At 61.9% G+C, this 111,417-nt stretch carries 108 protein-coding genes, 1 other RNA gene, 3 pseudogenes and 1 riboswitch (2 of these 113 running past the window's edge); of the genes and pseudogenes, 67 read left to right on the forward strand and 45 right to left on the reverse strand.

All coding sequences use genetic code 11. The features are described 5' to 3' along the window. Both ACUXVH_RS12110 and ACUXVH_RS12115 read left to right on the forward strand, forming a co-directional pair. Window positions 1-131 carry the 3' end of a hypothetical protein gene (locus ACUXVH_RS12110; protein WP_011063383.1) on the forward strand. 355 nt of this gene lie to the left of the window's left edge, so 131 of the gene's 486 nt are visible here — the last part of the coding sequence; its start codon lies off the left edge, out of view; its stop codon occupies window positions 129-131. A gap of 63 nt (window positions 132-194) precedes the next feature. Further along, window positions 195-482: a PA4642 family protein gene (locus ACUXVH_RS12115; RefSeq protein WP_011063382.1), complete on the forward strand. Its 288-nt coding sequence runs from the start codon at window positions 195-197 to the stop codon at window positions 480-482. Between the two features lie 67 nt (window positions 483-549). On the opposite strand, the gene mqo is transcribed toward ACUXVH_RS12115, so the two are convergent. Together mqo and ACUXVH_RS12125 are read right to left on the reverse strand one after the other, a co-directional pair. Next, entirely contained in the window at window positions 550-2,061 is a 1,512-nt protein-coding gene (mqo, locus tag ACUXVH_RS12120; RefSeq protein ID WP_011063381.1) for a malate dehydrogenase (quinone), read from the reverse strand. Window positions 2,062-2,796: 735 nt separating this feature from the next. After that, window positions 2,797-3,030, reverse strand: coding sequence for a hypothetical protein (locus ACUXVH_RS12125; RefSeq protein WP_019096022.1), 234 nt, complete (start codon window positions 3,028-3,030; stop codon window positions 2,797-2,799). Between the two features lie 206 nt (window positions 3,031-3,236). On the opposite strand from ACUXVH_RS12125, the gene ACUXVH_RS12130 reads away from it, so the two are divergent. Beyond that, window positions 3,237-3,821: a YajG family lipoprotein gene (locus ACUXVH_RS12130; RefSeq protein WP_011063379.1), complete on the forward strand. Its 585-nt coding sequence runs from the start codon at window positions 3,237-3,239 to the stop codon at window positions 3,819-3,821. Window positions 3,822-3,909: 88 nt separating this feature from the next. Here the strand turns inward: ACUXVH_RS12130 and ACUXVH_RS12135 are convergent, their stop codons facing one another. Continuing rightward, window positions 3,910-4,116, reverse strand: coding sequence for a hypothetical protein (locus ACUXVH_RS12135; protein WP_011063378.1), 207 nt, complete (start codon window positions 4,114-4,116; stop codon window positions 3,910-3,912). Window positions 4,117-4,305: 189 nt separating this feature from the next. On the opposite strand from ACUXVH_RS12135, the gene ACUXVH_RS12140 reads away from it, so the two are divergent. Continuing rightward, a complete protein-coding gene (locus tag ACUXVH_RS12140) occupies window positions 4,306-4,593 on the forward strand; it encodes a hypothetical protein (RefSeq protein ID WP_015636955.1) in 288 nt (95 codons plus the stop codon). A 66-nt stretch (window positions 4,594-4,659) separates the two neighbouring features. On the opposite strand, the gene ACUXVH_RS12145 is transcribed toward ACUXVH_RS12140, so the two are convergent. After that, window positions 4,660-5,826, reverse strand: a complete 1,167-nt coding sequence (locus ACUXVH_RS12145; protein ID WP_015636954.1) for a 1-acyl-sn-glycerol-3-phosphate acyltransferase — start codon at window positions 5,824-5,826, stop codon at window positions 4,660-4,662. A 140-nt stretch (window positions 5,827-5,966) separates the two neighbouring features. Between ACUXVH_RS12145 and ACUXVH_RS12150 the strand changes: the two genes are divergently transcribed. Genes ACUXVH_RS12150 through ACUXVH_RS12160 form a run of 3 tightly spaced genes read left to right on the forward strand, consistent with a single transcriptional unit; the run spans window position 5,967 to window position 7,082 of the window. After that, window positions 5,967-6,149 (forward strand): CPXCG motif-containing cysteine-rich protein, encoded by a 183-nt coding sequence (locus tag ACUXVH_RS12150; protein ID WP_011063375.1) that lies wholly within the window; start codon window positions 5,967-5,969, stop codon window positions 6,147-6,149. Between the two features lie 16 nt (window positions 6,150-6,165). Beyond that, window positions 6,166-6,426: a putative signal transducing protein gene (locus tag ACUXVH_RS12155; RefSeq protein ID WP_065365204.1), complete on the forward strand. Its 261-nt coding sequence runs from the start codon at window positions 6,166-6,168 to the stop codon at window positions 6,424-6,426. Window positions 6,427-6,461: 35 nt separating this feature from the next. After that, on the forward strand, window positions 6,462-7,082 hold the full coding sequence (locus tag ACUXVH_RS12160) for an SOS response-associated peptidase (RefSeq protein ID WP_011063373.1): 621 nt from the start codon (window positions 6,462-6,464) through the stop codon (window positions 7,080-7,082). 102 nt (window positions 7,083-7,184) lie between these two features. Here the strand turns inward: ACUXVH_RS12160 and ACUXVH_RS12165 are convergent, their stop codons facing one another. Further along, a complete protein-coding gene (locus ACUXVH_RS12165; RefSeq protein WP_371261320.1) occupies window positions 7,185-8,027 on the reverse strand; it encodes a methyl-accepting chemotaxis protein in 843 nt (280 codons plus the stop codon). Between the two features lie 12 nt (window positions 8,028-8,039). Beyond that, window positions 8,040-9,326 (reverse strand): annotated as a pseudogene (locus ACUXVH_RS12170) (HAMP domain-containing protein); the annotation flags it as partial. 273 nt (window positions 9,327-9,599) lie between these two features. Here ACUXVH_RS12170 and ACUXVH_RS12175 point away from each other — a divergent pair. Then, window positions 9,600-10,418 carry a M48 family metallopeptidase gene (locus ACUXVH_RS12175; RefSeq protein ID WP_011063371.1) on the forward strand — a complete coding sequence of 273 codons (819 nt, stop codon included), beginning with the start codon at window positions 9,600-9,602 and terminating at the stop codon, window positions 10,416-10,418. Window positions 10,419-10,503: 85 nt separating this feature from the next. Here ACUXVH_RS12175 and ACUXVH_RS12180 read toward each other — a convergent pair whose 3' ends face one another. The 3 genes from ACUXVH_RS12180 to ACUXVH_RS12190 form a co-directional block, all read right to left on the reverse strand. After that, window positions 10,504-11,088, reverse strand: a complete 585-nt coding sequence (locus tag ACUXVH_RS12180) for a TMEM165/GDT1 family protein (protein ID WP_011063370.1) — start codon at window positions 11,086-11,088, stop codon at window positions 10,504-10,506. A 91-nt stretch (window positions 11,089-11,179) separates the two neighbouring features. Then, window positions 11,180-11,303, reverse strand: a riboswitch (yybP-ykoY riboswitch). Window positions 11,304-11,354: 51 nt separating this feature from the next. Continuing rightward, window positions 11,355-12,353 (reverse strand): class I SAM-dependent methyltransferase, encoded by a 999-nt coding sequence (locus ACUXVH_RS12185; RefSeq protein ID WP_011063369.1) that lies wholly within the window; start codon window positions 12,351-12,353, stop codon window positions 11,355-11,357. Window positions 12,354-12,384: 31 nt separating this feature from the next. Then, on the reverse strand, window positions 12,385-13,350 hold the full coding sequence (locus tag ACUXVH_RS12190; protein ID WP_065365206.1) for a 2-hydroxyacid dehydrogenase: 966 nt from the start codon (window positions 13,348-13,350) through the stop codon (window positions 12,385-12,387). Window positions 13,351-13,434: 84 nt separating this feature from the next. Here ACUXVH_RS12190 and ACUXVH_RS12195 point away from each other — a divergent pair, with 84 nt between their 5' ends. Then, window positions 13,435-14,064, forward strand: a complete 630-nt coding sequence (locus tag ACUXVH_RS12195; RefSeq protein WP_011063367.1) for a LysE family translocator — start codon at window positions 13,435-13,437, stop codon at window positions 14,062-14,064. Here the strand turns inward: ACUXVH_RS12195 and ACUXVH_RS12200 are convergent. Beyond that, entirely contained in the window at window positions 14,048-14,821 is a 774-nt protein-coding gene (locus ACUXVH_RS12200) for an AraC family transcriptional regulator (protein WP_041119820.1), read from the reverse strand. The two genes, ACUXVH_RS12195 and ACUXVH_RS12200, sit on opposite strands and share 17 nt — an antisense overlap. A gap of 87 nt (window positions 14,822-14,908) precedes the next feature. Between ACUXVH_RS12200 and ACUXVH_RS12205 the strand changes: the two genes are divergently transcribed. From ACUXVH_RS12205 to ACUXVH_RS12225, 5 genes are all read left to right on the forward strand, one after another. Next, the gene (locus tag ACUXVH_RS12205; protein ID WP_065365207.1) at window positions 14,909-16,093 is read left to right on the forward strand and encodes an MFS transporter; all 1,185 of its coding nucleotides are present in this window, start codon (window positions 14,909-14,911) and stop codon (window positions 16,091-16,093) included. Between the two features lie 146 nt (window positions 16,094-16,239). Beyond that, window positions 16,240-17,922: a fatty acid--CoA ligase gene (locus ACUXVH_RS12210; RefSeq protein WP_065365208.1), complete on the forward strand. Its 1,683-nt coding sequence runs from the start codon at window positions 16,240-16,242 to the stop codon at window positions 17,920-17,922. Window positions 17,923-18,260: 338 nt separating this feature from the next. Further along, on the forward strand, window positions 18,261-20,150 hold the full coding sequence (locus ACUXVH_RS12215; RefSeq protein WP_011063363.1) for a DUF1302 domain-containing protein: 1,890 nt from the start codon (window positions 18,261-18,263) through the stop codon (window positions 20,148-20,150). A gap of 30 nt (window positions 20,151-20,180) precedes the next feature. Continuing rightward, complete coding sequence (locus ACUXVH_RS12220) at window positions 20,181-21,545, forward strand: DUF1329 domain-containing protein (protein ID WP_011063362.1); 1,365 nt, start codon at window positions 20,181-20,183, stop codon at window positions 21,543-21,545. 294 nt (window positions 21,546-21,839) lie between these two features. After that, window positions 21,840-24,575, forward strand: coding sequence for a LuxR C-terminal-related transcriptional regulator (locus tag ACUXVH_RS12225; RefSeq protein ID WP_065365209.1), 2,736 nt, complete (start codon window positions 21,840-21,842; stop codon window positions 24,573-24,575). 24 nt (window positions 24,576-24,599) lie between these two features. On the opposite strand, the gene ACUXVH_RS12230 is transcribed toward ACUXVH_RS12225, so the two are convergent. The 3 genes from ACUXVH_RS12230 to ACUXVH_RS12240 form a co-directional block, all read right to left on the reverse strand. Next, window positions 24,600-25,502, reverse strand: coding sequence for a LysR family transcriptional regulator (locus tag ACUXVH_RS12230; protein WP_011063360.1), 903 nt, complete (start codon window positions 25,500-25,502; stop codon window positions 24,600-24,602). A 232-nt stretch (window positions 25,503-25,734) separates the two neighbouring features. Next, a complete protein-coding gene (locus tag ACUXVH_RS12235) occupies window positions 25,735-27,066 on the reverse strand; it encodes a sensor histidine kinase (protein WP_053160007.1) in 1,332 nt (443 codons plus the stop codon). Then, the gene (locus tag ACUXVH_RS12240) at window positions 27,059-27,733 is read right to left on the reverse strand and encodes a response regulator transcription factor (RefSeq protein WP_011063358.1); all 675 of its coding nucleotides are present in this window, start codon (window positions 27,731-27,733) and stop codon (window positions 27,059-27,061) included. Before ACUXVH_RS12240 ends, ACUXVH_RS12235 begins: the two co-directional genes overlap by 8 nt. A gap of 139 nt (window positions 27,734-27,872) precedes the next feature. On the opposite strand from ACUXVH_RS12240, the gene ACUXVH_RS12245 reads away from it, so the two are divergent. From ACUXVH_RS12245 to ACUXVH_RS12265, 5 genes are all read left to right on the forward strand, one after another. Beyond that, on the forward strand, window positions 27,873-28,055 hold the full coding sequence (locus ACUXVH_RS12245) for a hypothetical protein (RefSeq protein WP_011063357.1): 183 nt from the start codon (window positions 27,873-27,875) through the stop codon (window positions 28,053-28,055). Continuing rightward, window positions 28,036-28,290, forward strand: coding sequence for a hypothetical protein (locus tag ACUXVH_RS12250; protein WP_011063356.1), 255 nt, complete (start codon window positions 28,036-28,038; stop codon window positions 28,288-28,290). Before ACUXVH_RS12245 ends, ACUXVH_RS12250 begins: the two co-directional genes overlap by 20 nt. 165 nt (window positions 28,291-28,455) lie before the next feature. Then, on the forward strand, window positions 28,456-28,956 hold the full coding sequence (locus ACUXVH_RS12255) for a methylated-DNA--[protein]-cysteine S-methyltransferase (RefSeq protein ID WP_011063355.1): 501 nt from the start codon (window positions 28,456-28,458) through the stop codon (window positions 28,954-28,956). Between the two features lie 58 nt (window positions 28,957-29,014). Next, a complete protein-coding gene (locus ACUXVH_RS12260; RefSeq protein WP_015636939.1) occupies window positions 29,015-29,659 on the forward strand; it encodes an MBL fold metallo-hydrolase in 645 nt (214 codons plus the stop codon). 111 nt (window positions 29,660-29,770) lie between these two features. Further along, window positions 29,771-30,529, forward strand: coding sequence for an OmpA family lipoprotein (locus ACUXVH_RS12265; protein ID WP_011063337.1), 759 nt, complete (start codon window positions 29,771-29,773; stop codon window positions 30,527-30,529). A gap of 77 nt (window positions 30,530-30,606) precedes the next feature. On the opposite strand, the gene ACUXVH_RS12270 is transcribed toward ACUXVH_RS12265, so the two are convergent. Next, a complete protein-coding gene (locus ACUXVH_RS12270; protein WP_011063336.1) occupies window positions 30,607-31,041 on the reverse strand; it encodes a YhcB family protein in 435 nt (144 codons plus the stop codon). A 144-nt stretch (window positions 31,042-31,185) separates the two neighbouring features. Here ACUXVH_RS12270 and ACUXVH_RS12275 point away from each other — a divergent pair, with 144 nt between their 5' ends. The 3 genes from ACUXVH_RS12275 to zapE all read left to right on the forward strand — a co-directional run bounded on the left by ACUXVH_RS12275 (window position 31,186) and on the right by zapE (window position 34,378). Then, window positions 31,186-31,815 carry an alpha/beta hydrolase gene (locus tag ACUXVH_RS12275; protein WP_011063335.1) on the forward strand — a complete coding sequence of 210 codons (630 nt, stop codon included), beginning with the start codon at window positions 31,186-31,188 and terminating at the stop codon, window positions 31,813-31,815. 24 nt (window positions 31,816-31,839) lie between these two features. Then, window positions 31,840-33,195 carry a tryptophan--tRNA ligase gene (locus tag ACUXVH_RS12280; protein ID WP_445494967.1) on the forward strand — a complete coding sequence of 452 codons (1,356 nt, stop codon included), beginning with the start codon at window positions 31,840-31,842 and terminating at the stop codon, window positions 33,193-33,195. A gap of 88 nt (window positions 33,196-33,283) precedes the next feature. Further along, on the forward strand, window positions 33,284-34,378 hold the full coding sequence (gene zapE / locus ACUXVH_RS12285; protein ID WP_019093692.1) for a cell division protein ZapE: 1,095 nt from the start codon (window positions 33,284-33,286) through the stop codon (window positions 34,376-34,378). Between the two features lie 42 nt (window positions 34,379-34,420). Here the strand turns inward: zapE and ACUXVH_RS12290 are convergent, their stop codons facing one another. Then, on the reverse strand, window positions 34,421-35,320 hold the full coding sequence (locus ACUXVH_RS12290) for a GlxA family transcriptional regulator (protein ID WP_169892244.1): 900 nt from the start codon (window positions 35,318-35,320) through the stop codon (window positions 34,421-34,423). 244 nt (window positions 35,321-35,564) lie between these two features. Here ACUXVH_RS12290 and ACUXVH_RS12295 point away from each other — a divergent pair, with 244 nt between their 5' ends. After that, complete coding sequence (locus ACUXVH_RS12295; RefSeq protein WP_011063331.1) at window positions 35,565-36,701, forward strand: acyl-CoA dehydrogenase family protein; 1,137 nt, start codon at window positions 35,565-35,567, stop codon at window positions 36,699-36,701. A gap of 79 nt (window positions 36,702-36,780) precedes the next feature. On the opposite strand, the gene ACUXVH_RS12300 is transcribed toward ACUXVH_RS12295, so the two are convergent. Beyond that, the gene (locus ACUXVH_RS12300; RefSeq protein WP_053153710.1) at window positions 36,781-37,821 is read right to left on the reverse strand and encodes an NADP(H)-dependent aldo-keto reductase; all 1,041 of its coding nucleotides are present in this window, start codon (window positions 37,819-37,821) and stop codon (window positions 36,781-36,783) included. A gap of 247 nt (window positions 37,822-38,068) precedes the next feature. On the opposite strand from ACUXVH_RS12300, the gene rplM reads away from it, so the two are divergent. The 7 genes from rplM (at window position 38,069) to ACUXVH_RS12335 (ending at window position 42,944) form a co-directional block, all read left to right on the forward strand. Continuing rightward, the gene (gene rplM, locus ACUXVH_RS12305) at window positions 38,069-38,497 is read left to right on the forward strand and encodes a 50S ribosomal protein L13 (RefSeq protein ID WP_007928449.1); all 429 of its coding nucleotides are present in this window, start codon (window positions 38,069-38,071) and stop codon (window positions 38,495-38,497) included. A gap of 14 nt (window positions 38,498-38,511) precedes the next feature. Then, the gene (gene rpsI / locus ACUXVH_RS12310) at window positions 38,512-38,904 is read left to right on the forward strand and encodes a 30S ribosomal protein S9 (RefSeq protein WP_003228056.1); all 393 of its coding nucleotides are present in this window, start codon (window positions 38,512-38,514) and stop codon (window positions 38,902-38,904) included. 253 nt (window positions 38,905-39,157) lie between these two features. Beyond that, on the forward strand, window positions 39,158-39,751 hold the full coding sequence (gene petA / locus ACUXVH_RS12315; RefSeq protein WP_011063329.1) for a ubiquinol-cytochrome c reductase iron-sulfur subunit: 594 nt from the start codon (window positions 39,158-39,160) through the stop codon (window positions 39,749-39,751). Next, on the forward strand, window positions 39,751-40,962 hold the full coding sequence (locus ACUXVH_RS12320) for a cytochrome b (protein ID WP_011063328.1): 1,212 nt from the start codon (window positions 39,751-39,753) through the stop codon (window positions 40,960-40,962). The genes petA and ACUXVH_RS12320 overlap by 1 nt, the downstream gene beginning before the upstream one ends. After that, window positions 40,962-41,744 carry a cytochrome c1 gene (locus tag ACUXVH_RS12325; protein WP_011063327.1) on the forward strand — a complete coding sequence of 261 codons (783 nt, stop codon included), beginning with the start codon at window positions 40,962-40,964 and terminating at the stop codon, window positions 41,742-41,744. The genes ACUXVH_RS12320 and ACUXVH_RS12325 overlap by 1 nt, the downstream gene beginning before the upstream one ends. A 152-nt stretch (window positions 41,745-41,896) precedes the next feature. Beyond that, entirely contained in the window at window positions 41,897-42,514 is a 618-nt protein-coding gene (locus ACUXVH_RS12330) for a glutathione S-transferase N-terminal domain-containing protein (RefSeq protein ID WP_011063326.1), read from the forward strand. Between the two features lie 16 nt (window positions 42,515-42,530). Next, the gene (locus ACUXVH_RS12335) at window positions 42,531-42,944 is read left to right on the forward strand and encodes a ClpXP protease specificity-enhancing factor (protein ID WP_011063325.1); all 414 of its coding nucleotides are present in this window, start codon (window positions 42,531-42,533) and stop codon (window positions 42,942-42,944) included. A gap of 51 nt (window positions 42,945-42,995) precedes the next feature. Here the strand turns inward: ACUXVH_RS12335 and ACUXVH_RS12340 are convergent, their stop codons facing one another. The 4 genes from ACUXVH_RS12340 to ACUXVH_RS12355 form a co-directional block, all read right to left on the reverse strand. Beyond that, window positions 42,996-43,574 carry a BON domain-containing protein gene (locus tag ACUXVH_RS12340; protein WP_011063324.1) on the reverse strand — a complete coding sequence of 193 codons (579 nt, stop codon included), beginning with the start codon at window positions 43,572-43,574 and terminating at the stop codon, window positions 42,996-42,998. Beyond that, window positions 43,571-44,164: a phosphoheptose isomerase gene (locus tag ACUXVH_RS12345; protein ID WP_015636934.1), complete on the reverse strand. Its 594-nt coding sequence runs from the start codon at window positions 44,162-44,164 to the stop codon at window positions 43,571-43,573. The genes ACUXVH_RS12340 and ACUXVH_RS12345 overlap by 4 nt, the downstream gene beginning before the upstream one ends. A gap of 104 nt (window positions 44,165-44,268) precedes the next feature. Continuing rightward, window positions 44,269-44,640 carry a YraN family protein gene (locus ACUXVH_RS12350; protein ID WP_019093694.1) on the reverse strand — a complete coding sequence of 124 codons (372 nt, stop codon included), beginning with the start codon at window positions 44,638-44,640 and terminating at the stop codon, window positions 44,269-44,271. After that, window positions 44,640-46,451, reverse strand: a complete 1,812-nt coding sequence (locus ACUXVH_RS12355) for a penicillin-binding protein activator (RefSeq protein ID WP_011063321.1) — start codon at window positions 46,449-46,451, stop codon at window positions 44,640-44,642. The genes ACUXVH_RS12350 and ACUXVH_RS12355 overlap by 1 nt, the downstream gene beginning before the upstream one ends. A gap of 219 nt (window positions 46,452-46,670) precedes the next feature. Between ACUXVH_RS12355 and rsmI the strand changes: the two genes are divergently transcribed. The 18 genes from rsmI (at window position 46,671) to lpxC (ending at window position 66,069) form a co-directional block, all read left to right on the forward strand. Continuing rightward, window positions 46,671-47,543: a 16S rRNA (cytidine(1402)-2'-O)-methyltransferase gene (gene rsmI / locus ACUXVH_RS12360; protein WP_019093695.1), complete on the forward strand. Its 873-nt coding sequence runs from the start codon at window positions 46,671-46,673 to the stop codon at window positions 47,541-47,543. Window positions 47,544-47,615: 72 nt separating this feature from the next. Further along, an RNA gene (gene rnpB, locus ACUXVH_RS12365) (RNase P RNA component class A) lies at window positions 47,616-47,969 on the forward strand. A gap of 308 nt (window positions 47,970-48,277) precedes the next feature. After that, on the forward strand, window positions 48,278-48,733 hold the full coding sequence (gene mraZ / locus ACUXVH_RS12370) for a division/cell wall cluster transcriptional repressor MraZ (RefSeq protein ID WP_011063319.1): 456 nt from the start codon (window positions 48,278-48,280) through the stop codon (window positions 48,731-48,733). After that, a complete protein-coding gene (gene rsmH, locus ACUXVH_RS12375; protein WP_011063318.1) occupies window positions 48,730-49,677 on the forward strand; it encodes a 16S rRNA (cytosine(1402)-N(4))-methyltransferase RsmH in 948 nt (315 codons plus the stop codon). The genes mraZ and rsmH overlap by 4 nt, the downstream gene beginning before the upstream one ends. Then, window positions 49,674-49,967: a cell division protein FtsL gene (ftsL, locus tag ACUXVH_RS12380; protein WP_011063317.1), complete on the forward strand. Its 294-nt coding sequence runs from the start codon at window positions 49,674-49,676 to the stop codon at window positions 49,965-49,967. The genes rsmH and ftsL overlap by 4 nt, the downstream gene beginning before the upstream one ends. Beyond that, entirely contained in the window at window positions 49,964-51,703 is a 1,740-nt protein-coding gene (locus ACUXVH_RS12385; protein WP_011063316.1) for a peptidoglycan D,D-transpeptidase FtsI family protein, read from the forward strand. Before ftsL ends, ACUXVH_RS12385 begins: the two co-directional genes overlap by 4 nt. Further along, complete coding sequence (locus ACUXVH_RS12390) at window positions 51,703-53,166, forward strand: UDP-N-acetylmuramoyl-L-alanyl-D-glutamate--2,6-diaminopimelate ligase (RefSeq protein ID WP_019093697.1); 1,464 nt, start codon at window positions 51,703-51,705, stop codon at window positions 53,164-53,166. Before ACUXVH_RS12385 ends, ACUXVH_RS12390 begins: the two co-directional genes overlap by 1 nt. Continuing rightward, entirely contained in the window at window positions 53,159-54,526 is a 1,368-nt protein-coding gene (locus ACUXVH_RS12395; RefSeq protein ID WP_015636930.1) for a UDP-N-acetylmuramoyl-tripeptide--D-alanyl-D-alanine ligase, read from the forward strand. Before ACUXVH_RS12390 ends, ACUXVH_RS12395 begins: the two co-directional genes overlap by 8 nt. After that, window positions 54,526-55,608 carry a phospho-N-acetylmuramoyl-pentapeptide-transferase gene (mraY, locus tag ACUXVH_RS12400; protein ID WP_011063313.1) on the forward strand — a complete coding sequence of 361 codons (1,083 nt, stop codon included), beginning with the start codon at window positions 54,526-54,528 and terminating at the stop codon, window positions 55,606-55,608. The genes ACUXVH_RS12395 and mraY overlap by 1 nt, the downstream gene beginning before the upstream one ends. 5 nt (window positions 55,609-55,613) lie before the next feature. Beyond that, window positions 55,614-56,960 (forward strand): UDP-N-acetylmuramoyl-L-alanine--D-glutamate ligase, encoded by a 1,347-nt coding sequence (murD, locus tag ACUXVH_RS12405; protein ID WP_019093698.1) that lies wholly within the window; start codon window positions 55,614-55,616, stop codon window positions 56,958-56,960. Then, window positions 56,957-58,174 (forward strand): putative lipid II flippase FtsW, encoded by a 1,218-nt coding sequence (gene ftsW, locus ACUXVH_RS12410; protein WP_011063311.1) that lies wholly within the window; start codon window positions 56,957-56,959, stop codon window positions 58,172-58,174. The genes murD and ftsW overlap by 4 nt, the downstream gene beginning before the upstream one ends. Further along, window positions 58,164-59,234 (forward strand): undecaprenyldiphospho-muramoylpentapeptide beta-N-acetylglucosaminyltransferase, encoded by a 1,071-nt coding sequence (gene murG / locus ACUXVH_RS12415; RefSeq protein WP_011063310.1) that lies wholly within the window; start codon window positions 58,164-58,166, stop codon window positions 59,232-59,234. Before ftsW ends, murG begins: the two co-directional genes overlap by 11 nt. Beyond that, window positions 59,227-60,681: a UDP-N-acetylmuramate--L-alanine ligase gene (gene murC / locus ACUXVH_RS12420; protein ID WP_011063309.1), complete on the forward strand. Its 1,455-nt coding sequence runs from the start codon at window positions 59,227-59,229 to the stop codon at window positions 60,679-60,681. The genes murG and murC overlap by 8 nt, the downstream gene beginning before the upstream one ends. Continuing rightward, on the forward strand, window positions 60,678-61,634 hold the full coding sequence (locus ACUXVH_RS12425) for a D-alanine--D-alanine ligase (protein WP_370058013.1): 957 nt from the start codon (window positions 60,678-60,680) through the stop codon (window positions 61,632-61,634). Before murC ends, ACUXVH_RS12425 begins: the two co-directional genes overlap by 4 nt. Before the next feature lie 4 nt (window positions 61,635-61,638). Further along, window positions 61,639-62,505, forward strand: coding sequence for a cell division protein FtsQ/DivIB (locus ACUXVH_RS12430; protein ID WP_015636926.1), 867 nt, complete (start codon window positions 61,639-61,641; stop codon window positions 62,503-62,505). 14 nt (window positions 62,506-62,519) lie between these two features. Then, window positions 62,520-63,779, forward strand: a complete 1,260-nt coding sequence (gene ftsA, locus ACUXVH_RS12435) for a cell division protein FtsA (protein WP_011063306.1) — start codon at window positions 62,520-62,522, stop codon at window positions 63,777-63,779. 72 nt (window positions 63,780-63,851) lie between these two features. Then, complete coding sequence (ftsZ, locus tag ACUXVH_RS12440) at window positions 63,852-65,045, forward strand: cell division protein FtsZ (RefSeq protein ID WP_011063305.1); 1,194 nt, start codon at window positions 63,852-63,854, stop codon at window positions 65,043-65,045. Window positions 65,046-65,157: 112 nt separating this feature from the next. After that, on the forward strand, window positions 65,158-66,069 hold the full coding sequence (lpxC, locus tag ACUXVH_RS12445) for a UDP-3-O-acyl-N-acetylglucosamine deacetylase (protein WP_011063304.1): 912 nt from the start codon (window positions 65,158-65,160) through the stop codon (window positions 66,067-66,069). Window positions 66,070-66,137: 68 nt separating this feature from the next. On the opposite strand, the gene ACUXVH_RS12450 is transcribed toward lpxC, so the two are convergent. From ACUXVH_RS12450 to ACUXVH_RS12480, 7 genes are all read right to left on the reverse strand, one after another. Further along, entirely contained in the window at window positions 66,138-67,661 is a 1,524-nt protein-coding gene (locus ACUXVH_RS12450; protein WP_065365215.1) for a sensor domain-containing diguanylate cyclase, read from the reverse strand. Window positions 67,662-67,800: 139 nt separating this feature from the next. Continuing rightward, a complete protein-coding gene (locus ACUXVH_RS12455; RefSeq protein ID WP_053153705.1) occupies window positions 67,801-69,126 on the reverse strand; it encodes an OprD family porin in 1,326 nt (441 codons plus the stop codon). Window positions 69,127-69,316: 190 nt separating this feature from the next. Next, window positions 69,317-69,541, reverse strand: a complete 225-nt coding sequence (locus tag ACUXVH_RS12460) for a hypothetical protein (RefSeq protein ID WP_011063301.1) — start codon at window positions 69,539-69,541, stop codon at window positions 69,317-69,319. A 236-nt stretch (window positions 69,542-69,777) separates the two neighbouring features. Further along, window positions 69,778-71,142 (reverse strand): heavy metal sensor histidine kinase, encoded by a 1,365-nt coding sequence (locus ACUXVH_RS12465; RefSeq protein ID WP_041119787.1) that lies wholly within the window; start codon window positions 71,140-71,142, stop codon window positions 69,778-69,780. Next, on the reverse strand, window positions 71,132-71,809 hold the full coding sequence (locus ACUXVH_RS12470; protein ID WP_011063299.1) for a heavy metal response regulator transcription factor: 678 nt from the start codon (window positions 71,807-71,809) through the stop codon (window positions 71,132-71,134). The genes ACUXVH_RS12465 and ACUXVH_RS12470 overlap by 11 nt, the downstream gene beginning before the upstream one ends. 8 nt (window positions 71,810-71,817) lie before the next feature. Next, window positions 71,818-74,913, reverse strand: coding sequence for a multidrug efflux RND transporter permease subunit (locus ACUXVH_RS12475; protein ID WP_065365216.1), 3,096 nt, complete (start codon window positions 74,911-74,913; stop codon window positions 71,818-71,820). Further along, window positions 74,910-76,070 (reverse strand): efflux RND transporter periplasmic adaptor subunit, encoded by a 1,161-nt coding sequence (locus ACUXVH_RS12480; protein WP_065365217.1) that lies wholly within the window; start codon window positions 76,068-76,070, stop codon window positions 74,910-74,912. Before ACUXVH_RS12480 ends, ACUXVH_RS12475 begins: the two co-directional genes overlap by 4 nt. A 213-nt stretch (window positions 76,071-76,283) precedes the next feature. Here ACUXVH_RS12480 and ACUXVH_RS12485 point away from each other — a divergent pair, with 213 nt between their 5' ends. The 3 genes and pseudogenes from ACUXVH_RS12485 to ACUXVH_RS12495 all read left to right on the forward strand — a co-directional run. Continuing rightward, entirely contained in the window at window positions 76,284-76,529 is a 246-nt protein-coding gene (locus ACUXVH_RS12485; protein ID WP_011063296.1) for a hypothetical protein, read from the forward strand. 158 nt (window positions 76,530-76,687) lie between these two features. Further along, window positions 76,688-76,969 (forward strand): annotated as a pseudogene (locus ACUXVH_RS12490) (PAS domain-containing protein); the annotation flags it as partial. 312 nt (window positions 76,970-77,281) lie between these two features. Beyond that, a pseudogene (locus ACUXVH_RS12495) lies at window positions 77,282-78,271 on the forward strand (methyl-accepting chemotaxis protein); the annotation flags it as partial. A 31-nt stretch (window positions 78,272-78,302) separates the two neighbouring features. Here ACUXVH_RS12495 and ACUXVH_RS12500 read toward each other — a convergent pair. The 5 genes from ACUXVH_RS12500 to norR all read right to left on the reverse strand — a co-directional run bounded on the left by ACUXVH_RS12500 (window position 78,303) and on the right by norR (window position 82,687). After that, window positions 78,303-79,052 (reverse strand): YkgJ family cysteine cluster protein, encoded by a 750-nt coding sequence (locus ACUXVH_RS12500; RefSeq protein WP_258611144.1) that lies wholly within the window; start codon window positions 79,050-79,052, stop codon window positions 78,303-78,305. Between the two features lie 91 nt (window positions 79,053-79,143). Then, window positions 79,144-79,470 carry a hypothetical protein gene (locus ACUXVH_RS12505; protein WP_015636919.1) on the reverse strand — a complete coding sequence of 109 codons (327 nt, stop codon included), beginning with the start codon at window positions 79,468-79,470 and terminating at the stop codon, window positions 79,144-79,146. Between the two features lie 97 nt (window positions 79,471-79,567). After that, window positions 79,568-80,047, reverse strand: coding sequence for a GNAT family N-acetyltransferase (locus tag ACUXVH_RS12510; RefSeq protein ID WP_015636918.1), 480 nt, complete (start codon window positions 80,045-80,047; stop codon window positions 79,568-79,570). 3 nt (window positions 80,048-80,050) lie between these two features. Continuing rightward, window positions 80,051-80,953, reverse strand: coding sequence for a chemotaxis protein (locus tag ACUXVH_RS12515; protein ID WP_065365220.1), 903 nt, complete (start codon window positions 80,951-80,953; stop codon window positions 80,051-80,053). Between the two features lie 177 nt (window positions 80,954-81,130). Then, window positions 81,131-82,687, reverse strand: coding sequence for a nitric oxide reductase transcriptional regulator NorR (gene norR, locus ACUXVH_RS12520; protein WP_401335316.1), 1,557 nt, complete (start codon window positions 82,685-82,687; stop codon window positions 81,131-81,133). A gap of 156 nt (window positions 82,688-82,843) precedes the next feature. Between norR and hmpA the strand changes: the two genes are divergently transcribed. The 9 genes from hmpA (at window position 82,844) to queC (ending at window position 92,051) form a co-directional block, all read left to right on the forward strand. Next, window positions 82,844-84,025 carry an NO-inducible flavohemoprotein gene (gene hmpA, locus ACUXVH_RS12525; protein ID WP_445494988.1) on the forward strand — a complete coding sequence of 394 codons (1,182 nt, stop codon included), beginning with the start codon at window positions 82,844-82,846 and terminating at the stop codon, window positions 84,023-84,025. Between the two features lie 363 nt (window positions 84,026-84,388). Next, the gene (locus tag ACUXVH_RS12530) at window positions 84,389-84,898 is read left to right on the forward strand and encodes a disulfide bond formation protein B (protein ID WP_011063288.1); all 510 of its coding nucleotides are present in this window, start codon (window positions 84,389-84,391) and stop codon (window positions 84,896-84,898) included. Between the two features lie 796 nt (window positions 84,899-85,694). Further along, window positions 85,695-86,639 (forward strand): ubiquinol oxidase subunit II, encoded by a 945-nt coding sequence (gene cyoA, locus ACUXVH_RS12535; protein ID WP_011063287.1) that lies wholly within the window; start codon window positions 85,695-85,697, stop codon window positions 86,637-86,639. Between the two features lie 3 nt (window positions 86,640-86,642). Then, window positions 86,643-88,661: a cytochrome o ubiquinol oxidase subunit I gene (gene cyoB / locus ACUXVH_RS12540; RefSeq protein WP_011063286.1), complete on the forward strand. Its 2,019-nt coding sequence runs from the start codon at window positions 86,643-86,645 to the stop codon at window positions 88,659-88,661. Window positions 88,662-88,664: 3 nt separating this feature from the next. After that, on the forward strand, window positions 88,665-89,291 hold the full coding sequence (locus ACUXVH_RS12545) for a cytochrome o ubiquinol oxidase subunit III (RefSeq protein ID WP_011063285.1): 627 nt from the start codon (window positions 88,665-88,667) through the stop codon (window positions 89,289-89,291). Continuing rightward, window positions 89,292-89,621: a cytochrome o ubiquinol oxidase subunit IV gene (gene cyoD / locus ACUXVH_RS12550; protein ID WP_011063284.1), complete on the forward strand. Its 330-nt coding sequence runs from the start codon at window positions 89,292-89,294 to the stop codon at window positions 89,619-89,621. Between the two features lie 10 nt (window positions 89,622-89,631). Next, the gene (cyoE, locus tag ACUXVH_RS12555; protein ID WP_011063283.1) at window positions 89,632-90,519 is read left to right on the forward strand and encodes a heme o synthase; all 888 of its coding nucleotides are present in this window, start codon (window positions 89,632-89,634) and stop codon (window positions 90,517-90,519) included. Window positions 90,520-90,677: 158 nt separating this feature from the next. Further along, complete coding sequence (locus tag ACUXVH_RS12560; protein ID WP_019093706.1) at window positions 90,678-91,232, forward strand: cytochrome b; 555 nt, start codon at window positions 90,678-90,680, stop codon at window positions 91,230-91,232. 120 nt (window positions 91,233-91,352) lie between these two features. Then, complete coding sequence (queC, locus tag ACUXVH_RS12565; RefSeq protein ID WP_220224436.1) at window positions 91,353-92,051, forward strand: 7-cyano-7-deazaguanine synthase QueC; 699 nt, start codon at window positions 91,353-91,355, stop codon at window positions 92,049-92,051. A 94-nt stretch (window positions 92,052-92,145) separates the two neighbouring features. Here the strand turns inward: queC and ACUXVH_RS12570 are convergent, their stop codons facing one another. Beyond that, a complete protein-coding gene (locus ACUXVH_RS12570; RefSeq protein ID WP_019094238.1) occupies window positions 92,146-93,027 on the reverse strand; it encodes a queuosine precursor transporter in 882 nt (293 codons plus the stop codon). Continuing rightward, window positions 93,014-93,616, reverse strand: a complete 603-nt coding sequence (locus ACUXVH_RS12575; RefSeq protein WP_011063279.1) for a helix-turn-helix transcriptional regulator — start codon at window positions 93,614-93,616, stop codon at window positions 93,014-93,016. Before ACUXVH_RS12575 ends, ACUXVH_RS12570 begins: the two co-directional genes overlap by 14 nt. Before the next feature lie 527 nt (window positions 93,617-94,143). On the opposite strand from ACUXVH_RS12575, the gene glyA reads away from it, so the two are divergent. Beyond that, complete coding sequence (glyA, locus tag ACUXVH_RS12580) at window positions 94,144-95,499, forward strand: serine hydroxymethyltransferase (protein WP_065365225.1); 1,356 nt, start codon at window positions 94,144-94,146, stop codon at window positions 95,497-95,499. 100 nt (window positions 95,500-95,599) lie between these two features. On the opposite strand, the gene ACUXVH_RS12585 is transcribed toward glyA, so the two are convergent. The 8 genes from ACUXVH_RS12585 to ACUXVH_RS12620 all read right to left on the reverse strand — a co-directional run bounded on the left by ACUXVH_RS12585 (window position 95,600) and on the right by ACUXVH_RS12620 (window position 103,553). Beyond that, window positions 95,600-96,301, reverse strand: coding sequence for a hypothetical protein (locus ACUXVH_RS12585; RefSeq protein WP_011063277.1), 702 nt, complete (start codon window positions 96,299-96,301; stop codon window positions 95,600-95,602). A 165-nt stretch (window positions 96,302-96,466) separates the two neighbouring features. Then, window positions 96,467-97,393 (reverse strand): CobW family GTP-binding protein, encoded by a 927-nt coding sequence (locus tag ACUXVH_RS12590; protein WP_123431387.1) that lies wholly within the window; start codon window positions 97,391-97,393, stop codon window positions 96,467-96,469. After that, window positions 97,393-99,138 (reverse strand): amidohydrolase, encoded by a 1,746-nt coding sequence (locus tag ACUXVH_RS12595; protein ID WP_053159991.1) that lies wholly within the window; start codon window positions 99,136-99,138, stop codon window positions 97,393-97,395. Before ACUXVH_RS12595 ends, ACUXVH_RS12590 begins: the two co-directional genes overlap by 1 nt. A gap of 108 nt (window positions 99,139-99,246) precedes the next feature. Next, on the reverse strand, window positions 99,247-100,428 hold the full coding sequence (locus ACUXVH_RS12600; protein WP_401402205.1) for a pyridoxal phosphate-dependent aminotransferase: 1,182 nt from the start codon (window positions 100,426-100,428) through the stop codon (window positions 99,247-99,249). Between the two features lie 43 nt (window positions 100,429-100,471). Then, window positions 100,472-101,161: an ABC transporter permease gene (locus ACUXVH_RS12605; protein WP_011063273.1), complete on the reverse strand. Its 690-nt coding sequence runs from the start codon at window positions 101,159-101,161 to the stop codon at window positions 100,472-100,474. A 9-nt stretch (window positions 101,162-101,170) separates the two neighbouring features. Continuing rightward, the gene (locus ACUXVH_RS12610) at window positions 101,171-101,884 is read right to left on the reverse strand and encodes an ABC transporter permease (RefSeq protein ID WP_053153682.1); all 714 of its coding nucleotides are present in this window, start codon (window positions 101,882-101,884) and stop codon (window positions 101,171-101,173) included. Between the two features lie 51 nt (window positions 101,885-101,935). Beyond that, window positions 101,936-102,709, reverse strand: coding sequence for a transporter substrate-binding domain-containing protein (locus ACUXVH_RS12615; RefSeq protein ID WP_011063271.1), 774 nt, complete (start codon window positions 102,707-102,709; stop codon window positions 101,936-101,938). 49 nt (window positions 102,710-102,758) lie between these two features. Next, a complete protein-coding gene (locus tag ACUXVH_RS12620) occupies window positions 102,759-103,553 on the reverse strand; it encodes an ABC transporter ATP-binding protein (RefSeq protein ID WP_011063270.1) in 795 nt (264 codons plus the stop codon). Between the two features lie 225 nt (window positions 103,554-103,778). On the opposite strand from ACUXVH_RS12620, the gene ACUXVH_RS12625 reads away from it, so the two are divergent. From ACUXVH_RS12625 to ACUXVH_RS12640, 4 genes are all read left to right on the forward strand, one after another. After that, the gene (locus ACUXVH_RS12625) at window positions 103,779-104,699 is read left to right on the forward strand and encodes a LysR substrate-binding domain-containing protein (RefSeq protein WP_015636908.1); all 921 of its coding nucleotides are present in this window, start codon (window positions 103,779-103,781) and stop codon (window positions 104,697-104,699) included. Between the two features lie 123 nt (window positions 104,700-104,822). After that, entirely contained in the window at window positions 104,823-106,430 is a 1,608-nt protein-coding gene (locus tag ACUXVH_RS12630; RefSeq protein WP_072442564.1) for a 5-guanidino-2-oxopentanoate decarboxylase, read from the forward strand. A gap of 96 nt (window positions 106,431-106,526) precedes the next feature. Beyond that, complete coding sequence (locus ACUXVH_RS12635) at window positions 106,527-107,003, forward strand: HIT family protein (RefSeq protein ID WP_445494998.1); 477 nt, start codon at window positions 106,527-106,529, stop codon at window positions 107,001-107,003. Window position 107,004: 1 nt separating this feature from the next. Then, window positions 107,005-107,808: a GNAT family N-acetyltransferase gene (locus ACUXVH_RS12640; RefSeq protein ID WP_065365227.1), complete on the forward strand. Its 804-nt coding sequence runs from the start codon at window positions 107,005-107,007 to the stop codon at window positions 107,806-107,808. Here ACUXVH_RS12640 and ACUXVH_RS12645 read toward each other — a convergent pair. Continuing rightward, entirely contained in the window at window positions 107,805-108,668 is an 864-nt protein-coding gene (locus ACUXVH_RS12645) for a DUF4087 domain-containing protein (RefSeq protein ID WP_065365228.1), read from the reverse strand. The genes ACUXVH_RS12640 and ACUXVH_RS12645 overlap by 4 nt on opposite strands. A gap of 348 nt (window positions 108,669-109,016) precedes the next feature. Here ACUXVH_RS12645 and ACUXVH_RS12650 point away from each other — a divergent pair, with 348 nt between their 5' ends. Beyond that, window positions 109,017-109,619: a hypothetical protein gene (locus ACUXVH_RS12650; RefSeq protein WP_065365229.1), complete on the forward strand. Its 603-nt coding sequence runs from the start codon at window positions 109,017-109,019 to the stop codon at window positions 109,617-109,619. A gap of 10 nt (window positions 109,620-109,629) precedes the next feature. Here the strand turns inward: ACUXVH_RS12650 and ACUXVH_RS12655 are convergent, their stop codons facing one another. Both ACUXVH_RS12655 and ACUXVH_RS12660 read right to left on the reverse strand, forming a co-directional pair. Further along, entirely contained in the window at window positions 109,630-110,253 is a 624-nt protein-coding gene (locus ACUXVH_RS12655) for an SMI1/KNR4 family protein (protein ID WP_065365230.1), read from the reverse strand. Between the two features lie 36 nt (window positions 110,254-110,289). After that, window positions 110,290-110,685 (reverse strand): GNAT family N-acetyltransferase, encoded by a 396-nt coding sequence (locus ACUXVH_RS12660; protein WP_011063263.1) that lies wholly within the window; start codon window positions 110,683-110,685, stop codon window positions 110,290-110,292. Between the two features lie 545 nt (window positions 110,686-111,230). Here ACUXVH_RS12660 and ACUXVH_RS12665 point away from each other — a divergent pair. Further along, window positions 111,231-111,417, forward strand: the 5' portion of a protein-coding gene (locus ACUXVH_RS12665; protein ID WP_026020098.1) for a DUF3592 domain-containing protein. The gene runs 254 nt beyond the window's last position; the window shows 187 of its 441 coding nt (coding positions 1-187); the start codon lies at window positions 111,231-111,233; its stop codon lies beyond the right edge, outside the window.

Below are 111,417 nucleotides of genomic sequence, written 5' to 3' on the forward strand. Positions count from 1 at the left end.
ATTACCCGCTGGCCCAGTACCGTGCGGTGATGGACCTGTTGCGCAACGACACGGTGTATTGCCAGTTCCTCAGCTATGCCAACGGGCACATCTGGGCTGACCTGCATACCGGCAGCGTGCGTTCGCGTTGAGGCCATATGCGGGCTGGGGGTAAACTGCCCGCCCCGTGAAATGTCTGCGAGCTGGAGTCGGCAATGCGTAAAGATAAGAAACAAGTGATTGGTGACGAGATCAGCGACGAGCAGATCAAGTTGTTCCTCGATTTCGAGCCGGTCGATGCAACTTCGCCGTCCCTGCACAAGCTGATCAAGGCCTATCGTGGCCTGCGCATCGATGATTTCGAACGCTTCCTGACCTTCTTCGTCGAGGCCGGTTTCGACCTGGATGGCAAGGATGAGCACGGCCAGACCTTCGTCGACCTGATCCGCGATCAGCGCAACGCCGCCGACTACATCGAGCTGATGGACAACGCCCGCGGCTGATCTTCTCGCCAGGCATAAAAAAACGCCCCGTCCTGCGAAGGACGGGGCGTTTTTCATTCAGCGCGGATCAGATGCAGCTTTCGGTTTCCTTGCTTGGCTCGACCAGCTCCAGGCTCAGGTTGTTTTCGCTGTTGATCTGGTGGTACAGCGTTGCGTCGGTTTCCAGGACCTTTTCCCGTGCCGGGAAGATTTCCTTGAGCTTGGCAGCCCATTCACCGCTGGCCTTGGCCGGGAAGCATCGCTCGATCAGCTCCAGCATGATCGAAACGGTCACCGAGGCACCTGGCGAGGCGCCGAGCAGGGCGGCCAGAGAGCCGTCCTTGGCGGCCACCAGTTCGGTACCGAACTGCAGGATGCCGCCTTTCTTCGGATCCTTCTTGATGATCTGCACCCGCTGGCCGGCCACCTCCAGGCGCCAGTCCTCGGCCTTGGCCTCGGGGTAGAAGCGGCGCAGGGATTCCAGGCGCTGTTCCATGGACTGCATGACTTCGCTGACCAGGTACTTGGTCAGGTCCATGTTGTCCCGGGCCACGGCCAGCATCGGGCCGATGTTGCCGGCGCGTACCGACATCGGCAGGTCGAGGAACGAGCCGTGCTTGAGGAACTTGGTGGTAAAGCCGGCATAAGGCCCGAACAGCAGGGACTTCTTGCCTTCGACCACGCGGGTGTCCAGGTGCGGCACGGACATCGGTGGCGAGCCCACGGCCGCCTGGCTGTAGACCTTGGCCTGGTGCTGCTTGACCACTTCCGGGTTGTCGCAACGCAGCCACTGGCCGCTCACCGGGAAACCGCCGAAGCCCTTGCTTTCCTCGATGCCCGAGGCCTGCAGCAGGGGCAGGGCCGCGCCACCGGCGCCGAGGAACACGAACTTGGCGTCGACTTCGCGGGTACTGCCGCTGTTGACGTCCTTGATGCTCACGGTCCAGCCGTTGGCCTTGTTGCGCTTGAGGCCAGTGACACGCTTGCAGTACTTGACCTGGGCATCGGGAGCGCTGGTCAGGTGCTTGAGCAACTGGTTGGTCAGGGCGCCGAAGTTGACGTCGGTACCGTTGAGCACGCGAGTGGCGGCGATGGTTTCGTCCGCTGGGCGGCCCGGCATCATCAGCGGCATCCACTCGGCCATCTTGGCCTTGTCTTCGGTGTATTCCATGTCCGCGAAGGCATGGTGCTGGCTCAGTACTTCAAAGCGCTTCTTGAGGAAGGAAACGCCTTTTTCACCCTGTACGAAGCTCAGGTGCGGCACGGGGCTGATGAAGGACTTGGACGAGCCGAAGGTGCCTTTCTTGGTCAGGTAGGACCAGAACTGCTTCGACACCTCGAACTGGGTGTTGATGTGCACGGCTTTCTTGATGTCGATGCTGCCATCGGCGGCCTGTGGCGTGTAGTTCAGCTCACAGAGGCCGGCATGGCCGGTACCGGCGTTGTTCCACGGGTTGGAACTTTCCGCGGCACCCGAATCCATCAGCTCGACGACTTCCAGCTTGATCGCGGGGTCGAGCTCTTTGAGCAGTACAGCAAGGGTGGCACTCATGATGCCGGCCCCGACCAATACGACGTCTACTGCTTCGTTATGCGCCATTAACGCGTCTCCAAAATCTGCAGCACCAAATTGACGGCATGGCTGCCAGGAGTGACGGGGCGGTTCACGTAATGCCCCAGGTTACCCATGGCCAGGATCGCCATGTCCGAATCTTCGCAATTTTTTGCAACTACCACGGACGCTGCCAACCGGGCCTCAAGGTGCGTATGAACGCATCTCGGGGAGCCTCGGGCAATTCGACTTATGGTCGATACATCCGCTCGTGCAACCAAATCCGTCAGCGGACAGGCTTCAAGCACCAGTTCTTGAGGAGTGCTCGGTCCTGTGTAATCGGGCTGTTGTAGAGGCCAATGGTGCCAGTTCAGACGCAAAACTATTCATTTGCTCGCCACACTCTTGTGAAGTTGTGAAAACCCGTTTTTTCACGCTCTTTTGAAGACGTGAACCTCAAAAAAGGGCTGCCTCAGCCTGGCACCTGGCCCGCGCGGTGATGCCGGCAAAGGATGCGGGCACGACGGGCAAACAGCTTTAAGTGGCCGAGCAACGGCAGCTCTGCAGTTTCGCGAAAAGTGGAGGTTTGCAAGGTGAACAGCAAGCACGCCAGCTTCACTCGAACTGTGTGGGCGGCTCTCTGTGGGCGGTGCGGGGTGCCAAAGCAGTGGCGTTGGCGGTACTGCGAGGCCCGATCAGGAGACGTCCTTATAATCGGGGGGAGATTGTAACGAAGAAATGCGCAGAAATGATCCTGTTTCGCGACTTTTATTAGGCTTTTGGTCAGGTGGCCAGTATCGGTTGCACCCGGGAGCGAGCGCAGCGCGGGCTGACCCGGGCGCTGGCGGGCAGCGCCTGGTGCAACCAGTTCAGGCGAATTTCCTGGATTTCCACCCAGCCATCGCCTACCGGGGCCAGCAGGCAGTGCTTGAAGGCCTGGCAACGTCCCTGGCTGTCCAGCAGGGCGAAGCTGCGAAACTGTTGACGGGGGGCGAACAGGGAGCGGAGGAAGTTCATGACCAGGTACCTGAGTGTGTCATTGACGATAAGAATGCCCTTGAGCCGTTACATCATGATGTATTGCCAGTGAACGGCAGGTTACAGGAACCCGGTTGTACGGGACCTGTCTGAGTCTTGACTAAGTCATGCCTGGCGCTGGTTTGCCGTCCTTGTGCACCGCTATACTGCGGGCCTGTTTGTGCCTGATTCCTGGAGAGATGAGCATGTTGCAACGCCTGTTGTTCGGTTTGATCACTGTGACCAGCCTGTCGCTGGTGGGTTGCGCCCACAGCCCGCAACAACTCAGCCCGGAGCCCAAGCTCACTGCCCAGCTGGCGCCTGTCGGCCATGGCCAGCCGGTGGTGGTGAAAGTGGTTGATGGACGTCCTTCGCCGACCCTGGGCACCCGTGGCGGCCTGTACCCGGAAACCAGTGCCATCACCGTGCAGAGCGCGCAGATCCTGCCCAAGCTGCAGGCCCAGGCCGAAGCCGCAGTGCGCCTGCTGGGCTTTACCCCGACCGCCGGTGGCGCCAACGCCCCTCAGTTGACCGTGACCCTGGCCGAGCTCAAGTACCAGTCGCCTAAAGAAGGCCTGTACGTGACCGAGGCCACCATCGGTGCCACCTTCCGCTCGGATGTGCAGAACGCCAACCGTCGTTACAGCGGCCGTTACGGTGCTTCCCTGGACCAGCGTTTCGGCATGGCGCCGAACCAGGACACCAATACCAAGCTGGTGGGTGATGTGCTCAGCGATGCCCTGACCCGCCTGTTCAAGGATCCGACCGTGGGCCAGATCCTCGGCGAGTAACCCGCGCCTGGCCGGGGTTTGAGCCCTGGCCAAGCAACGAAAAAGCCCGGCTGCCTGATGGCGCGCCGGGCTTTTTTATGGGCGCGGATCAGGCCGCCTCGACGTAGAAGTCCAGCATACTGACGCCCGTCAGCAGGTCTGTTTCCGGCAGGTCCGCGTGCTGGTGCCCGCCCAGGGCGCAATACACCAGCCAGTGCCGGTCCTGCACGTTGAACGCCAGGGCGCCCACCAGCGCCTGCTGTTCTTCACTGGGGGCGATCAGGTAAAGGCGGTCCTGGTTTTCGGCGTGCAGCATGACAAGCTCCGTGGGTTTCGAGGGGCGACAGACTGGCTTGTTTAGATGACGAAAAGATGACGCTTTAAATTAATGGACCGGCGTCTCGTTACTGGTCGGAAAGCCCCCCGCGTTTTGTCGGGGATTGAGTAGAATCCGCGCCGCGGGTGCACTCGACGGCCCGTATACGGCTTTCCTCCGAGGTTCATGATGTCGCTGCAACTGATCTGGTCGATGTTCAACGCCCATCCCGCCAAACTGATCAACCTGCTTGCCCTGCTGTTCGCCTGCCCAGGCAGCTGGCTGCTGCACGCCACCCGCCGTCGTGAACTGCGGGCCCTGGCCAATCTGGCCGTGCAGAGCGAGGGACGGGCGGTGGATCAGCCGCTGCTGATGCTGGATCCCGCAACCTTGCGCATCAATAGGTTTTTCTACCGCTTCGGCTTCGCCTGCCTTGGCCTGGCGTTGCTGGTGTCCTGGATCAGCACCCGGTTCTGATCAACCCCCAGGTTGCAGAAACGACAACGGCGCCCGCAGGCGCCGTTGTGCTTTCCAGTCCGGCCGTTACAGCGCCAGACCGGCCTTGACCCGATACTGGTTGCGCACCGGATTGGCGTATTGCAGTACCAGGTACGGCCGGTGTTCTGCCGGGCAGGCATCCAGCCGGCGCTGCCATTCCTGTTCGGCCTTGGCCAGCTCCTGGGCCGGGAAGACCTCGGCGGCCGTTGGCACCTGCAGTTGTGGATCGGCATCGCTCCACTGGGCATAGGCCAGGTAGTGCACCGGGAACAGGCGGTAGCCGCCGAGGATCTGCCGGTCCATTTCCATGGCCAGTTGCTTGGTGTCCTCGAAGGATTCGCTGATGGGCGCGGCGAAGTTCACGTGGACCCGGCCTTTATAGCCGGTGATGCCCTTGGCGATGCTCACGTCATCCTCGCCTGGTGCCTTGGTATAGGTGCCGGTGGTGGCGCGGATGTACAGCTCGCGGGCCTTGGCCTGGTCGCAGGGGTCGTATTCGTAGCTGATGGACACCGGCGTCAGGTTCAACGACTGGATGACCTCGCCGAACGGCTCGTCCTTGCGGCTCATGTGGAACATCTTGAGGATCGCCGATTCGGTGCGATCGTCGCCATCCTTGGCCCGGCCCTCGGCCTGGGCGATCCAGATCGACTGGCCGTCGTTGCGGATCGAATGGTTGATATAGGCCGACAGCAGTTGGTAGGCCGCGAGCTTTTCCCGGCGACCGCTGATGGAACGGTGCACGATGAAACTCTTGTTCAGGCGCATCAGGTCGCTGACAAACGGCTTCTGCAGCAGGTTGTCGCCAATGGCGATGCGTGGCGTCGGCAGGCCGGCGTGGTACACCGCGTAGTTGACGAAGGCCGGGTCCATGACGATGTCGCGGTGGTTGGCCAGGAACACATAGGCGGTGCCCGACTTGAACTGCTCGACGCCGGTGTAGGTCACGCCGTCGGTGGCCCGCTCGATGGTGTGGTCGACGTAGAATTCGACCTTGTCCTGCAGGGTGGCCACCGAAGTGACCCCGGCAAACTCACGGCGCAGGCGGTGAGCGATCAGGGGTTTGAGCAGCCAGCCGAAAGTCTTGGCAAAACGCGGGAAGCGAAAGTGGGTGAGGATATCTAGAAACGCCTTGTCACCGAGCAGCCGGGCCAGCACCGCTGGTACTTCGCTGTCGTGGTAAGGTCGGATGGCATCGAATTCGCCCATCATGCTCTCTTGTTAGAAACGGCTAGGGTAAGAAAAGGTTCGGATCGAAAAAAAGCCGGGCACGGTCTGAAAATTCAGCTCAAACAAAAAAAGCCCTGCAAATAGACCGGCGATTATACGCATAAGTCACTCTGGAGACGGCGATGCTGGAAACCGACCATTATCAGTGCCCTTACTGTGGCGAACAGGCAGAGGCGGTGCTGGACCTGTCTGGCGGCGACCAGACCTATATCGAAGACTGCCCGGTGTGCTGCCGGCCCATTGTATTCACCCTGCAAACCGACGGTCGGGAATGGATGCTCGACGTTCACAGTGAAAACGACTGAATGGGGAGTGGCCCTTATGCGGCGCATCTACGAGCCGGAAAACCTGCTGGAAGGCGAGTTGCTCCAGTGCATGCTGGCCAGCGAGGGGATCGAGGCCCATCTGCAGGGGCGCGATCTGTTGGGCGGGGCAGGGGAGCTGCCGCTGTTCGGGCTGCTGGGGCTGTCGGTGGAAAACCACCAGGCGCAACAGGCGCGAGAGCTGATCGCTGCGTACAATGCGGCCCTGCCGTTGCCCTTTGATGAACCGGACAATTTTGCCGGGGTGCTGGTCTGTTAGGCTGAGCGCCGATTTGCCGAGAGTTGTATTGCCCCATGTGTGGACGTTATGCCCTGTTTCGCTGGAACCCCGCGTTTGCCGCCTTGCCGGGATTTCCCGCTGACCAGAAGGCGCAGTGGAACATCTCGCCCAATGATTCGGTGCTGATCCAGCGCGCGGAAAATGGCCAGCGCACCCTGGCCCGGGCCCGCTGGGGGCTGACACCGCCGTGGCTCACGGACCTTTCCCGGACGCCCGCCCATGCCCGGGCGGAAACCCTGGCGGAGCAGCCGATGTTTCGCCAGGCCTTTCGCGAGCGGCGCTGCCTGCTGCCGGCCAATGGTTTCTACGAATGGCGCGGCGGCACCCGCAAGCGCCCCTACTGGCTGACGCCGGGGGAAGGTTCGTCGATCTTTTTTGCCGCGATATGGGAGGCCTACCCGGTGCAGGAGCAGGTCTGGCTGAGCACTGCAGTGGTAACCCAGGCGGCTTCCAATCTGCGTCGCCCGCTGATCCTCGATGCCGCCGGCCAGCAAGCCTGGCTCGATCCCGAAACCCCCTTGCATGCCCTGCAAGCCTTGCTGGCCAGCCCGCCGGCAGCCCTGCGCGAGCGGGTCCTGGCCAACCTGGTCAATGACCCCAAGCTCAACGGCCCCGAGTGCCTGACCCCCGCCTGAAGCATCAACTGCAGGAGCTGGCTTGCCAGCGAAGAGGCCCCCTGGTTTGCTGCCCAAGCCAGGATCGCTTTCGCCGGCAAGCCGGCTCCTGCAGGTCCGTGATTAGACTTTGAACTGGTTGATCAGGCGTCGTTGCTGTTCGGCGAGCTTGGTCAGCCCGGCGCTGGCCGCACTGGACTCATCGGCGCCGCCCGCCACTTCATTGGCCACCTGGCCGATATTTATCACATTGCGGTTGATGTCCTCGGCCACCGCGCTCTGCTCCTCGGCGGCGCTGGCGATCTGGGTGTTCATGTCGTTGATCACCGACACCGCCTGGGTGATGGTTTCCAGGGCCTGGGCCGCCTTGGCCGCGTGTTCCACACTCTGGTCGGTCTTGTGCTGGCTGTCCTCCATCACCCGTACCACTTCCCGGGTGCCCTGTTGCAGTTGCTGGATCATCGACTGGATTTCTTCGGTGGCCTGCTGGGTTTTCTGCGCCAGGTTGCGCACCTCGTCGGCAACCACCGCAAAGCCCCTGCCTTGCTCGCCGGCCCGCGCCGCCTCGATTGCCGCGTTGAGCGCCAGCAGGTTGGTCTGCTCGGCAATCCCGCGAATGGCGATGAGGATGGCGTTGATGTTCTCGCTGTCCTTGGCAAGGGTCTGCACCACGCCCACCGCACGGCCGATTTCCTCGGCCAGGGCGCCGATGGCGCTGGAGGTGTCGCGCACGATCTGCATGCCCTGGCTCGCGGCCTGGTCGGCGTGGCTGGCGGCTTGCGCGGCCTGGGTGGCATTGCGCGCGACGTCCTGGGCGGTGGCGGTCATTTCGTGCACCGCGGTGGCTACCTGATCGATTTCAACCATTTGCTTGTGCACGCCCTGGTTGGTGCGAATGGCGATGTCTGCGGTGTGTTCCGAAGAATCGCTGACGCTCTGAACCGAGGTCACCACTTGGCTGATCATCGCCTGCAGCTTGGCCAAAAAGGTGTTGAAGCCTTTGGCGATGGAGCCCAGCTCGTCAGCGCGATCGCTGGTCAGGCGTCGGGTCAGGTCGCCTTCGCCCTGAGCGATGTCGTCGAGCATTGCCACCATCTGCCGCAGCGGCCGGGCAATGCCGTGGCCCACCAGCCAGATCACCAGCAAGCCGAGGCCGGCAATCACCAGCCCGACCATGGCCATGCCGAAGGTGTCGGCCTTGCGTTGTTCGGCCAGGTCACCTTGCAGTTTGTCGAGGTCGGCCATCACCGCGCTCAGCGGCAGTTGCAGCATCAGGGTCCAGTGCGCATCGGTCTGGCCGATGCCGAAGGGCAGGTACAGGCTGATGGTGCCGTTGGCCTGGTCGACGTCGTAGGTCACTTCGCCGCGCTTGAGGCTGGACAGCTTGGTCAGTGCATCACTGCTGAGCACGTCGCTGACTTTTTCACCGAACTTGCTCGAGTCCTTGGTATAGGCGACCAGGCGACCGTTACCGCCGATCAGGGCCATGTGCCCGGCGCCGCCGTAGAGCTTCTGGTTGGCGCCCACCAGCATGTCCTGGATGAAGTTCACTGACAGGTCGGCACCCACGATGCCCTGGAACTTGCCGTTGAGCAGGATCGGCTGAATAAAGGAGGCCAGCATCACCACCTTGTCGCCGACCTTGTAGGGAGCGGGGTCGATGGCGCAAGGCTTTAGGCTGTCCTGGGAGCAGAGGTAGTACTCGCTGGCGCGCACGCCGGTGGAAAGCAGGGTTCGATCATTGACGTCGGCCAGTTTGTCCAGGCCCAGGCTGCCGTCTTCATTGCGGAACCACCAGGGCAGGAAGCGGCCGTTTGCTGCATCGATACCCACCACCGAGGTGCCTATGTAGGCAGCGTCGTCATGGTCGATGGCGCCGGGTTCCCAGCCAATGTACGCACCGAGGATCTTCGGGTTCTGGGTGACGTTTTCCTTGATCAGGGCAATCAGCTGTTCACGGCTCAGGCTCAGCCCGGCATGGCCTTGCGAGTCCTGGGTGCCCATCAGCGCATTGACCCGCACCAGGCCGCCGGCGATCAGCAGGGGCGCTTCCAGTTCGCGCTGGATCTGGCTGACCTGGGTCTGCGCCAGGCCGCTCAGGCGTTGTTCGATGACCTGTTCGAACTGGGCCTGGGTACGGTCTTGCACCATCTGCTGGGTCCTGGCCCCGGAGAACAGGGCGTACAGCACCAGGGCTGCAACCACGCTGAGAACGATGGCGCCGGCCAGGGCGGCGACGGAAAACTGGATCGACTTGAACTTCATAGAGGCTCCGGGCGCAGGAATTTAGGTCTGCCGAGCTGTATCGGCCGCTGCAGCGCTGGCCATTAGCCTTACACGGAAAAATGACTGTTTCAGGGAGCTTGATGTCGTTCTTGGCAAGCTGTGGGGGTAACCCGGGCGGGATTTGCGGGAGGAATGAATTTTCTCCTGCAAGGCAGATATGTATCTGAAATGCGACCGATTGCTGTTTTTACATCTGGCGCGGATACATTTCCGCCCTTAGGATACGCGCCACGTTTTCAGGGAGGTTTCATGATGAAGAAGTCATTGGTCGTATGTGCATTGAGTGCCGCAGTACTGCTCAGCGGTTGTGAAACGGTCAATACCACCAGCGGTGGCGTGGTCGGTGTGGATCGCAAGCAATCCATGTTCAGCATGGTTTCCAGCGCTGAAGTGAACCAGTCCTATGCCCAGTCCTATCAGCAGACTCTGGGTGAAGCTAGCAGCCAGGGCGTACTGGACAAGACCAGCGCCAACGCTAAGCGCCTGCAGGTCATTGCCAACCGCCTGATTGCCCAGGCGCCGACTTTCCGCCCCGACTGCGCGCAGTGGAAATGGGAAGTCAACCTGATCAAGAGCGACGAGCTCAACGCCAACTGCGGTCCTGGCGGCAAGATCATTTTCTACTCCGGGCTGATCGAGAAGCTCAAACTCACCGACGATGAAATCGCCGCGGTCATGGGCCATGAAATTGCCCACGCCCTGCGCGAGCACGGTCGCGAAGCCATGTCCAAGCAGTACGCGGTCGGTGCCGGCAAGCAGATCGCCACCTTGTTCGGCGTTCCGCAGGAAACCGTAGCCCTGGGCGACAACGGGGTGAACCTGCTGATGACCCTGCCCAACAGCCGCGAGAATGAAAACGAAGCGGACCTGATCGGCCTGGAACTGGCCGCCCGTGCCGGTTACAACCCGAATGCGGCCATCAGCCTGTGGAACAAGATGGGCCAGGCTGCCGGTGGCTCCGCGCCGCCCGAGTTCATGAGCACTCACCCGGCTTCCACCAGCCGTATCGCTTCCTTGCAGGCGGCGATTCCCAAGGTGATGCCGCTGTATCAGGCCGCCAAGAAGTCCTGATCCCTTCGCGTCATTGTCGATGACGCTATCGCCGGCAAGCCGGCTCCTACGGGTTGTGTAGGGGCCAGCTTGCCGGCGATTTCGTTTATACCCAGCCGCTGATCTGCATGGCCTTGTACACCGCCACCACGGCGAGGATGAAGAAGGCCGACGCCGCCAGGCGACGGATCAGGGTCAGGGGCAGCTTGTCTGCGGCGAAGTTGCCTGCCAGGACCACCGGTACGTTGGCAATCAGCATGCCCAGGGTGGTACCGATGATCACCAGCCACAGATCCGGGTACTGCGCCGCCAGCATGACGGTGGCGACCTGGGTCTTGTCACCGATTTCTGCCAGGAAGAAGGCGATCAGGGTGGTCAGGAATGGGCCGAACTTGCGTGCAGTATTGGCTTCGTCGTCGTCCATCTTGTCCGGAACCAGGGTCCACAGCGCGGTGGCGGTGAAGCTGGCGGCGAGGATCCAGTGCAGGGTCGAGTCCGAGAAGAAGCTGCCGAACCAGGCGCCTACCGCACCGGCCGCCGCATGGTTGGCCAGGGTCGCGGCAACGATGCCGGCGATGATCGGCCAGGGTTTGCGAAAACGTGCGGCGAGAATCAGGGCAAGCAGTTGCGTCTTGTCGCCGATTTCGGCCAAGGCAACGATTGCGGTGGGAACGAGGAGAGAATCCAGCATCATCAGGGTTTTCCTAAGGGGCGGGTCGACACGGCTATGACACGTACAGCCTTCCCGCCCCGGGTAAGGTGTGCGTGTCATAGGTCTTGTCAAACCCTGCGGTCCGTCTGTGCGGACTCTTGGGTCGCATGCGCCATGGTCTGTTGACCAAGTATGTTGACGCATGCCGGACGAGCGTGGCGCTCGTGGGAGACTACTCCCCTAGGACGGAGCGGATTCTGCCTAGGCAAAACCCTTTCGGCAAGCCTTGTTTGCGAAAAAGGATTTCAGCCGCGCTTGGCCCGATAAATGCGAAAGCCCTGGCCTTCGGCCTTGATCGCACAGGGCCCCAGGTGCTCTTCGATCAGCGGCTGGTAGCGCAGGAAGCTGTTGGCAACTACTCGCAGTTCTCCACCTTTTTGCAGATGTTTGGCTGCTTTTCGCAGCAGGTTTTCCGTTGCCTGGTAGTCGGTATGGACCCCGGTATGGAAGGGCGGATTGGTCAGGATGCCGTTCAGCCCCATGGGCGCGGCGTCGATTCCGTCACCGGTCAGCACCTCGGCTTCCAGGCCGTTGGCCGCCAGGGTCAGGCGGCTGCTGGCGGCGGCGAAGGCGTCCACATCCAGCAGGGTCACGCGGCTGTCCGGGTAGCGGCGTTTCACTGTGGCCCCGAGCACTCCGGCACCGCAGCCGAAGTCCAGCAGGTGGCCGGCGGGCAGGTGGTCCAGGTGCTCCAGCAGCAGCGCAGTGCCGCGATCCAGCCGGCCATGGCTGAACACCCCCGGCAGGCTGATGACTTTCAGCGGGCCTTCGGCCAGCGGCAGCTCGTACTCCTGGGCCAGGCTCTGCAGGGTGAGCGGTTCGGGAGCATTGGCCACCGTGACCTGCCACAGCTGGCAGTGCCGGGCGCTATCGAGCTTGCGCGGCTTGCCGAAGGGGTTGAGTTGCTTGGCCGCACTCTCCACGCCGCTGCGCTTCTCGCCCACCAGGTACAGTTCGCGCCCGGCCAGGCGCGAGGCCAGGGCGTTGAGCAGGTAGTCGGTGAGGTCCTTGGATTTGGGCAGGAACAGCACGGCGCTGTCGAAGGATTGGGCCGGTGCGTCTACGCCAAAGTGACTGCGGCCGGGAAAGCGCGCCTCCAGGGCTGCCTGGTCGCCGGCGTGCCAGCTCCAGCCCCGGGCATTGGGCAGGCGGCCCAGCAGATCGTCGGCGGCCAGGCCGGCCAGCAGCAGTGAGCCTTGAAACAATTCAGCCTGACGCAACAGTACTTCACTGCGTGTGTCCATGATCCGCCCCCGAAAAAAGTGGCGAAGTTTATCAACTCACGACCCGCAGCGGGGCGCCGCTGAAGAAGGCGTGGGCGTTTTGCGTCAATTGACCGACGATTCGCTGGCGGGCCTCGCGGCTGCCCCAGGCGATGTGTGGAGTGACGATCAGGCGCGGAATGTCGCCGGCCAGCAGGGGGTTGCCAGCCACCGGGGGTTCGACGCTGAGCACATCGGTGGCCGCACCACCCAGGTGACCATTGCGCAATGCATCGGCCAGGGCCTGTTCATCGATCAGCCCGCCGCGGGCGGTGTTGACCACCAGGGCTCCGGGCTTGAGCAGGGCCAGTTCCCGGGCACCGATAAAGTGGCGGGTGTGCTCGTTGAGGGGGCAGTGCAGGGTCAGGGCGTCCACTTGCGGCAGCAGTGCCTCCAGTGGCAGGCGGTCCGGGCGGGTCGGGCGGCCTGGAATCTGCCCCAGCAGCACACGCATGCCAAAGGCTTCGGCCAGGCGGGCCACCGCGCTGCCCAGTTCGCCATTGCCCAGCAGGCCCAGGGTCTTGCCCGACAGTTCGATGATCGGGTAGTCCAGCAGGCAGAACTGACTGGCCTGTTGCCAGCGCCCGGCAGCCACGGCCTGCTGGTAATCGGCGACCCGGGTGGCCAGGTTGAGCAGCAGCATCAGGGTGTGCTGGGCCACCGAGGGAGTGCCGTAGCCCTGGCAGTTGCTGACGGTGATCCCCTGCTTGCGGGCTGCGGCCAGGTCGACATTGTTGGTGCCGGTGGCGGCCACCAGGATCAGTTGCAGTTCGGGGCAGGCGGCCAGGGTTTCGGCTGTCAGTGCCACCTTGTTGCTGATGGCCACCCGGGCTCCCTGCAGGCGTTCGGCGACCTGTTCCGGCGCTGTGTGGGCATGTACTTGCAGAGGGCTGAAGCTGTCATGCAGCGCACCCAGGTCCAGGTCACCGAGGTCCAGTGAGCTGTGATCGAGGAAGACGGCGCGGCGATTGTTAGACATGAACTGTACCTTTTGCACGAGGGTTCTAAGGCGTAATCTGCCGAGCCTAACAGATGAAATAATTAGACATACACAGGAGCCTGCATGTACTTCACCGAGTTCTTGACCGTTGCCCTCATCCATCTTCTGGCAGTGGCCAGCCCCGGCCCGGACTTCGCCGTGGTGGTGCGTGAAAGCGTGACCCACGGCCGTCGAGCCGGCACCTGGACCGCGCTGGGCGTGGGCTGCGCAATCTTCCTGCACGTGGGTTACTCGCTGCTGGGGATCGGCCTGATCGTTTCCCAGTCCATCGTTCTGTTCAACGCACTGAAGTGGCTGGCTGCGGCCTACCTGCTGTACATCGGCTACAAGGCCCTGCGTGCCCAGCCGGCCAAACCGGCGGCCGACGACCTGCACAAGGAAGCCGGGGTCCGCACTGCGCGTGGGGCCTTCACTTCAGGCTTTGTCACCAATGGCCTGAACCCCAAGGCGACGCTGTTCTTTCTCTCGCTGTTCACCGTGGTGATCAACCCGCATACGCCGCTGGCGATCCAGGCCGGGTATGGCGTGTATCTGGCGGTGGCCACCGCTGTCTGGTTCTGCCTGGTGGCCATGCTCTTCAGCCAGCAGCGGGTTCGTGCCGGCTTTGCCCGCATGGGCCACTGGTTCGACCGCACCATGGGCGCAGTACTGATCGCCATCGGCGTGAAGCTGGCCTTCACCGAGATGCATTGATTGCGCTGAGCTGATTCAGGGCCGCCACGTAATGCCGTGGCGTATCCCCGAGCAAACGGCAGAACATCGCGCTGAAGGCCCGGGCGCTGCCGTATCCCAGCGAGTCGGCCACGCTGTGCACGCTTTCCCCGGCGAGCAGGCGTGGCAGGGCTTCCATCAGGCGCACCTGCTGGCGCCAGGCATTGAAATTCATCTGCACCTGCTGCTGGAACAGCCGCGCCAGGGTTCGTGAACTGGCGCCGACCTGCTGCGCCCAGTCTTCCAGGGTGTGGGGGTGATCCGGGGTCTGTATCAAGGTCCGGCAGATGGCTTGCAAGCGCCGGTCCTGGGGCATGGGAATGTGCAGCGGAAGGTTTTCCAGGGCGGCGATTTCTTCCAGCATCAATTGCTGGATCAAGGGGTTTTCCGCTTGTTCCGGACCTTGCACGGCACGCAGGATCAACTCCCGCAGCAGCGGTGTGACCGCCAGGACGCAGCATTGGCGCAATGCGGGCGCTGACAGCTCCGGGTCGATGAACAGAGAGCGCATGCGCACCTCGCCGACCATGAAGATTTCATGCTCCACCAGGGGCGGGATCCACACCGCCCGGCTCGGTGGGATCACCCAGGCGCCCTGGGCGGTGACCAGGCGCATGGTGCCGCAGGCGGCGTAGAGAAACTGCGCCTCGCGATGGCGGTGCAATGGTTGATGCGCGGCGTCGGGGTAGTCCCGGGGATAGGCGCTGACCGGCCCATGGTGGAAGTGGTCGATTAACATGTCCGGTCCAATGACTTTGTTGTCAGAAATGCGGTGGATTGCCAAATTAGCATAGGCGGTACAACAACCAACCCCCGGTGTGTCGCCATGAATCAAGCCCGAAACGTCATCCGCTACGTCAACGCCGCCCATGTCATCGATCACATGTTCATGCTGATCTTTCCCGCTGCCGTGCTGGGCATGACCCAGGCCTTTGGCCTGGACTATGCCGGGCTGATCGGTCTGTCCCTGGGCGGTTTCATCGCCTTTGGCGCCTGTTCGCTACCGGCCGGTTGGCTGGGGGATCACTGGAGTCGGCGGCAGATGATGCTGCTGTTCTTTTTCGGCATCGGTGGCGCTTCGATCCTCACCGGGCTCAGTAATAGCCCGAGCATGCTGGTGATCGGGCTGACCCTGATGGGAATATTCGCCGCTATCTATCATCCGGTGGGCACCGCGATGCTGGTGGCCTATGCGCAGAATCGCGGGCGCGAGATCGGCATCAACGGTATGTGGGGCAACCTCGGCGTGGCCTTCTCGGCCTTGATTACCGGCTTGCTGGTGGCGCAGTTCGGCTGGCGCTCGGCGTTCATCCTGCCAGGGGGCGTGGCCATCCTTCTGGGTGTCGGCTTTGCCTTGCAGGTGCGTGACGAGCCTGCCCCCGCACGCGCCCATGTGTCGCTCAAGGGCAAGGGCGGGCAGCAGATCTCCATGCTCCTGGTGTTCGGCGTGCTGGCCCTGGCCACAGCCACTGGCGGGGTGGTCTTCAACGCCACCACCATGACTTACCCGAAGCTGTTCCAGGAACGCCTGCATGAATTGTTCACCTCGCCGCAGACCCTGGGGGTGGTGGTCAGCCTGGCCTATGCCTTCGGCGCAGTGGCGCAGTTGTTGATCGGCCGGGTATTGCACCGCTTCAGCCTGAAGTGGCCGTTCATCATTTTGACTCTGCTCCAGGCCCCGTTGCTGCTGGCGATGGCCGACAGCCAGGGTTGGGGCGTGATCGTCCTGGGTGCGGCCTTCATGTTCGTGGTGTTTGGCCAGGTCACGGTGAACGATGCCATGGTCGCGAACTTCGTTGCGCCCCAGTGGCAGTCGCGAGTCTTCGCCTTGCGTTACTGCCTGTCGTTCGGTGCCAGTGCCACGGCGATTCCGCTGATTGCTCTGGTGGAACCGCGTGAGGGCCTGAGCGGCCTGTACCTGGTCCTGGCGGGGGTCGCGGCGCTGACGTTTGCCGCGGCGCTGGCCTTTCCCCGCACCCCCGCGGAAGCGGCAGTGGGGCAAAGCGCCTGAGGTCGTGCAGGGCCGTAACAATACTGGCCTGAAGCTAGTATTTGTACGGCCCTGCAAATCATTCCTTTGGCTGATTTAGCGGGCGCGCAGGAGCTCTAGAGTGGTTATCCTCCAGTCACGACCGAGCCGTCAGAAAAGGGATTCTTATGTTGCAGACTCGCGTTATTCCTCCCGCCGAAGGCGCCTACCAATACCCACTTCTGATCAAGCGCTTGCTGATGTCCGGCACCCGCTACGAAAAAACCCGCGAGATCATCTACCGTGACCAGTTGCGCTACACCTATCCGACCCTGATCGAGCGGGTGGCGCGCCTGGCCAATGTGCTGACCGCGGCCGGGGTCAGGGCGGGGGACACCGTGGCGGTCATGGACTGGGACAGCCATCGCTACCTGGAGTGCATGTTTGCCATCCCGATGATCGGTGCGGTGATCCACACCATCAACGTGCGTCTGTCGCCGGAGCAGATTCTCTACACCATGAACCATGCCGAGGACCGCTTCGTGCTGGTCAACAGCGAGTTCGTCGGCCTGTACCAGGCGATTGCCGGGCACCTGACCACGGTGGAGAAAACCCTGCTGCTCACCGATGCCCCGGAGAAAACTGCCGAGCTGCCGAACCTGGTGGGCGAGTACGAGACCTTGCTCGCCGCCGCCAGCCCTCAGTACGCGTTCGAGGATTTCGACGAGAACTCGGTGGCCACCACCTTCTACACCACCGGCACCACCGGCAACCCCAAGGGCGTGTACTTCACCCACCGCCAGCTGGTGCTGCACACCCTGGGGGTGTCCACCATCATGGGGGCCATCGACAGCGTACGCCTGCTGGGCACCAACGATGTGTACATGCCCATCACCCCGATGTTCCACGTGCACGCCTGGGGCTTGCCGTACGTGGCCACCATGCTCGGGCTCAAGCAGGTCTATCCCGGGCGCTACGACCCGGAGTACCTGGTGGAGCTGTGGCGCCGGGAGAAGGTCACCTTCTCTCACTGCGTGCCGACCATCCTGCAGATGGTGCTCAATGCCAAGGCGGCCCAGGGTACCGATTTCGGCGGCTGGAAGATCGTCATCGGCGGCAGTGCGCTGAACCGCGCGCTGTACGAGGCGGCCAAGGCCAAGGGCATCCAGCTGACGGCTGCCTACGGCATGTCGGAAACCGGACCGCTGGTGTCCTGTGCACACCTGAACGATGAACTGATGGCGGGCAGCGAGGACGAGCGCACCACCTACCGCATCAAGGCCGGAGTACCGGGGCCGCTGGTGGAGGCGGCGATCATCGATGCCGAAGGCAACTTCCTCCCGGCGGACGGTGAGGCCCAGGGCGAGCTGGTGCTGCGGGCGCCCTGGCTGAGCGAAGGTTATTTCAACGAGCCGCAAAAAGGCGCCGAGCTCTGGGAAGGCGGCTGGCTACATACCGGTGACGTGGCAACCCTGGACAGCATGGGGGTGATCGACATCCGCGACCGGATCAAGGACGTGATCAAGACCGGTGGCGAGTGGATCTCCTCCCTGGACCTGGAGGACCTCATCAGCCGCCACGTGGCGGTACGTGAAGTAGCAGTGGTGGGCATTGCCGATCCGCAGTGGGGCGAACGCCCATTCGCCCTGCTGGTCATCCGCGAGGGCCATGAGATTGGCGCCCGCGAGCTCAAGGAACACCTCAAGCCCTTCGTCGAGCTGGGCCACCTGAGCAAGTGGGCGATTCCCAGTCAGATCGCCCTTGTTACTGAAATTCCCAAGACCAGCGTTGGCAAGCTCGACAAGAAGCGCATCCGCGTCGACATCAGCGAGTGGCAGGCCAGCAACAGCACCTTCCTCTCCACGCTCTGAGCGTCCTCTGCCGTGCCCGCCAGGGCACGGCATGCCCACCCGGCAAGCCTTTGCCTTGTACTCACGGATTTTTCAGTCATTCTTGCCGCGCCGTTTTTCAAAGGTTATGGCAAAGGGCTGTTCCAGTGCGGTGGGTGGCTGCAAATCACACTTTAGAGGGATCAAGCAGTAATCCCTGCTGGATATAGTCCGTTCACGGATTTTTCTGAACGACGGAGCATTGCGGGGGGCTCGCGCCACGCAACTTCGGAGCCGGGACAAGTGTTCATTCAACCGGTATTCGAAGCGTTTTCAGAAAAGCGTACTGCCATAACAATAATGCACATGGAGTAGCGTCGATGACATCAGCAAACCAGTTCTGGCGCCGGGCGAAACTGCCCCTGGCCGTCGGTCTCGCCTCCACGCTCGCCGGGCCGGCATTCGGCGTCAGCTTCAACATCGGTGAAATCGAAGGCAGCTTCGATTCGTCCCTGTCGGTGGGGGCCAGCTGGTCGACCGCCGGGCGCAACAAGGACCTGATCGGGGTCAACAACGGCGGCAAGGGCCTGTCCCAGACCACCGATGACGGCCACTTGAACTTCAACAAGGGCCAGACCTTCTCGAAGATCTTCAAGGGTATCCATGACCTGGAATTGAAGTACGGCGATACCGGTGTGTTTGTCCGTGGCAAGTACTGGTATGACTTCAAGCTCAAAGACGAAGACATGGACTTCAAGAACATCAGCGACAACAACCGCAAGGAAGGCGCCAAGTCTTCCGGCGGTCAGATCCTCGATGCTTTCGTCTATCACAACTACTCCATTGCCGATGAGCCAGGTTCGGTGCGCTTCGGTAAGCAGGTGGTGAGTTGGGGCGAAAGTACCTTCATTGGTGGCGGTATCAACTCGATCAACCCGATCGACGTGTCGGCGTTCCGCCGTCCTGGTGCCGAGGTCAAGGAAGGTCTGATTCCGGTCAACATGTTCTACATCTCCCAGAACCTGACCGAGAACCTGTCGGCCGAAGCGTTCTATCAGTTGGAGTGGGACCAGACCGTTACCGATAACTGCGGAACCTTCTTCTCGCAGCCGGACAACATTTCCGATGGCTGTGACGACAATCTGCGTCTGCTCGCCAAGCGTTCGACCATCGCCGCCACGGCGCCGGGGCGCGCGGCCCTGGCCGCGATGCAGGCTCGTGGCGTCGACGTCAACGAAGAAGGCACGCTGGTGCGTCGCAGTGGCGACCGAGATGCCCGTGACAGCGGCCAATTCGGTGCGGCGTTCCACTACAACTTCGAGCCGCTGGACACCGAGTTCGGTGCCTACTTCATGAACTATCACAGCCGAGCGCCGATCTTCAGTGCCACGGCGGCACCACAGTCGGCTTACAACATCGCTCCTGGCTTTGGCTCTCTGGCGCCGGTGTGGATCGCCGGTAATTCGAAGTACTTCGTTGAGTATCCAGAAGACATTCGCCTGTATGGCTTGAGTTTCTCCACCACCCTGCCTACGGGGACGGCGTGGAGCGGTGAAATCAGCTACCGGCCGAATGCGCCTGTACAACTCAACTCTACCGATATTCTCTATTCCGCCGTTCGACCTCTGAAGGGGGCATTCGCCAACGCCTCGCTGCTTGAAGGTGTAGCGGGGCAGGACCTTCACGGCTATCGCCGCAAGGAAGTCACTCAGTTCCAGACCACCTTCACGCACTTCTTCGATCAGGTCATGGGCGCCAGCCGTCTGACGCTGGTGGGTGAGGTGGGGGTTACCCACGTCGGAGGCCTTGAGAGCAAGTCGGATGTCCGCTATGGACGTGATCCGGTGTTTGGTCCTGGCGCCTTGCCAGCCACCGGCGGGCAAAACACCTGTCGTGCGCTTAACTCCACCACCATTGCCGGTGCAGGTCCTGGTGCAGACGCCAGCAATCTGAGCGCCAACTGCAACAACGATGGCTTCACCACCGCCACCTCCTGGGGCTACCGCGGCCGTGCCATCTGGGAGTACCCGGATGTGTTCGCTGGTGTGAACCTCAAGCCGAACGTGGCTTGGTCCCATGACGTCAAGGGTTACTCGCCAGGTCCTGGCGGCAACTTCGAAGAAGGCCGCAAGGCCATCAGCCTGGGGCTGGATGCCGAGTACCAGAACACCTACACCGCGAGCCTGGCCTACACCAACTTCTTCGGTGGCGACTACAGCACCGTGGATGACCGGGACTTCCTCGCCTTGAGCGTTGGCGTGAACTTCTAAGCACACTGCATTTTCAGGAAGAACAACAATATGAAAATCACCAAGAGTCTGTTGCACGTCGGTGTGCTGGGACTGTCACTGCTGGCCACCGGGGTCATGGCCGCGGTCTCGGCCGATGAAGCCGCCAAGCTGGGTACCAGCCTGACGCCGATGGGCGCGGAAATGGCCGGCAATGCCGCCGGCACCATTCCGGCCTGGAAGCCACTGGCGACCAATGCTGGCACCGTGGACAGCAAGGGTTTCCTGTCCAACCCCTACGGCAGCGAGCAGCCGCTGTTCACCATCACCGCGCAGAACGTCGAGCAGTACAAGGACAAGCTGGCGCCGGGGCAGTACGCGATGTTCAAGCGCTACCCGGAAACCTTCAAGATGCCGGTCTACCCGTCCCATCGCGGGGCCACCGTGCCGGCTGACGTGTTCGCCGCGATCAAGCGCAACGCCACCAGCACCAACCTGGTGTCCGGCGGCAACGGCCTGGAGAACTTCGAAACCGCGATTCCGTTCCCGATCCCGAAAAGCGGCGTGGAAGTCATCTGGAACCACATCACCCGCTATCGCGGTGGCAGTGTGACCCGCCTGGTGACCCAGGCCACGCCACAGGCCAACGGCTCCTACAGCCTGGTGTACTTCCAGGACCAGTTCGTGTTCCGCGACAAGATGAAGGACTACGATCCGAAGAACCCGGGCAACATCCTGTTCTACTTCAAGCAGAAAGTGACCGCGCCGGCGCGCCTGGCCGGTGGCGTGCTGCTGGTGCACGAAACCCTCGACCAAGTGAAGGAGCCGCGTTCGGCCTGGGTCTACAACGCTGGCCAGCGCCGCGTACGCCGCGCCCCGCAAGTGTCCTATGACGGCCCGGGTACCGCTGCCGACGGCCTGCGTACTTCCGACAACCTGGACATGTACAACGGTGCGCCGGATCGCTACGACTGGAAGCTGGAAGGCAAGAAGGAGATGTACATCGCTTCCGACAGCTACAAGCTCGACTCGCCGACCCTGAAGTACGCCGACATCATCAAGGCCGGCCACATCAACCAGGACCTGGCTCGCTATGAGCTGCGCCGGGTCTGGCATGTGGTGGCAACCTTGAAGGAAGGCCAGCGCCATATCTACGCCAAGCGTGACTTCTACATCGACGAAGACACCTGGCAGGCCGCGGTGATCGACCACTACGACGGTCGTGGCCAGCTGTGGCGCGTGGCCGAGGCTCACGCCGAGAACTACTACGACAAGCAAGTGCCGTGGTACGCCCTGGAAACCCTCTACGACCTGCAGTCCGGTCGCTACCTGGCCCTGGGCATGAAGAACGAAGAGAAACAGGCCTACGACTTCGGTTTCACCGCCACCACCAGCGATTTCACCCCAGCCGCCCTGCGTCAGGACGGGGTTCGCTGAGCCGCTGCAAATAGAGGCCGCATCCTCGGAAAAAGCCCCGACCTGGTTCGGGGCTTTTTTTTGCCTGAGGGCCCGGCCTTGGAATCCATCCAGGTACAGGCAGCTTTCTCGAAGCTAATTAGCCACTTAATCAATAAATAAACGAAATATCTTTTAATCATTCAGAGTTATCTGACCAATTTGCTCATAGTCTTTTTCACCCGAATGGTCGCAAAAATCTTCAACAGGTGGCCTTTTACCGCTAGTCTGCGGACATCTGCTACGCCGACAACCGTACATCAATAAGAGTTGGCCATGACTGACCTGTCCCCCCTGCAACGGCCTGCCAGCGCGGTGATCCCCGCTCTGGAGGGACGTTTTTATCGACCCCCCCTGCCCGATGGATACGTGCAGCGGCCGCGTCTTTGCGAGCGCCTGGGCGCCGGGTTGAAGGGGCGATTGCTGCTGGTCTGTGCGCCTGCCGGGTTTGGCAAGAGCTCGCTGGCCGTGGAGTTTTGCCAGGGCCTGCCGGATAACTGGCAGAGCCTGTGGCTGGGGTTGAGCCGCCGGGACAGCGATCCCGGGCGTTTCCTCGAGCGTCTGTTGGCCGGTCTGCAGCAGTACTTTCCCCAATTGGGACGGCAGTCCCTGGGCCTGTTGAAAATGCGTCAGCGCCACCAGCCCTTCGCCTTTGAAGAGTGGCTGGACGGCCTGCTGGATGAGCTGGCGGTGCAATTGACCGGTGCCAGTCCGTTATTGCTGGTGCTGGACGACTATCACCTGGCCCAGGGGCCGGTCCTCGATCGTTGCCTGCAGTTTTTTCTCAATCACCTGCCCGATGGCTTGCTGGTGCTGGTCACCAGCCGCCAACGCCCGGACTGGCACCTGGCGCGGCTGCGGTTGTCCCGGCAACTGCTGGAGCTGCACGAGCAGGATTTGCGCCTGACCCACGACGAATCCCTGAGCCTGCTCGACCGGCACAGCAGTTCGCTGCGCGGCGAAGCCCTGGAAAACCTGATTCAGCGCAGCGAAGGCTGGGTGGCCGGGCTGCGTTTCTGGCTGCTGGCGGCGTCCGAGGCGGGAGCCGGGGGCGCGCTACCCCAGGGCCTGCATGGCGGGGAAGGGCTGATCCGCGACTACCTGCTGGAAGAGGTCATCGACTGCCTGCCCGCCGAAGTGCAGTCATTCCTGTATGACACGGCGCCCCAGGAGCGGTTTTGCGCCGAGCTGTGCGATGCCCTGCGCGAAGCCCATGACAGCGCCGAGATCCTGGGTTTCCTCCAGGCCCACCAGGTATTCCTGGTGCCCCTGGATGAACACGGCCATTGGTATCGTTATCACCACCTGTTTTCCGACCTGCTGCGCACCCGGCCCACGGCCAATGCCCTGGTGCCAGCGGCCAGCCTGCACCTGCGCGCCTGCCGCTGGTTCAACGCCCAGGGGCTGCTCGACGAAGCGGTGGAGCAAGCGCTGCGCGCCGGGCACCTGGACGTGGCGGCCAACCTGGTGCAGAACCTGTCCGAAGAGCAACTGCTGGCGGAACAGAACGTCGGCATGCTGCTGCGCTGGAAGATGGACCTGCCCGACAGCCTGCTGATCAGCACGCCGCGGCTGATCGTGCTCTACAGCTGGGCCCTGGGCCTGGCCTGCCAGCTGGATGCGGCGGAGGAACTGGCCAATCACCTGAGTCGTTTCCTGCCGGCCCCTTCGGCCACGGCGCAGAAGTCGATGTTGGCGCAATGGCTGGCCCTGAGCGGAATCATCGCCCGTGGCCGCGGCCAGCGGGAAAACACCCTGGCCTATTGCAGCGAGGCCCTGGAAAGCCTGCCGCCCAAACGTTATGGGCAGCGCCTGATGTGCCTGTCGACCTTGTCCAACCTGGCCATTACCGATGCCGATCTGTGGCGGGCCCGCAGCCTCAATCGCGAATCCCTGGAGCTGGCGCAACGGGTCGGCAATCCGTTGTTCGAAGCCCTGGCCCACTACGACCGTGCCCGGGTCCTGCAGGCCCGCGGCGAAGTGCTGCGGGCGCAGGAGGAGGTACACCAGGGGCTGCGGCGCTTGCAGGGCCTGTCGGCCCAGCGGTTGTATGCGGTGCGGGCCCGGTTGACCCTGTATGACGGTTATCTGCTGACCCTGCGCGCCCAGCCCGAGGCCGGTCTGGTGCGCTTGCAGGCCGGCCTGGTGGAGGCCCGGGCCTGTCGCGATATCAGCGTGCTGATCGGTCACTGCGTGATCGCCAAGCAGGAAGGCCTGGGTGGCGAGTTCTCCCGAGCCTTCGCCGAGCTGGCGGAAGCCGAGCGCTTGATGCACATCTGGGACGTGCCACCGATCTATTACCTGGCAATGATCACCCTGGTGAAATGCGAGCTGTGGCTGGCCCAGGGGCGTACCGATCTGGCCGAAGCCTGGCTGGCCCGCCTGGGCCAGACCTACACCGGCGAACAGGCGGCGGCGCCACCGGAGTTCCACCCGCAATTGCCGTTGCACATCGAATTGCAGCAAGCCCAGCTTGAAAGCATCAAAGGCGATCTGAGCCGGGCGGAGCAGCGCTTGAATCGGTTGGTCGAGCATGGTCAGCAAAGCGGCCGGCAGTTGCTGAGCGTCATGGCCCTGACCCAGAAAGCCGCACTGTTGCTGGCGGCCGGTCGCGGTCCGCAGGCCCGCCAGGACCTGGCCCAGGCTCTGGAGGCCGGGGTTGGAGGCGCGGTGCAGCCGTTCATGGCATTGCTCCATGGCCATCCCGGCTGGATGCGTGAGCAGTTGCAGCAGGGCGTATCGACAGCCCTGACCCAGGCGTTGCTGGAGCGGTTGCCGGCAGCATCGCGTGAACCTCAGGAGATCGTGGCCCATAACGAGTCCTTGAGCTCCCGGGAGCTTTCAGTGTTGCAGTTGATCGCCCAGGGCTGCTCCAACCAGGAAATCAGCGAGCGCCTGTTCATCTCGTTGCATACGGTGAAGACCCATGCCAGCCATATCAACAGCAAGCTGGGGGTAGAGCGCCGGACCCAGGCCGTGGCCCGGGCCCAGGAGCTGGGGTTGCTGGGGTAGGCACTGCGCCACTGGCTGCCGGGGCTAGCGGGCCAGGTGCTCCTTGCAGTAGTCGGCGAACAACCGCGCCGGCTTGGTCAGTTGGCCACGTTTGAGCCAGGCGGCCACCAGGCCTGAACCTGTGACGTCCTCGACAATGTCGACACACACCACCGGCTTGCCATCGTAGGAAAAAGGCGAGTGGGGGCGGGTGACCAGGATCGAGAAACCGAAGCCCTGGCCGACCATCCCGCGCACCATCTCGATGGACGGTGAGCTGAAGGCAATCTGCGGCGTCAGCCCCAGTTCTTCGAACAGGCTGACGAAATAGGTGCGGCTCGGTTGCACGTCCAGCAGGATCATCGGCTCCAGGCACAGGTCGCGCAGCGATACCTGGGGCTGCTTGGCGTAGCGATGGCCGGCCGGCAGCAAGGCGTAAGGCCGTTGCGGCGGCATCAGTGGCTCGGTTTCGATGGTGCCGTCCAGGTCATGCTCATAGAGGATCGCCAGATCGAACGCGCCACCGGTCAGGCCCTGTACCAGTTCCTGCTGCTCACCATCACGGATGCGGATTTCCACCCCGGGATAGAGCGCGCTGAAGCCGGCGATCAGCTGTGGCAGGTACAGCGGTGCCACGGTTTCGAAGCAGCCGATGTCGATCTGTCCGGCGACCACGTCGTTGTCTGCCAGGGCGTTCTGCTCGAACTCCTTGGCCATGCGCAGCAGCTCCTGGGCCTTGCGGTAGAAACGTGCCCCGCTGGGGGTCAGGGAGACGCCGAGGGCATGGTGACGAATCAGCAATTGCACGCCGAAGCTGTCCTCCAGGCCCTTGATGGCGGTGGAGATCGACGGCTGGGCAATGTACAGCTTGCGTGATGCCTCGGCGACGCTGCCGCACTCGACGGTGGTGATGAAGTACTTCAGTTGACGCAGATTGTAGGCAGCCACAGCGAACCTCGTTCTTTGCCCGGGCACGGGGGAAGGGCGGCCGGGTCAGGGTGACCCGGGACTTGCATGCATCACCGCGCATGCAGTGCGCTTGATGCAAGCAAGTTACGCACCGGCAAGGCTCCCCCGGCGTGTTTTTTTGTCCCGCAACAATACTCACAAGTGCCGGGAGGGAGGGCATGACCAAGGCAGTTTTTTCATCGCTTGCGAGCACATTTTTCCTCGCTTGGCTTCAGGCACTCTCCTCGCCGGGGTCGGCGGGCGGGGCTTCCTCGGTCGGGGTGGCGTCGAAGTCCAGGGTGACGCTGAAGCGTTGCTCCTCCACCAGCACGTCGATGCGCCAGCCCAGGCGGGCACACAACTGGCGCATCAGTTCCAGGCCCAGGCCATAGCCGTAGTCGCTGGAAGGCTCGATCTGCTTGGCTTCGCGGATGCGGTTGAGAATGCGCAGGCGCGGGTAGTCGAAGTGGATCTCGATGGTGCCGTCATCGGCATATTGCAGGGCGTTGCGCAGGAAATTGCCGACCACGATTCGGCAGGCGGTCAGGGGCAGGCGGCAGGGCGTGGTGCTGATGTCCAGGGTCAGTTCGATATCCCGTGTACCGATCAGGTAGCGCTGCTCCTGGATCAGCTCGTTGACCAGCCCGCTCATGTCGATGGGCTCCTCGGGCAGGGCTTCGGGCAGCTCGCGGCTCATCCACAGCAAGGTCTCGGCGATGCGCTGCATGTTCAGCACCGAGCGTTCGATACGTTGCAGGGGCGGCGGCAGGGCGCCGCCGGATTGCAGGGTCAGCAGCTCGATATTGGCCTTGAGCACTGCCAGTGGGGTACGCAGTTCATGGCTGGTGTAGCGCAGCAGCCGACCTTCACGCAGGCTGGCAGCCTGGACCTGTTGCATGCTCTGGGCCAGGGCGTCGGCGAGCATATTGAATTCCTTGAAGCTGAAATTGGGCCGTTCGCCGGCCACCGTGTCGGGGTCCTTGAGGGTACTGGACCACTGGGACAGGCGGCCCAGGGGCCGTACCAGCCACCAGACCAGCAGGGCAATGATGATCAGCGCCGGTATGAACACCGCCAGGCTGATGAAAATCACCCCGTGCAGTTCACGGTCCAGGTAGGCGTCGGACAGTGGCGTCTCGACTTCGCCGCCTTCTTCCTGGTCATGGTCGACGTCGTACATGTACAGGGTCTTGCCGTCCGCCAGGGGTTGGGCAAGGATCGCCCGGCCTTCATCGTCGTCATCGGAATCCAGATCGCCAAAGACCTGGACTGCACCGAAGGACAGGCTCGGGGGCGTGTCCAGCAATTGGCGGACCTTCTCGGGCAGCGCCTCTTTGCCGATGACGCTGGTATAGAAATAGTTGTGCGGCGGCGGGGTCGTGGGGTCCTTGTTGTAGTGCCTGGCGAAGTACTGGGCTTCTTCCTCCATCATCGCGCTAGCGGTGTAGAGCAGGCCGCGGACGCTGTATTCCGGCAGCAGCAGACTGTAGATCAGCAGCACCACGGCGATCAGCAGCAGGAAGCTGCCGCTGATCACCCATTTCAAACTCAGGCCGTTACGCATGTGACCTCAGCTGTATGCCAATACCGGGAAGGGTGTGGATCAGGGGCTGGTCGAAGGACTTGTCCACAGTCTTGCGCAGCCGGTGCATATGCACCTTGAGGGTGTTGCTGTCGGGCGGCTCGTCGCCCCAGATCGTCGCCTCCAGGCGTTCCCGGGTGACAGGCTCGGGGCTGGCGCGCATCAGGCATTCCAGCAGGGTCCAGCAGATGGGCGACAGGTGCAGTTCCTGGCCGGCGCGGCTGACCTTGCGGGTGGTCAGCTCCATTACCAGGTCGGCCACCTGCAGGCGGCTGGCCTGGCCGCTGCGGCGCAGGCTCAGGGCACGGATCCTGGCCACCAGCTCGGCCAGTTCGAAGGGCTTGACCAGATAATCGTCGGCACCGGCGGCAAAGCTGGCGAGCTTGTCCGACAGGGCATCCAGCGAGGTGAGCATGAGGATGGGGGTCTGGCTGCCGTTCTGGCGCAGTTGTTCGCACAGCTGCTGGCCGTCCAGCCGCGGCAGCATGATGTCGAGGAGGATCACGTCGTAATGCTGGCTCAGGGCCAGGTTAAGGCCGGTCTGGCCGTTGCTGGCGTGGTCGCAGACGATGCCGCCGATTTCCAGGTACTCGATGACGGTATTGGCCAGGTCAAGGTTGTCCTCGACCAGCAGCAGGTGAATATGCACGGAAACGTCCCCTTGGACCCTTGGCACTCGATGGGCCGAAGGATAGCGGAAGCCGAGGCTTTTCCATTGATGTTTACCCGCTGTTAACCCGGCGCTCTCTAAGCTCAGGCTCTTCTTAACTGCAGAGCGCGGCACAGCCATGAACCTGTCTTCAGTGCTCAAAGGCATCCTGCTGGTGTTGATTCTTCTCGGCCTGATGGCTTGCGTCCTGCCGTCCGGGGCACCCATGGTGCGCCTTGGGGACGGCGGCCCCTTGAGCTTGTTCCTGCTGGGGCATGACCTGCAACGGGCGGAGGCCGAGCATGTCGCGGGTATCGTCTGACGATAGCGGCGCCGGCTACACCGACCAGTTGGTGCTGTGTCTGATGCTGATCCTGTGTGTATCCATTTCCCTGGGTGCCTATATCGTGCGCTTCAACGCCCAGATCGACCGCCAGCGCGAGCTGTCGCCGGTGCACTTGCTGGAGTGTGGTCAGGGGCGGGGGGCCTTTATCGTCGACCCCCATGGCCGGCTTAGCAGCAGCGACAATTGCTACCTGGTGGACGAAGACGACTAGCCTCGCCGCCTGGCAGCGCCCAGAATGATCCGCCTTCGAGTTCCAGCGCAAGAAACGAGGTTCTTGCGCTGAAATCTCGTTCTACAGTGCAGGCGTACTGAGATGAAGGCGGCGAACCCCAGGGTTGCCGGCCTGATTTCCCTGGCGGATTGAAGGAGAACTGCGATGTCCTGCGTATTCAAGAAAATGGCGTCCCCGGTTGGCCAACTGACCCTGGTCGCCCGGGGAGCGAAGCTGGCGGCGATTCTGTGGGAGCACGAGCGGCAGAACCGGGTGCGCCTGGGCCCACTGCAGGAAGCCGCGGAGCATCCGCTGTTGCTGGAGACCGAGCGCCAGTTGCGCGAATACTTTGCCGGTACCCGCGAGCGTTTCGAGCTTGAGCTGGACTTTGTCGGCACCGAGTTCCAGCGCCAGGTCTGGCAAGCCCTGCTGACCATTCCTTTCGGCGAGACCCGCAGTTACAGCCAGATCGCCCGACAGATCGGCAATCCCACTGCAGTGCGTGCGGTAGGGGCGGCCAATGGGCGTAATCCGATCTCGATCGTCGCCCCCTGCCACCGGGTGATCGGCGCCTCGGGCAGCCTCACCGGTTTCGCCGGCGGTCTTGAGGCCAAGCAGTTCCTGTTGGCACTGGAAGGCGAGGAAACGTTGCAACTGGCGTTCTGAGTAAGCAGTGGCGGCGAGCTGTGACAGAATGGCCCATCGATTTTTCTGGAGCCTTCCCATGGACGCCGCCAAGCCCAGCCTCATCCGCGAAACCTTCCCCGTCGGCCCGCTGCAGTGCAACTGCACCATCATTGGCGACCCGCTGACCAAGAAAGCCATAGTCGTCGATCCGGGCGGCAACCCCGACCTGATCATGGCGCGCCTGGACGCACTGGGCCTGAAGGTGGTGAGCATCATCCATACCCATGCCCATCTGGATCACTTCCTGGCCTCCGGGCAGATGAAGGAAAAGACCGGCGCCACCCTGCACTTGCACAAGGACGACCAGTTTCTCTGGGACAACCTTGAGATGCAGTGCAGCATGTTCGGCGTGCCCTACACCCCTGTGCCGTCCCCGGATCGCTGGTTGGGTGATGACGAAGAGCTGGCCTGCGGTTGCGGTGTGGCCTTGCACACTCCAGGGCATACCCCAGGTTCCATGAGCTTTTGGTTTTCCGAGGCTAAGCTTCTGATTGCCGGCGACACGCTGTTCAAGCGCGGGGTCGGGCGCACGGATTTGTGGGGTGGCGACCAGGCCACGCTGGTGCGTTCGATCAAGCAGCGTCTCTATACCCTCGACGAAGACGCCACAGTGGTTGCCGGGCACGGCCCAGACACCCGGCTGGGAGATGAGATGCGTCAGAACCCGTTCGTGCGAGCCTGACTATTTGCCCGTTGGTTCACGGAATTTTTGCCGTTCTGCGTGTTCCAACGCCGGCAAAGGTCTATTGCCAACGTCCGCTGCACCACAGAATGCAAAATGTAGGAGCTTTCCATGTTCACCTCACGTCGTTTGATTGTTGTCGCTACTGCTGTGGCCTTGTTGTCCGGCTGCGCTTCGCCTAACCCCTATGACAACCAGGGGCAGGCCGACGGCGGCTCGTCTGGCATGAGTAAAACCGCCAAGTACGGTGGGCTGGGAGCCTTGGCCGGTGCGTTGGCTGGTGCTGCCATCGACCACAACAACCGTGGCAAGGGGGCCTTGATCGGTGCAGCAGTGGTCGGTGCTTCCGCTGCAGGTTATGGCTACTACGCTGACCAGCAGGAGAAAAAACTGCGCGCCAGCATGGCTAACACCGGGGTCGAAGTGCAGCGCCAGGGCGATCAGATCAAGCTGATCATGCCGGGCAATATCACCTTCGCCACTGACTCGGCGAATATCGCGCCCAGCTTCTACCAGCCCCTGAACAACCTGGCCAACTCCCTGCGTGAGTTCAACCAGAACCAGATCGAGATCGTCGGCTACACCGACAGCACCGGCAGCCGTCAGCACAACATGGATCTGTCCCAGCGTCGCGCCCAGAGCGTAGCGACCTACCTGACGTCCCAGGGGGTCAGCGGTTCCAACCTGTCCGCTCGTGGCGCCGGTCCGGACAACCCGATCGCCAGCAACGCCGATGTCAACGGCCGTGCGCAGAACCGTCGGGTCGAGGTCAACCTCAAGGCGATTCCGGGCCAGCAGTACCAGCAACCGAACCAGCAGTACCAGCAGCCCTATCAGCAGCAGGGTCAGCAATACCAGCAGTATCCCTGACCGGACTGGCTGAACCCCAGGCATAAAAAAGCCCGCCCGATGCAGATCGGGCGGGCTTTTTTAATGGCTGAGGCGTATTACTTCTTCAGGCCATATTGTTCGTCGAGCATGCCTGGGGCATTCGGCGTCTTCGGCGCGTAGTCCCGTGGTGGTTCCTGGTCCCGTGGAGGGGTCAGGCGCTCACGTGGAGCCTGCACCGACTCCGAGTGCAAGGCGGCCAGCAGGCGCTGGCGGGTCAGTTCGTCCAAGGCCAGGCGATTGGCGCCCTCGGCGAGGTGATCCTGCACTTCCTGGTAACTCTGGGTCAGTTTCTTGACCAGGGTTGCGGTGCTGTTGAAGTGAGTGACCACTTCATTCTGATAATTGTCGAAACGTTCCTGAATATCATCCAACTGACGCTGCGTGCGGTTAGGCGCGGCATTGGGCAGCAGGCGAGCGACCAGGAATCCAATGGCGACACCCGCGACCAGGGCAAGAGTCGGCAACAACCAAACTAAGAGCGAGTGTTCCACGAGTCCTTCCTCTATAAACGGCTTTGCTTTACGTTAACGGCTCGAACCTGCGCTGTATACCGCGATTCACTCGCAATAGATTGGCACAGACCATTTGCTAGACGAGTCGACCCCCTTCGAGGTCACGGAGTTCCTTCCTTGCTTATGCGTGAAACCCCTGTAGTGATTGCCGGCCCGGTGGGCCAACTGGAAGCCCTGTATCTGCAGGTGCCCGATGCACGTGGGATGGCGCTGATCTGCCACCCCAATCCGGTGCAGGGCGGCACCATGCTCAATAAGGTGGTATCCACCCTGCAGCGCACTGCGCGGGATGCCGGCCTGAGCACTCTGCGCTTCAACTACCGTGGCGTGGGCGCCAGTGAAGGCAGCCACGACATGGGCAGCGGTGAAGTCGACGATGCCCAGGCGGCAGCCCAGTGGTTGCAGGCCCAGCATCCGCAACTGCCCTTGACCCTGTTCGGGTTCTCCTTTGGCGGCTTTGTCGCGGCCAGCCTTGGCGGGCGTCTGGAAGGCCAGGGCACGCAGCTCAAGCACTTGTTCATGGTGGCGCCGGCAGTCACCCGCCTGCGTGATAGCGACCTGCTGCCGCAGAACTGCCCGTTGACCCTGATCCAGCCGGAAACCGATGAGGTCATCGACCCTCAGGCGGTCTACGACTGGTCCGACGCGCTTGTTCGCCCCCATGAGCTGCTGAAAGTGGCAGAATGCGGGCACTTTTTTCATGGCAAGCTCACCGATCTGAAAGATCTGGTGCTGCCGCGACTTTCGAATTGATAGCAGTCTGATAAGCGATTACCCATGACTACTCGTACGCGTATCCTCACCGGCATCACCACCACCGGCACTCCGCACCTGGGCAACTATGCCGGTGCGATCCGCCCGGCGATCGTCGCCAGCCGCGACAGCAATGCCGATTCCTTCTACTTTCTGGCCGACTACCACGCACTGATCAAGTGCGATGACCCGCTGCGTATCCAGCGTTCGCGCCAGGAAATCGCCGCCACCTGGTTGGCCGGTGGCCTGGATGTGGAACGCGTGACTTTCTATCGCCAGTCGGACATCCCGGAGATCCCCGAGCTGACCTGGCTGTTGACCTGCGTGGCGGCCAAGGGGCTGCTCAACCGTGCCCATGCCTATAAGGCTTCGGTGGACAAGAATGTCGAGGCCGGTGAAGACCCGGACGCCGGCATCACCATGGGCTTGTACAGCTACCCGGTACTGATGGCGGCGGACATCCTGATGTTCAACGCGCACAAGGTGCCGGTGGGCCGCGACCAGATCCAGCACGTGGAAATGGCCCGGGACATTGGCCAGCGTTTCAACCACCTGTTCGGCCAGGGCAAGGAGTTCTTCACCATGCCCGAGGCGCTGATCGAGGAAAGTGTTGCCACCTTGCCAGGCCTCGATGGCCGCAAGATGTCCAAGAGTTACGACAACACCATCCCGCTGTTCACCAGCGCCAAGGACATGAAGGGCGCGATCTCGCGGATCGTCACCGACTCCAAGGCGCCAGGCGAGGCCAAGGATCCGGACAACTCTCATTTGTTCACCCTGTACCAGGCGTTCTCCACCCCTGCGCAAGCCGCCGAGTTCCGCAGCGAGCTGCTTCAGGGCCTGGGTTGGGGCGAAGCCAAGAACCGCCTGTTCCAATTGCTGGATGCCGAACTGGGCGAAGCCCGCGAGCGTTATCACCAACTGATCGCACGCCCTTCGGACCTGGAAGACATCTTGCGTGCCGGCGCCGTCAAGGCCCGTGCCGTGGCCACGCCGTTCCTCAACGAACTGCGCGAAGCCGTGGGCCTGCGCTCTTTCGCCGCCCAGGTACAGGTGGCAGCCACCTCCAAGAAAAAAGCCGCCAAGGCCGCGCGTTTCATCAGCTTTCGAGAGGATGACGGCAGCTTCCGTTTCCGTTTGCTGTCGGCCGATGGCGAGCAACTGCTGCTGTCGCGCAATTTCGCTGATGGCAAGGCTGCAGGTGCTGTCACCAAGCAACTGCAATCGGGCCAGGAGCTGGATCTGCGGACCGAGGGCAATGCATTCGGTATCTGGCTGGACGGCGCCTGTGTGGCGGATAGCCCGGACTTTGCCGATGCCAGCGCCCGTGACGCGGCTGTAGATGCACTGCGCATCGCTCTGACCCCGGCGCAGGACTAATCGGCATCTTCCCGACCAAGGGCTGATTGCCATTCCCCAGGGCCGTCGCTAAAGTGACGGCCCGTTTTTGTTGCCTTGCTAACGAATTATGACGCCCCTAGAACGATACCAAGCAGATCTGAAACGCCCGGATTTCTTTCATGATGCGGCACAGGAAACGGCTGTGCGTCATCTGCAGCGCCTGTATGACGATCTGATCGCGGCCGAGCAAAACAAGCCGGGCCTGCTCGGCAAGCTTTTTGGCAAGAAGGATCAGACGCCGGTCAAGGGTCTGTATTTCTGGGGCGGAGTGGGGCGCGGTAAGACCTATCTGGTGGACACCTTCTTCGAAGCCTTGCCGTTCAAGGAAAAGGTACGCACGCACTTTCACCGTTTCATGAAGCGCGTACACGAAGAAATGAAGACCCTGGGCGGTGAGAAGAACCCGTTGACCATCATCGCCAAGCGTTTCTCGCAAGAGGCGCGGGTGATCTGCTTCGACGAATTCTTCGTGTCTGACATTACTGACGCGATGATTCTTGGCACCCTCATGGAGGAGCTGTTCAAGAATGGCGTGACCCTGGTCGCCACTTCGAACATCGTCCCCGACGGCTTGTACAAGGATGGCTTGCAGCGCGCGCGCTTCCTGCCGGCGATTGCCCTGATCAAGCAGAACACCGAGATCGTCAACGTCGACAGCGGTGTCGACTATCGCTTGCGTCACCTGGAGCAGGCGGAGCTGTTCCACTATCCATTGAACGAAGAAGCACAGGAAAGCTTGCGCAAGAGCTTCCGGGCGTTGACGCCGGAGTGCACCCAGGCGGTGGAAAACGATGTGTTGATCATCGAGAACCGCGAGATCCGCGCATTGCGTACCTGCGATGATGTGGCCTGGTTCGACTTCCGGGAACTGTGCGACGGCCCGCGCAGCCAGAACGACTACATCGAGCTGGGCAAGATCTTTCATGCCGTGTTGCTTAGTGGCGTGGAGCAGATGAGCGTCACCACCGACGACATCGCCCGGCGCTTTATCAACATGGTCGACGAGTTCTACGACCGCAACGTCAAGCTGATCATTTCCGCCGAGGTCGAACTCAAGGACCTCTACACCGGTGGCCGCCTGACGTTCGAGTTCCAGCGCACCCTTAGCCGCCTGCTGGAGATGCAGTCCCACGAGTTCCTGTCGCGGGCGCACAAGCCATAAGCACCGCCAGATGAAAAAGGGCCTGCATAGCAGGCCCTTTTTTTATGCCGCCTGTTGCTGGAACTGTTGACGGTACTGGTTGGGTGAAAGTTCGGTGTGCTGGCGGAACAGTCGGGCGAAGAAACTGGCGTCGTCGTAGCCGACTTCGTAGCTGATGGTCTTGATGCTCTTGCGCGTTCCCGAGAGCAGGCCCTTGGCGGTTTCGATGCGCAGGCGCTGCAGGTAATGCAGGGGCTTGTCGCCGGTGGCGGTCTGGAAGCGGCGCATGAAGTTGCGAATGCTCATGCCGTGCTCGCGGGCCACGTCCTCGAAGCGGAACTTGTCGGCGAAGTGCTCTTCGAGCCAGTGCTGGATTTGCAGGATGATCACGTCCTGATGCAGCTTCTGGCCGCCGAAGCCGATGCGCCCTGGGGCGTAGCTGCGCTGTACTTCATAGAGAATGTCCCGGGCCACGGCCTGGGCCACGTTGGCACCGCAGAAGCGTTCGATCAGGTAGATGTACAGGTCGCAGGCCGAGGTGGTACCGCCCGCGCAGTAGAGGTTGTCGGCGTCGGTCAGGTGCTTGTCCTGATTGAGCTGGACCTTGGGGAAGCGCTCATTGAAGGCGCTGAAGAAGCGCCAGTAGGTAGTGGCTTCCTTGCCATCGAGCAAGCCGGCTTCCGCCAGCCAGAACACCCCGGTGGCTTCGCCGCAGAGCACCGCGCCGCGAGCGTGCTGGGCGCGCAGCCAGGGCAAGATCTGCGGGTAACGCTGGCACAGGGTGTCGAAGTCGTCCCAGAACGCCGGGAGGATGATGATATCGGTGTCTTCCAGCGGGCCGTCCACCGGCATGATCACGTCGCTGAAACTGCATACGGGTTGACCGTCGGGGCTGACCAGGCGGGTTTCGAACGCCGGGGTCAGGCCTTGGCCCAGTTGTTTGCCGTAGCGCAGGCTGGCCAGATGGAAGAAATCCTTGGCTTGCATGAGGGTGGAAGCGAAAACCCGGTCGATAGCCAGGATGCTGACGCGCCGCAAGGGCGTGGAGGTTTGGTTAGACATAATTCAATTGTTCTTATAGGGGAAAGTGGTCACCAGACGGCTGGATCGTCTTATTTTTTGTCGGATGTGTCCAGTGTCCCGTGCAGGTGGCTAGCCTTAGGCTCTGGCAGCCAACCCATGATCAATAACCATCACAGGTGCCTGCATGATCCCTAGAACCTTGTTCAGCTCCGAGCACGAACTCTTCCGTGACAGCGTGCGTACATTCCTTGAGAAAGAGGCAGTGCCCTTCCATGGCGAATGGGAAAAACAGGGCTATATCGACCGTCAGTTGTGGAGCAAGGCGGGGGAGGCCGGAATGCTGTGTTCGCACATTCCCGAGGAGTACGGCGGCCTGGGGGCGGATTTTCTCTACAGCGCGGTGGTGATCGAGGAGATTGGCCGGCTGGGGCTGACGGGCATTGGTTTTTCCCTGCATTCGGACATTGTCGCGCCCTACATCCTGCATTACGGCAGTGAATCGCTGAAGCACAAGTACCTGCCCCGGCTGGTCTCGGGGGAAATGGTCACGGCCATTGCCATGACCGAGCCGGGGGCGGGCTCCGACCTGCAAGGGGTGAAGACCACGGCAGTGCTCGACGGCGACGAATACGTGATCAATGGTTCCAAGACCTTTATTACCAACGGCTACCTGGCGGACCTGGTGATAGTCGTGGCCAAGACCGATCCCAAGGCCGGAGCCAAGGGCACCAGCTTGTTTCTGGTTGAGGCCGATACTCCCGGGTTCTCCAAGGGCAAGCGCCTGGAAAAGGTGGGAATGAAGGCTCAGGACACCTCCGAGCTGTTCTTCCAGGATGTGCGAGTACCCAAGGAGAATCTGCTGGGGCAGGCTGGGGCAGGTTTTGCCTATTTGATGCAGGAGTTGCCCCAGGAGCGCCTGACCGTGGCCATTGGTGGCCTGGCCAGTGCCGAGGCGGCGTTGCAGTGGACCCTGGAATACACCCGCGAACGCAAAGCCTTTGGCAAGGCAATTGCCGATTTCCAGAACAGCCGTTTCAAGCTGGCGGAAATGGCCACGGAAATTCAGATCGGCCGGGTATTTGTCGATCGCTGCCTGGAACTGCACTTGCAGGGCAAGCTCGATGTGCCGACGGCGGCCATGGCCAAGTACTGGGGGACTGACCTGCAGTGCAAGGTGCTTGATGAATGCGTGCAGTTGCACGGTGGCTACGGCTTCATGTGGGAGTACCCGGTGGCCCGGGCCTGGGCCGATGCCCGGGTGCAGCGCATTTATGCCGGGACCAACGAGATCATGAAGGAGATCATTGCCCGCTCACTATAGGAAGCGGGCCGCCGGCGAAGGGTGCGAAGCGGGTTATACGACGTATCCATTCGCTGGCAAGCCAGCAACTGTGGGTCTATTAAGGCGCGGGGTTGGGGTGATCCTTGTGGATTGCCTCGATCCCGGCGAGGACCTCCTCCGACAACTTCAAGGCAGCGCTGGCGATGTTGCTGTCCAGCTGTTCCAGAGTGGTGGCGCCGATGATGTTGCTGGTCACGAACGGCTGTTGAGTGACGAAGGCTAGGGCCATTTGTGCCGGATCCAGGCCGTGCTCGCGGGCCAGCGCCACATAACGGCTGCAGGCCGCTTCCGACTGAGGGTTGAAGTAGCGGCTGAAGCGGCTGTAGAGGCTTAGCCGTGCCTTGGCTGGCCGCGCGCCGCCTTCGTACTTGCCGGACAGGTAGCCAAAGGCCAGAGGAGAGTAGGCCAGCAGGCCGCATTGTTCACGAATGGCAATTTCCGCCAGGCCCACTTCGAAGCTGCGGTTGAGCAGGTTGTAGGGGTTCTGGATCGAAACCGCCCGCGGCCAGCCACGGCTCTCGGCCAGGGCAAGGAACTTCATGGTGCCCCATGGCGTTTCGTTGGACAGGCCGATATGGCGGATCTTGCCGGCCTTGACCTGCTCGTCCAGGGCTTCGAGGGTTTCTTCCAGCGGAGTGAAGTCTTCATCGGCCTGGTGCTTGTAGCCCAGTTGGCCGAAGAAGTTGGTGCTGCGCTCGGGCCAGTGCAGTTGGTATAGGTCGATCCAGTCGGTCTGCAGGCGCTTGAGGCTGGCATCCACGGCTTCGACTATATGCTTGCGGTTGTGCTTGAGCTGTTTGTCGCGAATGTAGTCGATGGTGTTGCCCGGACCTGCGATCTTGCTGGCCAGGACCCAGTCGGCGCGGTCGCCGCGCTGCTTGAACCAGTTGCCGATATAGCGCTCGGTGGTGGCGTAGGTTTCGGCCTTTGGCGGCACCGGGTACATCTCGGCAGTGTCGATGAAGTTGATTCCGGCGTTCTTGGCCCGCTCGATCTGAGCGAAGGCTTCAGCCTCGGTGTTCTGCTCGCCCCAGGTCATGGTGCCCAGGCAAATTGCACTCACATTCAGATCGGTTCGGCCCAGCTGGCGGTAGTCCATCGGGTGCTCCCTTGGCAAAACAATCATAAAAGCAGGTTGAAATTTTTTTCGCAATCTGCATAATTCGGCAGCTCTTTCTGCAGTGGAAGTGATGCGCCGCCTGCCGAAGAATCTTGCCGTATATCAGACGCGCTGACCCGAGCCCCCGATAGCGTCTGTGTCCGGCTGCCTTTGACCTTGTCAAAGTAAGCACTATTCAGTAAGATCCGCCGTCTATTTTGCTGGGCGGCCCCTGAGGCTATAAAGAATGAAAACTTTTACTGCTAAACCGGAAACAGTAAAGCGCGACTGGTTCGTCGTCGACGCTGCTGGTCAGACCCTGGGTCGTCTGGCCACCGAAATCGCGAGCCGTCTGCGTGGCAAGCACAAGCCTGAGTACACTCCTCACGTTGACACCGGCGACTACATCGTCGTGATCAATGCCGAGCAGGTACGTGTTACTGGCGCTAAAACCACTGACAAAATGTACTACTCCCACTCCGGTTTCCCGGGCGGCATCAAGTCGATCAACTTCGAAAAGCTGATCGCCAAAGCCCCTGAGCGCGTGATCGAGACCGCGGTAAAAGGCATGCTGCCTAAGAACCCGCTGGGTCGCGACATGTACCGTAAGCTGAAAGTCTATGCGGGCGCTGCACACCCTCATACTGCTCAGCAGCCCCAAGAACTGAAGATTTAACGGAATAGTTCATTATGTCGGCGACTCAAAATTACGGCACTGGCCGTCGCAAGACTGCAACCGCACGCGTTTTCCTGCGTCCGGGCACTGGCAACATCTCGATCAACAACCGCTCCCTGGATAACTTCTTCGGTCGCGAAACTGCCCGCATGGTAGTTCGTCAACCGCTGGAGCTGACCGAGACCGTTGAGAAGTTCGATATCTACGTCACCGTTATCGGCGGCGGTGTAAGTGGTCAAGCTGGCGCAATCCGCCACGGTATCACTCGCGCTCTGATGGATTACGACGAAACTCTGCGCAGCGCGCTGCGTAAAGCTGGTTTCGTAACCCGTGACGCACGTGAAGTTGAGCGTAAGAAAGTGGGTCTGCGTAAAGCGCGTAAGCGTCCGCAATACTCCAAGCGTTAATTCGCTACTGCGTTCAAAAACGCCCAGTCTCCTCGCGGAGCTGGGCGTTTTTTATTGTCTAGAATTTGCTCTGTGACAACTTGCCACATCCGCGGAGGCCCTATACTGCAAGGCTTCGGGCCGGCTCGGCTTGGTAATTACCTTGTCAGAATAGGGGCTTTTCATTACCATTCGGCAAAATTTTTATAAGTTCAGATTTTTACTTAGTAGATGCCTGATTTAACAGGCCACAAAGCTGATGGGAGAGGACTGAATGAGCAATGACGGCGTGAATGCAGGCCGGCGTCGCTTCCTAGTAGCAGCCACATCCGTGGTGGGTGCTGCTGGAGCGGTGGGGGCTGCGGTCCCGTTCGTGGGGTCATGGTTTCCCAGTGCCAAGGCGAAAGCCGCAGGTGCACCGGTGAAGGTGAATATCAGCAAGATCGACCCAGGTCAGCAGATGATTGCTGAATGGCGTGGTCAGCCGGTATTCATCGTCCGCCGTACCGAGGAAATCCTGGGGAATCTTAAAAAGATCGAGGGCCAGTTGTCTGACCCTGACTCCAAGAACTCAGTACAACCAACCTACGTCGACCCGGAAGTGCGTTCGATCAAGCCAGAGATTCTGCTGCTGATCGGTATCTGCACCCACCTGGGCTGTTCTCCGACCTTCCGTCCTGAAGTGGCGCCCGCGGATCTGGGCAAGGACTGGGTAGGTGGCTATTTCTGCCCTTGCCACGGTTCCCACTACGATCTGGCTGGTCGCGTCTACAAGTCGCAACCTGCGCCTTTGAACCTGCCAGTACCCCCGCATTCCTATGAGTCGGATGACATCATCGTCATTGGCGTCGACACGGAGAAAGCGTGATGAGCAAGTTCATGGATTGGGTTGATGCGCGCTTCCCCGCGACCAAGATGTGGGAAGACCATCTCAGCAAGTATTACGCTCCGAAGAACTTCAACTTCTTCTATTTCTTTGGCTCCCTGGCGCTGCTGGTTCTGGTCAACCAGATCGTAACCGGTGTCTGGCTGACCATGAGCTACACCCCTTCGGCGGAAGAGGCCTTCGCTTCCGTTGAATACATCATGCGCGACGTCGAGTACGGCGCGATCCTGCGTCTGCTCCACTCCACCGGCGCTTCGGCGTTCTTCATCGTGGTCTATCTGCACATGTTCCGTGGCCTGCTCTACGGTTCCTACCAGAAGCCCCGTGAGCTGGTGTGGCTGTTCGGCATGCTGATCTACCTGGCACTGATGGCCGAGGCCTTCATGGGCTACCTGCTGCCGTGGGGCCAGATGTCCTACTGGGGCGCCCAGGTGATCATCTCGCTGTTCGGTGCGATCCCGGTCATCGGCGACGACCTGACTCAGTGGATCCGCGGTGACTACCTGATTTCCGGTATCACCCTGAACCGCTTCTTCGCCTTGCACGTTGTTGCCCTGCCGATCGTGATCCTCGGTCTGGTGGTGCTGCACATCCTGGCACTGCACGAAGTGGGTTCGAACAACCCGGATGGCGTCGACATCAAGAAGAACAAGGATGAGAACGGCATCCCGCTGGATGGTATTCCTTTCCACCCTTACTACACCGTGAAGGATATCGTCGGCGTAGTGGTGTTCCTCTTCATCTTCTGCTCGATCGTGTTCTTCTTCCCGGAAATGGGTGGCTACTTCCTCGAGAAGCCGAACTTCGAACAGGCCAACCCGTTCAAGACGCCTGAGCACATTGCTCCGGTTTGGTACTTCACCCCGTTCTACGCGATCCTGCGTGCGGTGCCGGACAAGCTCATGGGCGTCATTGCCATGGGGGCTGCCATTGCCGTGCTGTTCGTGCTGCCTTGGCTCGACCGTAGCCCGGTCAAGTCCATGCGCTACAAAGGCTGGCTGAGCAAGATCTGGCTGCTGGTGTTCTGCATCTCGTTCGTGATCCTGGGTGTGCTGGGTGTATTGGCACCGACTCCGGGCCGTACGCTGCTGTCGCAGGTATGTACCTTCCTGTACTTCGCCTACTTCATTCTGATGCCGTTCTACACCAGGCTCGAGAAGACCAAACCGGTTCCGGAAAGGGTGACTGGCTGATGAAAAAGCTATTTGCTGTACTGATTCTTGCTGCTATGCCTGTATTGTCTTTCGCGGCCGAGCACGGCGGCCCTGAGTTGGAGAAGGTCGATATCGACCTGGCCGACAAAGCTGCCCTGCAAGACGGCGCGCGTACCTTTGCCAACTACTGCATGGGCTGCCACAGCGCCAAGTTCCAGCGTTATGAGCGGGTTGCCGACGATCTGGGTATCCCTCACGATCTGATGTTGAGCAAGCTGGTCTTCACCGGCGCCAAGATCGGTGACCACATGAACATCGGCATGCAGCCGGCAGATGCCAAGACCTGGTTTGGCGCTGCGCCACCGGATCTGACCCTGGTGGCCCGTGTGCGGGGTACCGACTGGCTCTATGGCTACCTCAAGTCCTTCTATGAGGACCCGGCGCGCCCTTGGGGTGTGAATAACAAGGTTTTCCCGAACGTGGGCATGCCTAACGTTCTGGTTGGCCTGCAGGGTCGCCAGGTGATCGGTTGCAAGCAGGTGCAGATCGTCGAAGACGGCAAGAAGCAATACGATCCGCTGACCGGCACGCCGCTGACTCATGAAGCCTGTGACCAGCTGACCATCAAGGAGAACACCGGGACTCTCAACGAGGCTCAGTTCGACGAGAAGGTCAAGAACCTGGTGACCTTCCTGGCTTACTCGGCCAACCCGGTCAAGCTGCAGCACCAGCGCATCGGTACCTACGTACTGCTGTACCTGGCCTTCTTCTTCGTGTTCGCCTATCTGCTCAAGCGCGAATACTGGAAGGATGTGCATTGATAGCGTTTTAAGCATCAGTTGTTGAACGTGCGCGCCCAAGGGCGTCTCTGAAACTGTAACAACCCTGTATCATTCGGGGGTTACCAGAGGCGCCCTGAGGGCGCGCTCGTTTTTTCTGCTTCCGATAATTTCAACAAGCGAGGAGGATCGCCATGGGCGTGACCAATCGGTTGGCCTGTTACTCCGACCCCGCCGACCACTATTCCCACCGGGTGCGCATTGTGCTCGCAGAGAAGGGTGTCAGCGCCGAGATCATCAGTGTGGAGGCGGGGCGTCAGCCGCCGAAGCTGATCGAAGTGAACCCTTATGGGAGCTTGCCAACGCTGGTCGATCGCGACCTGGCGTTGTGGGAGTCGACAGTGGTGATGGAGTACCTGGATGAGCGTTATCCGCATCCGCCACTGCTGCCGGTTTATCCTGTGGCGCGAGCCAACAGCCGTCTGCTGATACACCGGATCCAGCGTGACTGGTGCGGGCAAGTGGATCTGATTCTTGATCCGCGGACCAAGGAGGCTGCTCGAGTGCAGGCGCGCAAGGAATTGCGTGAAAGCCTGACGGGTGTTTCTCCTTTGTTTGCCGACAAGCCATTTTTCCTCAGTGAGGAACAAAGTCTGGTGGACTGCTGCCTACTGCCCATACTCTGGAGATTGCCGGTCCTGGGTATCGAACTGCCGCGGCAGGCCAAGCCGTTGCTTGATTATATGGAACGCCAATTTGCGCGTGAGGCTTTCCAGGCGAGTCTGTCTGGTGTCGAACGCGATATGCGCTGAGGCTTAAGGAGCCGCTATGAACTCCAGTCGACCTTATCTGGTCCGCGCGCTCTATGAGTGGATTGTGGACAACGATTGCACCCCGCACATGCTGGTCAATTCCGACTATCCGGCAGTGCAGGTGCCCCAGGGCTTTGCCAGTGATGGGCAGATCGTCCTGAACATTTCTCCCAGTGCCGTGCGTCATCTGCATATGGATAACGACGTAGTGACCTTCGAAGGGCGCTTCGGTGGTGTGCCGCACAGCCTGCATGTGCCGGTTGCGGCGATCCTGGGGATCTATGCCCGTGAGAATGGCCAGGGCATGGTCTTCGATCTGGAGTCGCCTCTGGATGAAGAGGATGATCTCGAGCCGGATGACGACCTGCCGCCACCGGACAGTGAGCCGCCGCGCCCCAGTGGCCGACCCAGCTTGAAAGTGGTCAAGTAATAAAAAAGGCGATCCATCCGGATCGCCTTTTTTGTATCTCGCGGTTGTGTGTCAGTCGATGTATTCGAACAGTTTGACGATCTTCTGCACACCGGACACGCCTTGAACCAGGTTGGTGGCCTGGGTGGCCTCCTGTTGGGTCAGCAAGCCCAGCAGGTAGACGATGCCGTTCTCGGTTACCACCTTGATTCGCGAGGCGGGCACGCTGGCGTCGGTGAGCATCTGGGTCTTGATCTTGGTGGTCAGCCAGCCATCGTTCTGGCGGGCCAGGAAGCCGGAAGGTGGCAGTACCTGCAGTTCGTTGTGCACCTTCTTGACGCGCTGCACTTCGCTGGCGGCCTGTTCGGCCATGGCCTTGAGGTCCGGGCGGGGTGTTTGTCCGGCCAGCAGGACGATGCCGTTGAAGCTGGTGACAACGATGTGCGAGTTGTTTTCCAGGTCTGGGCTGGCTTTGGCGACGTTGACGGCGACTTTGGTCTCGATCAGCGAGTCGTCGATCTTGCTGCCAAAGGTGCGGGTGCCGCGGTCATCATCGATGGGTTTGTCGCGGGTGGCGGTAATCACCGAGCTGCAACCAGTGATGCTCAGGCACAAGGTCAAGGCCAGGAGGCCAAGGCGATTAGGGGTCATTCTTCACTCCCGAACAATTGGCTGTCGATCAGATCGCAGAGGCAATGGATCGCCAGCAGGTGGACTTCTTGAATGCGTGCAGTGACGGTGGCCGGGACGCGGATCTCGACATCTTCAGGCAGCAGCAGGGAAGCCATGCCGCCGCCGTCACGACCGGTCAATGCTACGACAATCATTTCGCGATCATGTGCGGCCTGGATCGCTTGAATAATGTTTGCGGAGTTGCCGCTGGTGGAAATCGCCAGCAACACATCACCGGGCTGGCCCAGGGCGCGGATCTGCTTGGAGAAGACTTCGTTGTAGCTGTAGTCGTTGGCGATCGAGGTGATGGTAGAGCTGTCGGTAGTCAGGGCAATGGCCGGCAGGCTCGGGCGTTCGCGCTCGAAGCGGTTGAGCAGTTCGGAGGAGAAATGCTGGGCATCGCCGGCGGAGCCGCCGTTGCCGCAAGAGAGCATCTTGCCCTCGTTGAGCAGGGCGTTGACCATGACCTGGCTGGCTTGCTCGATGTGCGGTGCAAGTACGTCCATCGCCTGTTGCTTGGTGTCGATACTGGCCTGAAAAAGCTGGCGAATTCGGGATTGCATGTCCATCTGTGTGACCTTAAGTGGCGCGGCTTGGTGGCACGTAAATGTGCAGCCCGCAAAGCAAAGAGCAAAAAAGTTGAGTGAAAATGGGTGCGGCCTGAGGGCTTCTTTCAGCTGTCGAAGGCATTGCGTAGCCAGTTCAAGCGGGCTTCTGCACCCGAGGCGCCGTCAATGGCGACCACGTCGAAACGGCAAGGATGGCTGGACCAGCGTGATTCGCTTTGCAGGAAAAGCTGCGCGGCAAGGATCAGTTTTTGACGCTTGCGCCCATCGATACTGCCCAGTGCGCCACCCCATTGCGTGTGTTTTCTGTAGCGGACTTCGACGAATACTACTGTATCGCCGTCAAGCATGACCAGATCAAGCTCGCCGCGTTTACACAACCAGTTCTGCGCCAGCAGGCGCAGTCCGTGCTGTTGGAGATGCCCAAGCGCTTGGCTTTCGGCATCTCGTCCGCTGTGCTGGCTTGATCCTTGGAGCATTAGCGCGGCGTGTCGGGCAGGCGGGTCACCTGGCCCCCGACGAACTTGGCCCATGGCAGCTGACGCTCGATGCGTTGCCCGGCAGCCATGCCCAGGCTGCCGGATTCACCTTCTATCCGGCTGTCTGGCAGGGCCTTGAGTTGGCCCAGGCGTGGCGCCAATCGGTAGGCGTCGACGCCCATGGCATACAGGCGCCCTAGGCTGCCGCCGGCTTGCGGCCATTGTGCGGTGACCTGGCGGCGCAGCGGGCCGTTGGCATCCAGCAGCCATGGGGTTTCGCAGAACATCACGCCGTTCATGTCGTTGTACTGGTTCTGGTCGCCGCTGGCGCTGAACACATTGGAGGTGGCGTAGACCGGTACATCACCAGCGTATTGGAAGTTCAAGGTCGGCTTGATCTGCTGAGCCTGTTGCGGAGTGGAGGCGAGGAAAATGAACTCGATATCCTGGCGACGTGATGGCTGTGCGGCTACCTGGGTGCCTACGGTGCTCTGCAGGCTCTTGGCGCGGCCTTCGCTCTGGCGCAACTGGAACAGGTCGGCAATCTGCTGTGCCAGGGCGACGGGCTGATCGACGCGTTCGATACCGATTACGCTACCACCGTTGGCTTCCCAATCCTGACGGAATGCCTTGAGCACGCGATCGCCCCATTCGCCTTTCGGAACCAGAGCGGCGGCGCGGTGCAGGCCGTCGGCGCGGGCGCGACGGGAAACCTCGCGAGCTTCGTCTTCGGCTGCCAGGCCGAACTGGAACAACTGCGCCGGGCCTTGTTCGCCTTCGCTGTAGTTCAGGGCCAGGGTGGTGATCGGCAGCTGCGGGCGAGCGGCAAGTTGCTTGACCAGGGGCTTTTCCAGTGGGCCGACGACCAGTTGCACGCCAGCGGCCTGAGCCTTGCGGTAGAAGTCATCCAGCGAGCTTAGGCGCGAGCTGTCATAGAACTCGATGCTGGGTGGATTCTGTCCGGCTTGCTGAGCCTGGTAGTGAGCAGCCATGAAACCTTCGCGCAGTGCTTTGGAAACCGATGCGAGGGGGCCGTCCTGTGGCAGCAGCAAGGCAATTTTCGATACCGGCTGGCTGGCCAGTTCCTTGAGCTTGATCAGGGGTTGGGGCAGTTGAATGGCAGCCGGGTGCTTTGGATTCTGGGCGCGCCAGGTATCGATGGCTGCCTGCTGCTGTTCCAGGGTGCCGGCGCTCTTGACTGCCAGGGCCAGGCTCATCCAGCCGGCCAGGTCGTCATTGCCGGCAGGCTGCAACTGATCGGTCGGCAGGGCGGCAATCAGTGCCCAGATGGCTTCGTGGTTTTTGGCTGCTGCATCATCCTTGAGCAAGGGCGCGATAACGATGCGCTCTTTGGCGGCGGCCAATGTCTGGCCGTCGGCTTCCAGTGCGCGAGCATGAACGCTGCCGGTGCGAATCTGTTGAGCTGCCGGCAGTTCGCTCAGGTGTTGCAGGCTTGGATGGCTCAGTGCGGTGAGGGCAGCCTTTGGCTGGTTGCGCACCAGGGCCAGCTCTGCGGACAGGGTGCTGGCGAAGATTTGCTGGGCAGGCTTGAGTTGATCCAGCGGCACTTGCTGCAGGATTTGTCCGGCGCGTCCGGCATTGCCTTGACGATACGCCAGGTCGGCGGCGCTCAGGCGCAGCAGGGCTGCTTTTTCCGGAGTTTTGCTGGTGGCGGCCTGTTCGAGCAGTTGCTCGATACTGGCATCCGGTGTCCGTGGAAGTTCGCCAAGGCTGGAAGAGGGCGAGCTGGCGCAAGCCACCAGAAGGGTAGCCAGGCAGAGGGCAAGAAACAGCCGCAGGCAAGCGATCATGTAAGTGTTCCTGATACTCGATCAAATGAGCGTGGAATTGTACCCAAGCGCTGGCTGGGGTGCGATGTTACTGGCGATAAACCGTCGATTTAGCTCAAGCAAATGTTGCTTGGCTGCCTGAAAGGTCGCGGCACAGCGCCATACCGGCTGATCGCAAGGCGTATTGAGAATGCTTCAACGCGCTACAATGGCGCTTTTGCCGATCAAGAGGTGTGCGCTTTGACTGCTCCAGGTCCTTTGAATTCCGCTGCTGGCTCGCTTTATGTGGTGGCGACGCCCATCGGCAACCTGGACGATATCAGCGCCCGGGCCTTGAAGCTGTTGCGCGAGGTGTCGTTGATCGCTGCCGAAGATACCCGGCATTCCCAGCGCCTGATGCAGCACTTTGGTATTTCCACGCCCCTGGCTGCCTGCCATGAGCACAACGAGCGTGATGAGGGCAGTCGCTTCATTACTCGTCTGCTGGCTGGGGATAATGTCGCCTTGATCTCCGATGCGGGCACGCCGCTGATTTCCGATCCCGGCTACCACCTGGTGCGCCAGGCGCGGGCGGCGGGTATCAACGTGGTTCCAGTACCGGGGGCCTGTGCTCTGATCGCGGCGTTGTCGGCGGCGGGCTTGCCTTCAGACCGGTTCATCTTCGAAGGCTTTCTGCCGGCCAAGGCGGTCGGGCGCAGGGCGCGCCTGGAAGCGGTCAAGGAAGAGCCGCGTACGCTGATTTTCTATGAGGCGCCGCATCGCATACTTGAATGCCTGCAGGATATGGAGTCGGTATTCGGTGGTGAGCGGCCGGCATTGCTGGCGCGTGAATTGACCAAGACCTTCGAGACCCTGAAGGGGCTGCCACTTTCCGAGCTGCGCCAGTTCGTCGAGTCCGACAGCAATCAGCAGCGTGGGGAGTGCGTGGTGCTGGTCGCGGGGTGGACAGCACCGGAAAGTGATGAGGCGATCAGTAGTGAGTCGATGCGTATCCTCGACCTGTTGCTCAAGGAAATGCCGCTGAAGCGGGCTGCTGCTTTGGCTGCGGAAATCACTGGCGAGCGCAAGAATGTGCTGTATCAGGTGGCCCTGGATAAACAGAAAGAACAATAAATTGCGTAGCAGGGTGGCCAAAGGCTTTTAGCGCTTGTTCTTCGTTCGCTCTGCCGTTAACCTGCGCGGCGGAGAGTCGATTGGACAGTCGCTGCCCTCTATGAAAATTAGAGGGGGGAGGAAAGTCCGGGCTCCATAGGGCGGAGTGCCAGGTAATGCCTGGGGGGCGTGAGCCTACGGAAAGTGCCACAGAAAATAACCGCCTAAGCACTTCGGTGCCGGTAAGGGTGAAAAGGTGCGGTAAGAGCGCACCGCACGTCTGGTAACAGTTCGTGGCTAGGTAAACCCCACTCGGAGCAAGACCAAATAGGGTTCCAAGGCGTGGCCCGCGCTGGAACCGGGTAGGTTGCTAAAGATGTCCAGTGATGGCCATCGTAGAGGAATGACTGTCCTCGACAGAACCCGGCTTACAGATCGACTCTCCACCTTTTCCCTCCCTGCTTGAATCAATAGCAGAAGCGTTTTTGTAATACCGAAAAAATCTTACTCTTAATAAATTACTTTAACTTCGCGCTGCAGCTTATTGAGCTGTCGGAAGTTGATGCTCTGAAGCACCCTTCGAATTCCCGTTACCTCTCCTTTAAGTCTCCTAAATCTCCGTTCTATAAGGCTTTTCCGTCGCCGCGCGCCTTGACGGTGGTGTGGGCGCATTCCTATAGTGTGCGCAAGTGGCGGAAAGTGGCATGAAGTGGGTTTTTTGAGCGCAAAACGCTAAAATTTGGAGAAACGCTGACGTGTTTCGCGGAGCTAACGCTATCAGTCTCGATGCAAAAGGCCGTCTCGCCATGCCGAGCCGGTATCGTGACGAGCTCGTTTCGCGAAGTTCCGGGCAGTTAATCGTCACCATCGATGCCGTTGATCCCTGTTTGTGTGTTTACCCCCTCGATGAGTGGGAGCTGATTGAAACCAAACTGCGCGCACTGCCTTCTCTTCGTGAAGAGAACCGTCGTTTGCAGCGTTTGCTGATTGGTAACGCCGTCGACCTTGAACTCGATGGCAGTGGTCGTTTTCTGGTGCCGCCGCGCCTGCGTGAATATGCCAAGTTGGATAAGCGCGCAATGCTGGTGGGCCAACTGAACAAGTTCCAATTGTGGGACGAGGATGCCTGGAATGCTGTTTCCGCAGCGGACCTGGCAGCTATTCAACAACCGGGCGCCATGCCTGATGAACTGCGTGATTTGATCCTGTGACTATTGATAGCGGCTTTAACCACATCACCGTACTGCTTGACGAAGCCGTCGAGGCTCTCGCCGTACGTCCTGATGGCTGCTATCTGGATGGCACCTTCGGGCGTGGCGGGCATAGCCGGCTGATTCTCAGCAAGCTCGGGCCCCAGGGGCGCCTCCTCGGATTCGACAAGGATCCCCAGGCGATTGCCACCGGGCAAGCGCTAGCGGCCGAAGACGGCCGCTTTGTCGTTGTACAGCGCAGTTTCGCCGAGCTCGGTTCGGAAGTTGCCGAGCGCGGCCTGGCGGGCAAGGTCAGCGGTGTCCTGCTGGATCTGGGGGTGTCTTCGCCGCAGCTGGACGACCCTGAACGCGGCTTCAGTTTTCTCAATGACGGCCCGCTGGATATGCGCATGGACCCGACTCGCGGCATCAGTGCTGCGCAGTTCATCGCCACCGCTCCGGTAGAGGAAATTGCCCGGGTATTCAAGGAGTACGGCGAGGAGCGTTTCTCCGGTCGCATGGCGCGAGCCGTGGTCGAGCGCCGCGAGATCCAGCCGTTCGAGCGTACCGCCGATCTGGCTGAAGTGTTGAAAGTCGCCAACCCGGCTTGGGAGAAGGGCAAGAACCCGGCTACCCGTGCTTTCCAGGGGCTGCGCATTCACGTCAACAATGAACTGGGTGATCTCGAGGCTGGCCTTGAAGCTGCACTGGAGTCCCTGGAAGTGGGTGGTCGCCTGGTGGTGATCAGCTTCCACTCCCTGGAAGACCGCATCGTCAAATTGTTCATGCGTCGTCTGGTCAAGGGCGAATCGGACAACCTGCCGCGCAATCTGCCGGTACGTTTCGAAGCCTTTGTGCCGAAAATCAAGATCCACGGCAAAGCGCAGTTCGCCTCCGAGGCAGAGCTCAAGGCCAACCCGCGTGCCCGCAGTGCCGTCATGCGTGTCGCGGAGAAGCTTCGGTGAGCAAGCTTTTCGCCAAGCCACTTCCGGGCGGAAGCTTTTTCATGTTCCTGCTATTCGTCGGCGTTCTGGTTTCCGCAATTGCGGTGTCCTACAGCGCCCACTGGAACCGTCAGTTGCTCAATACGCTGTACGGCGAGTTGAGCGTGCGTGACAAAGCCCAGGCCGAATGGGGCCGTCTTATTCTTGAGCAAAGCACCTGGACTGCTCACAGCCGCATTGAAGTGCTGGCCACCGAACAGTTGAAAATGCACATTCCCGGCGCGGCCGAAGTCCGCATGGTGGCGCCATGAAGCTCGAAGGCGCGCTCTATCCATGGCGTTTCCGTGTAGTGCTGGGTTTGCTGGCGGTCATGGTGTCGGCGATTGCCTGGCGCATCATCGACCTGCAAGTGGTCGACCGTGACTTCCTCAAGGGGCAGGGCGATGCACGCAGTGTCCGGCACATTCCGATTCCCGCGCACCGCGGTCTGATCACCGATCGCAATGGCGAGCCGCTGGCCGTCAGTACGCCCGTGACCACCCTGTGGGCCAATGCCAAGGAAATGCAGCTGGCCAAGGATCGCTGGCCGGCGCTGGCCATGGCACTTGGCCAAGACCCGAAAGCCCTGGCCGAGCGGCTTGAAGCCCAGGCCAATAAAGAGTTCATCTATCTGGTCCGAGGCCTGACGCCTGAACAGGGCCAGTCCGTATTGGATCTGAAGGTCCCCGGTGTCTATGGCATCGAGGAATTCCGACGCTTCTATCCAGCCGGCGAAGTAACCGCGCACATGGTGGGTTTCACCGATATCGACGACCGCGGTCGCGAAGGGGTGGAACTGGCCTATGACGAATGGCTCGCAGGGGTTCCGGGCAAGCGCCAGGTGATCAAGGACCGGCGCGGCAGGCTGATCAAGGACGTCCAGGTCACCAAGAACGCCAAGGCCGGCAAGCCCTTGGCGTTGTCGATTGACCTGCGCCTGCAATACCTGGCCAACCGCGAGCTGCGCAACGCCATCGTCGAGAACGGTGCCAAGGCTGGCAGCCTGGTGATCATGGATGTGAAGACCGGCGAGATCCTGGCCATGGTCAACCAGCCGACCTACAACCCGAACAACCGGCGCAACCTGCAGCCGGCGATGATGCGCAACCGCGCGATGATCGACGTATTCGAGCCTGGCTCGACCATGAAAGCGATCTCCATGAGTGCCGCACTGGAAACCGGACGCTGGAAGCCCAGCGATACCGTCGAGGTCTACCCGGGCACCCTGCAGTTGGGCAAATACACCATCCGTGACGTTTCCAAGACCGAAGGTCCGGTACTCGACTTGACCGGCATCCTGATCAACTCCAGTAACGTCGGCATGAGTAAGGTGGCCTTCGATATCGGCGGCGAAACCATTTTCCGCCTGGCACAGAAAATCGGCCTAGGCCAGGACACGGGGCTCGGCTTCCCTGGTGAGCGGGTCGGCAACCTGCCGAACTACCGCGAATGGCGCAAGGCGGAAACCGCGACCCTGTCCTATGGCTACGGCCTGTCGGTGACCGCGATCCAGCTGGTGCACGCCTTTTCCGCATTGGCCAACAACGGCCGTATTGCGCCGCTGACACTGATCAAGTCCGACAAGACTCCGCAGACCACCCAGGTGATTCCGGAAAATGTCGCCAAGACCATGCAGGGCATGCTGCAGCAAGTGATCGAGGCCCCGCGCGGAGTATTCCGTGCACAGGTTCCGGCCTATCACGTGGCTGGCAAGAGTGGTACTGCGCGCAAGACTTCGGTGGGTACCAAGGGCTACGCCGAGAACTCCTACCGCTCGCTGTTCGCCGGCTTCGGTCCGATGAGTGATCCACGCTACGCCATCGTGGTGGTGATCGACGAACCGAGCAAAGCCGGTTACTTCGGTGGCCTGGTATCGGCGCCGGTGTTCAGCAAAGTGATGTCCGGCACCCTGCGCTTGATGAACATCACCCCGGACAACCTGCCGACCACGCAGCAGGCCAACGCCGCATCCGGCACCCCTGTACGAGCCAATGGAGGGCGCGGCTGATGTCTCTTAGCCTGAACAAGATTTTCGCCCACGCCGGTCGCGACCTGCTGATTCGTGAGTTGACCCTGGACAGCCGTAACGTGCGGGCCGGGGACCTGTTTCTTGCGGTGCCCGGCGCCAGGTTCGATGGGCGTGCGCACATTGCCGATGCCCTGCAGCGCGGCGCTGCCGCGGTGGCTTATGAAGTGGAAGGGGCAACTGTGTTGCCGCTGACCGATGTACCGCTGATTCCGGTCAAGGGCCTGGCGGCGCAGCTGTCGGACATAGCCGGGCGCTTCTATGGTGACCCGAGCCGCCAGTTGAACCTGGTGGGTGTGACCGGCACCAACGGCAAGACCAGCGTTACCCAACTGGTGGCTCAGGCCCTGGATTTGCTCGGCCAGCGTTGTGGCCTGGTGGGTACCCTGGGGACCGGGTTTCATGGCGCGCTGCAAAGCGGGATGCACACCACGCCGAACCCGATTGCCGTGCAGGCCACCCTGGCAGACCTGAAGAATGCAGGAGCCAAGGCGGTGGCCATGGAGGTCTCGTCCCATGGCCTGGATCAGGGGCGCGTGGCGGCACTGGCTTTCGATGTGGCGGTGCTGACCAACCTGTCCCGTGACCATCTGGATTACCACGGAACCATGGAAGCCTATGGCGCAGCCAAGGCCAAGCTCTTTGCCTGGAACGACCTGCGTTGCCGGGTGATCAACCTCGACGACGATTTTGGCCGGCAACTGGCGGCGGACAAACATGAGTCACGACTGATCACTTACAGCCTCGAAGACGCCGCTGCTTACCTGTACTGCCGCGAAGCGCGTTTTGACGATGATGGCGTGCGCGCGACCCTGGTGACCCCGCAGGGTGAGCACCACCTGCGCAGTTGCCTGCTCGGGCGCTTCAACCTGAGCAACGTGCTGGCTGCGGTAGGTGCGTTGCTGGGTCTTGAATACGCGCTGGACGAAATTCTTGCGGTCCTGCCCAAGCTTGAAGGCCCCGCCGGACGCATGCAGCGCCTGGGTGGCGGTACTCAGCCGCTGGTGGTGGTGGATTACGCCCACACCCCGGATGCCCTGGAAAAAGTCTTGCTGGCCCTGCGTCCGCATGCCAAGGGCCGCCTGCTGTGCCTGTTCGGTTGTGGCGGCGACCGGGACCGCGGCAAGCGTCCGTTGATGGCTGAGGTGGTCGAGCGTCTGGCCGACGGCGTGCTGGTGACTGATGACAACCCGCGCAGCGAAGACCCGGCCCAAATCTTCGACGATATTCGTGCCGGTTTCAGCGCGGCAGAAAAGGTGGAATTCGTAGCCGGTCGCGGGCTGGCCATTGCTCGCCTGATCGCTTCCGCGTCGGCCGATGACGTGGTGGTGCTGGCCGGTAAAGGCCATGAGGATTACCAGGAAATAAACGGCCAGCGACATGATTTTTCTGATCTCGCCGAGGCGGACAAAGCCTTGACCGCGTGGGAGGTGGGCCATGCTTAAAGCCCTGCAACTCAGTGAAGTCTCGGCTCCATTGGACGCCCGCCTGATCGCGGGCGATGCTCGTTTTAGCGGCGTCAGTATCGATAGCCGGGCGATTCAGGCCGGCCAACTGTTTATTGCTCTGACCGGCCCACGTTTTGACGGCCACGATTACTTGAATGAAGTGGCGGCCAAGGGCGCCGTGGCGGCGTTGGTTGAACGTGAGGTTCCCGACAGCACGCTGCCGCAACTGCTGGTCAAGGACACTCGCCTGGCGCTGGGGCAGTTGGGTGCGCTCAATCGCGCCGCGTTCAGCCGCCCGGTCGCTGCGGTAACCGGCTCCAGCGGCAAGACCACGGTCAAGGAAATGCTCGCCAGCATCCTGCGCACCCGTGGTCCGGTACACGCCACTCGGGGCAACCTGAACAATGACCTGGGTGCGCCCCTGACCCTGCTGGAACTGGCCCCGGAACACACAGCCGCAGTGATAGAGCTGGGCGCTTCGCGCATCGGCGAGATTGCCTACACCGTGGCCATGACTCGCCCCCACGTAGCGATCATCAATAACGCCGGTACCGCTCACGTCGGTGAGTTTGGCGGGCCGGAGAAGATTGTCGAGGCCAAGGGGGAAATCCTGGAAGGCCTCGATAGCGCCGGGATCGCCGTGCTCAACCTGGACGACAAGGCTTTCCCTATCTGGAAGGCCCGTGCTGCCGGCCGTCAGGTGTTGAGCTTCGCCCTGACTGATAGCTCTGCCGATTTCTTTGCCTCCGATATCGGTCGCGATGCCCGTGGCTGCCCATCCTTCAAGTTGCACAGCCCCAAGGGTGTGGAGGCGGTGCAATTGAACCTGCTGGGTACCCATAACGTTGCCAATGCCCTGGCTGCGGCAGCCGCGGCCCACGCCATGGGCGTCTCGCTGTTCGGCATCGTCACCGGCCTGAATGCGGTGCAGCCGGTCAAGGGGCGTACCGTCGCCCAACTGGCCAAGAACGGCATGCGGGTCATTGATGACACTTACAACGCAAACCCCACCTCAATGTGCGCCGCCGTTGATATACTCGCCGGCTTTTCCGGCCGCACCGTCCTGGTGCTCGGAGACATCGGCGAGTTGGGCGAGTGGGCGGAGCAGGGGCACCGCGAAGTAGGTGCATATGCCGCTGGCAAGGTTTCGGCCCTCTACGCCGTAGGCCCGATGATGGCTCATGCCGTTGCCGCCTTCGGCGAGCACGCGCGCCACTTCGCCAGCCAGGCTGACCTGATTGCCGCCCTGGGCGTCGAGCAAGACCCAAATACCACCATTTTGATCAAAGGATCGCGCAGCGCGGTGATGGAAAACATCGTCGCGGCTTTGTGCGGCTCCAGTACGGAGAAACATTGATGCTGCTGCTGCTAGCGGAGTACCTGCAACAGTTCTACAAAGGCTTCGCGGTCTTTCAGTACCTGACCCTGCGCGGGATCCTCGGGGTACTGACTGCGCTGTCTTTGGCGCTGTGCCTGGGTCCGTGGATGATCCGTACTCTGCAGAACCGCCAGATCGGCCAGTCCGTGCGTAACGATGGTCCGCAATCTCACCTGTCCAAATCGGGCACACCGACCATGGGCGGTGCGCTGATTCTCTCGGCCATCGGTATCAGCACCCTGCTGTGGGCCGACCTGCGCAACCACTATGTGTGGGTCGTGCTGCTGGTGACCCTGGCCTTTGGCGCCATCGGCTGGGTCGACGACTATCGCAAGGTGATCGAGAAGAATTCCCGTGGCCTGCCCAGCCGCTGGAAGTATTTCTGGCAATCGGTGTTCGGCCTGGGCGCGGCGATCTTCCTTTATATGACTGCTCAGAGTCCGGTGGAAACCACTCTGCTGATCCCGATGCTCAAGGACGTGAGCATTCCCCTTGGCATCGGCTTCGTGGTCCTGACCTATTTCGTCATCGTCGGTTCGAGCAACGCGGTCAACCTGACCGATGGCCTCGATGGCCTGGCGATCATGCCTACGGTGATGGTGGGCGGTGCGCTGGGGATCTTCTGCTACCTGTCGGGTAACGTGAAGTTCGCCGAATACCTGCTGATTCCCTATGTCCCCGGGGCGGGAGAGCTGATTGTCTTCTGTGGTGCGCTGATTGGCGCGGGCCTGGGCTTCTTGTGGTTCAACACTTACCCGGCGCAGGTGTTCATGGGTGATGTTGGCGCCCTGGCGCTGGGCGCGGCCCTGGGCACTATCGCGGTCATCGTCCGTCAGGAAATCGTTCTGTTCATCATGGGCGGCGTGTTCGTGATGGAAACCCTGTCCGTGGTGATCCAGGTTGCCTCCTTCAAGTTGACCGGCCGCCGTGTGTTTCGCATGGCGCCGATTCACCACCATTTTGAACTCAAGGGCTGGCCCGAGCCGCGCGTGATCGTCCGTTTCTGGATCATCACCGTGATTCTGGTGCTGATCGGCCTTGCCACCCTGAAGCTGAGGTAGAACGAGTGTCTCTGATCGCTTCTGACCACTTCCGCATCGTTGTCGGCCTCGGCAAGAGCGGCATGTCCCTGGTTCGCTTCCTGGCGAGCCGGGGCGTTGCCTTTGCGGTGGCCGATACGCGGGAAAATCCACCTGAGCTGGCCACGCTGCGGCGTGACTACCCGCAGGTGGAGGTGCGTTGTGGCGAGCTGGACGTGGACTTCCTGTGCCGTGCCGACGAACTCTACGTGAGCCCCGGCCTGGCCCTGGCGACCCCGGCCCTGCAGGCTGCTGCTGCCCGTGGGGTGAAATTGTCCGGTGATATCGAGCTGTTCGCGCGTAACGCAAAGGCACCGATCGTGGCAATCAGTGGTTCCAACGCCAAGAGCACCGTGACCACCCTGGTGGGCGAGATGGCAGCGGCGGCGGGCAAGCGCGTGGCGGTCGGCGGCAACCTCGGGACCCCGGCCCTGGACCTGCTCAGCGATGACGTCGAGCTGTACGTGATGGAGCTGTCCAGCTTCCAGCTGGAGACCACCGACCAGTTGGGCGCCGAAGTGGCCACCGTGCTCAACATCAGCGAAGACCACATGGACCGTTACAGCGGCCTGCCGGCCTACCACCTGGCCAAGCACCGGATCTTCCGTGGCGCCCGGCAGGTGGTCTTCAACCGCCAGGACGCTCTGACCCGGCCATTGATCGGTGAAGGCCTGCCATGCTGGACCTTCGGCCTGAGCAAGCCTGATTTCAAGGCCTTCGGCCTGCGCGAAGAGGACGGCGAGAAGTACCTGGCCTTCGAGTTCCAGAACCTGATGCCCGTGCGCGAGCTGAAGATCCGCGGCGCCCATAACCAGTCCAACGCCCTGGCAGCCTTGGCCCTGGGTCATGCAGTGGGCTTGCCGTTCGACGCCATGCTCGCGGCGCTGCGCACTTTCGCCGGCCTCGAGCATCGCTGCCAGTGGGTTCGCGATCTGGATGGCGTGGCGTACTACAACGACTCCAAGGCCACCAACGTGGGCGCCGCCCTGGCGGCCATCGAAGGCCTTGGCGCCGACATCGAAGGCAAGATCGTGCTGATCGCCGGTGGTGACGGCAAGGGCGCCGACTTCAAGGATCTGCGCGGCCCGGTGGCGGCCAACTGCCGCGCGGTGATCCTGATGGGGCGCGACTCCGATCAGATCGGCGAAGCCATCGGTGACGCCGTGCCGCTGATTCGTGTCGGCTCGCTGCAGGAAGCCGTGGAGCAATGCCGCGCCACTGCCCAGCCCGGTGATGTGGTGCTGCTGTCGCCGGCCTGCGCCAGTTTCGACATGTTCAAGAACTACGAAGACCGTGGCCACCAGTTCGTCCGCGTTGTGGAGGAGCTGGCATGAACCTGAGAAACATCATCAAGCCCTATCCATCGCCGATCATCACCGGTCGGGGCATCGACCTCGATTTCCCGATGCTCGCCGGTTGCCTGACCCTGCTCGGCCTGGGCCTGGTCATGATTGCCTCGGCCTCCACTGAAGTGGCGGCGGCGCAGTCGGGCAGCGCCCTGTACTACATGATTCGCCACCTGATCTACATCCTGCTGGGCCTGGGGGCCTGCATCGTCACCATGATGATCCCGATCGCCACCTGGCAGCGCCTGGGCTGGTTGATGCTGATCGGTGCCTTCGGCCTGCTGGTGATGGTGATCATTCCGGGGATCGGCCGGGAAGTGAACGGTTCGATGCGCTGGATCGGCTTCAGCTTTTTCAACGTCCAGCCTTCCGAGATCGCCAAGGTGTTCGTGGTGATCTACCTCGCCGGTTACCTGGTGCGGCGCCAGAAAGAAGTGCGCGAGAGCTGGATGGGCTTCTTCAAGCCGTTCATCGTGCTGCTGCCCATGGCAGGCCTGCTGCTGATGGAGCCGGACTTCGGCGCCACTGTCGTAATGATGGGCGCCGCTGCGGCCATGCTGTTCCTGGGAGGGGTCGGGCTGTTCCGGTTTTCCCTGATGGTGGTGCTGGCGGTTGCCGCGGTGGTGCTGCTGATCCAGATGCAACCCTATCGTATGGCACGTCTGACCAACTTCGCCGACCCCTGGGCCGACCAGTTCGGTGCCGGCTACCAGCTGTCCCAGGCGTTGATCGCCTTTGGTCGCGGCGAGTGGCTGGGCGTCGGCCTGGGCAACAGCGTGCAGAAACAGTTCTACCTGCCGGAGGCTCACACAGACTTCGTGTTCTCGGTACTGGCTGAAGAGCTGGGCGCCGTCGGTTCGCTGTGCACGGTGGCGCTGTTCGTCTTTGTCTGTATCCGCGGCATGTACATCGGCCTGTGGGCGGAAAAGGCCAAGCAGTTCTTTGCCGCCTATGTCGCCTACGGACTGTCGTTCCTGTGGATTGGCCAATTCCTGATCAACATCGGGGTGAACGTCGGCCTGTTGCCGACCAAGGGCCTGACCTTGCCTTTCCTCAGTTATGGCGGCAGCTCGCTGGTGATCTGCTGCGCCTGTCTGGGGTTGTTGCTGCGTATCGAATGGGAGAGCAGGACCCACCTGGGCAGTGAAGAGATGGAGTTCAGTGAAAGTGACTTCGCCGAGGAGCCGAGCCATGGGCGCTAATGTCCTGATCATGGCCGGCGGCACCGGAGGCCACGTGTTCCCGGCACTGGCCTGCGCCCGCGAGTTCCAGGCCCGTGGCTACACCGTGCACTGGCTGGGCACCCCGCGCGGCATCGAAAACGATCTGGTGCCTGCGGCCGGGCTGCCGTTGCACCTGATCAACGTCAGCGGTTTGCGGGGCAAGGGCAAGCTGTCCCTGCTCAAGGCGCCGTTCGTGTTGATCAAGGCCGTGCTTCAGGCGCGGCGGGTCATTCGCCAGTTGAAGCCGGTCTGTGTCCTGGGTTTTGGCGGTTATGTGACCGGCCCTGGTGGAGTTGCCGCGAAGTTGTCCGGGGTGCCGGTCATCGTTCACGAACAGAACGCCGTGGCCGGTACCGCCAATCGGCTGCTGGTGCCGTTGGCTGCCCGAGTCTGCGAAGCTTTCCCGGACACCTTCGGTGCCTCGCAAAGCCGGCGCACCACGGGCAACCCGGTACGCACCGAACTGTTCCTCGAAACACCGCGCGAGGCCCTGGCCGGACGCAAGGCGCGTTTGCTGATCCTGGGCGGAAGCCTGGGCGCAGAGCCGTTGAACAAGCTGTTGCCGGAAGCCTTGGCACAGGTCGCCCCCGAGCTGCGCCCGGAGGTGTTCCACCAGGCCGGCAAAAACCACGATGAAGTCACTGCAGAGCGCTATCGCGCCGCCGGCGTCGAGGCGCAGGTGCAGCCCTTTATCAAAGACATGGCCCAAGCCTATGGCTGGGCCGACCTGGTGGTCTGTCGCGCAGGCGCGTTGACCGTCAGCGAACTGGCTGCCGCCGGTCTGCCCTCGATGCTGGTGCCTTTGCCCCACGCGATCGACGACCACCAGACCCGCAATGCCGAATATTTGGCTCGTGAAGGTGCTGCCTTCCTGATGCCGCAAAGAACGACTGGTGCTGCGGACCTTGCCGCTCGCCTGACAGAGGTTTTGATGCAACCAGAACGACTCGACAACATGGCCCAGGCCGCCCGCCGCCTGGCCAAGCCCGGCGCCACCCACGACGTAGTGAATATCTGCCTGGAGGTGGCCCATGGTTGAGAATCAGAAAGCCATGCCGCAGCCGGAAATGCGCCGCATCCGCCGCATCCACTTCGTCGGTATCGGCGGCGTGGGCATGTGCGGGATTGCTGAAGTGCTGCTGAACCTGGGCTACCAGGTGTCCGGTTCCGACCTCAAGGCATCGCCGGTTACCGAGCGCCTGGAGTCCTTTGGCGCACAGATTTTCATCGGCCACCGCGCCGAGAACGCTGCCAATGCCGATGTGCTGGTGGTTTCCAGCGCCGTGAACACCTCCAACCCGGAAGTCGCCACCGCTCTGGAACGGCGTATTCCAGTGGTGCCGCGGGCGGAAATGCTCGCCGAACTGATGCGCTACCGTCACGGCGTGGCCGTGGCCGGCACCCACGGCAAGACCACCACCACCAGCCTGCTGGCCTCGGTATTCGCCGCTGGCGGCCTGGACCCGACGTTCGTCATCGGCGGGCGGCTGAATGCAGCGGGCACCAATGCACAACTGGGCACCAGCCGTTACCTGATTGCCGAAGCCGACGAAAGCGATGCCAGCTTCCTGCACCTGCAACCGCTGGTGGCTGTGGTCACCAACATCGACGCCGACCATATGGCGACCTACGACGGTGACTTCAACAAACTGAAGAAAACCTTTGTCGACTTCCTGCACAACCTGCCGTTCTACGGGCTGGCAGTGATGTGCCTGGACGATCCGGTGGTGCGCGAGATCCTGCCGCAGGTCAAGCGTCCGACCGTGACCTACGGCTTCAGCGAAGAAGCCGACGTGCGCGCCATCAATGTACGCCAGCAAGGCATGCAGACCTTCTTCACCGTACTGCGTCGCGACCGCGAGCCGCTGGACGTGTCGGTGAACATGCCGGGCAACCACAACGTGCTGAACTCCCTGGCGACCATCTGCATCGCCACCGACGAAGGCATCAGCGATGAAGCCATTGTCCAGGGCCTGTCGGGCTTCCAGGGTGTGGGCCGACGCTTCCAGGTCTATGGCGAACTGCCAGTGGAAGGGGGCAACGTGATGCTGGTGGACGACTACGGTCACCACCCGACCGAAGTCGCTGCGGTGATCAAGGCCGTGCGCGGTGGCTGGCCGGAACGCCGCCTGGTGATGGTCTACCAGCCGCACCGTTTCAGCCGTACCCGCGACCTGTACGACGACTTCGTGCAGGTACTGGCCGATGCCAACGTATTGCTGCTGATGGAGGTCTACCCGGCCGGCGAGGAGCCGATCCCGGGCGCCGACAGCCGTCAGTTGTGCCACAGCATCCGTCAGCGTGGCCAACTGGACCCGATCTACATCGAGCGTGGGGTCGACCTGGCACCGCTGGTCAAGCCGTTGCTGCGCGCCGGTGACATCCTGCTGTGTCAGGGTGCCGGTGACATCGGTGGCCTGGCGCCAAAACTGCTCGGCAGCCCGCTGTTCGCCGGTGCTGTAGCCGCTGGCAAGGGGGCGAAATGACCGCTGCCTACGCCAACCTGCTCTCTACCGTGAAACCGAGCGATTTCGGTCGCGTCGCCGTTCTTTACGGTGGCAAGAGCGCCGAGCGCGAAGTGTCGCTCAAGTCCGGCAAGGCCGTGCTTGAAGCGCTGCAGAGCGGCGGTGTGAACGCCTTCGGCATCGACGTCGGCGATGATCTGCTGCAACGTCTCTTGAGCGAGAAGATCGATCGTGCCTTCATCATTCTCCACGGTCGTGGCGGTGAAGACGGCAGCATGCAAGGGCTGCTGGAGTGCCTGGGGATTCCTTACACCGGCAGCGGCATCCTCGCTTCGGCCCTGGCCATGGACAAACTGCGTACCAAGCAGGTCTGGCACAGCCTGGGCATTCCGACGCCGCGCCACGCCGTATTGAGCTCCGAGGCCGATTGTATTTCCGCGGTGGCGGAACTGGGCCTGCCTTTGATCGTCAAACCGGCTCATGAAGGCTCCAGTATCGGTATGGCCAAGGTGACTTCCGCGTCCGAATTGATCGACGCATGGAAGGCGGCCAGTACCTACGATTCGCAAGTGTTGGTCGAGCAATGGATCCAGGGTCCGGAGTTCACCATCGCGACCCTGCGTGACCAGGTGCTGCCACCCATCGCCCTGGGCACTCCCCACACATTTTACGACTACGACGCCAAGTACCTGGCTTCCGATACCCAGTACCGGATCCCGTGCGGGCTCGACAGCTCCAAGGAACAGGAACTCATGGAACTCACAGCGAAAGCCTGTGAGGCGCTCGGTATCGCCGGTTGGGCACGTGCCGACGTGATGCAGGACGCCCAGGGGCAGTTCTGGTTCCTGGAAGTGAATACCGCTCCGGGCATGACCGATCACAGTCTGGTTCCGATGGCGGCCCGCGCGGCCGGCCTGGATTTCCAGCAACTGGTATTGGCCATCCTGGCAGCCAGTCTTGAGGCGAGAGGTTAAGTCCATGCAAGGCGCGTCGCTTCGTCATCAGCAACCCGCACCCGGCCGCAAGCCGGTGCCGCGGGGTGCCAGCCGAATGGTGGCCAAAGAGCCGATGTCGGCGCGCCTGCCGAAAGCCAACTTCGGCTTTCTGAAAAGCTTGTTCTGGCCGGTGCTGCTGGTGGCTCTGGGGTTTGGCACCTATGAAGGGGCCCAGCGCCTGCTGCCGTACGCCGACCGCCCGATCACCAAGATCGCGGTGCAGGGGGACTTGAGCTACATCAGCCAGCAGGCGGTGCAGCAGCGGATCGCGCCTTATGTCGCGGCGAGCTTCTTCACCATCGACCTGGCGAGCATGCGCACCGAGCTGGAGCAGATGCCCTGGATCGCCCACGCCGAGGTACGTCGGGTGTGGCCGGACCAAGTGGTGATTCGCCTGGAAGAACAACTGCCGGTGGCCCGCTGGGGCGACGAGGCGCTGTTGAACAACCAGGGCCAGGCCTTCACCCCGCGTGAACTGGCGAACTATGAGCACTTGCCGCAGTTGTTCGGGCCGCAGCGGGCCCAGCAGCAAGTGATGCAGCAGTATCAGGTGTTGAGCCAGATGCTGCGGCCGCTGGGCTTTTCGATCGCCCGTCTGGAGCTGCGCGAGCGCGGCAGCTGGTTCCTGACCACCGGCGCCGGCAGTGCCGGCCCGGGTATCGAACTGCTCCTGGGCCGCGATCACCTGGTGGAGAAGATGCGCCGCTTCATTGCCATTTATGAAAAAACGCTGAAAGAACAGATCACGAACATCGCGCGCATCGATCTGCGCTACGCCAACGGCCTGGCCGTCGGCTGGCGCGATCCGGCGGCACCCACGACGGCGCAACCTGCCGTCGCGAAGAATTAAGAAGAGGCAGGACCATGGCAAATGTGCAAAGCGGCAAAATGATCGTCGGCCTGGATATCGGTACCTCCAAGGTTGTGGCGCTGGTGGGCGAAGTCGCGGCCGATGGCTCGCTGGAAATCGTCGGCATCGGCACCCATCCTTCCCGCGGCCTGAAGAAGGGCGTGGTGGTGAATATCGAATCCACCGTGCAGTCGATCCAGCGTGCGGTGGAAGAGGCGCAACTGATGGCGGGCTGCCGTATCCACTCGGCGTTCGTCGGTGTGGCGGGCAATCACATCCGCAGCCTGAACTCCCACGGCATCGTGGCGATTCGCGACCGTGAAGTCAGCTCGGCGGACCTGGAGCGGGTCCTCGACGCTGCCCAGGCCGTGGCGATCCCGGCTGACCAGCGGGTTCTGCACACCCTGCCGCAGGATTACGTGATCGACAACCAGGAAGGCGTGCGTGAACCCCTGGGCATGTCCGGCGTACGCCTGGAAGCCAAGGTGCACGTGGTCACCTGTGCAGTGAATGCCGCGCAGAATATCGAAAAATGCGTGCGCCGCTGCGGCCTGGAAATCGACGACATCATCCTCGAGCAGCTGGCTTCGGCCTACTCGGTGCTCACCGACGACGAGAAAGAGCTGGGCGTGTGCCTGGTGGACATCGGCGGCGGCACCACCGACATGGCGATCTTCACCGAAGGCGCGATCCGCCACACCGCGGTGATTCCGATTGCCGGCGACCAGGTGACCAACGACATCGCCATGGCCCTGCGTACCCCGACCCAGTACGCCGAGGAAATCAAGATCCGTTACGCCTGCGCCCTGGCCAAGTTGGCCGGTGCCGGCGAAACCATCAAGGTGCCAAGCGTTGGCGACCGCCCACCGCGCGAACTCTCGCGCCAGGCCCTGGCCGAGGTGGTCGAACCGCGTTACGACGAACTGTTCACCCTGATTCAGGCCGAACTGCGCCGCAGTGGCTACGAAGACCTGATCCCGGCGGGCATCGTGCTCACTGGCGGCACTTCGAAGATGGAAGGCGCGGTGGAACTGGCCGAGGAAATTTTCCACATGCCGGTTCGCCTGGGCGTGCCCCACAGTGTCAAGGGCCTGTCCGACGTGGTGCGCAACCCGATCTATTCCACCGGTGTCGGCTTGCTGCTGTACGGGCTGCAGAAACAGTCCGACGGCATCTCGTTCTCCGGCATCGGCAGCCGCGACAGCTACAGCAGCGACGAGCCCAAGGCGGCACTGCTCGATCGCATCAAGAGCTGGGTGCAGGGCAACTTCTAAAGATTTACCGCAACACCGTTTCAAAGCAGTAGGCAGTAGGCGAAAAACTAGAGAAATGAAAGGAGAGGGAAAATGTTCGAACTCGTAGACAACATCCCGCAAAGTCCGGTAATCAAGGTTATCGGTGTTGGCGGTGGCGGCGGCAACGCGGTCAATCACATGGTCAAGAGCAACATCGAAGGCGTCGAGTTCATCTGCGCCAACACTGATGCTCAAGCGCTGAAAAACATCGGCGCGCGGACCATCCTGCAACTGGGTACCGGCGTGACCAAGGGCCTGGGTGCGGGTGCCAATCCGGAAGTCGGCCGTCAAGCCGCCCTGGAAGACCGTGAGCGTATCGCTGAAGTACTGGCGGGCACCAACATGGTGTTCATCACCACCGGCATGGGCGGCGGTACCGGTACCGGTGCGGCGCCGATCATTGCTGAAGTGGCCAAGGAAATGGGCATCCTCACCGTTGCGGTGGTGACCCGTCCGTTCCCGTTCGAAGGCCGCAAGCGCATGCAGATCGCCGATGAGGGCATCCGCGCGCTGAGCGAAAGCGTCGACTCGTTGATCACCATCCCCAACGAGAAACTGCTGACCATCCTCGGTAAGGACGCCAGCCTGCTGTCGGCTTTCGCCAAGGCGGACGACGTGTTGGCCGGTGCCGTTCGCGGTATTTCCGACATCATCAAGCGTCCGGGCATGATCAACGTCGACTTCGCCGACGTACGTACCGTGATGAGCGAAATGGGCATGGCGATGATGGGCACTGGCTGCGCCAGCGGTCCGAACCGTGCACGTGAAGCCACTGAAGCGGCGATCCGCAACCCGCTGCTGGAAGACGTGAACCTGGAAGGCGCACGCGGCATCCTGGTGAACATCACCGCCGGTCCGGACTTGTCCCTGGGCGAGTACTCCGACGTGGGTAGCATCATCGAGGCCTTCGCTTCCGAACACGCCATGGTCAAGGTCGGTACCGTTATCGATCCGGACATGCGTGACGAGCTGCATGTAACCGTAGTGGCCACCGGCCTGGGCGCAAAAATCGAGAAGCCTGTGAAGGTCATCGACAACACCGTCCAGACTTCCATGTCCGCCCAGTCGCAAGCGCCAGCCCCTGCTCGTCAGGAACTGCCGTCGGTGAACTACCGTGACCTGGACCGTCCGACCGTCATGCGCAATCAGGCGCAGTCGAACGCGGCGACCGCGGCGAAGCTGAATCCGCAAGATGATCTGGACTACCTGGACATCCCGGCATTCCTGCGTCGTCAGGCCGATTGATGGAATGCATCAGGGGTATTAGGGTGATTGGTGTTCAGCAAAGGCATGGTCTGCTATTATCGCCAGCCTTTGTTGATACCAGTTCGCAATTTGCGCTGAAGCGGCCCAAGCCATGATTAAACAACGCACCCTGAAGAATATTATCCGTGCCACAGGTGTAGGCCTGCATTCCGGGGAGAAGGTATACCTGACCCTCAAGCCTGCGCCTGTCGACACCGGCATTGTGTTTTGTCGTGCCGACCTGGACCCTGTGGTGCAGATTCCTGCTCGCGCGGAAAATGTTGGCGAAACCACGATGTCGACCACTCTGGTCAACGGTGACGTCAAAGTGGACACGGTGGAGCACTTGCTCTCGGCCATGGCTGGCCTGGGCATCGATAACGCCTACGTCGAGCTCTCCGCGTCTGAAGTCCCGATCATGGATGGCAGTGCCGGACCCTTCGTATTCCTGATTCAATCTGCTGGCCTCGAAGAACAGGACGCAGCTAAAAAGTTCATCCGCATCCTTCGTGAAGTGACCGTGGAAGACGGCGACAAGCGCGCCACTTTCGTGCCTTTCGATGGTTTTAAAGTGAGCTTCGAGATCGATTTCGATCACCCGGTTTTCCGTGACCGCACCCAGAGTGCAAGCGTGGACTTCTCCAGTACTTCGTTTGTAAAAGAAGTCAGCCGCGCCCGTACCTTTGGTTTCATGAGTGATATCGAGTACCTGCGCAAGCACAACCTCGCACTCGGCGGCAGCGTGGAAAACGCAATTGTGGTCGATTCGGATGGCGTACTGAATGAAGACGGTCTTCGCTACGAAGACGAATTCGTCAAGCACAAGATCCTGGATGCAATTGGCGACCTCTACCTGCTGGGCAACAGCCTGATAGGTGAGTTCAAAGGCTTCAAGTCGGGCCATGCACTGAACAACCAGCTACTGCGCAAGTTGATTGAGCAGAAAGATGCCTGGGAAGTCGTGACCTTCGAAGATGCCAGCACTGCACCGATCTCTTACATGCGTCCGGTTGCGGCCGTGTAAGTCACTCTCTCTTTCCTTTTGTTTTTGAAGGCCATCCCCCCGGATGGCCTTTTTTTATGCCTGCGGTTTCAAGCGCCGCGCTTGGAGCCGCCCTGGGACATGTTGGAAACCACCCGGTTGCGCCCGCTGTACTTGGCCTGATACAGCGCCTTGTCGGCGTCGCTCACCCATTGTTCAAGAGCGATATCGGGGTTACCCGACCAGGTGTTGATGCCGATGCTCACGGTCAGCGGCGCGGCGTGTTCGCTGATGGCCGGCAAGGCGGCGATGCTGGTGCGGATCTTCTCGGCGAGTACGGCGGCGCCGGCACTGTCGGTTCCTGGCAGGATGACCGCAAACTCCTCGCCGCCATAGCGCGCCGCCAGGTCCGATGGGCGCCCGACGCAGGCGCCAATGCTCTGTGCCACCGCACGCAAGGCCTGGTCCCCCAGTGGATGGCCGAAGCGGTCGTTGAAGGATTTGAAGTGATCGACATCGACCATCAATAGCGACAACGGCAGGTTGGCGCGCCGGGCCCGCGACCATTCGTTGCCCAGCACCTGGTCCAGGGTCCGGCGATTGGCCAGGCCGGTGAGGGCATCGACGGCTGCCAGGCGCGCCAGTTCCTGCTCGGCGCTCTGCCGGCGCCGCAGTTCGCGGCACAACTGCCAGGTCAGCCAGAACAGGGCGATGCAGAGGGCGCCAGTGGCGCCGCTGATCAGCACCGCGGTGCGTTGCCAGGCTCCGAAGACCTCGTCGATGGACAGCGCGACAATCACGATCAGGGGCAGATCGCCGACCTGGGAAAAGGTGTACAGCCGCTGCTTCTGATCAACGCTGGAGACGCTGCTGAAGCTGCCGTTGCCTTCACGCAGAATGCGGACGAAGTTGGGGCGGCTGCTGAAGTTCTTGCCTATCAGGTCGTCTGCCAGCGGCGGTTGCTGGGCCAGCAGAACGCCGTCGCGGCTCACCAGGTTGATCGTACCGTTGCGACCGATATCCAGATTTCTGAACAGCTCGTTGAAGTAGCTCAGGCGCATGGCCGCTTCGGCCACCCCGATGAACTGGCCATGCTCGTCGCTGAGCCGGCGGCTGAAGCTGATCCGCCAGTCGTGATCGGCGGTGCGCGCGCGGAACGGCGGGCTGATCATCATCCTCGGGTCCGGATTGTCGATGTGCGATCGAAAGTACTCGCGATCGGCGTAGTTGCCCGTGCGCGGCACGACCGAGGCCGAGTCGGCCAGCACGTCGCCGTGCCTGTCCAGCAGCAGGATGTCGCCCTTGTAGGGCGCTGCGGTGGCCCGGTCGAACGGCGCCAGGTGACGTATGGACGCCGAAACATCCTTCAGATCGTCACGTTGCGCGGCACTGATCAGTCCCTTGAGAGACAGGTCGTAGAGCTCGACGTTGCGCAATACATCGGCGTCGATCAGTTGCACGATGTTGTTGGCGGCACGTGTGGCAGCCTGTTCGGCAGCGGCGTGTTCGCGGATCAACAGGTAGGTGACGATGCCGAGAATGGCTACAACGATCAGCGAGCTGGAAAGGATCAGCAGGCGCTCGGTATTTGACGCGATCTTCCCTGTGCGGGATGTCGCACTACTCACGTTCATGATTTTGATTTCTGCTGCGTCGACAGTTTTGAGTCTAGTGTGGACGTGGGCTACAGAAATCGGTCACGCCTGCGCGCTTGTATAAATCTCCGATAAAAAAAAGACCAGCAAAACATGCTGGTCTTTTTGTTTGGGCGGCTTAGAAGACGTTGATCGGGTAGTCGACGATCACCCGGTATTCGTCGGTGTCGTTGTCCAGCGCGCCGTAGCCGTTGCCGCCACGGTTGGTGGCCCACTGCAGGCGTACGGCGAGGTCCTTGGCGCTGCCGCCCTGCACCACGTACTTGAGGTCCAGGTCGCGCTCCCAGTGCTTGGCGTTCTTGCCGTCGGCGCTGTACCAGCTGGCATAGCCGCGGCTGGCCGGATCGACCTTGGTCAGGTCCAGCTCGCCACGCGAGTAGGACAGCGCCGAAGTCAGGCCCGGCAGGCCGAGACCGGCAAAGTCATAGGCGTACTTGAGCTTCCACGAACGCTCGTTGGGGCCGTTGAAGTCCGAATACTGCTGGGAGTTGTCCAGGTAGATGCTGTCGCCCTGGGCGATGTAGTCGAACGGTGTGTTGCCGTTGACCCGCTGATAGGCCGCGGTGACGCTGTGGTTACCCACGCCGACGGTGAAGTGCAGGCTGTAGGTGTTGTTGTCGATGTTGCCCAGCAGCGCCTGGCCGGTGTCCTGAGTGTGATAGAAGTGCAGGCCCGGGTTGAGGCTGACCAGTTCGTTGACCGCGTAGGTGTAGTCCAGGTCGTAGTAGTACTGGTTCCAGATGTCCTTGAGTTCGGACGCGTAGAGGCTGCTGGTCAGCCCTGGCACGCCGCTCCAGGCCACGCCGGCCCAGTTCAGGTGCAGGCTCTCGTCGCCCTCGCGCAGGCTGCCGTAGGAAGTACCGATGCGTTTGTGTCCGCTCTGGTTGTACGGCTTGGTGAAGCTGGCCTGGCCGCCCTCGATCAACCAGCCGTCGAAGCTGTGGTTGGTCAGGCTCACGCCGCGGAAGGTCTGGGGCAGCATGCGGCTCATGCCGCCGGCGATCACCGGGTTGTTGAGGAACAGGTCGCCAGCCTTGAGCTCGGTATCGAAGGCCCGCATTTTCAAGGTGGCGCCGGCGGTGGAGAACGAGCCGGGTGCCTTGTGCCGGCCATCGTCGCTGATAGGCAGGATGCTCGACTTGGTGGTGCCGCCACCACCGTCCAGCTTGAGGCCGAGCATGGCGTTGGCATCAAGGCCGAAACCCACGGTGCCCTGGGTGTAGCCCGACTCGAAGACGCCGAGAAAACCCTGGCCCCATTCGATGTTGTCTTTGTTCTGCTGCAGGCGGTTGCGGTTCATGTAGTAGTTGCGGGCGTTGAGCTTGAGGCTCGAACCCTCGACAAAACCCTCGGCCTTGGTTTCTTCGGCCGCTTGCCCGAGTGTCGGGATCGTTGCGGCGATTGCAATGAACAGGGGGCTGATCTTCAGTGAGGTCTTGAACAACGTTTAGCTCCTTTGGTGAACGACAATGGCTTCTTATTGTGAATTCGGGTGTTTCTTGTTCTGGGTATGACGAGTGTGCCGAGGGTTTCTATACGGCAAAAAAAAGCCGCTGAACTCAGCGGCTTTAAGACAACTTACTCCCGGGTTGAAAGCAGAGAAGTTGTCGAGGGAAACAAGTCGAAAGCTAGGATCAACTGTCTTTCTGAGTGTCGCTCTTGCTTTGCTCAGCAGTGATCTTCTGGGCTTGCTGAGTGTTTTGCTGCTGGGCTGCCTGGGCGATCTGGGCTTGTTCGAAAGCGGCGGCGCGTGCGGCATTTCTTGCCACGAATCCCTGGGATTCTTCGGCCATGGCCATTGGTGCCACGAACAGGGAAGACAAAACAAACGCGCTGGCGATACCCATACTGTTGGACATTTCTGAAGACCTTCTTGCAGAGCAAGTTCAATTCGGTGCGACAAAAATATAACCACGTGGCTGCTGGAAAAAGAGCCGAACAGGATAAGGACTGTTACAAAAAAAACAATAGTAGGAGCTGGCTTGCCAGCGAACGCGCCCTATCGCCTTGCGCCGGATGTGTTGACGCCTTCGCCGGCAAGCCGGCTCCTACAGAATCCGAGAATCCGAGAATCCGAGAATCCGAGAGTTCCGAGTCAGAGAGGCAGGTACAGGCCGAAGGTATTGATGCCCCGGTCACTGCGCACGAACACATCGCCGCCATGCATCAGGGCGATGGCCTTGACGATGGCCAGCCCCAGGCCGTGATTGGCACCGCTGTTGCTGCGCGAGGCATCCACCCGGTAGAAACGCTCGAACAGCCGTGGCAGGTGTTCACTGGCAATGTCCTGCCCCGGGTTGCTGACGGCGATCGCCACCTGGTGTTCCTGGACCTCGATCCGCACCTGGATCACTTCCCCGGCTGCGGTGTGCTGCACCGCGTTGCTCAGCAGGTTGATCAGGGCCCGGCGCAGGTGGGCAACCTCGATCCGCACCTGGGCATCGCCCTGGACCTCGACCCTGACCTGGGCGTCTTCTAGGATGAAGTCCAGGTAGTCCAGGGTCGTTGCCACTTCCGCCGCCAGGGAACTGGTGGTGAGCTTGGTGGCCTTGCTGCCCTGGTCGGCACTGGCCAGGAACAGCATGTCGTTGATGATCGAACGCAGCCGCTCCAGCTCTTCGAGGTTCGATTGCAGTACCTCGAAGTAATGCTCCGCCGAGCGCCCTCGGGTCAGGGCGACCTGGGTCTGGCCGATCAGGTTGGTCAGGGGGGAGCGCAGTTCGTGGGCCACATCGGCGTTGAACGACTCCAGGCGCGAGTAGGCGTGTTCGACCCGTTCCAACGTGGAGTTGAAGGAATTGACGAACTGCTTCAGTTCCGGCGGCAGTGGCGACAATTGCAGGCGCCCGGACAGTCGTGGCGGTGCCAGGCGCTGGGCTTCCTGGGAGAGCTTGATCAGCGGCTTGAGGCCGATCCGCGCCACCCAGTAGCCCAGGGCCGAGGCCAGCAGCACGCCGACAATGGCCAGGCCGATCAGGGCCATCAGCAACTGATGCTGGGTCTGGTGGAAGGTGTCGGTGTCGATGGCGATCAGAAAACGCAGGGCCGGGCGCTGTTCCTTGGCCGGCAACTGGCTGACCAGGACTTTCAGCGGATAGGGGTGATCGCTCAGGTTCAGGTCACGCATGCCCAGGGGGCCTTGGGCGAATTCGCGGATCTGCGCGTCGGGGCTGCCGTATTCATAGCCGGGGTCGCCGCTGATGGCCCAGAAGCGGATGCGCTTGTCTTCCTCGCTCAGCAGCTTGAGCTTGGCGTTGATCTTGGCCCAGTGCTCGGGGTTGCCGTAGCGGGTCAGGGCCGACTCCAGCACGCTGTAGCGCGCATCCAGTTCGGCTTCCGGGAGCAGCCCCAGGCCCTTGTCCACCTGCTGGTAGAGGGCCCCGCCAATCAGCAGGAAGATCAGCAGCGCCACCAGAGTGAACAGCCCGCTCAGGCGCAGGGCGATGGAGTTACTCGGCACCGCGGCTCTCCAGCACATAGCCCATGCCACGGATGGTGTGCAGCAGTTTCTGTTCGAAGGGGCCGTCGAGCTTGGCCCGCAGGCGCTTGATCGCCACTTCGACGACATTCGCGTCGCTGTCGAAATTGATGTCCCAGACCATTTCAGCGATGGCGGTCTTGGACAGGATCTCGCCCTGGCGCCGGGCCAGCACGCTGAGCAGGGAAAACTCCTTGGCGGTCAGGTCCAGGCGGCTGCCGGCACGGCTGGCCTTGCGGCTGATCAGGTCGATCCACAGGTCGGCGATGCTGATCTGCACCGGCTCATGCCCACCGCTGCGACGGGTCAGGGCTTGCAGGCGGGCCACCAGTTCAAGGAAGGAGAAGGGCTTGCCCAGGTAGTCGTCGGCGCCATCGCGCAGGCCCTTGATGCGGTCTTCCACGCGTTCGCGGGCGGTGAGCATGATCACCGGGGTCTGCTTGCGCGCACGCAGTGCTCGCAATACGCCAAAGCCATCCAGGCCGGGCAGCATCACATCCAGCACTATCACGGCATAGTCGCCCTCCAGAGCCATGTGCAGGCCTTCGACGCCGTCCCGGGCCAGGTCGACGGTGTAGCCTTGCTCGGTCAACCCGCGGTGCAGGTAATCGGCCGTTTTTTCTTCGTCTTCGATAATCAGAACGCGCATGACCCGCCTCAGGTAGTGGTGGCCGGCAACAGGGCCGGCTGGGGCCGGTGGAACAGCCGCTCAAGCCACAAGTATATGACCGGCGTGGTGAACAGCGTCAGGGCCTGGCTGACCAGCAGGCCGCCCACCACGGCAATCCCCAGGGGCTGGCGCAGTTCGGCGCCGGCGCCGTAGCCGAGCATCAGCGGCAGGGCACCGAGCAGGGCGGCCAGGGTGGTCATGATGATCGGCCGGAAGCGGGTGATGCAGGCCTGGTAGATCGCCTCCTCGGGAGGCAGGCCGCCGTGGCGCTGGGCTTCCAGGGCAAAGTCGATCATCAGGATGCCGTTCTTCTTGACGATTCCGATCAGCAGCACCAGGCCGATCAGCGCCATGATGGAAAAGTCCTGGCCGCACAGCCAGAGCATCAGCAAGGCGCCCAGCCCGGCCGAGGGCAGGGTGGAAATGATGGTCAAGGGATGCACGAAGCTTTCGTACAGCACCCCGAGAATGATGTACACCGCCACCAGCGCCGCCAGGATCAGGTACGGCTGGCTGGCCAGCGAGCTCTGGAAGGCCTGGGCCGCGCCCTGGAAATTGCCGCTGATGGCCGTTGGCATGCCGATCTCGCTCTTGGCCTGGTTGAGCAGGATGACCGCATCGCCCAGGGCCACGCCGGGGGCCAGGTTGAAGGACAGGTTGGCCGCCGGGAACATGCCGTCGTGGGCAATCGACAGCGGGCCGATGGTGGGCGCATCGAAGCGCGCCAGGGCAGAGAGCGGGACCATTTCTCCGGTCAGCGGCGAGCGCAGGTAGAAGTAGTTGAGGCTCTCGGCCTTGCCCCGTTGCTGGGTGTCGAGTTCAAGGATCACGTTGTACTGGTTGATCTCGGTCTGGAACTCGTTGATCTGGCGCTGGCCGAAGGCGTCGTACAGTGCCTCGTCGACATCGCTGGCGGTAAGGCCGAAACGCGCGGCAGCCGTGCGATCGATATGGATGTGGGTGATGCTGCCGCCCAGTTGCAGGTCGTTGGAGATGTCGCGGAAGGCCGGGTTGCTGCGCAGCTTTTCCGTCAGGCGCTGGGTCCAGGTGCTCAGGGTCGGGCCGTCGTTGCTTTTCAGTACGTACTGGTACTGGGCGCGGCTGGGACCAGAGCTGAGGTTGATGTCCTGGCCGGCCCGCAGGTACAGGACAATGCCGGGCACCTTCATCAGTTGCGGGCGGATGCGGTCGATGAAGGCACTGGCAGACACGTCCCGGTCGCTACGGTTCTTGAGGGAAATCCAGAAGCGGCCGTTGGCGATGGTCTGGTTGCTGCCCGAGACCCCCACGGAGTGGGAGAAGGCCTGCACTGCCGGGTCGGCGGCGACGATCTCGGCCAGCGCCTGGTGCTTTTTCACCATGTCCGGGTAGGAAATGTCCGCCGCAGCCTCGGTAGTACCGAGCACGAAGCCGGTGTCCTGCACGGGGAAGAAGCCCTTGGGGATCAGGATATAACCGGCAATGGCCATGCTCAGGGTCAGGCCGAAGATCCCCAGCATCAGTTTCTGGTGGGCCAGGGCCTTGCGCAGGCCGCGCTCGTAGACCGCCAGCAGGCGCTCGCCGAAGCCCGGCTTGGCATGGGCCGGGTGCACCGGCGCGCGCATGAACAGGGCCGCCAGGGTGGGGGCCAGGGTCAGCGAGACCACCACCGAAATCATGATGGTGGAAGTGGCGGTCAGGGCGAACTCCTTGAACAGCCGGCCCACCACGCCGCCCATGAACAGCAGGGGAATGAACGCCGCCACCAGGGAGAAGCTGATGGAGACCACGGTGAAGCCGATCTCGCCGGCGCCCTTGATTGCCGCCTCGCGCATGCCGTCGCCGGCTTCCAGGTGGCGGTGGATGTTCTCCACCACGACGATGGCGTCATCCACCACAAAGCCCACGGCCACGACAATGGCCACCAGGGTCAGGTTGTTCAGGCTGAAGCCCAGCACGTACATCAAGGCGAAACTGGCGGTCAGGGATACGCCCAGCACCGCGGAGACGATCAGGGTCGCCGACCACTGGCGCAGGAACAGCGCCATCACCGCCACCACCAGCAGCACGGCGATCAGCAGGGTGATCTCCACTTCGTGCAATGAGGCGCGGATGGTCTGGGTCCGGTCCACCAGCACCTTGACCTGCACCGAGGCCGGGAGCATGGCCTCCAGGCCTGGCAGGGCAGCCTGGATGCGGTCCACGGTCTCGACGATATTGGCGCCGGGCTGGCGCGAGATCACCAGGTTGACCCCCGGTTGGTCGCCGGACCAGGCCTGGACGTAGGCATCTTCCGAACCGTTGACTACCCGCGCCACATCCTGCAGGTGCACGGGGGCACCGTCCTTGTAGGAAACGATCAACTGGCCGTATTCCTCGGGATGGAACAACTGGTCGTTGGTGGACAGGGTGGAGATGCTCGACTCGCCGTACAGTGCACCCTTGGCCAGGTTGAGGCTGGTCTGCTGGATCGCCAGGCGGATGTCGGCCAGGGTCAGGCCGATGGCCGCCAGTTTGTCCGCCGAAGCCTGGACCCGGATCGCCGGGCGCTGCTGGCCGGTGATGTTGATCTGGCCGACCCCGTCGATCTGGCTGATCTGTCGGGCCAGCAGGGTTTCCGCGTAGTCACTGAGCTCGGTGCCGGGCATCTGCGTCGAACTGATGCTGAGGATCAGCACCGGGCTGTCCGCCGGGTTGACCTTCTTCCAGGTGGGCAGGGTGGGCATGTCCTTGGGCAACTTGCCAGCGGCGGTGTTGATCGCCGCCTGCACTTCCTGGGCGGCGGTGTCGATGCTCTTGTTCAAAGTGAACTGCAGGGTCAGCAAGGACGAGCCCAGGGCGCTGCTGGAGGTCATCTGGGTCATGCCGGGAATGGCGCTGAATTGCACCTCCAGGGGCGTGGCCACGGAAGAGGCCATGGTGTCCGGGCTGGCACCGGGCAGGGCGGCGGACACCTGGATGGTCGGGAACTCGGCCTCTGGCAGCGGAGCCACCGGCAGGCGCGGGAAGGCAATGGCGCCCAACAGTACCAGGGCGAAGGTCAGCAGGACGGTGGCGACCGGATGGTCGACGCACCAGGCTGACACCGAGCCATGGCCCTTCATGGCTGGGGCTCCGTCGCCTGTACCACCTGGGGTGGATCGCTCAGTACCTGGACCTGGGAGCCGGGCTTGAGTCGCGACTGGCCGTCACTGACCAGCACATCGCCAGCCTGGACCCCGGAGATGATGTTCAACCCGCTGTCCTGATACACCACCTGCACCGGCACGACTTCCACCTGCTGGCCCTTGACCCGGTACACGAAGTGCTGGTCCAGGCCGCGCTGGACCACGGTCGGCGGTACGGTGAGGGCGTTCTGGTCCAGGGCGGTCTGGATTTTCACCGTCACCAGTTGCCCGGGCCACAGCTGCTGCTGGGCGTTGCTGAACTCCGCCTTGGCGCGGATGGTGCCGGTCCCGGCGTTGATCTGGTTGTCGATCAGGGTCAGGTGGCCGTTGCCCAGCAGGGCCCCGGCGCTGTTGCTGTCAGCGCCGAGGAAGGCCTTGACCGCCGCCGGGTCCTGGGCGCGGATCAGTTGCTGCAGGGTTGGCAGCATTTGCTGGGGCAGGGAAAACTCCACGGCAATCGGGTCGATCTGGGTTACCGAGAACAGGCCCTGGGTATCGCTCATGCGCAGGAAGTTGCCTTCATCAACGGTACGAATCCCCACCCGGCCGCTGACGGGAGAGCGGATCTGAGTGTAGGAAAGCTGTACTTGAGCGGCATCAATGGCAGCCTGGTTACCCTGGGCCGTGGCGTTGAGCTGATTGACCAGGGCCACTTGCTGGTCATAGGTCTGCTTCGAGATGCCGTCATCCACCGACAGCAGCTTGTAGCGCTTGAGGTTGATCTGGGCCACCTGCAACTGGGCCTGGTTCTGCGCCAGCTGGGCCCGGGCCTGATCGAGGTTGGCGCGTATCGAACGATCATCGATGGTCGCCAACAGGTCGCCGGTCTTGACCAGTTGCCCCTCCTTGACCAGCAGCCGGGTCAGGATGCCATCCACCTGTGGGCGAATCACCACGCTGTGCAGCGACAGTACCGTGCCGATGCCGCTGGCGTAACGCGGCACATCCTGCTGGTGCACGCTGACCACCCGTACCGGAATTGCCGTGGGCGCGGCCAGCTTGGCTGTGGCGGGCTTGTTCAGGAACCACGCGACACCGGCGATGAGCACCACGAGTACCGCTGCGGTCACGACTGTTTTCTTGGCAATGGGCATGGGGAGAGAGCGCCGGGCAATGATGTCGGAAGGATGGCCATGATCTGGGCACAGTTATAGCCCGACAACCCGGTCAGCACCGTGACGGCCAGCTGTCAGCGCTGTCAGAAAACTCCCGGTGGGCCCCGATCAAAGATGGCTGGCGCACAGGTATACTGGCGCCCACTGCGGCCTGGACCCCGGCGCGGATTTCCTTTCTCTCCTGGAGTTTCCATGACTTCCCCTGCACAACCCGCTGCGGATGACGCCCTGAACGTCGACCCAGCCGCCGACGCAACCGCTACCGACACCCCGAGCACAGCGGCGATCCCGGCGTTCAAGTTTCCCTTCAAGCCTTCCGAGTTTGCTCCTGCCAAGAATGCCCAGCAGCCCTGGTACAAAAATGGTGCCAGCAACGGACACACCAAGACCCCCGGCGCAGCGCCTCCCGGCACTCGTCGCTCCATGGGCAAACGCTGATATCGCCGACATTCGCAGAAAAAATCCCGATTTGCGCTTTTTTAATCGCAATGATGGCTAATTGCTTTAAACCTGAGCTGGATCAGTATTTGTGGCATCAGTGCGCTTAGAGTCAGCAGCCCTGCCGACTCCACCCAACACATACGAGCGCGCTATCCATGAAGATCAACCTTCCGGTTACTGGGCGAAACGTGGACTTTGCCCCTGATGCGAATATCCTTTCGACCACTGATCTGACTAGCGCGATCACCTACGCCAACCCTGATTTCATCAAGATCAGTGGCTACAGCCGTGAGGAGTTGCTGGGCTCGCCGCATAACCTGTTGCGCCACCCGGATATGCCCTCCGCGGCCTTCGCCCACATGTGGCGCACCCTCAAGCGCGGCCGTTCGTGGATGGGCATGGTGAAGAACCGTTGCAAGAACGGCGATCACTATTGGGTCAGTGCCTATGTCACGCCCGTGACCCGCGATGGCCAGGCGGTGGAATACCAGTCGGTGCGCACCAAACCCAGCGTCCGTCAGATCGAGGCGGCGGAGCGGGCCTATGCCCAGCTCAACGGTGCCGGCCCCTCGTGGTGGAGCCTGTTGCCGGTGATCAGCCTGCGGTTGCGTCTCTGGGCCTCCATCAGCGCCGGCTTCATCGGCAGCTACGGCGTTTCAGTGTGGCTGCTGCCCGAATCCTGGATGGTCCAGGGGGCCGTGATGGCCATGGGGTGGTGCCTGAGCCTGACGGCGGTCGGCGTGCAAGCGCGGCCACTGGATCGATTGGCCGAGCGCGCCCGGCAGATCGGTGACAACCCCTTGAGCCAGGGCATCTATACCGGCCGTACCGACGAGTTCGGGCGCATCGAGTTCGCCCTGCAGATGCTCGAAGCCCAGGTGGGCGCGGTAGTGGGGCGCATCGGCGATGCGTCCCAGCGCCTGGAGGGGCATGCCGCGGAACTGGTGGAGCATCTGCACAGCAGCCACAACAGCACCCTGGAACAGCAGGCGGAAACCGATCAGGTGGCGGCGGCCATTCACCAGATGGCGGCCAGCGTCGCCGAGGTTGCCACCCATGCCCAGCAGGCCTCGGTGGCAGCGGACCAGGCGGAAAGCGAAACCCGTGAGGGCCACCTGCTGGTGGGCGAAAGCCGCAGTGCGGTGCTGCGCCTGGCCAGCGAGCTGGAGCGGGCCACCGAGGTCATCCATCAACTGGAAAGCCATAGCACCGACATTTCCGGGGTGCTGGAGGTGATCCGCAGCATCGCCGAGCAGACCAACCTGCTGGCCCTGAATGCGGCAATCGAGGCGGCGCGGGCCGGGGAGCAGGGCCGGGGGTTTGCCGTGGTTGCCGATGAAGTGCGCGGGCTGGCCCAGCGTACCCAGGATTCCACCAACGAGATCCAGCGCATGATCAGCACCCTGCAAATGGGCGCGCGCAATGCGGTGGAGGCCATGCAGCACAGCAGCCAGCACCTGGAGAGCAGTGTCGACCAGGCCAAGCGCGCGGCGGTGGCCCTGGACGGCATCAGCCAGCGGGTCAACCAGATTACCGAGATGAGCTTGCAGATCGCCGCAGCGGTGGAAGAGCAGAGCGCAGTCAGCGAGGACATCAACCGCAACATCATCGGCATTCGCAATGCCTGTGAGGCGACCGTCAGTGCCGGCCAGCTCAGCCACGTCAACTCAGGCGACGTGGCCGGGCTGGCGGGGGACTTGCGGCAACTGGCCCTGGAGTTCTGGCACAAGCGCGGCTAGGGCTGTTCGCCGCCCCGCCATTGTCCGCGGCTCAGGCGGCGCGCAGGGAAATGAAGGCGTAGTCCAGAGGCGTTTCACTGACCACCTGGGCACCGGCGGCCTGGACCTGATCGGCGATATCGTCTCCGGACAGGTGAAAGCGCCAGGGCTGGCCCGGTGCTCCGGGTGGTGCAGCCTGGACCTGGTCGATGGCGTTAGCCAGGGCGCCCATGTCCGGCAGGTAAGCGGTGAACCCGTCGCCCTTGAGCGCTGTGGTGCGAATGCCCAGCAAGGCGCAAATGGCTTCCTTGGTGTGGATGTCGTCACGGTCGGCCTGGCGCGAGCGGCGGATCAGCTCGGCCAGATCCTGATCCACCAGTTCATTCCCCAGAATCAGTTGCGGGCCCTGTTCCCAGGATTCCGGCGGGCATTCCTTGGCCTGCGGGTTGAGGGGAATGTGCGGATTGATTTCCATGGGGTAGATGCGGCACACCAGTGGCCGGCGCTGGTAGATGCGGCACAGCTGGTCTTCGTCAAGATTCCGGCAGGGGCCGACGTTGTAGGCGGCGAAGGTGATCGCCACATAGGCTTCGGTGGCGCCACTGCGGACCCGGCAGGAACGGCGTTCGGCGTGCTCGCGCTGCTGCATCGGCAGCCCCAGGCCATTGCCGAGGAAGGCTTCCACCAGAATGATCACCTGGCCGCCGTCGGCCGCCCAGTCGCGGGCTTCCAGCAGGGTCAGGGGCACGTGGTGATCGTTGCAGCATTTGCCGCAGCCGACGCAGGAAAACTGAGTGTTCATTGCACGAAGCGCCTTGTGGATCAGCAGGAGTCAGGTGGGAAAACCGTCATGGACGCTACCCGGGTCCATGCCGAAGCAAGTTATGCGCCATTCACCGGGCCTTGAGGGCCGGCCGGATCGAGTCCCACTCGCTGACCGCAGCCTGGCCGGTCTGCCTGTTGTACAGGCACAGTTCGATGCCCGATTGGCCGCGCATGTGTTTCTGCGGGTAGCGGCCTTGCAGCAACAGGGCGCTGACGCCGACCTGGTCGGGAAATTGCGCGATGGTTCCCACGGGTTTGGGGTTTTGCAGGCCGCTGGCCTGGGTACAGCTGATTCGGATGGCCTGCTCCAGGGCGGCCCAGGCATCGTCGCTGGAGGCGCTGGCCTGGCCGGTGAGGGTGGCCAGGCAGAGCAGGCACAGAGTCTTGGCGTTCATGGGGGCGGCTCCTTGGGGCGCAGGGGCTTTGGGATCGCCGGGGCTGATCCGGCCGTTCGCAGCCTTCGGCGGCAGCTACAGGATAGTGACCGGCGGATCAGTCGAGGGTTTCGTGACGCACGATGTACATGCCGACGCTTTCGTAGAGGCGCCGGGCCCCCAGGTTGCCTTCCAGTACCCGCAGATCGACGCAGCCTTCCCGGCGTTCGGCGAACAGGATGAAGGCTTGCTGCAGCAAGGCGCGCCCCAGGCCCTGGCCGCGCGCGCGGGGGTGTACCACCAGGTCCTTGATGTAGGCGCTGGTCCAGCACTGGGCGACGCCGATCACACCTTCGGCATCCCGGGCCACCAGGCACAGTTCGGGGTCGTATTCGGCATCGCTCTCGAAGGCCTGGCGCCAGCTGTCCAGCACCGGGACGTCGCCGCCACCGTCCTGGTAGCCCAGATGCATCAACTGATGCACAGCCTGCGCATGCTCGGGGCTGTAGTTGTGCACAGTGATGCCGGCAGGCCACTGCGGCGCTGCCAAAGGGGCAGTGAGATCGCGGCGCATCAACAAACAGTGGATCTGGCTCATGCCTCAGGCGCCCTGGGTGGCAATGGTCTTGGCTGCGTCGATCAGGCAGCGGGTCAGTTCTGGCGAGGAAAACTTGGTGAGCACGGCGTTGGCACCGGCCACACGGGCTTTCTCGCTGTTCATGGCGCTGTCCAGGGAGGTGTGCAGCAGCACGTAGAGGTGAGCGAAGTCCGGGGTTTCCCGCAGGGTGCGGGTCAGGGCGTAGCCGTCCATCTCCGACATCTCGATGTCCGAGACAATCAGGTTGATCTCGTTGGCCGTGCCTTGCAGTTCCAGCAGGCAGTCGATGGCTTCCTTGGCGCTGCGGGCGGTGTGGCATTGCAGGCCGAGGTTGCGCAAGGTGTGTACCGATTGCTGCAGTGCCACCTGGCTGTCGTCCACCACCAGGATCCGCGCGTTGCCCAGGGCTTCGGCGTCTTCCATGCTCAGCTCGGTGGGCGCCATCTCGATCTGGGCCGGGGCGATGCCATGGATCACTTTCTCGATATCCAGTACCTGCACCAGGGTGCCGTCCACTTGGGTCACCCCGGTGATGTAGGACTTGAGGCCGCCAGAACCGAAGGGCGGTGGACGGATATCGGTGGTCAGGCAATGCACGATCTTGCTCACGGCCTGCACGTGCAGGCCCTGTTTGGAGCGGCTGACGTCAGTGACGATCAGGCAGCCGCTGTCGGGGTCGGCCAGGGGCCGCTCGCCGATGGCCCGGCTGAGGTCGATCACCGACAGCGAGTTGCCCCGCAGGGTGGCGATGCCTTTCACGTGGGGGTGGGATTCGGGCAGCTTGGTCAGCGGCGGGCAGGGAATGATTTCACTGACTTTAAGCAGGTTGATTGCCATCAGCTTGCCGCTGCGCAAGGTAAACAGCAGAAGCGATAGCGAATCTGCGCGGGCTTTGTTGGAGGACATAAAAACCTTCTCTGGAGAAAATTGGCTCGTGGCACGGGCCACGGACAACCATTGATAACGGGTTATCGACGTGTTCAGGGCTGGCTTTAGCGGTGTTCCCGCTTTCCGTCGGCGGCGCGACCCTGGCCGGCAAGCCGGCTCCTGCAGAGGGGCGGGGCGCTTTGTCGGCGCTGGCGTTTACCGCAGGCCCAGGCGCTTGGCCAGGCGGCTCAGGTTGGCCCTGTCCAAGCCTAGCTCACGGGCGGCGCTGGCCCAGTTGTGCTGGTGCCGCTCCAGGCAACTGCTGATCAGTTGGCGCTGGTAGTGGTCGGTGGCCTGGCGCAGGTCGCCGGCTACGGCAGGCATGGCCTGGGTTGCAACAGCAGGGTCGACGGGGGCGCTGGTTCTTTCGCTGGCCCGGGGCAGGTCCAGATCGCCGGCATCCAGGCTGAGGATCTTCGGTCGCTCGGGGTGGTTGCCCAGCGCTTTCAGAGCGCTGCGCCCGATCAAGTGCTCCAGCTCGCGAACGTTGCCCGGCCAGTGGTAGGCCAGCAGCGCCTGTTGCGCCTCAGCGCTCAGGCGCAGGCTGCCCAGGCCCATGCGCGAGCGGTTCTGTTCCAGGAAGTAGCCACTGAGCAGCAGCACATCGCGGCCGCGCTCGCGCAGTGCCGGCACCCGTAGGGGGTAGACGCTGAGACGGTGGTAGAAGTCGGCACGATAGCGGCCGTTGCGCACTTCTTCCGCCAGATCGCGGTTGGTGGCGGCAATCAGGCGCACGTCGACCCGATGCTCCTGGTCCGACCCCAGGCGTTGCAGTTGGCCGCTTTGCAGCACCCGCAGCAGTTTGGCCTGTACTGTCAGCGACAACTCGCCCACTTCATCGAGAAACAGCGTGCCGCCATTGGCCAGTTCGAATTTTCCCCGGCGATCCTGGGTGGCCCCGGTGAAGGCGCCGCGCACGTGGCCGAACAGCTCGCTCTCCACCAGGGTGTCGGGCAGGGCCGCGCAGTTGAGGCTGATGATCGGCTGCTCGGCCCGGGGCGAAGCCGCGTGGATAGCCTGGGCGACCAGTTCCTTGCCGACGCCGGTTTCTCCGGTGATCAGCACCGTCAGGTCGCTGCCGCCCACCAGCTTGATTTCCTCCAGCAAGCGTTTGTGGGCCTTGCTCTGGCCGATCATCTCGCGGTTCTGCCCACTGGCCTGGCGATAGACCTCGGCCCGCTGGTGCTCGTTTTCGGCGCGCTGGGCCAGGCGTTCGATGCGCTGGGCTGCGCTGACCGTTGCGGCGGCGAGGCTGGCGAAGGCTTGCAGGGCATCCAGCTCGATGGGTTCGAAGCGCTGCGGGTCCAGGGCATCGAGGGTCAGCAGGCCCCAGGGGCGCTCGTCGACGAACAGCGGGCAGCCCATGCAGTCATGCACTTCCAGGTGATCATCGAGCCCTTCCACCAGCCCGTCGTAGGGGTCGGGCAAGTCGCTGTCGCTGGCAAAGCGGGTCGGGCCCGGGCTGCCGAGCAGGGCGGCGAAGCGCGGATGCTCGCTGACCTTGAAACGGCGGCCCAGGGTGTCGGTGCTCAAGCCGTTGACCGCCAGGGGCACCAGCCACTCGCCATCCAGACGCAGCAGTGCGGTGGCATCGCAGGGCAGCAGGGCGCGCAGAGCTTCCAGCAGGCGGCGATAGCGCTCGCCTTCGGGCAGCTCGCGGGACAGGTCGGTGACCAGGGGAAGCAGGGCGGTGAGCAGGGATTTTGCAGTCATAATGACTCCGTGGTGTCTTAATGACTATAAAAGACAGAGTGTCTTTATGACTATATTTATTTTAACTTGTTGATATTTAACGGATTTATTTTTGGCACGAAAACTGATTAGGCATAGGAAACCTGCAAGCAGTCATAAAGTCCAGGAGTTGTCCTTATGCTAAGCGTTCAAGATCGTGCCATTATCAAAGCCACTGTGCCCCTGCTCGAAAGCGGCGGCGAAGCCCTGATTACCCACTTCTACCGGATGATGCTCTCCGAGTACCCGCAAGTGCGGCCACTGTTCAACCAGGCGCATCAGGCCAGCGGCGATCAGCCCCGGGCCTTGGCCAATGGTGTTCTGATGTATGCCCGGCACATCGACCAACTGGACCAGTTGGGGGATCTGGTGGCCAAGATCATCAACAAGCACGTCGCCTTGCAGATCCTTCCGGAACACTACCCCATCGTCGGCAGTTGCCTGCTGCGGGCCATTTCCGAAGTGCTGGGCAGCGAGATCGCCACCCAGGAAGTGATCGATGCCTGGGCCGCCGCCTATAACCAGCTGGCGGATATCCTGATCGGCGCCGAGGCGGCGATCTACGACGAGAAAGCCCAGGCGCCCGGCGGCTGGCGCGGTGCCCGTGAGTTCCGGCTGGTGCAGAAGGTGGAAGAAAGCGCGGAAATCACCTCCTTTTATTTCGAACCGCTGGACCAGGGGCCGATCCTCGCCGCTGAACCGGGGCAGTACATCGGTTTGCAGCTCTTTATAGGGGGCGAGGAAATCCGTCGTAACTACTCCCTCTCGGCACTTTCCAACCAGGGCCAGTACCGCATCAGCGTCAAGCGTGAAACCGGCGGCGTGGCCTCCAACTACCTGCATGACCAGTGCCCGGTGGGCACCAGCGTCATGCTGTTCCCTCCTGCGGGGGAGTTCACCCTGGCGGCCAGCGACAAACCGCTGGTGCTGATCAGCGGCGGGGTGGGCATCACTCCAACCCTGCCGATGCTGGAGGCGGCGCTGGCCACCGAGCGTCCGGTGCATTTCATCCACTGCGCCCGCAACGGCCAGGTGCATGCCTTTCGCAGCTGGGTCGATGAACTGGCCCAGCGGTATCCACAGCTCAAGCGCTTCTATTGCTACGCCGAGGATGACGGTGTCAGCCCGGCGGCGGACAAGCTGGGCATGCTGACCCGCGAGCAACTGGCCGAGTGGCTGCCGGAGCAACGCGACCTGGACGCCTACTTCCTCGGGCCCAAGGGTTTCATGGCCGCGATCAAGCGCCACCTTCAGGCCCTGGGCATTCCCGAGCAGCAGAGCCGCTATGAGTTCTTCGGTCCGGCAGCGGCCCTAGAATAACCACCCCGGCCGGCTCCCCTCGGGCGCCGGCCTTTTCTCTCTCCCCTTCGTTTCATGTCGCTCCGGCATTCGCTGATTTTCCCGAAACCGCCTTTATTCTCGGCGTATTTGGTATGGCGGTTAATCCACTCTTAACCTGCTTGTCGCTATTGTCCGCAACTGGCAAAGCGCCCGAAGCCGCGTTGCAGTGGCGCTGTACGTCCCTGCATTCAAAGGTCATGTTCAACGTGTAGACTTCCCGGCAGCCGGGTGTGCCTCTGCGAGCATTGGCCTGCACGCTATCGACGGGTTCATCGAAGACAATCTCGGTCTGCCGCCTCGGGTCTCGGGGGCAGGCTGAACACAACAGAAAAAGGAATAGGGATGAGTGACGACAGACTGGGTTTGGGGCGCGAGCGGCGTTTCCTGGTGCTGCTGGGGATTATCTGCCTGGCACTGATCGGCGGAGCCCTGTACATGCAGGTGGTGCTGGGCGAGGCGCCGTGCCCGCTGTGCATCCTGCAGCGTTATGCCTTGCTGCTGATTGCACTGTTTGCCTTCATCGGTGCGGCCATGAGTTCGCGACGTGGGGTCACGGTCATGGAAACCCTGGTGGTCATCTGCGCCCTCGCCGGCGCGGGCGTGGCGGGGCACCATGTGTACACCCAGTTCTACCCCTCGGTGAGCTGTGGCATCGATGTACTGCAGCCGATTGTCGACAGCCTGCCATTGGCCAAGATCTTCCCCCTGGGCTTTCAGGTCGACGGTTTCTGCTCCACGCCGTACCCGCCGATCCTCGGTCTGTCCCTGGCCCAGTGGGCGCTGGTGGCGTTCGTGCTGACGGTGATCCTGGTGCCTCTGGGTGTGGTGCGCAATCGCAAGAAAACCTACTGATTCGCCCGTAAAAGCCCCGGCTCCCCATGGGAGGGCCGGGGCTTTTTTGTGCCGTTCATTCGGCACCTGAAAAGTCCGTGATTTGCGGCAAGCGCAGGTGCGGCAAAAGTGCGACATGTTGTCACAGTGCCGCGGTCGCTGAGGGGCGGTTGAGTCGCTGCAACAGACTGCATTCTGGCGCGCTGGTTCAATGAGAGCCTGTCAGTTTGTGTACGCGAGCCTGTCGGCCGAGAACCATAGCCTGCTATCGATACAAATCTTCACAGCGCCCGTTTTACAAGGGGTGAAGCCTGATGGAAGGCGGCCCTCAGGGGGGATCGAGAGTCCTGGAAGGGGGGTGTTTCAGGTCCTTTTTGGGGCTTTTTGTTGCAAATGAAAATCGCTATGATTGCGATCCTTCGCAACAATCATGAGGGATTGTTGCGCCATGGGATAAAAATTATTTCGGGATAAGACATGGTTTATAAAACGCGACATATCTACAATCGCCCGCACTGAATTTCCGACGCTGCTCAACCCTGAGCACACGAGGACGGTCGAGGGGCGGATAGAGCGCTCCATGCGACTGCGGGTGTCGGCGCCTTCCAAACTTCCGCACCAAATGGAATTGGTCTGTAACAAGGCCTTTGACCACGAGATCGAATAAGAACCACTGCTAGCCCGGGATGTGTCGTTGAGCGCTTAACGCAACGGGCAGGCCCTTATTCAATTGAAGAAAAATGCCAACCCTTGGCAGGGTGAAGTGTTGGCGATCAAAACCCAACTGCATTGCGCAAGCTGCTTTAGAGGTCGTGAGATGAGTAAAAACAGGTACCCCAGATTACTAGGCTTATTGCCGCTGCTCGGCATGTTAATGCTGGGAGGCTGCAAGTGGACCTTGCTCGATCCCAAGGGTCAGGTCGGTCTGGATGAACGAAACCTGATCATCACGGCAACCATCCTGATGCTGCTGGTGGTTGTGCCGGTCATCATCATGACCTTCGCCTTCGCCTGGAAATACCGCGCCTCCAACAAGGACGCGACCTACGCGCCGAAGTGGTCCCACTCCACCAAGATCGAGATCGCGGTGTGGCTGGTTCCGGTGCTCATCATCATTGCCCTGGGTTATGTCACCTACAAGTCGACCCACGCCCTGGACCCGTACCGTCCGCTGGATTCCGACGTCAAGCCAGTGACCATCGAAGTGGTCGCCATGGACTGGAAGTGGCTGTTCATCTATCCCGACCAAGGGATCGCCACCGTCAACAAGATCGTTTTCCCGGCCCATACCCCGGTGAACTTCCGCGTGACCTCCGACACCGTGATGAACTCGTTCTTCATCCCGGGCCTGGGCGGCCAGATCTACGCGATGGCGGGCATGACCACCAAGCTGCACCTGATTGCCAACCAGAACACCGAACTTGAAGGTATCTCCGCCAACTACAGCGGCGCGGGTTTCACCGGCATGAAGTTCAAAGCGATCGCTACCAGTCAGGAAGATTTCGACGCCTGGGTAAACGAAGTCAAGAAGGCACCTAAACAGCTGGACACCGCTGAATACGAAGCCCTTTCCAAGCCAAGCCAGAACAATCCTGTAGAGCTCTACTCCGCCTACGCGCCAAACCTGTTCCAGACCGTCATCGACAAGTATGAAGGCATGAAACCGGGCAAGCCGCTCAAGCACGAGAAGAAAGAAAAGGAAGTGGCCGCAACGGAAGGGATGGACGTGAGTTCGCATTCAGCTGCCGGGGCAGAGGAGTAAACGATGTTTGGTAAATTAAGTCTGGAAGCGATTCCGTTCCACGAGCCGATTGTCATGGTCACCGTTGCCATGATTCTGCTCGGTGGCGTGGCGCTGTTCGCGGCAATCACCTACTTCAAGAAGTGGACCTATCTGTGGACCGAGTGGCTGACGTCCGTCGACCACAAGAAAATCGGTGTGATGTACATCATCGTCGCCATGGTCATGCTGCTGCGTGGTTTTGCCGACGCCATCATGATGCGTACCCAGCTGGCCATGGCCACCGAGGGTTCGCCTGGCTACCTGCCACCTGAACACTATGACCAGATCTTCACCGCTCACGGTGTGATCATGATCATCTTCATGGCGATGCCATTCTTCACCGGCCTGATGAACCTTGTCGTGCCGCTGCAGATCGGCGCGCGTGACGTGGCCTATCCGTTCCTCAACTCCCTGAGCTTCTGGCTGCTGGTATCGGGCGTGGTGCTGATCAACCTGTCCCTGGGCGTTGGCGAATTCGCCAAGACCGGCTGGGTTGCCTATCCGCCGCTGTCGGGCTTGCAATACAGTCCGGGCGTGGGTGTGGACTACTACATCTGGGCGCTACAGCTATCAGGGCTGGGGACAACGCTGACGGGGGTCAACTTCCTGGCCACCGTGCTGAAAATGCGTACCCCGGGCATGAAGATGATGGACATGCCGATCTTCACCTGGACCTGCACCTGGGCCAACGTGCTGATCGTGGCTTCGTTCCCGATCCTCACCGCTACCCTGGCACTGCTGACGCTTGACCGTTACATGGATTTCCACATTTTCACCAATGAACTTGGTGGCAATCCAATGATGTACGTGAACCTGTTCTGGGCCTGGGGTCACCCCGAGGTGTACATCCTGATCCTGCCGGCGTTCGGTATCTTCTCCGAAGTGATCTCGACCTTCTCCGGCAAGCGCCTGTTCGGCCACCATTCGATGATCTACGCTTCCGGCGCGATCTCGGTACTGGGCTTCATGGTCTGGCTGCACCACTTCTTCACCATGGGTTCGGGGGCCAGCGTCAACGCCTTCTTCGGCCTGGCGACGATGCTGATCTCGATTCCGACGGGGGTGAAGCTGTTCAACTGGCTGTTCACCATCTACCACGGCCGTCTGCGCATCACCAGCCAGGTTCTGTGGACCCTGGGCTTCATGGTGACCTTCGCCATCGGCGGCATGACTGGCGTACTGCTGGCCATTCCGGGTGCCGACTTCGTTCTGCACAACAGCCTGTTCGTGATCGCTCACTTCCACAACGTGATCATCGGCGGCGCGGTATTCGGCTACATCGCCGGCTTCAGCTTCTACTTCCCGAAAGCCTTCGGCTTCAAGCTGCATGAAGGTTGGGGCAAGGCTGCGTTCTGGTTCTGGATCTCCGGCTTCTTCGTCGCGTTCATGCCGCTCTATGCACTGGGCTTCATGGGCATGACCCGTCGTCTGAACGCCACCACCAACCCTGAGTGGGTGCCGTACCTGTACGTCGCCATGGTAGGTGCGGTGATGATCGCCGTGGGTATCGCCTGCCAGCTGATCCAGCTGTACGTCAGCGTGCGTGACCGCAAGCAGAACATGTGTGTATCCGGCGACCCTTGGAACGCCCACACCCTGGAATGGTCGACCTCGTCGCCACCTCCGTTCTACAACTTCGCGGTACTGCCGAAAGCCGAAGGCATCGATCCGTTCACCGAAGCCAAGGAAAACGGCACTGCCTACGCGCAGCCTGGCCGCTACCAGCCGATCCACATGCCCAACAACACCGCTACCGGTCTGGTCATGGGTGCTCTGCTGACCGTGTTCGGTTTCGCCATGATCTGGCACATCTGGTGGCTGGCCATCGCAAGCCTGGCCGGCACCGTGATCTATTTCGCGATCCACGCTGCCCGTGATGATCAAGGCTACATGGTGCCGGTCGAAACGATCGAGCGCATCGAAGCCGAACAGCACAAGCGTCTGGTATCGGAGAACAAGATCCCGGCTACCCGTGTTGAAACCTCGTTGGAACAGGCTTAATCCATGTCGAACTTAGTGACCAATGCTGGACACGCCCATGTCGATGACCATGGGCACGATGACCATCACCACGACTCGGGCGAGATGACCGTATTCGGTTTCTGGCTCTACCTGATGACCGACTGCATTCTGTTTGCGTCGATCTTCGCGGTATACGCGGTACTGGTTAACAACGTAGCGGGTGGCCCGTCGGGCCACGACATCTTCGAACTGCCATACGTACTGGGTGAAACCGCCCTGCTGCTGTTCAGTTCGATCACCTACGGCTTCGCCATGCTGGCGTTCTTCCGGGGCAACAAGAAGCAGGTACTGGGCTGGCTGGCCATGACCTTCCTGTTCGGCCTGGGCTTCATCGGCATGGAGATCAACGAGTTCCACCTGCTGATCTCCGAAGGCTATGGCCCTAGCCGTTCCGGCTTCCTGTCCGGGTTCTTCACCCTGGTCGGTACCCACGGTCTGCACGTGACCAGCGGTCTGATCTGGATGGCGATCATGATGTACCAGGTGCAGAAAAACGGCCTGACGGCGACCAACAAGACCCGTCTGAGCTGCCTGAGCCTGTTCTGGCACTTCCTGGACGTGGTGTGGATCTGCGTATTCACCGTTGTTTACCTGATGGGGACTATGTAAATGGCCAACACACACTCCCACGACGAAGCCGGTCACGGCAGCGTCAAGTCCTACGCCATCGGCTTCATCCTGTCGGTCATCCTGACACTGATCCCGTTCGGCCTGGTGATGTACCCATCGCTGCCCAAAGACGTGACCCTGTGGATCGTCCTGGCGTTCGCAGTCATCCAGGTGCTGGTGCACCTGGTGTACTTCCTGCACCTGGACCGTTCCGAAGCACAGCGCAACAACGTGGTGGCGTTCATCTTCGCCGCGTTGGTCATTGTTCTGCTGGTTGGTCTGTCGTTGTGGATCATGTTCAGCATCCACACCGTCATGATGGCGAAGTGAGGTAAACCCGATGTCGCTCAAGCACTTTATCCAAATCACCAAACCGGGGATCATTTTCGGTAACGTGCTTTCTGTGGCAGGCGGGTTCTTCCTGGCCTCGAAAGGGCATGTCGATCTGGCCATTTTCCTGGCCGCCATGATCGGCACCTCGCTGGTGGTAGCGTCCGGTTGCGTGTTCAACAACTGCATCGACCGTGACATCGACCTGAAGATGGAACGCACCAAGAACCGCGTGCTGGTCCAGGGCCTGATTTCCCTGGAAGTGGCACTGGTCTACGCCTCTATCCTCGGTGTCGCCGGCGTCGCCCTGCTGTACTACGTGGCCAACCCGTTGGCCGCGTTGTTCGCGGTAATCGGCTTTGTCATCTACGTCGGCTTCTACAGCCTGTACCTCAAGCGCAAGTCGGTTCACGGCACGCTGGTGGGCAGTCTGTCCGGGGCCATGCCGCCAGTGATCGGCTATGTCGCGGTCAGCAACAGCTTCGACATGGCTGCGCTGACCCTGCTGGTGATGTTCAGCCTGTGGCAGATGCCGCATTCCTACGCTATCGCGATCTTCCGCTTCAACGATTACCTGGCCGCATCGATTCCGGTGCTGCCAGTGAAGCGTGGCATCCGCGTGGCCAAGAAGCACATCCTGCTCTACATCCTGGCATTCCTGGTGGCGACCCTGATGCTGACCTTCAGCGGTTACGCCGGCATGAGCTACCTGGCGGTAGCGGCGGCCATGGGCATGTACTGGTTGTACATGGCCTGGACCGGCTACAAGGCAGTGGATGACACCGTGTGGGCGCGCAAGCTCTTCGTGTTCTCGATCTTCACCATCACCGCGCTGAGCGTGATGATGTCGGTGGATTTCAAGGCCCCGACCGAGCTCCTGCTGACCTACGCACACTAAGCTGTCCAGGCCACAGGAAAAGCCCCGCCTTCGCAAGAAGCGCGGGGCTTTTTTCATTGCGCTGGGTTGATGGTCACATCATTTAAAGTTTTTCGGCCCGAAGGCCTGGCCTGGCCGGGTAAAATGCGCCGTTCGTGGATAGAACCTGAGTGGATGCAATGGAAAACCGTATTGAACTGTACGACTCGAAGGCGCGCTATGGCGTCATCAGTCGCGGACTGCACTGGGCCATGGCCCTGGCCTTTGCCTGGATCTACAGCACTACCAGTGCGCATTACCTGCTGGCCGATTCGGCCCTGGACAAGTTCCTCTGGCCGACCCACAAGCAAGTCGGCCTGCTGTTGATGGCCCTGCTGCTGGTGCGTGTGGTCTGGAGTCTGTTGAACCGTCATCGCCGGCCGCCGAGCCTCAACCTTGCAGCAACCCTGGGGCATGGGCTGCTGTATGCCGGGATGTTTGCCATTCCGTTTCTCGGCCTGTTGCGTCAGTACGGCTCGGGTCGCGCCTTTTCCGCCTTTGGTCTGCCGGTAATGAACGGCTTCGACGGGCCGAAGATCCAGTGGATGACCGAACTGGGCAACAATTTCCACAGCCTCCTGGGCTGGACCCTGCTGGTGCTGATCGTCGGCCATGTGGCGGCGCTGATCCTGCACTGCATCAAGGGCCAGGGGCATATTCTGCGGCGCATGGCCGGCAGTGCACGCTCGGCGTGAGCCGCGCACCCGAACACGGAAAAGCCCCGCCTTCGAGAGACGCGCGGGGTATTTTATTGAGAGCCCTTGCGTGGGCTGCCCAACTATTCAAATGACCCAACTCATGCAGGAAGCAGAATGATGAAGAAAACAGCGGTTATCGTGTTCAGCGGCGGACAGGACTCGACAACCTGTCTGATCCACGCCTTGCCGCTCTATGACGAAGTGCACTGCATTACGTTCGACTATGGCCAGCGGCACTACGCGGAAATCGAGACCGCGCAGCGGCTATCCAAGCAGTTGGGGGCGACCGTGCACAAAGTGCTGGACGCTTCGTTGCTCAACGAACTGGCGATCAGCAGCCTCACTCGGGACAACATTCCGGTGCCCACGGTGAACAGTTCAGGCGAGAGCTTGCCCAGCACCTTTGTACCCGGAAGAAATATCCTGTTCCTTACCCTGGCCTCTATCTACGCCTATCAGGTAAAAGCCGAGACCGTGATTACCGGAGTGTGCGAGACCGATTTCTCGGGTTACCCCGATTGCCGCGATGAATTTGTAAAGGCATTGAACAAGGCCCTCGAACTGGGCATGGAGTACAAGTTGCGCCTCGAGACTCCACTGATGTGGCTGAACAAGGCAGAAACCTGGGCCCTGGCGGACTACCACAATCAACTGGAGCTGGTTCGCGAGCAAACCCTGACTTGCTACAACGGCATCATGGGCAGTGGCTGCGCCAACTGCGACGCCTGCAATCTACGGGCAAAAGGCTTGAACGCTTATCTGGAGAACAAGACGCAAGTCATGGATAGCCTGAAGAGCAAGATGGGTCTGAAGTGAGGATTTGAGCAGCTTGCTGCCCTTGGAGCCCAACACTGAACCTGCCTGGCAGATAGGTGTTGAGCTCCGGCGTCGCTCTACAAACAGCGATCGATCATTTTGCCTGGCTATCCGTTATGTATCTCTTGAACAGTGATCGTGCGCCATAGGCGGGCAATATATTGAAGAATGCAAAACAGACCTTGATTGCGATCTGAACATAAATCATGTTCAGGATGTCGTTGTTTTGCATGGCTCCATAGAATGCGATGTAGCAAAACACGAAGCTGTCGATGATGACCGCAAACAAGGTGCTGAGGAATATCCGCAGAAATAGGAATCTGGAGTTTGTGAGTTCCTTTATCTTGCACAGCAAATATGAGTTTATGTTTTCAGAAACAAGGAAGGAAACGGAAGACGCTACCAGTACAGACGACACCTGGATAATAACGTCGTTATAAGGTGTATCGAGTTTCCAGCCTGGCAGTCCGGGGAGAAAAGTGGACGCGTAGAGCAGGATGATGATCATGGCGTTGCTTGCAAATGCAAACAGAATGGCTCTTCTGGCGAGCCTGAGTCCGAAGTTCTCGTTCAGCAGGTCAACGATCAGGAATGTCAGAGGGTACAGAAAGGTGCCGGGGGTAATAATGATGTCGAGGGATTCAAGGTAGATCGGCTTTGTTGCAGCGATGCTGGTGAAAATATAAAAGGTAAAGAGCAGCAGGTTGAGGATGATGTAGATCATCCATGAGTTTTCATTGCGGTCGTTCAAGTCGTATGCAGTAAGTGTTCCTCCTTGGGAGTAGAACTTTTTATACAGGTTTTTAACTTCCATTTTGTTCAAGTTATCCATTATTTCGCTGTTCACTACTTCGCTCAGCTTTATTTTTATGACCTTGCCGGTGTCGATGATCATGATCACGGCCAGGTTTTTATTGTTCTCAAACCCCAGAAGCTTGTACTTGCTGTTCTCGATATCACCTTCATAGGCAGTCATTGAAGCGTTCCTCAATGATATCGCCGACAACGGATATACGATCCGGGTCGAAGACGACCTCGTTCATGATCAGCAGTTTCCTGGTCTGTTTGTCGTAAGCCAGTTTTTCCTTTTCATCGGTGATCGTCCCCTTTTGCACGATCAGCAGGCCGCCGACCTCATACATGCCCTTGATATCGTTTTCCAGGCGCACGGCTATCAAGTTGCAGGATGTGCCGAAGTAGTAGGTCAATGGGAAACAAGTGGCGAGTTCGCCAATACGTTTATCCATGTTGGCCATCAACTGGCTTTCCTTGAGGATCGGAACAGCAGCAGGGTTCATGTTCCCTTGCGGGGAAATGCTGCTTTCGATGATCTCCTTCTCTTCAAAGTCGACGGTTTCTATTTCCTCATAGGAAATGCCGAAGAAGTCGGAGATTTTCCGAATGGTGGACTGCTGGACGTTGCTGACCTTGCCTTCCAGGATGTTGTATATGGTTGTTCTGGTCAGGCCACTGGCGTTGCATAAAGACAGTTGTGTCTCTCCGCGACTTTTAATCAGGTATTTGATATTGCTTTTTAAATACTCTGTTCTTTCTCTTCTGTGCATCAAATGCCTCACCATTTCCTTATAGTCGTAATGCATCGAATTTTTTAGCGTTCACATCGCGCATGACATCGATTGCCTGGTGCCAATAGCGGGATCACTGTGGCAGAAGCCTGTCAGTTGCTTTTGTGTTGTCTGGTAATTCGCTAGTGCTCCTTTAGCCAGCCTGTATCCGTCCTGGGATACTTCGCTACGGGGACTGTGGGCGATCAAGTCGCTGAGAGGGGCCGGTTTGCACAGGGCCGCAACGGACAAGTGTTGCATGCGTCAGCCATGACAATAAAGCCCCAGGGGTTGGGCATTATCACTCTCGCCCTGCGGCTTGCACCGGCAAGGTTGCGCCGATGTCCTTCCACTTCAAAAAAGAAGCATTTAACTTTGAGGATGTTTAATTTTTTGATTAATTCTGTTACGCCTTATACAGTCTTGACCCAGGGCCCGGATCAGCCCGATTCACACCAACGAACGTAAAACCCAGGAAGCACGCCCTCGTTCGTGGCGCGCAGTACTCAAGGAAGGGGCACAGATTTATGGCAGCCGATACCGAACCACTGAGGAACCAGGCCGACTTGCTGCGATGTGGCTTGGCGGACCTGCGAACAGAAGACGCCGAGCTGGCCAGGATCCTGGACGCTGAAGTAAGCCGGCAACAACGCACGCTTTCCCTGGTTTCATCCTCCTGTGCAGCCACCCCCAGAAGCCTTGCCGCCTCGGCCTCGGCGCTGGTCAACGTGACGGCGCAGGGGGTTGCGGGCAAACGCCATCACGCCGGGTGCGAAAACGTCGATCTGGTGGAATCCCTGGCGATCCGCAGGGCCCGGGAGCTGTTTGCCGCGCAGTACGCCGCGGTGCAATCGCACTCGGCCTCGAACGCCAACTACCAGGTGTTGTCCGCGCTGCTTGAGCCGGGGGACACCCTGCTCGGGATGGCCCTGGATCATGGCGGCGACCTGACCCACGGCAGCTCCCTCGCTTTTACCGGTGCCCACTACAAGGCGATCCGCTACGGCACCACGGCCCAGGGCACCATCGACTACCAGGAGGTACGTCAGCTGGCGATGGCCCACCGCCCGCGCATCATCATCTGTGGGGCAACGGCTTATTCGCGGGTCGTGGACTTCCAGCGTTTTCGCGACATTGCCGATGAAGCCGGGGCCATCGTCCTTGCCGACATCTCCCATATCGCCGGCCTGGTTGCCACGGGGCGTCACCCGAGCCCGATCGATGTGGCGCACGTCACCACCACTTGCACCCACAAACAGCTCGCCGGGCCACGCGGCGGCCTGATTCTTTCCGGGCGGGACGCGGACACCAAGGTGCCCGGCCTGAGGTCGAGCTTTCGTCGGGTGCTCGACCAGGCAGTTTTCCCCGGGATGCAGGGGGCGCCTGCAGTCAACATGATCGCCGCCAAGGCGGCCGCGCTGGGCTATGCCATGTCTGCACAGTTCGATGCCTACATGGGGCGGATTCGCGCCACGGCGGATGAAATGGCCTGCGCGTTCATGGCGCGGGACTACGAGGTAATGGGCGGCGGGACGGAAAACCACACGATCCTGTTGCGCTTGCCTAAGGGCATCAGCGGCTCCCTCGCCGAATCGGCATTGGAAAAGTGCGGAATCATCGTCAGCAAAAAACGCGCACCGGGGGAGACTCGATCGTCATTTGCCGCCAATGGCTTGTGTATCGGCACGGGCTCCATCGCACAGCGCTATGTGGACCCCCAGGGCTGCCGGCAGATCGTCGACCTGGTGTGCCGGATACTGGATCAGCTGCAGCCACAGGGCGAGCAGCCATACGTTCTGGAGCCCGCGCAGCAGGAGCGCTTCCGGCTGGAGACCGAGGCGTTGTGTGCGATGTACCCCATCCTTGAGTACGGGGATCGCTGAAGAAAAAAAGCCCCGTCTTCACGCTGGAATACGGGGCTTTTCAGGTCTGCAGAAGGCTGTGCTGGCGCTTGGCGAGCAAGCTCGCCCCTGCAGCGGCGGGTTACAGCTGTTGTTGCGCGCTGTAGCCTTCGAACGCGGTCTGCTGCTGGATCGCGGTAACGATGTTCTTGCGGGTGGCCTGCTGTTCGTTGCCATCCTTGTCGAGGAACATCTCGCTTTCCAGTTCCGCCTCGTCGCCTTCGCCGACAAAGCTGAAGCCGAGGAATTCGAAGGCTTCACGGTCGACGTTGGCCTTGGAGCGCGGGCGCATCGGCAGGGTGACGCTGACGCCGTCCTTGCTGATGGCGAACACTTCCATTTCCTTCTTCGGACGCGCCTTGCTCTTGCCGCCGCTGGGGTTGCTGATGGCCTGGTGGGTCTGGTTCAGCACCTTCAGGGCCAGGCCGTAGACCAGCTCCTGGAAGTCCGGATCGTCCTTGTAGCTGGAGAGAATCCGGCTGATGGGGAATTTCTTGCTCAGGTCTTCCAAGGCGGCGAGGTCGGCGGCCTCGGCGTCTTTGAGCTGCTTGAGCTGGCCCATGAGTTCATAGGCGGTGTCGTCGTCAAAGCGGTCGTGGGCCTGGCGAATCGCTGCGCGCAGTTCGCGAATCTGGTCACTTTCTTTCGAGGTGTGGAAGGCGTCGAGCACCATCTCGCTGATGGTCTTGGCCTGGGACACGTGTTGTGAAAGATGAATGGCGTTTTCGTATTCGGCCTTGTTGGACAGGGCGACTACGGATTCTTCGGTGTTGGAATCAGGCATTGAACATCCACTACTTGGTTTAACAGGTTTGAGGCGCGAAAGGCCCAGGGGGATTTTCGGGGGCGCCTAATCTATTGGACCCGGGCCCTATTGTCACGGACCAAGCGACGGCCCGGCAGCCGCGCCTCTTTCAGACCGGCCTTCGCGCCACAGATTCCCTGTCGTTCAAAGCACTTGTGTATCGCTGACCCCAGCCTCCAGTTCCTGGCGCAGATCGCTGCCCCGGCGGGCGATGAATACCAATTGCGCGGCATGCTCGGTGGGCTGATCGGCGGCCAGGGTGAACTGGCTGCGGTTGCCCACATGCTGCAACCAATAAGGTTGTTCATTGCCTTCAAGGCGCACCAGGCCCTTGAGGCGCAGCAGGTCGGCGGGCAGGCGCGCCAGCCAGTCCCGCAAAGCCTTGGGCTGCAGCGGTCGCGAGCTTTTCCACACCCAGCTTTCGAACAACTGGTCGTGGGCCTGGGGCAGGGCCTTGAACAGCACTTCGGTGGAGCGCACCGGCGGCGCCAGCAGCAGCTCGGGGGGCAGCTCGGCCTGCACCGTGTCGAACACCGGGGCACGATTGCCGAGGCTGGCGCGGATGTTCTGCAATTGCTCGGCGCTCACCAGATCGGCCTTGTTCAGCAGCACCCAGTCGGCGCAGGCCACCTGGGCTCGGGACAGGCGGGCCATTTCCCCTTCCAGGTCCTGGTAGCCGCTGGCATCCACCAGGGTGATCACCGCGTCCAGGTGCAGGCGGTTGCGCAGTTGCGGGTAGCCGATGGTCTGCACGATGCGCTGCGGGTCGGAGACGCCGCTGCACTCGATGACAATTCGCTCCAGGGCCGGGCGCAGCTTGGACAGGCTCACCAGTTGCGCCAGCAGGTCCTCCTGCACGGTGCAGCAGATGCAGCCGTTCTGCAGGCTGTACACCGCGTCGGTGACCTCGGCGATGATCGCCGCATCGATGTTCAGCTCGCCGAAATCGTTGACGATCACCGCCAGCCGGCCGCTGTCGGCGCGTTGCACCATGCGGTTGAGCAGGGTGGTCTTGCCGGCGCCGAGAAAGCCTGCAACCACGGTTACCGGGATGCTCGGGGTGCTGTTCATTATTCCTTGCCCTCGATCACCGGTGGCAGGCCTTCCCACACCGCTTGCAGAGGGGTGTCGCTGAAGGTGCCCTGGCGGTCGTAGACCAGTTGCCCCTCGACGAAGGTCAGTTGCACCTGGGTGTGGTGGATGTAGTTGCGTGCGCCCTGGGCGAACAGGTCGCGGTCGAGGACGATCAGGTCCGCCGACTTGCCGGCCTCCAGGCTGCCGGTCAGGTGTTCCAGGCCCATGGCATGGGCGCCGTTGAGGGTCGCCACTTGCAGCGCCTGTTCCAGGCTGATGGGGTCACCGAAGGTGTCGGGTTCCTGGTTCCACGGGTTCTGCCGGGTGACCATGGTTTCCAGGGCCAGCCATGGATCGATGGACGCCACCGGCCAGTCGGTGCCGAACACCGCGATGCCACCGGCTGCCAACACGCCCTTGAAGTCATAGATGCGCTTGAGGCGTTCCTGGCCGTAGCCGGAGCGTGCGCCGCTGGCGAACGGCGTCGGGTACCAGGCTGCCGGAGAGAACTCGGCGATCACGTCCAGGGCCTGGAAACGCTTGAGGTTGCCCGGGTGCAGCAGGGTGCTGTGGGCGCATTGGTGACGGATGCCGCTGTTGCCGTTGCGCCGCCGGGCCTCGGCCACGGCATCGAGGAACACGTCGGAGGCGCCGTCGCCGGTGCAGTGGGCGATCACCCGCAGGCCGCGCTTGTCCATGTCCACCACCATGTCGGTGATGTGTTCCGGGGTCAGGTTGAGCTTGCCGCGCCAGCTCGACTCTTCCGGCCAGGGGGTCAGCAGGTAGGAAGACTTGGGCTCCACGGTGCCATCGAAGTGGAACTTCACCGCGTTGGCACTCAGGCGCGCGCTGCGATAGAAATGCCGCTCGCCACTGAGCAGTTCCCAGCGCCGGCGCACCGGGAAGATGTCGTCCTGCCAGCTGATGGCGGCTTCCACCCGCAGGGTCAGCTCGCCGGCATCGTCCAGTTCCTTGAGGGCCTGCAGGCGGTTTTCGCAGACGTGCACGTACTTGGTGGCGGTGACCCCGCGAGAGGTCTGGAAGTGCACGCCATCGCGATAGGCACGGCGCAGCACCGACACCGGAGTCGGCGGCATGGCGGCATGGATCAGGGCGTAGGCACCGTCGATCAACAAGCCGTTGGGTTCGCCGGTCAGCTCGTCGCGCTCCAGGTAGCCGTTGCGCGGGTCGCTGGTGTGGCGGTCGATGCCGGCCAGTTCCAGGGCCTTGGAGTTGACCATCATGGTCCCCCACATGCGGTCCAGCAGGGCCACCGGGCGGTCCGGCATGACGCTGTCGAGCCATTCGCGGCCCGGGGTCAGCCCGGCCTCGCGGAAGGTGTAGCGCACCCAGTACTGGCCGTAGATCCAGCCGTCGCCGGGATGGCTGTCGGCATAGGCGTGGATCGCTGCTGCCAGTTGCTCCGGGGTCGGGTCTTCGATGCCCACGTCCAGGTCGTCGGCGTAGCGCGGGGCCAGGGCCAGGTCCGGGTGGGTGTGCATGTCATGCAGGCCGGGCATGCAGAAGGCCCCGTCCAGATCGTGCTGGCGGGTATTGGGCCCGATCAGCGAGGCCAGGGAAGCGAGGCTGCCCACCGCGATCAGCTTGCCCTGGCGGATGGCCACGGCGTCGGCCCAGGGCTGGGCCGGATCGAGGGTGTACATCCGGCCGTTGTGCAGCACCAGTTCAGCGTATTGATCGACGGCGCTATGGGTGGAGTTGAATTGGTCGGAAGCGGTCACGGGGTCAACCTCTCAAGCAGGGGGCCCTTCAAAGGTGGGCAAAAAAGTATGGCGCAGCAGTGTTCTTGTCAGAGGTACCAGGGCCGCTGGGCGGCCCGGGTCATGCATTCAGCGTTGTGCGCCCAGGGTTTCGACAAAGCCGGCAATGCGCTGGCAGGCGTCCTTGAGCACCTCGTCGGCGACGGTGAAGGAGATCCGCACGAAGCCCTCGGCACTGGCGCCGAAAGCCTGGGCGTCGAGCACCGAGACCCCGGTGGCGCGGAACAGCTGCCAGGCGAAATCCATGCTCGACAGGCCGGTGCGGCGCACGTCCACCAGCATGAACATCCCGGCTTCCGGCTCGCGGCAGTCCAGCAGTTGCACCTGCTTGAGGCCCTCCACCACCAGGTCGCGGCGCCGGCGATAGACCTCGCGGGCGCTGCCGATCACTTCTTCATCGAGCTCCAGGGCCTTGAGCGCGGCTTCCTGGATAAACCCCGGCAGGCCGTAGAGCATGCACAGCAAGAGGTTGTCCAGATGCCCGACCAGGGCCGGCGGGGCGATCACCCAGCCCACGCGCCAACCGGTCATGGCATGGGTTTTCGACAGGCTGTTGAGGATTACCGTGCGCTCGGCCATGCCCGGCAGCGAAGCGATGCTCAGGTGTTCGCGGTCGTAGGTCAGTTGCCCGTAGACCTCGTCGGAGATCACCCACAGGTCATGCTTGCGCGCCACCTCGGCCACGGCTTCCAGCTCCTCACGGCTGTAGACGTTGCCGGTGGGGTTGCACGGGGTGGCCAGGGCAATGCCGCGAGTCTTGTCGGTGAGCGCCGCTTCCAGGGCCGCGGCGGTCAGGCGAAAGCCATTGGCCGCCGGCTGCTGGACGCAGGCGATCTGCGCCCCCGAGGCGTGGATGCAGGCCTCGTAGGTCAGGTACATGGGTTCTGGCACCAGCACTTCGTCGCCGCTGCTGAACAGGCACAGCGATGTGGCGAACAAGCCGTTCTGCGCACCCGCCACCAGCGCCACGTTGTCGGCGCTGACCTCGATGCCCAGCAGGCGGCGCTGCTTGGCGGCGATGGCCTCACGCAGGGCAGGGCGGCCGAGGACGTGGGTGTAGTGGGTGTCGCCTTGCTCCAGGGCGGCACTGGCGGCAGCGCTGATGCGCTCGTCGGTGGCGAAGTCCGGGTCACCGACGCTGAGCACGATCACGTCTTCTCCGCGCCCACGGGCCTCGATGGCCGCGTAGTGGATGTCCCAGGCGCTGACGGATTCGCCGCTGATGCGCTGTACGAAAGGTGAGTAACGCATGTTGTTCTCCTCACGGGCCTCGCTGCCCGCGCAATGAATGGGTTCAGGCCTGACGCTGGGGGACCTTGCCCAGGCGTGCGCACAGATGTTCGATGACAAAGGCCAGGACGATGTAGATCAGTGCCACGGCCAGCAGCGGCTCGTAGACTTTCAGGGTCTGGGCCCGTACCAGGTTGGCCGCGCCCAGCAGGTCGGTGACCGCCACGGTGGACGCCAGTGCAGTGGCCTTGAGCAGCAGCACGCATTCCCCCACCAGGGTCGGGCGCACCAGTTCCAGGGCCCGGGGCAGCCACACCCGGCGCAGGGTCAGCCAGTGGCCCATGCCATAGGCGCGAGCGGCTTCCAGCTCGCCTCGGGGCACGGCCCGCAGGCCGCCACGCAGCACTTCGCCGACGTAGGCGCCGACACTCAGGGTCAGGGCCAAGGCCACATACCAGAAACCTTCGCGCAGGTAGGGCCAGAGAAAGCTGCCGCGAATCGGCGGGTAGGCGGCGAACAGGCTGCCGACCCCGTAATAGAGGATGTAGATCTGCACCAGCAGCGGGGTGCCGCGAAACACACTGATGTAGAACTGCATCGGCGCACGAATCAGAGGGTTGCGCGACACCCGGCCCAGGCCCACCACTACTGCCAGGGCAAAGCCGCAGATTCCGCTCAGCAGCAGGAGCTTGAGGGTGATGCCCAGGCCGCGCAGCAGCTCGCTGGAAAAACCGTTGATCCAGGAAAAGTCCATTCGAGCCTCCTAGTGCTGGGGCAGCCAGCGGTTGGTGCGTCGTTCGAGCACGCGGAACACGCTGCCGGACACCAGGGTGATGACGAAATAGAAGGCCGCGACCGCCAGGTAGAACACCAGGTAATGCTTGGTGGAACCGGCCGCCTGTTTGCCCACCGAGAGCAGCTCGCTGTAGCCGACGATGCTGATCAGCGCGCTGTCCTTGACCAGCACCAGCCACAGGTTCGACAGCCCGGCCATGGCGTAGGGCAGCATGCTCGGCAACAGGATGCGCCGCACCAGCAGCCAGCGCTCGATGCCGTAGGCCCGGGCCGCTTCGATCTGACCGTGGGGGATGGCCTGGATCGCGCCCCGGATGATCTCCGCCGAATAGGCGCCCTGGACGATGCCCAGCACCAGTACCGCGGCAATGAAGCCGTTGACCGTGACACTCGGCCGGTCCATGGCCGCCATGGCCATGTTCAGCAGGTCGGTGCCGGCGTAGTAGAGCAGCAGAATCAGCAGCAGTTCGGGCATGGCCCGGTACAGGGTGGTGTAGGCGTTGGCCAGCTTCACCAGCCAGCGCGGGCCCTTGAGCTTGATCATCGCCACCAGCAGGCCGATGCCCAGGCCGAGCACAAAGGCCCCGGCGGAAATCTGCAGGGACACCAGCGCGCCCTGGGCCAGGGCGCCGAGCCAGCCGTCGGCGACGAACAGTTGGGAAAGGTCGGACAGAGAAATCATGACGTATCCAGTCAACGCCGGCGGCCCGCGCAAACGGGCCGGCCGGACGGCTTAGTTGGCAGAAATGTCGACGCTGAAGTAGCGGCTGCGGATCTTGTCGTAGGTGCCATCGGCCTTGAGCGAGGCCAGGGCGGTGTTGATCCGCTGCTGCAGGGCGCTGTCACCCTTGCGCAGGCCGACCCCGATGCCGGAACCGAACAGCGGGTCCTTGGGCGCCAGGCCCTTGTCCGCCAGGCCGGCACCGGCCGCGGTCTTGAGGATCGGCTCGATGGTCAGGGCGTCGGCCAGCATCACGTCGATGCGCCCGCTCTGCAGGTCGGCGATCATGTCGTCCTGGGTGGTGTAGTAGCGCAGGGTCGAGGTCTTGCCGTAGTAGGTCTTGGCGAAGGTCGCGTTGGAGGTCGAACCCTGCACGCCGATCAGCTTGCCCTTGAGGCCTTCGGGGGTGGTGACCAGCTCCAGGCTCTGGTCGGCGACCCACATGGCCGGGGTCTGGTAGTAGGGCGCAGAGAAATCGATGACCTTTTCCCGTTCGTCGGTGATGCTCAGGGAGTTGAGGATGGCGTCGATCTGGCTCGATTGCAGGGCCGGGATCAGGCCGTCCCAGGCCACTTCCTTGAGTGGGCACTGGGCCTGCATGCGGTCGCACAGAGCCTTGATCAGCTCCGGTTCGAAGCCGCTCCAGTCGCCGTTGCCGCTTTTCATCGAGAACGGCGGGTAGGGTTCCAGGGCGATGCCGAAGACGATCTTGTCGGCGGCCACGGCGTGGCTGGCCAGTGCACTGAACAGGCAACCGGTGGCGAGCACCTTGAGCAGGTTTTTCATGGCTTTACCCTTTATCGAAGTTGTTGTTTTCAAGGATTGAAGCGAAACGTCAGACGCGGTTTTCCTGAGCCATGACGAATTGCCGGCAGCGCTCGCTGACCGGGTTGAGGAACACTTGCTGGGGTGGCCCTTCTTCTTCCACCAGCCCCTGGTGAAGGAACATCACCTTGCTCGACACGTCCCGGGCAAAGGCCATTTCGTGGGTCACCAGGATCATGGTACGGCCTTCCTCGGCGATGCCCTGGATGACCTTGAGCACTTCGCCCACCAGTTCCGGGTCCAGGGCCGAGGTCGGTTCGTCCATCAACAGCACCTGGGGGCGCATGGCCAGGGCCCGGGCGATGGCCACCCGCTGCTGCTGGCCGCCGGAGAGAAAGGAAGGGAAAGCGTCGCGCTTGTTGGCCAGGCCGACCTTTTCCAGCAGGTGCTCGGCATGGGCGATGGCGTCCTTGCGGTCTTCACCGAGGACATACACCGGCGCTTCGATGACGTTTTCCAGGACGGTGCGGTGGGGCCACAGGTTGAAGCTCTGGAACACCATGCTCAACTGGGTGCGCAGGCGCGCCACCTGGGCCGGGTCGGCGACCTGCGGGTTGCCGGCACGGTCGGTCCTGATGCGCACTTCTTCGCCATTGATGCGCAGGCTGCCGCTGCAGGGAATCTCCAGCAGGTTGATGCAGCGCAGCAGGGTGCTTTTGCCCGAGCCGCTGGAGCCGATCAACGACACCACTTCGCCTTCATTGGCGCGCAGGGCGATGCCCTTGAGCACGTGGTGATCGGCGTAGCTCTTGTGCAGATCATCGATCGCCACCACGGGATTGACGGAGTTGGGCTGCGATTGCAAGGGTCGACCCTCTTGTTATTGTGCGATGGCCGGGCAGTACCCGGCACAGGGTAGGGCTTGAGAATTAGCCATCGACGGCGGCGGGTCAATCGAGCATTTTTAGTGGGACACGGTAATTTTTTTCAGTAATGGGCTTTTTTTTCGGCGACGAGCAAGGCTATTGCCGGACGCCGATTGCAGCTATGGTGCTGCCACTCGTTTTTTTGTAGTCGAGGCATGATCGGTATGCGTTATCCCTCCATGACCGCGTTGCGCGCTCTGGACGCGGTGGCCCGCCTGGGCAGTGTCGCCGAGGCCGCCAATGAGCTGAACCTGACGCCCAGCGCCATCAGCCACCAGATCAAGAGCCTGGAGCAGACCCTGGGGTTTGCCCTGACCGAGCGCCAGGGCCGCAGCATTCGCATCACCTACCAGGGGGAGCGCTATGCCCGGGACATCCACCTGCTGCTGGCCAATATCCTCGAGGCCGGCCAGCGCTCCGATGGCCAGCAGGTCAGCGGCCGGCTGTGCATCAGCAGCCCGCCGGGGTTCGCCACCTATTGGCTGTGCACCCATATCGCCGAATTCCAGGCGCTGTATCCCCAGGTTGAACTGCAGTTGGTGTCGCCCCGCACGCCGGGGGACACCAGCGACAGCAGCGTCGATCTGTTCGTGGCCTATGGCATGGGCGACTGGCCCAACCAGCACGTGCAGAAGATCGTCTCCCTGCGCTATTTCCCGGTGTGCAGCCCGAGCCTGGTGAATGCCATGGGTGGCCTGAAAACCCTTGATGGCCTGGATCACGCCTTGCTCCTGCACATGATCGACTACTCCGACTGGCGGGTCTGGCTGGCGGCCGCCGGGGCGCCGAATGTCGACGTGCGCCGGGGCATCGTGTTTGCCGACGCGCACTTCGTGCAGTCGGCCTGCATCGCCGGCCAGGGCATTGCCATGGGCGACAACCTGATCAGCGGCGAAGCCCTGGCCCGGGGCCAACTGGTGCAGCCCTTCGGCACCGAGATCGAGTCCAATCGCGGCTACTACCTGGTGGCCGACCTGCTCAAGTCCGAGCGGCCGGTGGTGCTGGCGTTCAGCGAGTGGGTCAAGTCCCAGCTGCAGGGCATCACCCGCTTGCACCCGGAACCCCGTCGCAACGGCAAAGCGTGAATTTTATTGAGCAATCGCCGCGATTTTTTTCGATTGTTGCCCCTTGGGTGCAGCGACTAATGTCCCTCGACATCAGCCGGGCGCAGGGTGTCGCCCGCACATAAGAACAAGAGGAAGTAGTCGATGACCACCTGTGCGCAGTCCCTGGTTCGTTTGCTGGAAGGTTATGGCGTGGACACGGTATTCGGGATTCCCGGCGTGCACACCGTCGAGCTCTATCGCGGCCTGCACGGCAGCCGCTTGCGCCACGTCAGCCCACGGCATGAACAGGGGGCCGGGTTCATGGCCGACGGCTACGCCCGGGCCAGCGGCAAGCCTGGGGTGTGCTTCATCATCACTGGCCCTGGCATGACCAATATCCTCACGGCCATGGGCCAGGCCTATGCCGATTCGGTGCCGATGCTGGTGATCTCTACCGTCAACCGTCGCGAGCACCTGCGCCTGGGCCACGGCCACCTGCACGAACTGCCGGACCAGCGAGCAATGGTGGCCGGGGTCTGCGCCTTCAGCCACACCCTGCAAGCGCCTTCGGAGTTGCCGGAACTGCTGGCGCGGGCCTTTGCCGTATTCAAGTGCGCACGGCCACGGCCGGTGCACATCGAGATTCCCCTGGACGTGCTGGAGATGCCCGCCGATAACCTCAACCTGATGCCCCGCAGCCTGCCTGGCGCGCCGGCGCCGGCCGGGGCTTCGATCGAGGCGGCGCTGGCCTTGCTCAACAGTGCCCACCGCCCGTTGATCCTGGCCGGTGGTGGTGCCCGGGGTTGCGCCGAGGTCCTGCGGCAATTGGCCGAGCGCCTGCAGGCGCCGGTGGCCCTGACCACCAACGCCCGCGGCCTGCTGCCTTGCGGCCACCCGCTGTTGCTCGATGGCGTGCAGTCCTCGGCCCATGGCCGGGCGCTGATCGACGAAGCGGATGTGGTGCTCGCCGTGGGCACCGAGCTTGGGGAAACCGACTACGACTTCTTTGGCCTCGGGCCGCTGCGCTTCAAGGGTTCGCTGATTCGCCTGGACATCGACCCGATGCAGGTCATGGGCGTGCAGCGGGCCCATGTCGGCCTGGTGGGGGATGCCCTGGAAGGTTTGCAGGCACTGCTGGGCAAGGTGGCGCCCGCCAACTCCCGCGGGCGCTGGGCACTGGACAGCGTGCAACGGGTGAACCAGACCGAGCGCGCCGGCTGGACGCCCAAGCAGCAAGGCTTGCAGGGCCTGCTGGACCTGCTGCGGGACAATCTGGATGCACCGATCCTGGTGGGCGACTCGACCCAGCCGGTGTACCAGGGCGCCTGTGGCTACCAGGCCCCGGCTCCGGCCAGCTGGTTCAACGCCGGCAGTGGTTACGGCACCCTGGGCTACGGCTTGCCGGCGGCCATGGGCGCCAAGCTGGCGCGCCCCGAGCGGCCAGTGGTGGCGCTGGTGGGGGACGGTGGCCTGCAGTTCGCCAGCGGCGAGCTGATCGCGGCCAAGGAAGCACAGATCGGCGTGATCCTGCTGGTGTGGAACAACCAGTGCTACGGCGAGATCCGCGACTACATGCAGGCGCGGGATATCGTGCCGCTGGGGGTGGACATCCTCACCCCGGACTTCCAGGCCATGGCCCGAAGCTTCCATGTGGCGCACCACCGCGCCGACTCCCCCGCGCAGCTGCAAGACCTGTTGCACACCCTCAAGGACACCCGGCAGCCGGTGATGATCGAGGTCGATGCCGGCGCCTACCTGGCGCTGGGCTGAACCCAAGCCGGGCACAAGGAACGCGCTTTACAGGATGCAGGTGGGTTACATTGGCGGCGCCCGCCCGGGCGCGCCTTGCCACTTGAGGATTCAGGGATGAATTGCATTTTCTGCCAGATTGCCGCCGGCACCTTGCCCGCCGCACTGGTGTACCGCGATGAGCACTGCATGGCCTTCATGGACGTGCATCCGCTGGGTGAAGGGCACCTGCTGCTGATCCCCCAGCAGCACGTAGAGAAGCTCGAGCAATTGCCCGGTTTCATCCGCCAGCACCTGTATCAGGTCTTCGATGGCCTGCTGGCGGCGCAACGGCGTGCCGGCTACGGCGTCGAAGGCACCCACCTGCTGGTCAATGAGGGCCGCGCCACCAACCAGCACATTCCCCATGCGCACCTGCACTTGATCCCGCGCAAACGCGGCGATGGCCTGGGGTTTGCCGGGCGCTTGCTGCTGCATTTCACTGGCTTGTTCGGCCGTCGGACCCAACTGGAGGTGTTGCAGCAGCAGGCCACGAGCATCGCCGAGCAGGTGCGGGTGCCCTGGGTCAGTGAAACCCCGGTGGGTAACCGCTGATATGCACCTGAGCCGCGCGCTGGCGCTTGAATATGCCGAAACCCAATACCTGCGGGCCCGGGTCCAGGGTCTGGCGAGCCTGCCGGGCAACCCTTATCGGGCCTGCCTGTTTGGTGAGCCGGGTTGTGGTGCCTTCGTCGTCGGCGGCAACCCCAGCCCGATGATGAACCGGGTACATGGCGACAGGGCACAGGATGCCCGGCGCCTGGTCGAACTGCTGCAGAGCTGCGTGGCTTACGCCCCGGCGATCGCCTTGATCGCCGAGTCAGCCAAGGTTGTGCCCACCCTGGAGCTGCAAGGGCTGCCGTTGCAGCGCCTGAAGGGCTGGACTCATGGGCAGCTGTTCGCTCCTGTGGGCGAGATTGTGGCGCCGCCTTCAGTGCTGGATATCGAGCCGGTGACCGCCTCGACGCTGGAAGTGTTCTGCACGCTGCACCGCGAAGGCTTCAATACCCCTGCGGCCGCTCGGCCGGCCACCCAGGCGGCCTTTGGTGGCTTGCTCAACGATGGGCGCGGGCATTTGTACCTGTTGCGGGAGCAGGGCGTTGCGGTGGCCGGCGCGGCGCTGTTCATCGCCGACAACGGCGTGGCATACCTGGGCACCGCCTTTACCACCCGGGCCGCGCGGGGCCTGGGTTATCACCGGGCCCTGATCGCCCATCGCTTGCAGCAGGCTGCTGCTTTGGGGGCCCGGAGCGTGGCAGCCACCGCCCTGGTGAACTCGCAAAGCCGGCGCAACCTGGAGCACTGCGGCTTGCGCCTGTCTCACCTGCAAACCCTGTATCGGGCCGAGTCACAGGGCTAGTGGGGTGGCGTTGTCGGCGCCGGGTCGAAGCGGATCGAGTACAGAATCGCCCTCAGGGTGGCGAAGTCCTGAAAGAACCCGACGCTGTCAGCCACCACCTGACGCTGGCCGCTGTCGATCAGCGCCATCAGGCAGGTGCCGCCATAGGCGTGAAAGCCGGTGTCCCCATCGCTGATGCCGCAGGTCTGATAGGCCAGCAGGCCTTTCCAGCCGGGGCCTGAAATCTCTTGCACCGGGCTGGGTTCATCCCTTCCGGCGCTGCGCATCCACACGCCGCTTTCCTGATAGAAAAACAAACCTTCGGCGGCCTGTTCCAGGCTGCCCTGCTGTAGGCACAGGTGCAGGGTGTACTCCTCCTGGGGGCGTTTTTTCGGGTGGTCCAGGGTGAGGCAGTTCTGCGCCTGGCCAAGCTTCCAACCTTTGGGGTATTGCAGGCTGAAGCCCTGACCCTTGAAGCGTGGTGAATCCATGGGCAATACCGGAACTCCGGCTTCCTCGCGCAAGGGTTCGTACAGGCTGGGATCGTTGCGACAGGCAGACAGCGGGCGGGCCTTGGCTTTGTGCAATTGGTCGAGGCGATGAGTCCGGGGATCCGCACTGGCGCTGACACAAGCGCAGCCGTAGCCGTAGTGATTGTTGGTGCGCACCCATTGCTGGTCGTTGAAAGTGGGCCACTCGCCCTCGGCCTGATAGCCGCCCTGGCTGGCGATCTCCCAGACGCCATCGCGGTCGGTCAGGGTGGCGTTGGCTGGCGTCGGATTCTCGAACCAGCCGCACCGGCGTTCGACTTTGGCTGGCGCGGCGAACGCGGGCAGGGCGATAACGGTCAAGAGGGTGCAGAGCATGACGCGCTGAAGCATGGAGCATCCTTGTTCGAGAGGCAGGGCGGGAACAATGGGGCGCCGGTTCAGGCGCGTCAACCCGATAGGGGCGTCGGACTGGCTAGGCGGCAGGACCAGGATGGTGTCAGTCTGCTGGCTGTGACCCTGTGGCTGACTTAAGTTCTGTGCAGCTAAGGCTCCGACAATTCTGGCCGAAACAGCGGCTGGGAAATGGCGTAATCTCGCGTCTGGCCATCGAGCCGTCCACTCGCGCTGGGGCATGTCATGCATCGGATGCTATGCAGTGTTTTAAGCCTGACGATCATCCTGTCATCGCTGGGAGCTTGTACTACGGCCCCGGTCGGGCCGACAGTCGAGGGGCCGCAGGTGTATGGCTACACCCTCAATCAGCCACTGAGCCGCGAGCAGGTGCAGCGGCTGACCGACACCGGCAAGCACTTTGTCGGGGCCCTCAAGCTGTATCGGCAGGAACTGCCGGACGGCAGCCAGTTCGGTTTCTACACCAACTACCGGAACTGGCTGAATACCCTGGCCCGTACCAGTCGAGAGTTTCCTGCCGAGAGCGATTGCCTGGTGGCCCAGCAGGCGGACCAGTTGCAACTCACCACCCTGATCGATGACTTCAATGCCCGTCAGGCCCGCCCGATGGGAGTGCCACGTCAGGTGGGGGAGGTCTACGCCGTCCAGGCGCTGGACGCCTGTCAGCGTGTCGGCGGCCAGGGGCCTGGAGCTGACGCTTTTCGCTATACCCTCTGGGCCACGCTGCAAACCGAGGCAGCGGCCCACGATCAGGGCTTTCTGCGCAAGGTCGAGGACCCGCATGCCCAGGCCCGAGGCATTGCGCAGGTGATTGTTCTGCTGCCCTTTGCCGCGCTGGCCGCGTTCATGGGGGGCGGTTGCACCGACTTGCAGTCCCAACCCGATGGTGACGGCTACTGCGCCCGGCAGCGCGCAGGTGCCGGCAAATGAGGTGCAGGGCTCAATAGCGCCACTTGCGTACCAGGTCCTCGCCGTAGCGCTGGCTGATCAATGCTTCGGCAGCATCATCGTCGTCATACACCTCCGCCAGGCAGAGCAGCATCAGCGCATCCAGGTACTCCTCGGGGGAGTCGAAAAAACGTGTCAGCGCCGCACCTGTGTCGTGATCGAAGTAGTAGACCGCGCCGGATTCGCGGTGAAAGCAGAACAGGTTGCCATTGCCCAGGTAGTCGCCGAAGGCCACCAGCTTGCCTGCCAGTACCAGATCGACATCGCCGATCTCGACGATACCGGGATAAGCCTCCAGCAACGGCTGGATCGGCGTGTGCCCGGGCCCGACGCTGCACAGGACCTCCGCCAGGGACAGCACCCCCAATTGCCGATGGTAGTCGCGCAGCGATCGAGGCAACGGGCAGTCCAGGCGTTGCTCCAGCGCCTGCAGGGCGTCCTCGCTGACAGGCGTCAATTCCGGTTCGTTGACATGCCCTTCCCATAGCGCGCCGTAGGCGCCAATTGCGGCCAGGTACCAGTTCAGCCGTGCAGCCTGGTCAGGCAGGTCCGGCCAGGCCAGGGGCGGGCAGCCGGCGGGGGGCCAGTCGGCGTTGGAGTCGTGCTGTTCGGACATGGGGCTTCCTTGGATGCGCTGGAGGCGGGGGAGTGATTATGCGCGATGGCGCGTGCGTTCCAGAGTGATGATCGAGGGTTCGAAGCCCAGCGAGCTGAAAAATTCCGCTGCCCCGGGGCGCCCGGCCCGCAGGACCCAGGTGATCTCGGGGTTGTCGCCCATCACCCAATGCACCAGGGCGCGGCCGATACCGCGCCGCTGGTGCTGCTCGGCAACGACCACCATGGACAGGTAACCGTTGGACAGACCGTCGCTGATGCCTCGGGCGAAGCCGACGATCTGCCCCTGCAGAAGGGCGACCGCCGTGCGCTGGGAGTTTGCCAGCAACTGGGCGAAGTATTCGCTGCTGCCCACCCGATGGCCCCAGCCGTTATCGCCGAGAAACTGCCGCAGTGCTTCGCTTTCAGCGGCGTGTGCGTCGCGGATCAGCATGGTGAACTCTCCAATGGGCAAGTACGGGCAGATCGCGCCCCGACTGTGCTCGGGGCCGACCCATGTAGTTGAGTGCTTCGGCCCAGTGGGCATCGTTGTCGCAGCGGCGTGCCGGCTCGACCGTGGGCGACCTGGAGGATACAAGCCTGCCTCGGAAACTGGCAGCCCTCGGAGCCTGAACGCAACCGGCCAAGGGAGCTCTTCGAAACTCGTACGGCTGTTCGCGGCGTTCAGGCATTGGCCACGGATTTGTGGCCAGGGCAACGTGCTGCTCGCCGGCCAATTCCTCTTGGTGTGTTGAAAAAAAAACGCCGGGAGCAGGTCCGGGGCCTGGAACTTCCGCCGGTATTTGCGGACAAATTCCTCCAGGGCAATGCCCGTCGGAAATTCGGTTTGCAAGCGCTGGCGACAGGCGCTCAGGCCGCTTTCCAGGGCGCCTGAACGCCGTTGCCGGAATGCGCTTGCGCCGCGGCAGTGGTTTTTCTGGAGGCAGGTTTCTTGTTATCGTGGCCTCCCTCTTTCACGGACGAATATCGAGACAGCCCATGGCTAACTCCACCCCGTCACGCTTTGGCAAGATCCTCCAGGGTCTGCTGTTCGCCCTGATCGGCATCGGCCTGTTGGTCATCGCCATCAATCTCACCCTTGATCGCCGCGAGTTCCTCGCCAGCGCCCAGACCGCCGACGGTATCGTCAGCGATTTGAATGCCGGGGGTTCGCACCCCGAGATCG

The sequence above is a fragment of the Pseudomonas sp. 8(2025) genome, assembly GCF_052665325.1.

Bases quoted from the DNA above. Each gene is read 5' to 3' on its own strand.
- ACUXVH_RS12350 (WP_019093694.1), bottom strand. From the start codon at position 44,640: ATGCTCCAAGGATCAAGCCAGCACAGCGGACGAGATGCCGAAAGCCAA.
- murC (WP_011063309.1), top strand. From the start codon at position 59,227: ATGGTTGAGAATCAGAAAGCCATGCCGCAGCCGGAAATGCGCCGCATC.
- ACUXVH_RS12145 (WP_015636954.1), bottom strand. From the start codon at position 5,826: ATGATGGGCGAATTCGATGCCATCCGACCTTACCACGACAGCGAAGTA.
- ACUXVH_RS12215 (WP_011063363.1), top strand. From the start codon at position 18,261: ATGACATCAGCAAACCAGTTCTGGCGCCGGGCGAAACTGCCCCTGGCC.
- ACUXVH_RS12510 (WP_015636918.1), bottom strand. From the start codon at position 80,047: ATGAGCCAGATCCACTGTTTGTTGATGCGCCGCGATCTCACTGCCCCT.
- ACUXVH_RS12280 (WP_445494967.1), top strand. From the start codon at position 31,840: ATGACTACTCGTACGCGTATCCTCACCGGCATCACCACCACCGGCACT.
- ACUXVH_RS12220 (WP_011063362.1), top strand. From the start codon at position 20,181: ATGAAAATCACCAAGAGTCTGTTGCACGTCGGTGTGCTGGGACTGTCA.
- ACUXVH_RS12385 (WP_011063316.1), top strand. From the start codon at position 49,964: ATGAAGCTCGAAGGCGCGCTCTATCCATGGCGTTTCCGTGTAGTGCTG.
- ACUXVH_RS12450 (WP_065365215.1), bottom strand. From the start codon at position 67,661: ATGAACGTGAGTAGTGCGACATCCCGCACAGGGAAGATCGCGTCAAAT.
- ACUXVH_RS12625 (WP_015636908.1), top strand. From the start codon at position 103,779: ATGCGTTATCCCTCCATGACCGCGTTGCGCGCTCTGGACGCGGTGGCC.
- ftsZ (WP_011063305.1), top strand. From the start codon at position 63,852: ATGTTCGAACTCGTAGACAACATCCCGCAAAGTCCGGTAATCAAGGTT.
- ACUXVH_RS12165 (WP_371261320.1), bottom strand. From the start codon at position 8,027: ATGATCAGCCAAGTGGTGACCTCGGTTCAGAGCGTCAGCGATTCTTCG.
- ACUXVH_RS12425 (WP_370058013.1), top strand. From the start codon at position 60,678: ATGACCGCTGCCTACGCCAACCTGCTCTCTACCGTGAAACCGAGCGAT.
- ACUXVH_RS12505 (WP_015636919.1), bottom strand. From the start codon at position 79,470: ATGAACGCCAAGACTCTGTGCCTGCTCTGCCTGGCCACCCTCACCGGC.
- ACUXVH_RS12470 (WP_011063299.1), bottom strand. From the start codon at position 71,809: ATGCGCGTTCTGATTATCGAAGACGAAGAAAAAACGGCCGATTACCTG.
- ftsW (WP_011063311.1), top strand. From the start codon at position 56,957: ATGAACCTGAGAAACATCATCAAGCCCTATCCATCGCCGATCATCACC.
- ACUXVH_RS12345 (WP_015636934.1), bottom strand. From the start codon at position 44,164: ATGGACATGCAATCCCGAATTCGCCAGCTTTTTCAGGCCAGTATCGAC.
- ACUXVH_RS12615 (WP_011063271.1), bottom strand. From the start codon at position 102,709: ATGAAAAACCTGCTCAAGGTGCTCGCCACCGGTTGCCTGTTCAGTGCA.
- ACUXVH_RS12195 (WP_011063367.1), top strand. From the start codon at position 13,435: ATGTACTTCACCGAGTTCTTGACCGTTGCCCTCATCCATCTTCTGGCA.
- murG (WP_011063310.1), top strand. From the start codon at position 58,164: ATGGGCGCTAATGTCCTGATCATGGCCGGCGGCACCGGAGGCCACGTG.
- ACUXVH_RS12600 (WP_401402205.1), bottom strand. From the start codon at position 100,428: ATGCGTTACTCACCTTTCGTACAGCGCATCAGCGGCGAATCCGTCAGC.
- ACUXVH_RS12225 (WP_065365209.1), top strand. From the start codon at position 21,840: ATGACTGACCTGTCCCCCCTGCAACGGCCTGCCAGCGCGGTGATCCCC.
- ACUXVH_RS12255 (WP_011063355.1), top strand. From the start codon at position 28,456: ATGTCCTGCGTATTCAAGAAAATGGCGTCCCCGGTTGGCCAACTGACC.
- ACUXVH_RS12200 (WP_041119820.1), bottom strand. From the start codon at position 14,821: ATGTTAATCGACCACTTCCACCATGGGCCGGTCAGCGCCTATCCCCGG.
- ACUXVH_RS12330 (WP_011063326.1), top strand. From the start codon at position 41,897: ATGGGCGTGACCAATCGGTTGGCCTGTTACTCCGACCCCGCCGACCAC.
- ACUXVH_RS12235 (WP_053160007.1), bottom strand. From the start codon at position 27,066: ATGCGTAACGGCCTGAGTTTGAAATGGGTGATCAGCGGCAGCTTCCTG.
- ACUXVH_RS12210 (WP_065365208.1), top strand. From the start codon at position 16,240: ATGTTGCAGACTCGCGTTATTCCTCCCGCCGAAGGCGCCTACCAATAC.
- hmpA (WP_445494988.1), top strand. From the start codon at position 82,844: ATGCTAAGCGTTCAAGATCGTGCCATTATCAAAGCCACTGTGCCCCTG.
- ACUXVH_RS12635 (WP_445494998.1), top strand. From the start codon at position 106,527: ATGAATTGCATTTTCTGCCAGATTGCCGCCGGCACCTTGCCCGCCGCA.
- ACUXVH_RS12175 (WP_011063371.1), top strand. From the start codon at position 9,600: ATGAAGAAGTCATTGGTCGTATGTGCATTGAGTGCCGCAGTACTGCTC.
- norR (WP_401335316.1), bottom strand. From the start codon at position 82,687: ATGACTGCAAAATCCCTGCTCACCGCCCTGCTTCCCCTGGTCACCGAC.
- ACUXVH_RS12275 (WP_011063335.1), top strand. From the start codon at position 31,186: ATGCGTGAAACCCCTGTAGTGATTGCCGGCCCGGTGGGCCAACTGGAA.
- rplM (WP_007928449.1), top strand. From the start codon at position 38,069: ATGAAAACTTTTACTGCTAAACCGGAAACAGTAAAGCGCGACTGGTTC.
- glyA (WP_065365225.1), top strand. From the start codon at position 94,144: ATGGCAGCCGATACCGAACCACTGAGGAACCAGGCCGACTTGCTGCGA.
- ACUXVH_RS12265 (WP_011063337.1), top strand. From the start codon at position 29,771: ATGTTCACCTCACGTCGTTTGATTGTTGTCGCTACTGCTGTGGCCTTG.
- ACUXVH_RS12335 (WP_011063325.1), top strand. From the start codon at position 42,531: ATGAACTCCAGTCGACCTTATCTGGTCCGCGCGCTCTATGAGTGGATT.
- ACUXVH_RS12155 (WP_065365204.1), top strand. From the start codon at position 6,166: ATGCGGCGCATCTACGAGCCGGAAAACCTGCTGGAAGGCGAGTTGCTC.
- mqo (WP_011063381.1), bottom strand. From the start codon at position 2,061: ATGGCGCATAACGAAGCAGTAGACGTCGTATTGGTCGGGGCCGGCATC.
- ACUXVH_RS12545 (WP_011063285.1), top strand. From the start codon at position 88,665: ATGTCGAACTTAGTGACCAATGCTGGACACGCCCATGTCGATGACCAT.
- cyoB (WP_011063286.1), top strand. From the start codon at position 86,643: ATGTTTGGTAAATTAAGTCTGGAAGCGATTCCGTTCCACGAGCCGATT.
- ACUXVH_RS12575 (WP_011063279.1), bottom strand. From the start codon at position 93,616: ATGCACAGAAGAGAAAGAACAGAGTATTTAAAAAGCAATATCAAATAC.
- ACUXVH_RS12660 (WP_011063263.1), bottom strand. From the start codon at position 110,685: ATGCTGATCCGCGACGCACACGCCGCTGAAAGCGAAGCACTGCGGCAG.
- petA (WP_011063329.1), top strand. From the start codon at position 39,158: ATGAGCAATGACGGCGTGAATGCAGGCCGGCGTCGCTTCCTAGTAGCA.
- ACUXVH_RS12300 (WP_053153710.1), bottom strand. From the start codon at position 37,821: ATGGACTACCGCCAGCTGGGCCGAACCGATCTGAATGTGAGTGCAATT.
- ACUXVH_RS12325 (WP_011063327.1), top strand. From the start codon at position 40,962: ATGAAAAAGCTATTTGCTGTACTGATTCTTGCTGCTATGCCTGTATTG.
- ACUXVH_RS12585 (WP_011063277.1), bottom strand. From the start codon at position 96,301: ATGCCTGATTCCAACACCGAAGAATCCGTAGTCGCCCTGTCCAACAAG.
- ACUXVH_RS12205 (WP_065365207.1), top strand. From the start codon at position 14,909: ATGAATCAAGCCCGAAACGTCATCCGCTACGTCAACGCCGCCCATGTC.
- ACUXVH_RS12140 (WP_015636955.1), top strand. From the start codon at position 4,306: ATGTCGCTGCAACTGATCTGGTCGATGTTCAACGCCCATCCCGCCAAA.
- ACUXVH_RS12245 (WP_011063357.1), top strand. From the start codon at position 27,873: ATGAACCTGTCTTCAGTGCTCAAAGGCATCCTGCTGGTGTTGATTCTT.
- ACUXVH_RS12260 (WP_015636939.1), top strand. From the start codon at position 29,015: ATGGACGCCGCCAAGCCCAGCCTCATCCGCGAAACCTTCCCCGTCGGC.
- ACUXVH_RS12320 (WP_011063328.1), top strand. From the start codon at position 39,751: ATGAGCAAGTTCATGGATTGGGTTGATGCGCGCTTCCCCGCGACCAAG.
- ACUXVH_RS12125 (WP_019096022.1), bottom strand. From the start codon at position 3,030: ATGAACTTCCTCCGCTCCCTGTTCGCCCCCCGTCAACAGTTTCGCAGC.
- ACUXVH_RS12180 (WP_011063370.1), bottom strand. From the start codon at position 11,088: ATGCTGGATTCTCTCCTCGTTCCCACCGCAATCGTTGCCTTGGCCGAA.
- ACUXVH_RS12160 (WP_011063373.1), top strand. From the start codon at position 6,462: ATGTGTGGACGTTATGCCCTGTTTCGCTGGAACCCCGCGTTTGCCGCC.
- ACUXVH_RS12640 (WP_065365227.1), top strand. From the start codon at position 107,005: ATGCACCTGAGCCGCGCGCTGGCGCTTGAATATGCCGAAACCCAATAC.
- rpsI (WP_003228056.1), top strand. From the start codon at position 38,512: ATGTCGGCGACTCAAAATTACGGCACTGGCCGTCGCAAGACTGCAACC.
- ACUXVH_RS12115 (WP_011063382.1), top strand. From the start codon at position 195: ATGCGTAAAGATAAGAAACAAGTGATTGGTGACGAGATCAGCGACGAG.
- lpxC (WP_011063304.1), top strand. From the start codon at position 65,158: ATGATTAAACAACGCACCCTGAAGAATATTATCCGTGCCACAGGTGTA.
- ACUXVH_RS12645 (WP_065365228.1), bottom strand. From the start codon at position 108,668: ATGCTTCAGCGCGTCATGCTCTGCACCCTCTTGACCGTTATCGCCCTG.
- ACUXVH_RS12515 (WP_065365220.1), bottom strand. From the start codon at position 80,953: ATGTCCTCCAACAAAGCCCGCGCAGATTCGCTATCGCTTCTGCTGTTT.
- ACUXVH_RS12150 (WP_011063375.1), top strand. From the start codon at position 5,967: ATGCTGGAAACCGACCATTATCAGTGCCCTTACTGTGGCGAACAGGCA.
- queC (WP_220224436.1), top strand. From the start codon at position 91,353: ATGAAGAAAACAGCGGTTATCGTGTTCAGCGGCGGACAGGACTCGACA.
- ACUXVH_RS12390 (WP_019093697.1), top strand. From the start codon at position 51,703: ATGTCTCTTAGCCTGAACAAGATTTTCGCCCACGCCGGTCGCGACCTG.
- ACUXVH_RS12560 (WP_019093706.1), top strand. From the start codon at position 90,678: ATGGAAAACCGTATTGAACTGTACGACTCGAAGGCGCGCTATGGCGTC.
- ACUXVH_RS12590 (WP_123431387.1), bottom strand. From the start codon at position 97,393: ATGAACAGCACCCCGAGCATCCCGGTAACCGTGGTTGCAGGCTTTCTC.
- cyoA (WP_011063287.1), top strand. From the start codon at position 85,695: ATGAGTAAAAACAGGTACCCCAGATTACTAGGCTTATTGCCGCTGCTC.
- ACUXVH_RS12250 (WP_011063356.1), top strand. From the start codon at position 28,036: ATGTCGCGGGTATCGTCTGACGATAGCGGCGCCGGCTACACCGACCAG.
- ACUXVH_RS12485 (WP_011063296.1), top strand. From the start codon at position 76,284: ATGACTTCCCCTGCACAACCCGCTGCGGATGACGCCCTGAACGTCGAC.
- ACUXVH_RS12130 (WP_011063379.1), top strand. From the start codon at position 3,237: ATGTTGCAACGCCTGTTGTTCGGTTTGATCACTGTGACCAGCCTGTCG.
- cyoD (WP_011063284.1), top strand. From the start codon at position 89,292: ATGGCCAACACACACTCCCACGACGAAGCCGGTCACGGCAGCGTCAAG.
- mraY (WP_011063313.1), top strand. From the start codon at position 54,526: ATGCTGCTGCTGCTAGCGGAGTACCTGCAACAGTTCTACAAAGGCTTC.
- ACUXVH_RS12655 (WP_065365230.1), bottom strand. From the start codon at position 110,253: ATGTCCGAACAGCACGACTCCAACGCCGACTGGCCCCCCGCCGGCTGC.
- cyoE (WP_011063283.1), top strand. From the start codon at position 89,632: ATGTCGCTCAAGCACTTTATCCAAATCACCAAACCGGGGATCATTTTC.
- ACUXVH_RS12135 (WP_011063378.1), bottom strand. From the start codon at position 4,116: ATGCTGCACGCCGAAAACCAGGACCGCCTTTACCTGATCGCCCCCAGT.
- ACUXVH_RS12190 (WP_065365206.1), bottom strand. From the start codon at position 13,350: ATGTCTAACAATCGCCGCGCCGTCTTCCTCGATCACAGCTCACTGGAC.
- ACUXVH_RS12530 (WP_011063288.1), top strand. From the start codon at position 84,389: ATGAGTGACGACAGACTGGGTTTGGGGCGCGAGCGGCGTTTCCTGGTG.
- ACUXVH_RS12185 (WP_011063369.1), bottom strand. From the start codon at position 12,353: ATGGACACACGCAGTGAAGTACTGTTGCGTCAGGCTGAATTGTTTCAA.
- ACUXVH_RS12500 (WP_258611144.1), bottom strand. From the start codon at position 79,052: ATGAACACTCAGTTTTCCTGCGTCGGCTGCGGCAAATGCTGCAACGAT.
- ftsA (WP_011063306.1), top strand. From the start codon at position 62,520: ATGGCAAATGTGCAAAGCGGCAAAATGATCGTCGGCCTGGATATCGGT.
- ACUXVH_RS12605 (WP_011063273.1), bottom strand. From the start codon at position 101,161: ATGGACTTTTCCTGGATCAACGGTTTTTCCAGCGAGCTGCTGCGCGGC.
- ACUXVH_RS12570 (WP_019094238.1), bottom strand. From the start codon at position 93,027: ATGACTGCCTATGAAGGTGATATCGAGAACAGCAAGTACAAGCTTCTG.
- ACUXVH_RS12355 (WP_011063321.1), bottom strand. From the start codon at position 46,451: ATGATCGCTTGCCTGCGGCTGTTTCTTGCCCTCTGCCTGGCTACCCTT.
- ACUXVH_RS12480 (WP_065365217.1), bottom strand. From the start codon at position 76,070: ATGCCCATTGCCAAGAAAACAGTCGTGACCGCAGCGGTACTCGTGGTG.
- ACUXVH_RS12340 (WP_011063324.1), bottom strand. From the start codon at position 43,574: ATGACCCCTAATCGCCTTGGCCTCCTGGCCTTGACCTTGTGCCTGAGC.
- ACUXVH_RS12610 (WP_053153682.1), bottom strand. From the start codon at position 101,884: ATGATTTCTCTGTCCGACCTTTCCCAACTGTTCGTCGCCGACGGCTGG.
- ACUXVH_RS12295 (WP_011063331.1), top strand. From the start codon at position 35,565: ATGATCCCTAGAACCTTGTTCAGCTCCGAGCACGAACTCTTCCGTGAC.
- ACUXVH_RS12395 (WP_015636930.1), top strand. From the start codon at position 53,159: ATGCTTAAAGCCCTGCAACTCAGTGAAGTCTCGGCTCCATTGGACGCC.
- ACUXVH_RS12460 (WP_011063301.1), bottom strand. From the start codon at position 69,541: ATGTCCAACAGTATGGGTATCGCCAGCGCGTTTGTTTTGTCTTCCCTG.
- ACUXVH_RS12630 (WP_072442564.1), top strand. From the start codon at position 104,823: ATGACCACCTGTGCGCAGTCCCTGGTTCGTTTGCTGGAAGGTTATGGC.
- zapE (WP_019093692.1), top strand. From the start codon at position 33,284: ATGACGCCCCTAGAACGATACCAAGCAGATCTGAAACGCCCGGATTTC.
- ACUXVH_RS12430 (WP_015636926.1), top strand. From the start codon at position 61,639: ATGCAAGGCGCGTCGCTTCGTCATCAGCAACCCGCACCCGGCCGCAAG.
- ACUXVH_RS12475 (WP_065365216.1), bottom strand. From the start codon at position 74,913: ATGAAGGGCCATGGCTCGGTGTCAGCCTGGTGCGTCGACCATCCGGTC.